The sequence below is a fragment of the Paracoccaceae bacterium genome, from assembly GCA_012103375.1.
GTDB lineage: Bacteria > Pseudomonadota > Alphaproteobacteria > Rhodobacterales > Rhodobacteraceae > WLWX01.
In genome coordinates this window covers 3,130,964-3,243,234 of the sequence record WLWX01000001.1, presented here as the reverse complement: position 1 = coordinate 3,243,234, position 112,271 = coordinate 3,130,964, and the positions used below count along the sequence as shown (strand labels likewise).

Here is a 112,271-nt window from a genome sequence, read left to right as displayed (position 1 = left end):
CGACCTGATGGATGACCGGTTCGAAAGTGCGTTTGCCATTTATCACCAGCGCTATTCCACCAACACCTTCCCGCAATGGTGGCTGGCGCAGCCGTTCCGGATGCTGGCCCATAACGGGGAAATCAACACCCTGCGCGGCAACCTCAACTGGATGAAAAGCCACGAGATTCGCATGGCGTCCTCGGCGTTTGGCGATATGGCCGAAGATATCAAGCCGATCGTGGCGCAGGGGTCGAGTGACTCGGCAGCGCTGGATGCGGTGTTCGAGGTTCTGGTGCGTGCCGGGCGGTCGGCACCAATGGCAAAGACGATGATGGTGCCGGAAAGCTGGTCAAAGCAGGCGATCGATCTGCCCAAGCCCTGGACGGATATGTATTCCTACTGCAACTCGGTCATGGAACCCTGGGACGGCCCTGCGGCACTGGCCATGACCGACGGGCGCTGGGTCTGCGCCGGGCTGGACCGCAATGGCCTCAGACCGATGCGCTATGTTGTGACCGGTGACGGGATGCTGATTGCCGGGTCCGAGGCCGGGATGGTGCCGGTGGATGAGGCGCATGTGGTCGAAAAAGGCGCATTGGGGCCGGGCCAGATGATCGGCGTTCATATGGGCAAGGGGGCGTTGTTCCATGACGCGGACCTGAAGAACGCGATGTCAGCGGCGCTGCCGTTCGGTGAATGGGTCGGGCGGATTAACGAGATGGATGGCGCGCTGACGGGCGTGACCGAAGCGCCGATGTTCTCGGGCGCAGAGCTGCGCAAGCGGCAGATCGCGGCGGGGTATTCACTGGAGGAACTTGAGCAGATCCTGGCCCCCATGGCCGAGGACGGCAAAGAGACGCTGGCCTCGATGGGCGACGACACGCCCAGCGCCGTGCTGAGCACCAAGTACAGACCGCTCAGCCATTTCTTCCGGCAGAACTTCAGCCAGGTGACGAACCCGCCGATTGACAGCCTTCGCGAATACCGGGTGATGAGTCTGAAGACACGGTTCGGCAACCTCAAGAACGTGCTGGACGAGGATTCCAGCCAGACCGAGATTCTGGTGCTGGACAGCCCCTTCGTGGGGAACGCGCAGTTCGACAAACTGGTTCAGGCCTTTGATGCGCCCTGCACGACCATCGACTGTACCTTCGGCGTTGATGAGGGGGCCGGGGCGCTGAATGCGGCCCTGGCGCGGGTGCGTTCGGAGGCCGAAGACGCCGTGCGGTCGGGCGCGGGGCATTTGATCCTGACCGATCAAGATCAGGGCGAGGGTCGCGTGGCGATGCCGATGATCCTGGCGACCAGTGCCGTGCATTCCTGGCTGACGCGGCAGGGCCTCAGGACCTTCTGTTCGCTGAATGTGCGGTCCGCCGAGTGTATCGACCCGCATTACTTCGCGGTGCTGATCGGCTGTGGCGCGACGGTGGTGAACCCCTATCTGGCCGAAGATTCAATTGCCGACCGGGTGGATCGTGGGCTGATCGACGGCACCCTGACCGAAGCGATGGCGCGATATCGCAATGCCATCGACCAGGGCTTGTTGAAGATCATCGCGAAAATGGGGATCAGCGTCATCTCATCCTATCGCGGTGGCTTGAATTTCGAGGCTGTGGGGCTGAGCCGCGCCATGGTCGCCGAATATTTCCCCGGCATGCACAGCCGAATCTCCGGGATCGGTGTTTCCGGCATCCAACGCAAGGTGGCCGAGGTGCACGCGCTTGGCTGGCAGGGCGGCACCGACATCCTGCCGATTGGCGGATTTTACAAGGCGCGGAAATCGGGCGAAACGCATGCCTGGGAAGCGACCGCGATGCACATGTTGCAGGCGGCCTGCACGCGCAGCAGTTTTGAAATCTGGAAGCAGTATTCCGCCAAAATGCGCTCCGCCCCGCCGATCCATCTGCGGGACCTGATGGATTTCAAACCGCTGGGCAAGCCGCTGCCGATTGAGGAAGTCGAAAGCATCACCAGCATCCGCAAGCGGTTCGTCACACCAGGGATGAGCCTTGGCGCGCTGTCGCCCGAGGCGCATAAGACCCTGAACGTGGCGATGAACCGGATCGGCGCAAAGTCGGATTCCGGTGAGGGTGGCGAGGATCCGGCGCATTTCACGCCCGAACCCAATGGCGACAACCCGAGTGCGAAGATCAAACAGGTCGCCAGCGGGCGCTTTGGGGTGACGGCTGAGTATCTGAACAACTGCGAAGAGTTGGAGATCAAAGTCGCCCAAGGGGCCAAGCCCGGTGAAGGTGGGCAATTGCCGGGGATGAAGGTGACGGAATTGATTGCGCGCCTGCGGCATTCGACGCCGGGGGTGATGCTGATATCCCCTCCGCCGCATCACGATATCTATTCGATCGAGGATCTGGCGCAGCTGATCTATGACCTCAAACAGATCAACCCGCGCGCCAAGGTGACGGTCAAGCTGGTTGCGGCCAGTGGGGTCGGCACGATTGCTGCCGGTGTCGCCAAGGCGAAGGCGGATGTGATCCTGATCTCGGGCCACAACGGCGGCACCGGGGCAAGCCCGGCGACGTCGATCAAATACGCAGGGCTTCCCTGGGAGATGGGTCTGACCGAAGCGCATCAGGTTCTGGCGATGAACAAGTTGCGCGACCGGATCACCCTGCGCACGGATGGCGGATTGCGCACGGGCCGTGACATCGTCATGGCGGCGATGATGGGGGCTGAGGAATACGGGATCGGCACCGCCGCACTGATCGCCATGGGCTGCATCATGGTGCGGCAGTGTCAGTCGAACACCTGCCCGGTTGGGGTGTGTACGCAGGACGACGCGCTGCGCGCGAAGTTCACCGGAACGGCGGATAAGGTGGTTAATCTGATCGGGTTTTACGCCCAGGAAGTGCGCGAGATTCTGGCAGAACTGGGCGCGCGGTCCTTGGACGAGGTGATCGGGCGTGCCGATCTGCTGAGCCAGGTGTCGCGCGGCTCGGCACATCTGGACGATCTGGATCTGAACCCGCTGCTGATCACCGTCGATGGGGCGGATCGGATCGTTTATGACCGGGAAAAGAAGCGCAACAAGGTGCCCGGAACGCTGGACCGCGAGATTGTGCGCGATGCCCGGCGGTTCCTTGAAGACGGCGAGAAGATGCAGCTGAGCTATGCCGTGCGGAACACCCATCGGACCATTGGAACGCGGGTGTCCAGCCATATCGTGCAGCGGTTCGGGATGCGCAATTCGCTGATGCCGGATCATCTGACGGTCAAGCTGACCGGTAGTGCGGGCCAATCGCTGGGGGCGTTTGCGGCGCCGGGGCTGAAGCTGGAAGTGTCAGGGGATGCCAACGATTATGTCGGCAAGGGGCTGAGTGGGGGCACCGTTGTAGTGCGCCCGCCGATGGCTTCGCCCCTGGTGGCGGCGGACAACACGATCATCGGCAACACGGTGCTTTACGGCGCAACGGCGGGGCATCTGTTTGCCGCCGGACGTGCCGGGGAACGCTTTGCGGTCCGGAATTCGGGTGCGACGACGGTGATCGAGGGCTGTGGGTCGAACGGTTGCGAATACATGACCGGCGGCGTGGCGGTGATCCTGGGCAGCATCGGTGCAAACTTCGGTGCGGGCATGACCGGCGGGATGGCGTATCTTTACGATCCTGACGGGACCTCTGCCCCGATGATGAACATGGAAACGCTGGTGACCTGCCCGGTCAGCGAAGACCACTGGGCCAGTCAGCTGAAAGACCTGATCGGGCAGCATCTGGAAGAGACCGGTAGCCGCAAGGCCGCGGAAATCCTGCAGCATTGGGACGAGTCGCGCAGCCATTTCGTGCAGGTTTGCCCAATAGAAATGCTGCCGCATATCGCACATCCGCTGGGCAATGAGGCGGTGGCGGTCCCAGCAGAGTAGCGGAAAGATTGCGCGGGGCGGGAATCGCCAGGCGCGGACGGTCGCAGATTGTCCCTGCGCCCGGTGCGCGCCGGACCGGTCCCGCCGGTCAGGCGCTGGTCTGAACTTGGCGCTTCCAAGCGAGTTGACGGCCAAACCTGAGCCATAAATCATGCAAACTCAAAGGCGCAGCGCCAGCCCACCGGCCCGGCGCGCGCCCTGCTTGCGGTGCCTCGGTGAACGTCCGCTCCGGGCCGATTGTGTTGAAAAACTCCGAAATCAGAGCGTCGCGGATTTCTTGCGAAAACCTATGAAGCGAAATAGTCGGAAAGCTTTGACCACGAGACAGCGCATGGCTGCGCGTGAGCGCATGTAGGCGATTTGGGCCGACCCCCGCGCCAAAAATTTAGGATCGGGCTGCATGGAAAGAAAAATCATCGTTCAGGCCCTAAAACGGAGTTTTTCAACACAATCGGCCATTTCTGTTTCATCTAGGCGGCATCCCGGTGTAAACTGCCATCATGGCAAAACCGAAAAAGCCCGCCGCAAAGCGCGGGCGCAAGAGGCAGAAGAAGAAGACCGGCGGGCTGCGGATCTGGCTGCGGCGCTGGGCGTTTCGGGGCGCGTTGCTTGGTGTCGCCCTGGCGCTGTTGGCGGTGCTTTTCTACGCTGTCGTGAATCCGTCGCGGACCCCTTATATGGCGGCCGAGGCGCGGCGGTTGGGCAGCGTCGACCGTCAGTGGGTCAATTTCGAGGATATCTCGCCCATGATGATCCGCAGTGTGGTCGCCGCCGAGGATGCGAATTTCTGCAATCACTGGGGCTTCGATATGGCCGCGATCCGTCTGGCGATGGCCGAGGGCGGCGGGCGCGGGGCATCGACGCTGTCCCAACAGGTGGTCAAGAACGTCTACCTCTGGCAGGGGCGATCCTGGCCGCGGAAAGCGCTGGAGGCGAGCCTTACGCCGCTGGTCGAACTGATCTGGACCAAGCGACGCATCCTTGAGGTATACCTGAACGTCGCAGAATTTGACGAAGGTGTTTTCGGGGTAGAGGCCGCGGCCCGGACATATTTCCGAACCGATCCGGGCAAGCTGACGCAAGTGCAGGCGGCGCGGTTGGCCGCGATGCTGCCCAGCCCCAAAACGCGCTCGGCCGCGAAACCGACGGATTTTGTGCGCCGCCGGGCGCAGGCAATCATCGACGGGGCCGCCACAATCCGTGCGGATGGCCGCGCGTCCTGCTTTGAAGGATGATCCGCCCATTGAACCCCGGCGCGCTTCGCGGCATTGAAGGGCAACACCAATCACCGAAGGTCCGCCGATGATCCGCCTGTTTCACGCTCCGCTGTCGCCGTTTTGCCGCAAGGTCCGCCTGGTGCTGGCCGAAAAGAAGATCGAAGTGGAACTGGTCGAGGAAAAATACTGGCTGAAAGATCCCGAGTTCATGCGCCGCAATCCGGCTGGCAAAGTGCCGGTTCTGAAGGCGGATGGGGAGTTCATGTCCGAATCGACGCCTATCTGCGAGTTCATCGAGATGCGCCATCCGAACCCGCCGCTAATGCCGGTCGATGCCAAGGAGCGTTATGAGGTGCGCCGCCTGGTTTCCTGGTTTGATGACACGTTCCATACCGAGGTGACGTCGAAGCTGCTTTATGAGCGGGTGAACAAGAAGCTGACCGGCGCGGGGTATCCCGACAGCGGCAACGTCAAGGCAGGCGCCAAGGCGATCAAGTTCCATCTGCTTTATCTGGAAGAACTGCTGGATCAGCGACGCTGGCTGGCCGGCGACGCGATGAGCCTGGCCGATTTCGCCGGGGCGGCGCATCTGAGCGCGCTGGATTATATCTCGGACGTGGATTGGACGCGGGTGAACGGTGTGCGCGACTGGTATGCCAAGATCAAGTCGCGCCCGGCCTTCCGGTCGTTGCTGGCCGATGCGGTTCCGGGATTTCCGCCGCCTGCGCATTATGCTGACCTTGATTTCTGAGGTTGGCGGCTGGGGGCTGTCTGGCTGTCGTCATTGTCGCTCGGACCAGTGGCGCGTCCAAGGACACCCCCCGAGGATATTTTTGGGTCAATGATGGGATCAGAGCGCTCTGCGCTGAAAGTGCAGCTTGTAGATCAGGCAAAGGCAGAAGGGTTCGCGAAATGTCGCATTACGAGGCCTGATGCGATACCGCAGGCCGCCGGGCGGTTATCCGACTGGCTGGCGGCCGGGCAGAACGGGCAGATGGGTTGGATGGAGCGGCGGGTGGAATGGCGCGGTGATCCGGCCGCGCTGTGGCCCGAAGCACGCTCGGTCATCATGCTGGCCGAAAGTTATACGCAAGATCATAATCCGCTGGAGGTTCTGGAGCGGCGGGATCGGGCGGCGATCAGCGTCTATGCGCAGAACCGGGATTATCATGATGTCGTCAAGAAACGGCTGAAACGGCTTGGGCGGTGGTTGATCGATCAGGCTGAGGGGGCCGAGATCAAGGTGTTTGTCGACACCGCCCCGGTGATGGAAAAACCGCTGGCCGAGGCCGCCGGGCTGGGCTGGCAGGGCAAGCACACCAACCTTCTGGGGCGCGATCTGGGGAACTGGATGTTCCTAGGGGCGATCTTCACGACGCTTGAATTAGAGCCCGATGCGCCGGAATCCGAGAACTGCGGCACGTGCACGGCCTGTCTGGATATATGTCCGACAGATGCCTTTCCGGCCCCGTTCCAGCTGGATGCGCGGCGGTGCATTTCCTATCTGACGATCGAGCATGACGGTCCGGTGGCGGAAGACCTGCGCCCGTTGATGGGCAACCGGATCTATGGCTGTGACGACTGTCTGGCGGTTTGCCCCTGGAACAAGTTTGCCGTTGCGGCCAGCGATGTGAAATACGCCGCACGCGGTGATCTACGTGCGCCGAAACTTGCGGAGTTGGCGGTGCTTGATGATGCGGGGTTCAGGGCGATGTTCTCAGGCTCGGCCATCAAGCGGATCGGGCGCAACCGGTTTGTGCGCAACGTGGGTTATGCTGTTGGAAACTCGGGCAATGCAGAGCTGATCCCGGTGGCGCAGGCGCTGGCGGCGGATGAGGACGGGGTGGTTGCGGATGCGGGGCGCTGGGCCGCTGCGCGGTTGCAGGTGACATGAGCCGCGCCGCATCCGCACAGCCATTTCGCGCCATTGCCCTAAAGCTGGCGGCGGTGACGCTGTTCGTGATCATGGCGGCGTTGATCAAGTCGGCATCTGGGCGGGTGCCCCCGGGCGAAGCGGTGTTCTTCCGATCATTTTTCGCCATCCCGGTCATCTTTGGCGCACTGATCCTGCGTGGCGGAATTCGTGGTGGGTTGCGCGTGGTCGAACCGATGTCCCATGTCTGGCGCGGGTTGGTCGGGACGACCGCGATGGGGCTTAGCTTTACGGGTCTTGCTTTGCTGCCGTTTGCCGAGGTGAAGGCGATTCAATACGCCTCTCCGTTGATGGTGGTGATCTTTGCGGCGATGTTTCTGGGCGAGCAGGTGCGGGCGTTCCGACTGACCGCTGTGGCGTTGGGGCTGGCCGGGGTGCTGATTATCCTGTCGCCGCGGTTGGGTGACATCAGTGCGGGCGGCGATAGGATGGCGTTGGGGGCCATGGTGGTTCTGGCCAGTGCAATCTGTGCTGCATTGGCCCAGGTCTTTGTGCGAAAACTGGTGGTCACGGAATCGACCAATGCAATCGTATTCTGGTTTTCGGTGACGGCGTCGTGCTTGTCGTTGCTGACGGTGCCGTTCGGCTGGGTCTGGCCGACATCGGGCGAAGCCGCGCTGCTGATCGGGGCCGGTTTGCTGGGTGGGATTGCGCAGATGTTCGCCACAAGCGCGTACCGATATGCCGATGTGTCGGTTGTGGCCCCGTTCGATTACGCGTCAATGTTGCTGGCGCTTGGGATCGGGTTTTTCCTGTTCGGAGAGGTGCCAACAGGGATCATGCTGGGGGGTACCACGCTGGTGGTTGCGGCCGGCGTGCTGATTATCTGGCGCGAACGCCAGTTGGGTTTGGAGCGCGCCAAAGGCCGCAAAGTCATGACGCCGCAAGGCTGAGCGGCGTTGCTTCAGTACCTCGAACCGCTCGACATATGATCTGCAACCGCCGCTTTCAGGGCCAGCCGACGCGGAAGGGGCAGAGGTCATGCACTCCGATGAATATCGCGATCAGGGGTTGTACCCCGAAAAGACGCATCAGAATCGGTTGATCAAATCCTTTGAACTGTAACTCAACGAAAATCCTAGGGAGGATTCACATGCTGAAACAAATGCTTGCGGGCGCGACGGTGGCGCTCGGCCTGATGGCGGGGCCTGCACTTGCCGAATGGAAGCCAGACGGCTCGGTCATGATGATGACGATGTTCACACCGGGCGGAGGCGATGTGCTGTCGAAGCGCCTTTCCTGCCTTCACAACACTACTTTTTGAGTGCTGGGGCTTCTCAAATTCTGCCATGGGAAGCGGCCACGAATCATTGACGTGTAGCATCGTAAAACCTCCTAAAGCGTTTCGACATTAACCTGAGACATATCCGGCGGCCTTAAAGTAGTTCCAGCATTCTACTGGGTCGTAGAGATCGCAGATTGCTCCGATTGCTTCGAAGACCTGGGTAAAGGACCTGGCCCCGATCCGTCGCAAATGGGCTTTCAGTTTAGAGAAGGCCTGCTCGATGGGATTCAGGTCGGGCGAGTACGGTGGCAGGTAAAGGAACCAGCAGCCGTGATTGCGTAAAGCCTGCGTCGCCTCCTTATTCCGGTGGGTTGCCAGGTTGTCGAGAATGACGACAGTGCCGGGGTTGATCTCGGGGACCAGCACTTCGCGGATGTAGGCCGCGAAGGCGGGGCCATCTATCGCTCCCTTGATGACCCAAGGTGCGATCAGCGCGCCTTGGGTCAGGCCCGCGATCAAGGTTTGGGTTCCCCAGCTTCCGAAGGGCGCATCCATCGTCAGGCGCTTACCGCGCTTGGCTCTGCCGCGTAGGCGCGTGAGGTTTGTCTTCACTGCGGTTTCGTCAATAAAGACAACGCGCTCAGGAAAGGTCGCAATGGCTGGCGAGCGGTATCTGAACCAGTCGGCCCGTTGCTGCCTTACCTTGGCGCGGCGGCGCTCGGTTGCGACCAGCGACTTTTTTTGTACGTGAAGCCGAGCCGGGACAGAAGGTTGGCGATGGAGGAGTGATGCACCCGCACACCCTCTGCATCGGCCAGCGCATTACGCAACTCAAAGAGCGTGATGTCAGGGTCTTGTGCGATCAACTCCTCAAAGAATTCCCGATGCGGAGCCAGCTTTCCCTTGCCGCGCGGCGGTCCCTGCCGGGCAGGTTCCGCATGACCCTTCATCCTCACCTGACGCGCCCACCGCGCGCCTGTGGCAGGCGACAGCTTCAACCGCAACGCCGCCGCGCGCCCGCTCAACCCTTCTTCAATGTATCTCTGAAACCGTATCCGAAGCGCAGATGGCAAAGGTGCTGACATGATCCATCCTCCCAAACAGGATGAATCACAGATCAGGTCTCAAGGGAATCCCTCGCGATTCAGGTTCAAGCCGAAACGCTTTAGGGCCTGTTGACGTTCAGGATTCCCAATTGATCCGAGTTCTGATTCAAGGTTGCAAACAACAGGAGAGCAGCCTTGATCCGTTTCGGTCTAACCGATGCCCAATGGGGGTTGATTGAACCGCATTGCCTTGGGAGGACATCCGATCCTGGCCAAACCGGGCGTGAGCCGTACCTTTTCGTCGAAGCCGTGTTGTGGATGGTTCGAACCGGCGCACAGCGGCGAGATTTGCCGGATGCGTTTGATAAGTGGATCTCCAGACATACGCGGTGTGCCTGAATTGATCGAAAGCCTACGTACAGATCACATGCTGGCTGACCGCGCTTTTGACGCGGATTGGTCGCGAAAACCTCTCTCTGAGCACGGCATTACGCCTGTTATCCCACCCCGCAAGAACCGCAAACACCCTGCCAAATATGACCAAGAGATGTACAAATGGCGCCATCTGGTCGAAAACGTCTTTCAGAAGATCAAAGATTACAGAGGGTTAGAAACGCGCTCCTGCAAAACAGACAGCAGCTTCACCGCATTCATCTCTCTCGCAGGCACAGACCTATGGCTCAAATGAACGTCAACAGACTCTAGTCGTTTCATCATCTTGGTTCTCCCTGTGCAGTTATTTGAAATCGGCGTCAGAAGTTGACTCGATCCCCTCCCTTCAACGCAAGCATGTCCCGCGCTTCATCCGGTGTGGCAACTTCGCATCCCAGATCTTCGACGATCCGACGGATCTTGGCGACTTGTTGCGCATTGCTTTCTGCCAGTGTCCCGCGTGAGATATAGAGGCTGTCCTCAAGCCCGACCCGGACATTGCCGCCCATCTGGCTGGCCGTCGTGGCCAGCGGCATCTGCGCACCACCGGCCCCCAAAACAGACCAGCGATACGCGTCGCCGAAAAGGCGATCTGCGGTCTGTTTCAGGAAGATCAGGTTCTCGATGTCAGACCCGATGCCGCCAAGGATTCCCATCACGAATTGTAAAAAAATCGGCGCCTTGAACAGGCCGGAGTCCATGCAGAACTTTAGATTGTAGAGGTGCCCGACGTCGTAAATTTCATGCTCGAACTTGATGTCGTGCGGGGCGAGGGTTTCGGCGGCTTCGCGGATGTCAGCGAAAGTATTGCGAAAAATATTGGCCTCCGAGCCGCGAATATAGTCTTCCTCCCAATCGTATTTGAACGTCTCGTAGCGATCGGCGAGCGGGTGAAACGCGAAGTTCATCGACCCCATGTTGAGCGAGCACATCTCGGGGCTGAATTTGGTTGCCGCCTTCAGACGCTCGGTGATCCGCATTGTCGGTGCGCCGCCGGTGGTGATGTTGATGACCGCGCCGGTGGATTGCTTGATCCGGCCAAGAAACGGTTCGTAATGTTCCGGCGCGACCGATGGGCGGCCGTCTGCAGGGTCACGGGTGTGCAGGTGCAATATTGACGCGCCAGCTTCTGCGGCGGCAATCGCCTGGGCTGCAATGTCATCCGCCGTGATTGGCAAGGTGTCGGACATCGTTGGTGTATGGATCGCGCCGGTGACGGCGCAGGTGATAATGGTTTTCTGACGTGCCATGCTCAGGTCTCCTTGTCCGGTGTGTGGCCGCTGACCCGATACCCAAGCGGGAAAAGTTGCAGATCGTAGCGCGCGCGCAGCAGCCCCCAAAGGCCTTTTGGCGCTTTCAGCATGATGACAATCGCCACAAGGCCCAGCACCATCAAATAGATCGTGCCGAGGTCGGCCAATGTTTCGCGTAGGGCAAAGAACACCAACGTACCGATGATCGGCCCTTCCAGCGTGCCAATTCCGCCAATCACAACGATAAAGATCACGAAAGCCGTCCAGTCGTTGACCGAAAACGCCGCGTCTGGTGAGATACGAAGCTTTTGCAGGAAGATCAGCGCACCGACCATCGCCGTCAGCCCGCCGGTCACGACGTAGACGACGAATTTCGTGCGCCAGATGTCGATGCCAAGCGAGGCTGCCGCCAACTCGTTATCGCGAATTGCGGTCAGCGCAAGGCCCCGGCGCGAGCGCAGGAACAAATAGACGGCGGCGATAACGACGATAAAACTGCCAAGCGCCATCCAATAGCTGACGGATTCCCGCATCGAGCGTGAATTGGCGATGGATTTCACGATGTCCACCGGAAGCGACGAACCCGAACCGCCGCCCAGTGCTGATATCTGGGCAAAGGACAGCCGAAAAACCTCGGCCATGACCCAGGTGCCAATGGCGAAGTATGCGCCCCTCAGGCGGAATATCAATAACGCGACGGGGATCGAAATTGCAGCCCCCAGAACCGCCGCACCAGCAATAGCGACGAGCGGGGGCAATCCACCGAAAATGGTCAGCGCAAACAGCATGTAGCCGCCGAACCCGACGTAGGCTTGCTGCCCGACAGATACCAGTCCTGCATACCCAGCCATCAGGTTCCACAAAGACGCGAGCGCGAGGTACAGAAAAATCTCGCCCATCAGGCGCATGTTAGCGCGCCCTGCCCACCACGGGGCCAGCGCCAGAATGACCAGAACGAGCAGGCCAAGGACGGCGGCAACTTTCGCGGCGCGCGACGTACGGCTGACTGAAAGGTTCGGGCTGGCGCTCATCCGGAAACCCTCGGGAATAGGCCCTGTGGGCGGATGGCCAGGACGATTAGGAAGGCAATGTGTCCAGCAAGGATTTGCCAGCCCGGGTCAATCTTTGCGCCGATGGTTTGGGCAACGCCAAGAATGACGCCACCTGCCAATGTGCCCCAAAGGTTGCCGAGGCCACCGATGATCACCGCTTCGAAACCATAGCTCAGCCGCCCCGCGCCAGCCGTCGGATCAAAACTAGTCCGAATGCCAAGCAGGATGCCCGCAACGGCAGTGACAGCAAGTGCCAGTGCCATGGCCAGACCAAAGATGTGCCGCCGGTTCAGGCCCATCAGTTGCGCGATGTCCTGATTGTCGGACACGGCGCGGAACGCGCGGCCCAGCGCAGTGCGATAGAATATCCATTGCAACCCGGCGATCAGGGCCACCGCAATGCCAAACGTCAGCAGCGGCAGGATGCCCAGGCTTAACCCCCCGACTTGAACGCTGGCCGTCTCCAAAGCGCCTGCATTCATTTTCTGCGGGTCGGCGGTATAGCCTTCCAAAAACGCGTTCTGCAGGATCACCGACAGCCCGAATGTCACCAGAAGCGGCGGCAACAGATCGTCGCCCAGCGTGTGGTTCAGAATACCCCGTTGCAGGACATAACCGATGGCGGCCATGGTCGGCACCACAGACAGCAGCGCCAGAAGCGGGTGCATCCCGGTCAGCCCGACAACTGTCAGCCCCAGATAGGCCGCCAGCACGATCAGGTCGCCGTGCGCGATATTGACCAGCCGCATCACGCCGAAAATCAGGCTCAGCCCTGCTGCGAACAAGGCATAAAGCCCACCAAGCAAAACCCCTTGAACGATGGCGTTGACCCAATCCATCTAGTCGATCCCGAAATAGGCAGCGCTGATCGCCTCGCGCGAGGCATCGCCTGACGCACTTTCAAGCGACACACGACCTTCCTGCAGGCAATAAACCCGGTCCGAGACGGACAGCGCCTTCGAGATGTCTTGTTCGACAATAATCGCCGACATGCCCTCGCCCACGATCCCCGGCAGGGCGTCGTAGATCGACTTGATGATAACGGGTGCCAGTCCAAGGCTGATTTCATCGAACAGGATCAGATCGGGGTTCGACATCAATGCCCGTCCGATGGCGACCATCTGCTGTTGCCCGCCGGAAAGTTCGGTTGACGGCACCGCGCGGCGTTGCTTCAGAACCGGGAACAGATCAAACACCGCCTCAAGGCTCCACCGTCCCTTGCGGCCTAGCCGCCCACCAATCAACAGGTTTTCTTCGACCGACAGCGAGGGGAACAGCTGCCGCCCCTCGGGCACCAGCGCAATGCCAAGGGCGGCGATCTGATCCGCGCGCAGGCTTCCGATTGGCTGTCCGCGATAGGCAATCTGTTCCGGCGCATTCGCCATCAGGCCCGAGATCGAGCGCAATAGCGTCGTCTTGCCAGCACCGTTTGCCCCGATGATGGCCAGAACTTCGCCCGGTGCCAGCACCATGTCGATACCGTATAGGGCTTGAAAGTCGCCATAGTGGGCGTCAAGGCCCGACAGTTTGAGGATCGGGTCAGGCATCGACTTCGATCCCCAAGTAAATCTCCTGCACTTCGGGGCTTTCCATGATGGTTTTCGGGTCGCCCTCGGCGATCTTGCGGCCGAAATCGATGACGATCAGCCGGTCGACCACAGCCAGCAGGGCGTGCACCACATGTTCGATCCAGATGATCGTCACGCCGCTTGCATGGATGTCCTTGATGGTCTGCACCAGCGAGACGCATTCGCGTTCGGTCAGACCGCCTGCGATTTCGTCCAGCATCAACAGCTTGGGTTTGGCGCACAGCGCGCGGGTCAATTCCAGCCGCTTGCGGTCCAGCAGCGTCAGACTGCCAGCCAGCGCGTTGGCGCGGGCCAGCAGGCCGGTCTGGTCCAGCACTTCAAGGCAATGACGCTCAGCCTCGTGCCCGGCAAGCCCGGCGGCCTGTGTGGCGGCGATCATCGCGTTTTCGAACACCGTCATGCCGCCAAAGGGTTGTGGCACCTGAAAGCTGCGCGCCATGCCCGCGCGGCAACGGCGCGCGGCGCTGTGGCGCGTCACGTCTTCGCCCTGAAACCGGATCACGCCGCCGTCCGGGGCCAGTGTTCCGGTGATCAGGTTGAACATCGTCGTTTTTCCCGCCCCGTTCGGGCCGATGATACCCAGGGCCTGCCCTTCTGGCACATCATAGCCCAGCGCGTCGGCCACCGTGACGGCACCGAAGGATTTGGACAGACCGTCAAGTTGCAGGATCATCGCCATGAGGTTTCCGGCCAAACGGCTGCGCCAATGAATTGGCGCAGCCAGCGCCTTTAGATCAGCTTCAATTCGCCGGTGGTCGGGATCGATGGCTGATCAGAATTGGCGACAATTTTCAGATCGAAAGTATCGCCTTCCTTCTGCCATTGCCCGCCGACCAAGGGCGTTTTGCTGACGTTCTTCACCGGCCCGGTGGACCAGTTCACATTGCCCACGATGGTGTCGAGGTTGGTGGCCGCAATGGCCGCTGTGATGGCTTCCGGATCGTCAAGATCCTCGGCCCGTTTGATGACATCGGCGGCCACTTCGAACAGGGCGTGCTTAAAGCCGATCGGCTGCGTCCAGGGGCGACCCGTGGCTGCGACATAGCCGTCTGCCAGTTCGCGTGCCGATGCTCCGGTCAGCGACGAGTTGAACGGGTGGTGCGGTGACCACCACACCTCGGACGTCAGCCCGTCGGCGCGGTCGCCGTAACTGTCAATCACGGTCGGGAACAGCAGCGCCTTGCCGACCGTCACGACCTTGGGCGCAAAACCCTGCTGCGCGGACTGTGCCCAGAAGGTGCCGAAATCGGGCGGGATCATCACGCCGGTCACGATCTCGCAATTCGCGTCACGGAAGGCAGCGATCTGGTTACTGAAGTCATCCGACAAAGGCTGATAGCGGCCCGGATCGACCAGATCGTAACCTGCAGCGGCAAGAGGCGTCGGCAGACCCAGGTTTGCATCGCCCCAGGCGTTGCCGTCCGCGTCGTTCGGGAAAAGACCGCCGACCTTCTTGGCGACCCCGCTTTGCCCCCAGATATCGAGGAACACGCCGATCACATCCTCTAGCCCCCAGAAGAAGTGATAGGTGCTTTGGAAGCCCTCGGCCGGGTTGCCATTGCGCCCGAAGAAATAGGGCTGCCAGGGCGCGTCGGTGGTGATGCAAGGCACCTCGTTGATCTCGGCCTGATCGGCGACCGGGTTTGTGGTGTCCGGGGTTGCGGCGGCGACGATGATATCAACCTCATCCCCCAGAATAAGGTCGGCGGCCACTTCGGCGGCACGGTTCGGGTTGGACTGGCTGTCGCGCGAAATGATCTCGACCCCCCAGCTGGACCCGTTGTTTTCCAGACCGCCCGCGAAGGTCGCGTTGATCCCTTCGACGATGTAATCGTCGGCCTCGGCAAACCCGGCCAGCGGGCCGGTCTTGGGGCTGACGAAGCCGATCTTCAGGCCTTTGTTCTGCGCGTAAGCGCGGGTGCCGCGCAGGATTGCTGGTGCAGCAATGGCGGCTGTCGAGGCCGCAAGGAAGCCCCGGCGCGTTGCGGTGTTCAGTCGTTTTTTCATTTCATCCTCCCAATGATGACCCTTTTGTGGGTCTGATTTTTCAGTCGCCCAAGGTCTGCTGTAACTGTTGCAGATGGCGACCGACTTTGTCGCGTATTTTCTCGGCATCTCCGTCGGCCCATTTGCGAAAACCTTCGCCGGTTTTCATGCCAAGGCGGCCCTCGGAAACCAATTGTTGCAGATAGGGCGATGGGCCGGGCCGGCGTTCCAAGTCGGCAAGCACGTTTTCGTGGATGTCCAGCGTCAGGTCCGTTCCGACCAGATCAGCATTTTCAAGCGGGCCAAGCACAACAAGCCGCCGCCCGAAACTGGCCTTGATGACCGTATCAACAGCCTCGGCATCGCAGATGCCGTTTTCGACCAGCGACACCGCTTCGCGCCACAGCGCATGTTGCAGCCGGTTGCCGATGAACCCCGGCACGTCCTTTTCGACCATGACCGGCGTTTTTCCGGCCTCGGCCAGCAGATCGAACATCGCCTGCGCGGCTGCCGGTGCGGTCCATTCGGTTTTCACCACCTCGACCAGCGGGATCATGTGCGGCGGGTTCCACCAGTGGGTGCCAAGCGCCCGGTGGCGAGATTCCAGATGACCGGTGATCTTCGAGATTTGGATGACCGAGGTGTTGGAGGCCAGCACCGCATCAGTCGGCGCATGTGCTTCAATCTCGGAAAAAATCGACCGCTTCAGGTCCAGCTTTTCCGGGGCGGCTTCGATCACGAAGCCCGCGTCCTTGACTGCCCCTTCAACCGAATTGCACAGCGCGATTTTCTTAAGGATTTTCGGAATATTCCCGGCAGGCTCCTCCAGCAGTTTCAGGCTGTCGGTGATCCGCGCTGTGACACTGGCAAGCGCATCCGGCACCGGATCGGTGATTGCAACATTATGTCCGGCCCGGGCCAGCGTCAGCGCGATGCCATGCCCCATCAAGCCCGCGCCGATCACCGCTGTTTGCAGCCCTTTGGTCATCCCGCGGTATACCCACCGTCGGCATATAGAATGTGCCCGGTATAGAAATCCGACGCTTTGGAGGCGAGGAACAGCAGCGGTCCGGCCAGATCTTCAGGCTCACCCAGACGCCCTTTCGGAACTCGCGCCAGGAACCCGGCGCGCACAGCTTTGGCCTTGTCGGTATCCTCAAACATCCAGGCGGTCAGGGGTGATCGGAACACCGTCGGCGCGATTGCATTGACGGTGATCCCGGTCGGCCCAAGCTCGCACCCCAGCGCCTTGGTCATGCCGTCAACCGCCGCTTTCGAAGCGCAATATGCTGTGTACCCCGCCGGATGCCCCAACAACCCGCGCGCAGAGGAGACGAGGACAATCTTGCCGCCCGTCCCCTGTGCCTTCATCACCTTCGTCGCGGCCCGCGCGATCAGCCATGTCTGCGTCACATTTGCATTCATCACGTCGGTGAAGGTCTCGGGCGCCATATCTTCGATCAGCGCGACCTTGTTCATCCCGGACGCGACAACAAGAATATCGAGCGACCCGAACGCCTTGGCGGCCTCATCGGCCATTTGGGTACAAGCCGCCTCATCCGACGGGCGTGCGTTTATCGTGTGGACCTTTGCGCCCAAATCCCGGCACTGGGCGGCGATGTCTTCCAGCGCATCGGCATTGCCCGCCGCCAGCACCAGATTGCAGCCAGCGCCCGCCAGCACCCGCGCGGCAACCATTCCGAATGCGCCCGACGCGCCGGTAATCAGCGCGGTCTTGCCGGAAACGTCAAACATCGACAACGGATTCTGCATTACGTTGCCCCTGGCGAATAGGGCATCACAACCAGCATGATTGCCGCGTGGTTGCTGCGGTTTTCGATCAACCGTTCCTCGCCCGCCGGAATGGTGCAGCTGTCGAATTTCCGCAGCACGGTCTCGGTGCCGTCAATCACCACCGTCAATTCGCCTTCGACAATGAAATACAGCTTTTCGATTGGCGACGAATCCGGCCCCGCGCCGCCGCCGGGCAAATAATGCGACAGGCCCATCCATTGATTCGTCGGGCCACCGTCTTCAAAGCCCTGAAGACGCAGGCCCTTCACATCCCAGTGGTTCGGGGCTTCGTAGGGTTCCGCATCCTCAAACCGTTTGACCAGCATCAGAATGCCTCTCCGGCCTCGATCCGATAGGCTTGCTTCTTGTCGGTGATTGCCACCAGTCGGACAATGCAACCGTCGCCACGGTCCCAGTTCCACGGAAAAAAGGCGAGTGTCACGCGCTTGCCGGTGACAGCGTCCAGATCGCCGCCGACGTTCTCGATCCCCATGATGCCGTTCTTGAACAGCATATTGTGCACCGGCTCCCACTCCGGGAAGGCTTCATCCCAGGGAATGCCGCCGGACCATTCGAGGTATTCCGCTTCAAGGTGCGGCAGGATCGGGCCATTTCGCTGCGGGCCAATGGCCGTGGCCAGCGGGTGATCATTGGCCTGGGTGTCGTGGCCGACAACCTTGATGCCCTTTTCGATGATCCATTCGGCCGCAGACGGCACAAGGCCGGGGCAATAGGCGAAGTAATCCCCGTCTTCATATTGCTTGTGCCAACCGGTGTTGATGATCAGCACATCGCCCTTGCGGATCGCGTGACCGCAGGCTTTTTCCAGATCCTCGCCGGTAATCTGCTCCCACTTCTTTTTCGGGATCGACACGACAAGGCCCGAGCCGAAGAAATGCGGCAGAGGCACCTCGTCGATGAAAGGTGTCCCCTGCACGACATGGGCGGGTGCATCGATATGGGTGGTCACGTGCATTGTCGTGGTTATGGTCTGAGACAGCACGCCGGACTTGGCCATATAGTGCTTTCGTTCAATCGCGACGTCTTTGAAATACGGCCAGTTCGGGCATTGGTACCCGAAGCGGTGGCTGAGGTTGGTGAACTCCAGTCCCATGTCGTTGTCGAGATTTCCCTGAAACTCGATACCGCGAATTTCCACCATTTTCGTGCCTCCCTCAGCGCGATGCTTTTCTGATGAGGATGGTGCAACGCAACCGGACATCCGTCAACGAAAAACCACAATGCGATTTATTTGTACCGTATTGCGGTGCAGTTTGAAATCATGTCTATTGTCGTGTGTATCATGCGGATTGTGAGGCAAATGACTGAATCTGAACAAAAAACCAATCGCCATGGCATTCAAGTTATCGCGCGCGCCGCAGCAATTCTGCGGGTTTTGAAGACAGATCACTCAGGTCTGAGCCTTGGTCAGATCGCAGAGGTCGCGGGTCTGCCACGCTCAACAGTGCAGAGAATCGTCGGCGCATTGCAGGCCGAACGGCTTGTTATTTCTGACACGTCCGGGCGGGGATTTCGCCTTGGCCCCGAGGTGACCGCCCTAGCCGAAGCGACCCATTACAACATTGTCGAGCGTTGCCGCCTGTTGCTGAGCGAGTTGACCCAGGAAACGGGCGAGACTGCCGACCTGTCGGTCTTACGCGGTGCAGGGATGATCTTCCTTGACCAAGTGCCGGGGACGCACAGACTACGCACGATTTCATCCGTCGGTGAGGTATTTCCCCTAACCACAACGGCAAATGGGCGCGCCTGCTTGGCCCGACTACCGGATGCAAAGGCCGAGAAACTGATACGCGATGAATGGGAGCGTCGCGGGAACGAAAGCGACATCGCCAGCTTCCGTAGCATGTTGGCGGATATTAAGGCCGGTGGGCTGGCCTATGATCTTGACGAACATACCCCGGGGATCTCGGCGATGGGATTCGCTTTCGAAGATGCTTCAGGCGACATCCATGCGATTTCCGTGCCGGTGCCATCAACACGATTTGGGGCCATTCGTCAGAATGTCGAAACTGCTTTGGCAAAGACGGCCAGGCACATCGAGAAAACGCTGGAATTGCCGGGATAGGGATTATCGAATGTCGCTATCTGGCCGATTGTGTTGAAAAACTCCGTTTTAGGGCCTGAACGATGATTTTTCTTTCCATGCAGCCCGATCCTAAATTTTTGGCGCGGGGGTCGGCCCAAATCGCCTACATGCGCTCACGCGCAGCCATGCGCTGTCTCGTGGTCAAAGCTTTCCGACTATTTCGCTTCATAGGTTTTCGCAAGAAATCCGCGACGCTCTGATTTCGGAGTTTTTCAACACAATCGGCCAAAATGCATTTTAAAGCGTTTCGGCTTGAACCTGAATCGCGAGGGATTCCCTTGAGACCTGATCTGTGATTCATCCTGTTTGGGAGGATGGATCATGTCAGCACCTTTGCCATCTGCGCTTCGGATACGGTTTCAGAGATACATTGAAGAAGGGTTGAGCGGGCGCGCGGCGGCGTTGCGGTTGAAGCTGTCGCCTGCCACAGGCGCGCGGTGGGCGCGTCAGGTGAGGATGAAGGGTCATGCGGAACCTGCCCGGCAGGGACCGCCGCGCGGCAAGGGAAAGCTGGCTCCGCATCGGGAATTCTTTGAGGAGTTGATCGCACAAGACCCTGACATCACGCTCTTTGAGTTGCGTAATGCGCTGGCCGATGCAGAGGGTGTGCGGGTGCATCACTCCTCCATCGCCAACCTTCTGTCCCGGCTCGGCTTCACGTACAAAAAAAGTCGCTGGTCGCAACCGAGCGCCGCCGCGCCAAGGTAAGGCAGCAACGGGCCGACTGGTTCAGATACCGCTCGCCAGCCATTGCGACCTTTCCTGAGCGCGTTGTCTTTATTGACGAAACCGCAGTGAAGACAAACCTCACGCGCCTACGCGGCAGAGCCAAGCGCGGTAAGCGCCTGACGATGGATGCGCTCTTCGGAAGCTGGGGAACCCAAACCTTGATCGCGGGCCTGACCCAAGGCGCGCTGATCGCACCTTGGGTCATCAAGGGAGCGATAGATGGCCCCGCCTTCGCGGCCTACATCCGCGAAGTGCTGGTCCCCGAGATCAACCCCGGCACTGTCGTCATTCTCGACAACCTGGCAACCCACCGGAATAAGGAGGCGACGCAGGCTTTACGCAATCACGGCTGCTGGTTCCTTTACCTGCCACCGTACTCGCCCGACCTGAATCCCATCGAGCAGGCCTTCTCTAAACTGAAAGCCCATTTGCGACGGATCGGGGCCAGGTCCTTTACCCAGGTCTTCGAAGCAATCGGAGCAATCTGCGATCTCTACGACCCAGTAGAATGCTGGAACTACTTTAAGGCCGCCGGATATGTCTCAGGTTAATGTCGAAACGCTTTAGCACCCGCTGCATTTTCAGGGCCGGATCATCGATCATCTTTTCAGAACGCCAGCAAACGTGCTGATCCGGGCGTACCAATAAACACCCGGTATCACCAATTTCGCGGATCCGCGCCCAATCGCCGGTATGATCGACATACTCTTGACGTGGACCGATCATGTGGGCGCGGATCTCGATACCCAATGCCTTTGACGCGGCCTCTGCGGCGGATATCCAGTCTTGACCGCCCAACCCCGTGAACACGGTAAATGCCCCGCCGCCTGCCAGATCAAGCGTGGAATGCTTCGCGCCATTCCCGTCAAACAACCAGACATGCGGCAGCCGTGCACCAGGCCAAGTGGTCGGGTGATAGTGTAGCTCGGCATCCTTTTCGAAATCCGGTTCCGCCGATCCGTCCCCGACAATCGCGTCCGAGCGATAGCGCTGGTTCATCTCGACCCCGTGGGCGTCGAATTCGTAAACTTTGAAGGCAATGGCTTTGTTGAGCGCGTCCCGCTGAACCTCGGCATCCGCTCCGGTGCCACAGCGGGCATCCATGTTGGCCTTGATCTTCTCGACATCCGCCCCGCCGGTCATACCGAGCGCCTCAAAAATAGGACCGAATTCGCCGATTGATTGGTTGGCGCGGTTCACGATCTGCTTGGCAATTGGCGCACGTTCGGTGTCATAACTCTCCAGCAGTGCCTCTCCGGCCTGTCCCTTCAACACGGACGCCAGTTTCCAGCACAAGTTGAACGCATCCTGGATTGACGTATTCGACCCGAGGCCGTTTGAAGGTGGATGCCGGTGCGCTGCGTCGCCCATGATGAAAACCCGACCCTTAGAAAGTCGAGCCGCATAAGCATCGTTAACGGTCCAGGTGTTGGCTGACAGCAGCTCAATCTCTAGCTCGGGATCGCCCACCAGCTGACGCGCTACCGATGTCGCCATCGCATCGTCTACCACCGGGGCCCGTTCATTGATGTCATAACCCCAGACGATCAGCCATTCGTTCCAGGGCCGGATCATCCGGACCAAGCCCATGCCAATGCCACCCACATCCGCGCCGGGCTGCATTATCCAATAGAGCACACTGGGCCGATGCTCGACGTACTTGGATAGATCTGCCCGGAACAGAATGTTCATCGAGCCGCCAACGCCCATCTTGCCCTCAATCGGCAGGTCTTCGTTCTCGGCTACCAGAGAATTACCACCATCAGCACCGATGAGGAATTTGCTGCGGATCGTTAACTTCTTGCCCGTCAGTCGATCCAGACACGTGGTCGTAACGCCCTCGCTATCCTGTTCATGGTGCAGGTACTCCGTACTCATCCTGGCCTGGGTACCTCGCTTGCAGGCCGTGGTGAACAACAGAGGTTCCATGAAGGTCTGCGGCAGGTCATTCATGAACGTCGGCGACGACAGCAAATGCTCGGCCTTGGAATTCGGATACGTGCCCCAGCTGCGCATGCGGCCGATTTCCTCGCCCGCCAGGCTTTCGCAAAAGACATTGTTGCCCATCAATTCCTGTGGCGTCGCGTGCAAATAGGCTTCGCCCTCAACCTCTTTGCCAAGATCGCGCAACACCTCCATGGTACGCTGGTTGGTGATATGCGCGCGCGGCGTATTGGCAAGCCAGCGATAGCGGTTGATGATCATATTTTCGATGCCGTAAGTGGACAGCAAAGCCGCAGAAGATGACCCTGCCGGTCCTGTTCCGATGATCAGAACGTCGGTTGAAATATCAGGCAATTGAAACTCCCCAAGACTGTTTCGGAAGGTGCACGATTTTGGCTCAACTACGCAAGCTGATGCGTTGGGTTTTCTGGCGAATTTTGATCGACGCCAGAATACCAGGACAGTTTTGAATGGGCCGATTGTGTTGAAAAACTCCGTTTTAGGGCCTGAACGATGATTTTTCTTTCCATGCAGCCCGATCCTAAATTTTTGGCGCGGGGGTCGGCCCAAATCGCCTACATGCGCTCACGCGCAGCCATGCGCTGTCTCGTGGTCAAAGCTTTCCGACTATTTCGCTTCATAGGTTTTCGCAAGAAATCCGCGACGCTCTGATTTCGGAGTTTTTCAACACAATCGGCCGGTTTTGACAGATGCCGCGTGATGCACCAATATCGGCATATCGAAATTCCGGCTGTAGGCAGAGCGGCTCATCCGAACGCTCTGATAGCTAATGGAACTCGCGGCACAAGCTCTTGGTAGAAACCATTTTACCGTACTCAAACGCCACAAGAGCTGGGCTCGGATTCTGGACATGGAGGAAACGCAATGAACAATCACACGCCAACACGTCGTCTGACTGCCGCAGACTTCGACCAGGATTTACTTGATCTCTACGATTACTATGTGCATGGCAATATCTCGAAGCGGCAGTTTCTGGAAGGCGCTGGCAAGTGGGCTGTCGGTGGCCTAACGGCAGCTGCGATCCTCAGCACGCTCTCGCCGAACTACGCATTGGCGCAACAAGTCGCCGAGGACGATCCGGAAATTGAAGGCGAAGACATCGTCTATCAAAGTCCCAACGGAACTGGCGAAATCACCGCCTATCTTGTCCGCCCGAAAGAGATCAACCCCGACCGTCCGCCAGCGGCTGTGCTTGTCGTCCATGAGAACCGGGGTCTCAATCCCTATATCCGCGATGTTGTCCGACGTCTTGGAAAGGCCGGGTTCGTGGCCATGGGCCCGGATGGCCTGTCATCGCTCGGGGGGTATCCAGGCACCGATGATCAGGGTCGGGAAATGCAGCGGACGCTGGATCAAGCGGCGTTGCTAAACGACTTTTTCGCCGGCTTTGAATATCTCCAGGCGATTGACGGGACGAATGGAAAGGTTGGCGCGACTGGCTTTTGTTACGGCGGTGGCGTCGTCAACCGGTTGGCGGCAGCCTATCCCGACATGGCCGCAGGCGTGCCCTTCTACGGCTCGTTTCCGGACGCAGAGCAGGTCGCCGGAATTGACGCGCCATTGATGATACAGTTGGCCGCGCTCGATCGGCGCATCAACGCGATGTGGCCTCCGTTTCAGAAGGCTATGGAAGAGAACGACAAGCGCTATGAGGCACATATCTATCCCGGTGTGAACCACGGTTTCCACAACGATACGACGCCGAGATACGATGAAGCTGCGGCCAAGCTTGCGGAACGTCGCATGATCGCATGGTTCCGGACTTACCTCGCAGCCTGAATAGGGTGCGCCGGGGTAGTTTGCGTGGCCGGTGCACTGCAGCAGTGGGCCGCCAGAACGCCATCACAAAGTTGTGGGCAGATTGTGTTGAAAAACTCCGTTTTAGGGCCTGAACGATGATTTTTCTTTCCATGCAGCCCGATCCTAAATTTTTGGCGCGGGGGTCGGCCCAAATCGCCTACATGCGCTCACGCGCAGCCATGCGCTGTCTCGTGGTCAAAGCTTTCCGACTATTTCGCTTCATAGGTTTTCGCAAGAAATCCGCGACGCTCTGATTTCGGAGTTTTTCAACACAATCGGCACAGATTATCGCGCGCTTCGTTTCCCTTAAATCGGAATTGCTTGCGCAAGCGCAATGCATCGGTTCAGGTTGCTTTCGGTCTGCATGGTTGGGCCAAAGTTCATAGCCGGTAGGAGAACCCCAAATGGCCACAGCGCTGTTTACCCGCCGTACACTTCTCGCCTCAGGCGGCGCCCTGGTGGCGACCGGACTTTCGGGGCTGTTTTTTCCGGCTATCGCAAAAGGTCTAGCACCAACAGGTTCAATGCGCGGCGGAGATAACAACTACATTCCTGGTGCGCCAATCGTGGACAGGATCGGTGGCGGTGGTTTCTGGATGTCCGGCACCGTGCGTCGCGCGGGCGATGGGGCTCTGCTTGCGGGTCAGCGCATCCAGATATGGGCACACACGACCGAAGGGCACGAACGTGACCCGCACAGCCATGGTGCAACGCTTACAGACGCGAATGGTGTATTCCGGCTTGAGATGCCGCAGATTGTTCCTGCCTTTGGCCAACCGCACGGCCATCTCGCGTATGACAGCGGTGACTTCCAATCGGTCTTCTTGCGTCCGGTCATGCCGAGCTCAAAGGACAACAGCCGATTGTGTTGAAAAACTCCGAAATCAGAGCGTCGCGGATTTCTTGCGAAAACCTATGAAGCGAAATAGTCGGAAAGCTTTGACCACGAGACAGCGCATGGCTGCGCGTGAGCGCATGTAGGCGATTTGGGCCGACCCCCGCGCCAAAAATTTAGGATCGGGCTGCATGGAAAGAAAAATCATCGTTCAGGCCCTAAAACGGAGTTTTTCAACACAATCGGCCTGGAGGCGCACTTCGGCCTTCAGCCAGTCTGACGAATTGGGTTCGCCGTGATGAGCAGGGTCCGATTTGGTTTGATCTGGGCCGTCGTCGCAATAATCGTTTTTGTCCCTATCGCTGCGGCGATGCGCAGTCCGCTGCTCGCCTGGCGCGATCCGGTCTATATCGCGGGCGGGCTGGCGGGCGTCCCGGTGCGAATTGCCTTCGTCAACGAAGCCGACGACCCGCTTTCGTAGTGCCATAGGATGTGGCTTGCCCATCTGACGCCCCCATATCTGCCTCTGACACAGGGAATCACACATCAGGCATCAAGGGAATCCTGAATCACATCAGGGGCGACACGCTCTAATTAGCTTCATGGCTGCCCCCCTGAATGCGATAGGCTGTGGAGCGGTTCTTTGGGCCCGCGGCGATTAATCGACCACCGCGGGTAATGTGGCCCAGGATGCCAAACTTCAGTATCTGGAATTGCATTCCAAAGGTGATGCTGCCGACGTCAGCTGGTCGTGGTTCACTGCGGTTGACCTTACCGTGTCTACGAATCTTTCCACGGTGTCAGAGTTCCCGGACTTTCGAAACGCAACGTATAGTTCGATCTGGTTTTCGCATGGTTCAAACGGAACGAAGGAAACACCTTTTGGGGCTATGTTCTTTACCCAGGCTGGAACCAACGAAATGCCGAGGCCCTGGGTGACGAATTGCAGCATCGTGGACTTGTCGATGATCTCGCAGACGATGTTGGGTTGTGCGCCGATCTTCCTGAAACCGCTCCACAATGCCTCGTGCAGGATCGGGCGCGCGTGCTTGGGATAGCCCACGATCGGTTGGTCGGCGATATCGGACGCCGACAGGGATGCCGCGCCTGCAAGTGGGTTGGTATCGGCAAGGACCACGACAATTGGCTGCCGGTGCAGAAGTTCGCTGGTAATGAACTCGTCTTTCTGAGGTGTTCGCACAAAGGCCACATCCGTCCGATGCGCGATCAACTCTTGCGCGTGCTGTTCAGACGACGAGATCTCCAAGACCTGCACATGAACCTTCGGATCGACCCGGCGAAACGCGAGGAGAGCCTTGGGCAGCAGCATCGAAATCGCCTCATCGACGCCGCTGACGCGGATGTGGCGCAGGTCGGACTCGGCGGTGTGGCGCACATTGGAGACCGACTTTTCGATATCGGCAAGGACCCTTTTCGCATCCTGAACGAACTCTGATCCGGCCTGGGTCAGACTGACCTGACGGGTCGTTCTGAAAAATAGCCGGGCGCCAAGTTCGTGTTCCAAAGCAGAGACGCGTTCGGACAAAGCGGATTGGCTCAGCCCTAAACGTTCGCCTGCGCGTCGGAAGTGCAGTTCTTCCGCGACGGCGACGAAGCATTCCAACTGTCTGATGTCCAAACCGCACCCTTTCGTTCGTCTATTTGATAACGCTTACCCGCATGCCGATGTCCATTGCGGCCTCAAATTTGCGGATCGCAGTCGCATGTTCCAACGAGTCCAGCGTATCATCGCGGCCTCGGATCAGCGACGTTCGCGTGGCATCGTCCATGTCGAAAGGTTCCGACAGTTCGCCTGCTATTATCATTCGGGCATCGAGGTTAATCGTTATCTCAGCACCCTTTATGTCGCTGGCGATTTGGAGCAGCGCGTCCCGGATTTCCGGAGAAACGACCGGCAATGCCAGGCCATTCTTGCGGGCGTTGTCGTAGAAAATCCCGGCGAAACTGGTCCCGATGCAGGCATCAAACCCAAGCTGGCGTAGGCCCCAGACGGCATGCTCGCGGCTGGATCCACAGCCGAAATTGTCGCCAACGATCAGAATACTGGCCCGCGTCCAAGGCGCTTTGTTCAGGATGAATTCGGGACGCTTGTGTCCTTCGTTGTCGAAACGCAGGTCGGCAAATGTGCCGTCAGCCAATCCTTCGCGTGTGATCGTGATCAGAAACCGCTTGGGCATGATCACGTCGGTATCAACATTGGCCAGCGGCAATGGCGCTGCGATCCCTTTGATCGTTTTGGTCATTTGCTTGTCATTCATTTGAAATCACGCACGTCAGCCAAATGCCCGGCAACGGCTGCCGCTGCGACCATCGCAGGCGACATCAGGTGCGTGCGCGCGCCGCGCCCCTGTCGCCCCTCGAAATTTCGGTTGGTGGAAGAGGCGACCCTTTCGCCATCCATGGCGATGTCGTCGTTCATCGCCAGACACATCGAACAGCCCGCCTCGGGTCGCCATTCGAACCCGGCGACCTCAAAAATGGCACGCAGGCCTTCGGCTTCGGCCTTAAGGCGCGTCATGGCGGACCCCGGCACCACGATGGCTTCAACGCCCGCCGCCACTGTCCGCCCCTCCAGTATTTTTGCAGCCTCACGCAGGTCTTCGATGCGAGAGTTGGTGCAAGAGCCGATGAAGGCTGTGTCGATCTTGATCGACTGGGCCGATTGCCCTTCGGACAGCCCCATGTAGTGAAGCGACCGTTCCAGCGCAGCTTTGGCCTTGGGCGAGATATAGTCCGTCGCAACCGGCACATTCGCCGTGATCGGAACCGACTGATCCGGGCTTGTGCCCCAGGTGATCAGGGGTTCGATATCGGACCCTGAAATGGTGAATTCTTCATCAAATTTGGCGTCTGGATCGCTAACCCAAGTTTCGCCATTGAAAGCAAACTGACCGCTGTGGGCGTGACCCTGCAACGCCGCTTTGGTGGTTTCATCGGCAGCAATCAACGCCGCACGGGCACCCAGCTCAACCGCCATATTGCAGACGGTCATTCGCCCGGCCATATCGAGGCCGCGAATGGCAGAGCCTGCAAACTCCACCGCGTATCCATTGGCCCCCCCTGCACCAACGACCTGCACGACCTTCATGATGATATCCTTAGCCGTGACACCGGGGGCCGTTTCTCCTTCGACAGAGACGCGCAAGGTTTTCATGCGTTTGTAGCGCAGCGTCTGGGTTGCCAGCACATGTTCCACTTCCGAGGTGCCGATTCCAAAGCCCAAAGCGCCGTAGGCCCCGTAAGTGGTCGTATGGCTGTCGCCGCAAGCAATCAGCATATTCCAAGGAATTCGCGGCGGGCGTGATCTGTAACGCAGGCACGCTCGGCATCCTGATCCCACCCTCGATCGTCATGGTGGTCTATGCGGCCTCGGTTGAGGTGTCGGTTGGGCGGATGTTCCTTGCCGGGGTCATTCCCGGGCTGCTGGCCGGGTTCATGCTGATGGTCACGATCTATCTGATCGCCCGGGTCAAGAACCTGCCCAAGGGCGAATGGAAAGGCTGGGGCGAAATCTTTGCTTCCGGACGCGAGGCAGGTTGGGGTCTGTTCCTGATCGTCATCATTCTGGGCGGCATATATGGCGGCATCTTTACGCCGACCGAAGCCGCGGCCGTTGCTGCGATCTATGCGTTTTTCATCGCAACGTTCATCTACAAAGACATGGGACCGCTCGCCGCGCCACGGGCCCAAAGCCTGTCTGCCGCAATGGTCACGGATGCACCGCTGGGCGATCCGACGCCACTGCGACACAAACCCTGGGCGCTGTTCACGGCGGTTGTGCACCCCGACACGCAGCGCACACTGTTCGATGCGGGCAAACTGACGGTGACACTTCTGTTCGTTATCGCCAATGCCCTGATACTGAAACATGTTCTGACCGACGAGCAGATTCCGCAAAAGGTCGCCGGTGCCATGCTGGATGCAGGCTTCGGCCCGGTGATGTTCCTGATTGTCGTGAACATCATTCTCTTGATCGGTGGTCAGTTCATGGAGCCTTCGGGCCTGCTTGTTATCGTGGCACCCCTGGTCTTCCCGATCGCTATCGAGCTTGGCATCGACCCCATTCACCTGGGCATCATTATGGTCGTGAATATGGAGATCGGGATGATCACGCCGCCGGTGGGGCTAAACCTATTCGTAACCTCTGGCGTTGCCGGCATGCCAATGATGTCGGTCGTGCGCGCAGCTCTGCCATTCCTCGCGGTGCTCTTCGTCTTTCTGATCATCGTGACATATGTGCCCTGGATATCGACATTCCTGCCAAACACTTTCATGGGACCAGAGATTATTTTGCAGTAGATTATTCTGATTCTGATGACGGAAAAGGTCGTTTTTTTTAGCAAATCGATGTTGGGTCGAGAGACGCAGTTCCGAAGTGGCTGGATGGCGGCAGCGGTCAGTCCAAATACCGGCACCGCGGGCATTTTCGCCTTTTTAAAGCGTTTCGACATTAACCTGAGACATATCCGGCGGCCTTAAAGTAGTTCCAGCATTCTACTGGGTCGTAGAGATCGCAGATTGCTCCGATTGCTTCGAAGACCTGGGTAAAGGACCTGGCCCCGATCCGTCGCAAATGGGCTTTCAGTTTAGAGAAGGCCTGCTCGATGGGATTCAGGTCGGGCGAGTACGGTGGCAGGTAAAGGAACCAGCAGCCGTGATTGCGTAAAGCCTGCGTCGCCTCCTTATTCCGGTGGGTTGCCAGGTTGTCGAGAATGACGACAGTGCCGGGGTTGATCTCGGGGACCAGCACTTCGCGGATGTAGGCCGCGAAGGCGGGGCCATCTATCGCTCCCTTGATGACCCAAGGTGCGATCAGCGCGCCTTGGGTCAGGCCCGCGATCAAGGTTTGGGTTCCCCAGCTTCCGAAGGGCGCATCCATCGTCAGGCGCTTACCGCGCTTGGCTCTGCCGCGTAGGCGCGTGAGGTTTGTCTTCACTGCGGTTTCGTCAATAAAGACAACGCGCTCAGGAAAGGTCGCAATGGCTGGCGAGCGGTATCTGAACCAGTCGGCCCGTTGCTGCCTTACCTTGGCGCGGCGGCGCTCGGTTGCGACCAGCGACTTTTTTTGTACGTGAAGCCGAGCCGGGACAGAAGGTTGGCGATGGAGGAGTGATGCACCCGCACACCCTCTGCATCGGCCAGCGCATTACGCAACTCAAAGAGCGTGATGTCAGGGTCTTGTGCGATCAACTCCTCAAAGAATTCCCGATGCGGAGCCAGCTTTCCCTTGCCGCGCGGCGGTCCCTGCCGGGCAGGTTCCGCATGACCCTTCATCCTCACCTGACGCGCCCACCGCGCGCCTGTGGCAGGCGACAGCTTCAACCGCAACGCCGCCGCGCGCCCGCTCAACCCTTCTTCAATGTATCTCTGAAACCGTATCCGAAGCGCAGATGGCAAAGGTGCTGACATGATCCATCCTCCCAAACAGGATGAATCACAGATCAGGTCTCAAGGGAATCCCTCGCGATTCAGGTTCAAGCCGAAACGCTTTAGGACGCATTTGATGGTTGCGGATCTTGCAATTCCGGAGATTCGCCGCATCTCGACAGATGTTCATAAAGGGCGAATTTTGTTGAAAAACTCCTGCTTGATCGAGGGCTATGGCGCTGATTCAATCCTCTCAACAAGCGGGAGGATCAGCCATGATGGGACCGAGGCAGGAAGCACAGGCGGCGCTGTTCTATGAGTTCTCGCTGGAAGACCATGTCCCGCAAGATCACCTGCTGCGATCGATTGATCGTTTCGTCGATCTGAGCAGCATCCGCGCCCATCTTGCCGATTTCTACAGCCACACCGGTCGTCCTTCGATCGATCCTGAACTGCTGATCCGGATGCTGATCGTCGGTTACTGCTTCGGCATCCGGTCCGAGCGGCGGCTCTGTGAAGAGGTACACTTGAACCTCGCGTACAGGTGGTTTTGTCGGCTCGACCTGGCCGATCGGGTGCCGGATCACTCGACCTTTTCAAAGAACCGGCATGGTCGGTTCCGCGAGAGTGAGCTGCTGCGCCATCTCTTCGAGACCACGGTCGCGCGATGCATCGCCGAAGGTCTCGTCAGCGGTCAGCGCCTGGCCGTCGATGCCAGCTTGATCGAGGCGGATGCCAACAAGCAGTACTCTGCGCCAAAGGAAGAATGGGACATTGCGCGGATCGATGCAGACGCTGCACCCCGCGCGGTCCGCGAGTATCTCGACACTCTGGATGAGGCCGCATTCGGAGCAGCGACACCGGTCGAGCCAAAGTTCACGTCCTATTCCGACCCAGCCAGCCAGTGGACGGCGGCGCGTAAGGGTCCCGCATTTTTTGCCTACTCCGACAACTATCTCATCGATACCGATCATGGTGTCATCGTCGACGTGGAAGCGACACGGTCGATCCGTCAAGCCGAGGTGGGGTCAACCAAGACGATGCTGAAGCGGGCCAAAGAGCGCTTCGATCTTCATCCCGAACGGCTGATCGCCGACACCGCCTACGGATCGGGACCCATGCTCGGATGGCTGGTGGGTGAAAAGATCGCACCGCACATCCCGGTCTTCGACAAAGCCGGGCGCACCGATGGCACCTGGTCCCGAGCTGACTTCGAATGGGATGCCGAGAACAATCAATACATCTGCCCGGAAGGCGAGGCTCTGAAGCAGTTCCGCCGAAACTACTCCGACCCCAATCGCGGCCCAACCGGCAAGGGCGTGGCCAAGTACCAAGCGCTGAAGCACACCTGCCAATCCTGTCCTTCCAAGCCGAAGTGCTGCCCGAATGCCGACGCCCGTAAGATCACCCGTGAGGAACATGAGGACGCTCGCGACATCGCCCGCGCAATCGCCAAAACGCCGCAATACAAGATCTCGGTGAAGCTCCGGAAGAAGGTCGAAATGCTCTTTGCCCACCTCAAGCGCATTCTCGGCCTGGGACGGCTCCGATTACGTGGACCATGCGGCGCAAATGACGAATTCCTGCTCGCCGCCACTGCCCAAAACCTTCGCAAACTGGCAAAGATCTTTCCTGCACCGCAGCAAACGCGCAAAGCCTGATCAGAAAGGCGCTCGCGCTATGTTCAAATCGCTACTTTCTGCGCCCGCAACACGTTGTTTTTCCACAGAATCGGCTGGAAACGGAACACCGTTCACATACGACCCACCTACCGCAAAAACCCGATTGCATGGGTCGGCGTCATCATCTCAGCGCTCAGAAAAGCCTCCAGCGCGTGCGCGTCTGGCTGATCGGTCGTCTTCGTCTCAGCCGCCGCCAGCCCGCCGGTGACGAACAGACAGTCCAGATCTTCGCCGACAGCGCTGCGGACATCCGTCAGAATGCCGTCGCCGATGGCAAGGATGCGACTGTCCGGAACCGACCGGCCAAGCTGTTCCAGCCGCTGGCGCGACAGGTCATAGATCTGCGGTTGTGGTTTGCCGAAATAATACGCCTCGCCGCCCATTTCCTCATAAAGCTTCGCCAGCGCGCCGGCGCACCATTCGCGCCTGTCGCCCCGGTCCACGACGATGTCGGGGTTGGCGCAGATCATCTTGAGGCCGCGCTGCTTCGCCAGCAGAAACTGGGGGCGCATCTCTGACGGGTCGGCGTGGGGGTCGAACGGGCCCGTGCAGACAATGCCTTCGGCGGCGTCCAGATCAACGCTTTCAATCGCCACCGGATCATCGACCAGATGCAGCGGGTCAAAGAAGGTCGTGTCGCGCGGCTCTCCGATATGCCAGATCTTTCGGCCCACAAGCCCCCGGAACATCGCGGCCCGCGCGGCATCGCCCGAGGTGGCGATCACATCCCAGCAGTCGCGCGGCACCCCCATGCCATCAATCTGCGCGGCCACATCGGCGCGCGGGCGGGGCGCGTTGGTCAGCAACAGAACCGTGCCGCCCCCGGCGCGGAAGGTGCGCAAAGCCTCGACCGCTGCCGGAAATGCGCGCTGGCCGTTGTGCAGGCACCCCCAAAGATCGCAGAGAACTGCGTCATAGCGCCCGGATATTTCGGCCAGCGAGGTGATGATCTGGGTCATGGGGGCGGGCCTTTTTGGATCTGCGGGGGCAACATGTGCACCGCATCTTTAGGGCAGCAGGCCAGTGGGTCGCAAGCCGCCAGAAACCCGTCGCGCCAACCCGTTGCGCCGCAGAACCGGCCCGCAACCGGGTTCCCAAAGCCACGGTCACAACGCAACCGGGCGCGGGCCCTGTTTTACAGGGCAAATCCGCTGGACTTGGGCGGACCTCCGCCTTATACGGCATCCGCCCGCGCCTGCGGGTACAAAGACGAAAAAACGGGCTGTCCGGACGACCGGCGCACCGAAACCGCGCCCCAGGGCCAGGACAACAACGAGGGATCAACGACATGGAAATTCTGCCACCGCTACTGGGCCTCGTCGGCTTGGTCTGCGCTTTCGTCCTTTACGGTATGGTGATGAAATACCCCGAGGGCGATGCCGCGATCAAAAAGATTGGCGATCAGATCCACGAAGGGGCCATGGTCTTCATGCGCCGCGAATACACCATTCTGGTCATGTTCCTGGCAGCGCAGGTTGTTCTGACCTACATTTTCCTTGATGTGAAGGTCACGGTTGCCGTGATCGTCGGTGCAGTATCATCGTCCATTGCGGGCTGGATCGGCATGTATTCGGCCACCAAGGCCAACGTGCGCACGGCAACCGCCGCGCAGACCGATGGTGCAGCAAGTGCACTGACGGTCGCCTTCTTCGGCGGTTCGATCATGGGTCTGTCGGTTGCCTCGCTTGGTCTGATCGGTCTGGGTGGTCTCTACTGGTTCATCGGTGGTGACGCGCACAGCCTGGAAGGCTTTGGCATGGGCGCCTCGACCGTGGCACTGTTCAGCCGCGTTGGCGGCGGTATCTTCACCAAGGCCGCTGACGTCGGCGCCGACCTTGTCGGCAAGGTCGAAGCTGGCATTCCCGAAGATGACCCGCGCAACCCCGGCGTGATCGCCGATAACGTGGGCGACAACGTCGGCGACGTGGCCGGCATGGGATCGGACATCTTTGAAAGCTATTGTGGCGCCATGATCGCGACCATCGCGATCGCCGCAGCCTCGGTCGCCGTTGATGCGGGTCGTTCGGAAATGATGTTCCTGCCGCTGGGTCTTGCGGCCCTTGGGCTGATCGCCTCGATCATCATGATCTTCGTGGTGAAAACGCAGGCCAGTAAAGAGCCTGCCGCGGCGCTGCGCACCGGTACGCTGGGTGCGCCCGTGTTGTTCCTGGTGGGTGCCCTGGTGCTGATCCTGATGCTGGGTCTGGATATCAACATCTGGTTCGCGGTGATTGCGGGTGCCGTCGGCGGCGTCGCCATCGGCCTGATCACCGAATACTACACCGCCGGATCTCCGGTCACGAAGATCGCAGCCTCGGGCGAAACCGGGCCTGCGACGGTGATGATCACCGGTCTGGCGGTCGGCATGCAGTCGGTGGTTCTGCCGCTGCTGTGTATCGCGGGCATCGTCTTTGTCTCGACCGAGCTTGCGGGCCTTTACGGTGTCGGCATCGCCGCCGTTGGCATGCTGGCAACTGTCGGCATCACCATGGCCATCGACGCCTATGGCCCGGTTGCCGACAACGCCGGTGGCATCGCCGAGATGGGTGAGATGGGCGCCGACGTGCGCGAGATCACCGACAGCCTGGACGAGCTTGGCAACACCACCGCCGCCATCGGCAAGGGCTTTGCCATCGGTGCGGCAGCACTTGTTGCACTGGCGATCATCGCGGCTTTTGTTGAAACGGTGCGTGCCAACAATGTCGGGTTTGAGCTTCGCCTCGACGATCCGATGGTGCTTGTCGGCATCTTCATCGGCGGCACGATCCCGTTCCTTGTCGCCTCGATCACCATGACCGCCGTGGGCGACGCCGCGTTCGAGATGATCAACGAGATCCGCCGTCAGTTCCGGGAAATCCCCGGCCTGATGGAAGGCAAAGCAGACCCGGATTCGGCCAAGTGCATCGAGATTGCGACCTCGGCCGCGCTGAAGCGGATGCTGCTGCCCGGTGTGATCGCGGTGCTGGCACCGCCGGTCATCGGCATCGGCATTGGCCCGGAAGCGCTGGGCGGCATGCTGGCCGGTGCGCTGCTGGGCTGTGTGCTGATGGCGCTGATGATGGCGAACGCAGGCGGTGCCTGGGACAACGCCAAGAAGCACGTCGAGAAGGGTAACTTCGGCGGCAAGGGCACCGACACGCACTCGGCCGTGGTTGTGGGCGACACGGTTGGTGATCCGTTCAAGGACACCTCCGGCCCGGCGATGAACATTCTGATCAACGTGATGGCGATCGTCAGCCTGGTGATCGCACCGCTGCTCTGAACCGCAGCCAGAGATTCAGTGGAAGGCCCGGAGCGCAGGTTCCGGGCCTTTTGCGTTTGGCGCATGGGTGATATGCCCCGACAAGGCGTTTGCTGCGTTGCAGCAATGGCACTTGGGCCCTATAGGAAGCGGGACATTCAGACAGGACCAGTATCATGGACATCAATGCGATCCCGATCGGGGAAAACCCGCCCGAAGACATCAACGTCATCATCGAAGTGCCGATTGGCGGCGAGCCTATCAAATATGAGCTCGACAAAGCCTCGGGCGCGCTGTTCGTGGATCGGTTCCTTTATACACCGATGCGCTATCCGGGGAACTATGGCTTTGTGCCCCATACGCTGTCCGAAGATGGAGATCCGATTGACGTGCTGATTGCAAACACACGGCCGCTGGTGCCCGGTTCGGTCATGTCCTGCCGTCCGGTCGGCGTGCTGGTGATGGCGGATGAGAAGGGCCAGGACGAAAAGGTCGTGGCGGTGCCGTCGAACTCGATCACCCGGCGGCATGAAAGCGTGCATGATTTTTCGGATCTGCCCGAGATCACGCGCCAGCAGATCAACCATTTCTTCGAACACTACAAAGATCTGGAGCCCGGCAAATGGGTCAAGGTTGAAAACTGGGGCGACGCAGCGCGTGCCAAGCAGATGATCGTTGAGGCGATTGAGCGGGCGAAGAATGGGTAGGTTTGCCGGTTTTGGCCTGGATTGGACCCTAAAGCGTTTCGGCTTGAACCTGAATCGCGAGGGATTCCCTTGAGACCTGATCTGTGATTCATCCTGTTTGGGAGGATGGATCATGTCAGCACCTTTGCCATCTGCGCTTCGGATACGGTTTCAGAGATACATTGAAGAAGGGTTGAGCGGGCGCGCGGCGGCGTTGCGGTTGAAGCTGTCGCCTGCCACAGGCGCGCGGTGGGCGCGTCAGGTGAGGATGAAGGGTCATGCGGAACCTGCCCGGCAGGGACCGCCGCGCGGCAAGGGAAAGCTGGCTCCGCATCGGGAATTCTTTGAGGAGTTGATCGCACAAGACCCTGACATCACGCTCTTTGAGTTGCGTAATGCGCTGGCCGATGCAGAGGGTGTGCGGGTGCATCACTCCTCCATCGCCAACCTTCTGTCCCGGCTCGGCTTCACGTACAAAAAAAGTCGCTGGTCGCAACCGAGCGCCGCCGCGCCAAGGTAAGGCAGCAACGGGCCGACTGGTTCAGATACCGCTCGCCAGCCATTGCGACCTTTCCTGAGCGCGTTGTCTTTATTGACGAAACCGCAGTGAAGACAAACCTCACGCGCCTACGCGGCAGAGCCAAGCGCGGTAAGCGCCTGACGATGGATGCGCTCTTCGGAAGCTGGGGAACCCAAACCTTGATCGCGGGCCTGACCCAAGGCGCGCTGATCGCACCTTGGGTCATCAAGGGAGCGATAGATGGCCCCGCCTTCGCGGCCTACATCCGCGAAGTGCTGGTCCCCGAGATCAACCCCGGCACTGTCGTCATTCTCGACAACCTGGCAACCCACCGGAATAAGGAGGCGACGCAGGCTTTACGCAATCACGGCTGCTGGTTCCTTTACCTGCCACCGTACTCGCCCGACCTGAATCCCATCGAGCAGGCCTTCTCTAAACTGAAAGCCCATTTGCGACGGATCGGGGCCAGGTCCTTTACCCAGGTCTTCGAAGCAATCGGAGCAATCTGCGATCTCTACGACCCAGTAGAATGCTGGAACTACTTTAAGGCCGCCGGATATGTCTCAGGTTAATGTCGAAACGCTTTAGCAGTGCATCGCAAGTAGGGCGCGCGCCGGACCGGTGGGCTGGCGCTGCGTAATTGAGTTTGCATGATTTATGGCTCAGGTCTGGCCGTCAACTCGCTTGGACGCGCCAAGTTCAGGCCAGCGCCTGACCGGCGGGACCGGTCCGGCGCGCGCCCTGCGCCTTGCGGCGCGCACCGGGCGCGGGGACAAACTGCCAATGTCTGTTCCAGACCATTAGCATCCTCATCCCAATCCCATTAAACACCCCGCATGACCGCGATCCGCGAAACCGACCTTTACCCGCCGATCAAGGCCCTGCTGGAAGGGCAGGGGTATGCAGTGAAGGGCGAGGTTGCCGAGGCGGACGTCGTCGCCATCCGCGGCGATGAAGACCCGGTGATTGTCGAACTTAAGACCGCCTTCGCGCTGGCCCTGGTTCATCAGGGTATCGCCCGACAGTCGATCAGCGATGCGGTTTACCTCGTCATCCCCCGCAAGACCGGGCGGGTCGCCTGGAAGGCGCTGAAAGACAACATCGGCTTGTGCAAGCGCCTTGGGCTGGGGCTGATCACCGTGCGGCTGCGCGACGGGCTGGTCGAAATCCATTGCGACCCGGCGCCGTTCAAACCCCGTAAATCGGCGCGCCGAAAGACCCGCCTGCTGCGCGAGTTTGCGCGCCGTGTCGGTGACCCAAGTACCGGAGGTGCCACCCGCAGCGGCCTTGTCACCGCATACCGGCAGGACGCCCTTCGCTGTGCGGCGCATCTGTCCGAAGCGGGCCCAACCAAAGGCGCGCTGGTGGCCAAGGCCACGGGTGTTCCGCAAGCGACCCGGCTGATGGCGACAGATCACTACGGCTGGTTCGAACGGGTTGAAAAGGGCGTCTACGGTCTGACGCCGAAAGGGGCACAGGGCCTGAAGGATTATCAGGTGCCGCCGCCGGTCAAGCCGTGACCAGCAGCGGCGAGGATCACAGGCGAACCTCACAATAAGCGACGCCATTGGGCCAGGTTTCGGACGCGGTCACCTGCCCGATAACCGGCTTCGCCGAGGCCCCGAAGATCGGAACCCCGTCACCAAGGACCACCGGCGCGCGTTTCAGGCGCAGCCGGTCAATCAACCCCTGGTCCAGCATCCAACCGGCGAAGGCCCCACCGCCGCAGAGACAGATATGCGCTGTGGCCGAGGTCTTCAGCGTATTGATCCGGGCGTGCCAATCGTCACGCACCACAGTAACCGCCGCGTCGCCCGGCAGGTCGATGCTGGCGGAAAACACCAACGCCTGGGCATGGGGGTAGGGGTTTGCGCCCACTGGCAAGCCAAAGCCATAGCCGAATTCGTAAGTCCGCCGGCCCATCAGAACCGTGCCATAGCTGGCAACGCGCTCCAGATACGCCTCCACATGCGGCCCCTCGGCTGGAAAGGCCGATATATCGGCGTCGGGACCACAGATGTATCCGTCCGCCGAAACGGCGACGTCATAGATTATATCGGGCATGAAATGCTCCTGTTCGTGATATGTAAGCAGATTGCCTTCGCAGGGAAGGCGGGGATCTGGTCAGGGATGACCGGGCTTACTTGATCACTGGCAGGGCGCTCCTCAGTTGGTGGCGGATTTCATACTGCCACCACGTCAACCGCACAAGGAATTAATCCGCCCGCGCGTGTTGACTCGGGGCCGCCACCTGCCTATTTCCGCTCCGTTATCACTCGCCATGGGTGAGTGATAACACCCAATAGAAACGACCAACGAAGGAGCGTTCCGAGATGGCATTCACACCGCTGCACGACCGGGTTCTGGTCCGCCGCATTGAAGGCGACGAAAAAACCAAAGGCGGCCTGATCATTCCCGACAGCGCCAAGGAAAAGCCCGCTGAAGGCGAAATCATTTCCGTAGGCGAAGGCGCCCGCAAAGATAGTGGCGAGCTGATCGCGCCCAGCGTCAAAGCTGGCGACAAGATCCTGTTCGGCAAATGGTCCGGCACCGAGATCACGCTGGACGGCGAAGAGCTGTTGATCATGAAGGAAAGCGACATCCTCGGCACCATCAGCTGAGCGACGCTTCCCCCACCACACACGAAATTCTAGGAGATTAAGACAATGGCAGCGAAAGACGTCCGGTTCGACACCGACGCCCGCAACCGCATGCTGAAGGGCGTCAATACGCTCGCAGATGCGGTCAAAGTGACCCTGGGCCCCAAGGGCCGCAACGTGGTCATCGACAAATCCTTCGGCGCCCCGCGCATCACCAAAGACGGTGTGACCGTGGCCAAGGAAATCGAACTGGAAGACAAGTTCGAAAACATGGGCGCGCAGATGGTGAAAGAAGTCGCCAGCCGCACCAATGACGAAGCCGGCGACGGCACCACCACCGCCACGGTTCTGGCCCAGGCCATCGTGCGCGAAGGCATGAAGTCGGTTGCCGCCGGCATGAACCCGATGGACCTCAAGCGCGGAATCGAAGCTGCGGTTGGCAAGGTTGTTCAGCACATCCGCGATGCGTCGCGCCAAGTCAAAGACAGCGACGAAGTTGCGCAGGTCGGCACCATTTCCGCCAACGGCGAAGCCGAAATCGGCCGCCAGATCGCTGACGCGATGCAGAAAGTCGGCAACGAAGGTGTGATCACCGTCGAAGAAAACAAAGGCCTCGAGACCGAGACCGATGTTGTCGAAGGCATGCAGTTCGACCGCGGCTACCTCAGCCCCTATTTCGTCACCAACCCGGACAAGATGATTTCCGAGCTGGAAGACGGTCTGATTCTGCTGCACGAGAAAAAGCTGAGCAGCCTCCAGCCTATGGTTCCGCTGCTTGAGTCGGTTATCCAGTCGGGCAAGCCGCTGATGATCATCGCCGAGGATGTTGAGGGCGAAGCCCTGGCAACCCTGGTTGTGAACAAGCTGCGCGGTGGTCTGAAAATCGCGGCCGTGAAGGCTCCGGGTTTCGGTGACCGTCGTAAGGCCATGCTGCAGGACATCGCAATTCTGACCGGTGGTCAGGTGATTTCCGAAGATCTGGGCATGAAGCTGGAAAACGTCACCATCGACATGCTGGGCACCGCCAAGCGTATCTCGATCACCAAGGACGAAACCACCATCATCGATGGTGCCGGTGCCAAGGCCGAGATCGAAGCCCGGGTCAGCCAGATCCGTCAGCAGATCGAAGAAACGACCTCCGATTATGACCGTGAGAAGCTGCAAGAGCGTGTTGCGAAACTCGCCGGTGGTGTGGCCGTCATCCGCGTTGGCGGCATGACCGAGGTTGAAGTGAAAGAGCGTAAGGACCGCGTCGACGACGCGCTGAACGCGACCCGCGCTGCGGTTCAAGAAGGTATCGTCGTTGGTGGCGGTGTTGCTCTGATCCAGGGTGCGAAATCGCTGGAAGGCCTCAAAGGCGACAACTCGGACCAGGACGCTGGCATTGCCATCGTGCGCAAAGCACTGGAGGCACCGCTGCGTCAGATCGCCGAGAACTCGGGCGTCGACGGGTCGGTTGTGGCTGGCAAGATCCGCGAATCTTCGGATGCGGCCTTCGGCTTCAACGCTCAGACGGAAGAGTATGGCGAACTGTTCAAGTTCGGCGTCATCGACCCGGCCAAGGTTGTGCGTACTGCGCTGGAAGACGCAGCCTCGATCGCTGGTCTGCTGATCACGACCGAAGCCATGGTTGCCGACAAGCCCGCAAAAGAGGGCGCTGGCGCCCCCGGCGGCGGCATGCCCGACATGGGCGGCATGGGCGGCATGATGTAAGACCGTCGACTTTGCGCTTGCAAAATCGACGTGGGTGACAGGCGTTTGGCCCAAGGGCCAATTGCCGAGAACCCAAACCGCTTTGACAAGTTCAGGGGCTGCCTTCGGGCGGCCCCTTTTTTTTGGTTCTGCTGTTAAAGTGTCTGGCATGCGGACGGAACGGACCCAGGAGCCATGGGTACGAATGACAGCTTTGCAAGGGCGGTGGGCACATTTGGCTAATCGTTCATAAGATGTAATACAGGACGATCTAAGGAATACTGGAGACAACTCATATGCTCGTTGTTGGCTGGCAAGAGCGGGTTGATCTTCCGCTTCTGGGTCTTAAGAACCTCAAGGCGAAAATTGATACCGGTGCGCGCACTTCGGCACTTCATGCCACCGATATCGAGACCTTCGAACGCGATGGCGTCCCGTGGGTCCGGTTTCACACACGGTTTGACGACGACGCCCACGACACCGATGTCGAATGTCCGATCCACGATCAACGTGAAATCAAGAACACAAGCGGAATTCCGGAACGTCGCATCGTTATCCGGACCAAGTTCCGCATTTCCGACCGCCTATGGAACATCGACCTGTCGCTTACAGAGCGCACCAAGATGAAGTTCCGCATGATCGTCGGACGCACCGCCCTGCGTAGGCATTCGATCCTGGTCAATCCGCGAAAGCGCAATCTTACCACTCCGAGGTCAACCGCCGCAAAAGCTGGCAAAAGGAAATTACCATGAAAATCGCGATGCTTGCCAGAAACGCCAGCCTTTACTCGCACCGGCGGCTTTTGGAGGCCGCCGAGGAACGCGGTCATCAGCTCGACATCATCAATACGCTGCGCTGTTACATGAACATCGCGTCCCGGCGGCCAGAGATTTATTATAATGGGGAAAAGCTGCAAGGCTACGACGCCGTTATACCCCGGATCGGTGCCTCGATTACGTTCTACGGCATGGCCGTGCTGCGCCAGTTCGAGATGATGGGCGTCTATCCGCTGAATGAGAGTGTGGCCATCGGGCGGTCGCGCGACAAGCTACGCTCGATGCAACTGCTTGCCCGCGATGGTGTCGGCTTGCCTGTGACAACATTTGCCCACGATCCCAAGCAGACCGAAGAAGTGCTGGCACTTGCAGGCGGCGCGCCATTGGTGATCAAACTGCTGGAAGGCACGCAGGGGCTTGGCGTTGTTCTGGCGGATACGGATCGTTCGGCGAAATCCGTGATCGAAGCTTTCCGCGCCTCCGGAACCAACATTCTTATTCAGGAGTTCATTAAGGAAGCGGGCGGTACAGACATTCGTGTGATTGTCATTGGGGGCCGCGTTATTGCAGCGATGAAACGCACCGGCACTGAGGGCGAGTTCCGGTCCAACCTGCACCGCGGCGGATCCGCAGAACTGATCAAGCTGTCGCCGGAAGAAAGGTCAACCGCTGTGCGGGCTGCGAAAGCAATGGGTCTGAATGCCTGCGGCGTGGACATGCTGCGTGCCAATCACGGGGCTGTCGTCATGGAGGTCAACTCTTCACCCGGCCTGGAAGGCGTCGAAAAGGCGACGGGCCTTGATGTGGCCGGCAAGATGATCGAGTTCATCGAGAAGAACGCCAAGCCCGGCAAGACCAAGACGAAAGGCAAGGGCTGATGCTGAAACGTCCGGGTTTTGAAATTGGCGGGGAAGTGATCCTGCCCGGCACCCGGCGCACCGTGGACCTGCCGGTCAGTTCGCTGTCGGACCATACCCCGGTCACCATGTCCGCACATGTGATCCAGGGAAAAACCGACGGACCTGTGTTCTTTGTAAGCGCCGGCGTTCACGGGGACGAGGTGATCGGCATTGAAATTGTCCGGCGCTTGCTGAAATCCCCGGCTTTGCGTGGCATCAGGGGCACGCTGATCGTGGTTCCGATCGTGAATTCCTTCGGGTTCATCAACAGGTCCAGATATCTGCCTGACAGGCGCGATCTGAACAGGTCGTTCCCGGGGAGCGAGGGCGGCTCTCTCGCCGCGCGCCTTGCCCATCTGTTTTTGAAAGAGATCGTGGCGCGGTCCGATGTCGGGATCGATCTTCACTCGGCCGCTATCCATCGGATCAATTATCCGCAGGTCCGTGTCTCGCCGGATGACTTGGCCGCCCGTGAAATGGCGGATGGCTTTGGCGCACCAATCATCATGGAATCCCCTGTGCGCGAGGGGTCTTTGCGGGGGTCGGCAAAAGAGCTGGGGAAAACGGTTCTGCTCTACGAGGCCGGGGAAGGCTTGCGATTTGACGAAGTTTCGGTCCGTGCAGGGCAAGCTGGCATCCTCAGGGTGATGAAATCGCTCGACATGATATCGGGACGTGGCGTTGCCCCGGCCAAGGCGATGCCGCAGTTTTGTCCGTCCAGCAAATGGCTGCGCGCGCCGATGGGTGGTCTGTTCCGCAGCCTGAAGGCCGATGGCGATCCGGCGAGCAAGAACGATGTGCTTGGGGTGGTTTCCGATCCGTTTGGCGAGGAAGAGATCGACGTCACCGTCCCGTTCGACGGCATTATCGTGGGACGGGCTGTACTGCCCGTGGTCAATGAGGGGGACGCGGTATTCCATCTGGCCCGCGTCCACTCTGTCAAGAAAGCCGAGAACGCGATGGACGACCATTCGTCACAGCTGTCTGACGACCCGATGTTCGATGAGGATGAAATCATCTGAGCTTATAGTCGATAACGTGCCCATCTTGTCGGCCCCGATTAATCTGACCGGTCAAATCCCAGGACCACCTTGGCATCATCCAGATTGAGCGGGCGGGCCGCGATCTGGATCAGCCGGTCGGCATTTCACTGGCCGCGTGGCGGGGCTGATCTGGGTTCGGCCCGCGTCGGGGCGCGTTTCACCCCGACGGCCGGTTTCGAATACCGCGCGAATGGCGGTCTGCTGGCCGATTGCGAACGCTCAATGCGCTATGATTGTGTTGAAAAACTCCGTTTTAGGGCCTGAACGATGATTTTTCTTTCCATGCAGCCCGATCCTAAATTTTTGGCGCGGGGGTCGGCCCAAATCGCCTACATGCGCTCACGCGCAGCCATGCGCTGTCTCGTGGTCAAAGCTTTCCGACTATTTCGCTTCATAGGTTTTCGCAAGAAATCCGCGACGCTCTGATTTCGGAGTTTTTCAACACAATCCTATATCGAAGGCCTTTCGCGCGCGCAGGATCGCGGGTTTTTTCCGGACTGCCCATTTTTCCATGGCCGTGATCGCCTCAAACAATGAGCGCCCCAATTCGGTGATCTCATAATCGACGCGCGGCGGGATGCTGGGTGTGACACTGCGCAACACCAAACCGTCGCGTTCCAGCTTGCGCAATGTCTGGGTCAGCATCCGCTGAGAGATGTCGGGTATCGCCCGGTTGATTTCCGAAATCCGCTGCGAGCCTTCGCGCAGGATATCATCCCGCATAACCCCAACGCTGCACCGGGGCGCGGGTGTCCTGGGCTATGTCGATTTATTTGCAACGCTCGAAGCGCCCGTGACGTCAATGATCATCCGCAGCTTCAGCGAAGGTGACCTTGTCGTGATGCAGCGCGAAGTCGATTTCTTCGGCCCGAAAGTATTCTTTGACGTGCTGCGCTTTGAAGACGGCCAACTGGCCGAGCATTGGGACACGATGCAGGAGGTTCCTGCCGAATTTTCTCATGACAACGGTATGTTCTGACGACCGATTGACCCAAGCGCCCTCCGACAATGCTGCATTTGCCCCTTTTTATTGTCGGAGGGCTTTGGCATCCTGACTTCAGGAAGACGGACGCTGCCGGTCATGTCGCGGATTGAAGCGCCGTGGCTGGATCTGATCGGGGCGCCGCCTTGATGGCACAAAACCCGGGACCGAAGAATGACCACCATTGGCATCAACCACCTTGGCCTGACAGTCCGCGATCTGGATCAATCGGTCGGTTTTTTCACCGGCGCGCTGGGCTGGACCGTGGCGGGTGGCAATCCCGATTACCCTTATGCTGCGGTTACCGACGGTCACGCCCGCCTGACGCTTTGGCAGGCGAAGGCTGCCGAACCGGTCGCCTTTGACCGGCACGCCAACATCGGCCTGCATCACGTCGCCATCGGCGTCGACTCCGAATCTGCATTGGACGACCTGGCCAATAAGGTCGCCGCATGGCCGGGTGTCGAGGTGGAATTCATGCCCGAATCCCTGGGCGGCGGCCCGCGCTTCCACGCGATGATCCGCGAACCCGGCGGCTGCCGTGTCGAGCTGATTTGGGTGCCGCAACACTAGTGGCATCCTGAAAGCCTGAATCGCTTTTGGAATTGCCTGCGCCCGGTGCGCGCCGCAGGTGCAGGGCGCACGCCGGACCGGCCCAACCGGTCCGGCGTCGGTTCGAGGTGGGCACATCCGGGATAGTTGACGGCTAACACCTCTCCATAAATCATGCCCCTCAACCGTTGCTGCGCCAGCCCGCCGGTCCGGCGCGCGTCCTGCTCGGGACGGGTGTTCGCCGTCGGGCATCTTTGCAGATCAATGGATGATGCCCTAGCGGCCCTATCGCGTGGCCTTGGCGTCCACGCGGTCCTGAAATCGCGCGGCCGAAACGACGACGCGCGTGTGCGTGCCCTCTGCTATGCGGTCAACCTCATCATGGACGCGGATGGTAAATGTCAGCTTGCGCCCGTCAACCGACGTCAATTCGGCCTGCGCCTCAACCCGCATGCCAGTGGGCGTTGCCGCGATGTGGCTGATATCAAGATGTGTGCCCAGTGACTGTTGGCCCGCGTCCAGCAGGTGTTCGAAGGCTGCAAGAGCGGCCTCCTCGACAAGGTTGATCATCACCGGCGTCGCCAGAACCGCGATCCGGCCCGAGCCGACGCGCGGGGCGGTGTCGTTGCTGCCGACAATCATCTCGGCTGTACCGGTCAATCCGGGTGTCAGGTGTTCCATGGCCGCAATCTTTGGCGTGCCGCGCGGCAGGTTGCAACAAATTCGACGCATTAAGAACGGCGCGGAAGGTGCGCTGTTAACGTTTGCGCAATGCGGCCCTGCCACGTTCCGGCACATCGGGACACTTGATCCGGTTAATGGGGGTTCTGGTGCGTCTTTACCATTTGATGGCACAGCTGTTTCCGGGCAGCTTTTCGGCCAAGATCACGGCACTGGCCTGTGTCGGCATTCTTCTGCCGACAGCCGCCGCCTGCATCCTGTTGTTGCGCGATGGCTCCTGGATACCGCCTGCCGCAATCGCATTGGTTGGGCTGGGAACGGCGTCGATAACCGCACGCGCGTTGCGGGCGGCGCTATCGCCGGTCGGGATCATTCTGGAAGCGGCCGATTCATGGATCGCGCACAAGTCGATTGACCCGCTGCCGGACGGTTATGACGATGACGTCGGGCGTATCATGCGGCGCATCAACCAGATGGCGGCCGAGGCCAACAGGCAACGCGCCAGTCATCGCCGTCAGGTCGACACCGACCCGTTGACCGGCTTGCTGAACCGGCGCGGATTTTCGCGCCAGATGCGCGGGACCGAGGCCGGCGCGTTGCTGCTGCTGGACCTCGATCACTTCAAGGCCGTCAACGATTGCTATGGTCATCAGGTCGGTGACCGGGTGCTGTGCCATGTGGCCGACACCGCGACCGAGATGCTGCGCAAGAAGGACCTGCTGGCGCGTTGGGGCGGTGAGGAGTTTGTGATTTTCCTGCCCGGCGCACCACCGGCACTTGCCGGAGCAATTGCCAACCGCCTGCGCGAAGCCATCGCCATTGACCAGGCCGAGGTCGGGCCAGAGGTGACGATTTCAATCGGTGTTGCGCCGCACAGCGGCGGCGAGGCTTTCGACCAAGCGTTCGTGGCCGCCGACCGGGCGCTGTATCAGGCCAAATCGGACGGTCGCAACCTGGTGCGCCACGACAAACCCGCCCAGGCGGCCTGATCGGGCGATCCGCGCCGGGGGACAGCGGCGCCATTGCAAAACACGCCTCAGCGCTGGATCAGTTCCAGTGGGTCATAAGTGATGGCCCCGGCGTTTTCCGGGGTGTCGTTCCATGCCACCGACCTAAGGCTGTCCGGCTTGACGCGGAGCGTTGCAAGTTCTGCCTGAGTCACCCAACGATGGCGATTAACAACGCCTTCGGGGTCGCACCATTCAGGATCAATGCGCGCATCGGCCACGTCGCAGCGGAAATACACATCGACCTGATGAAATCCGCGTGTCGGGTCATGGAATTCATTGACCAGAACCGGCGCGCCAACCGTGACATGAAGCCCGGTCTCCTCGGTCACCTCGCGGATTAGGTTGTCGGGCAGGCTTTGGCCCGGATCAACGCCGCCACCGGGCGCGCACCACAGATCGCTCTGCCGGCCAGGCCAGGCGTTGACCAGCAACAGCAGGTCGCGATGCAGGATCAGCGCGCGGACAGCCAGACGGACGGGACGAGTGTTCATCGGCGCAGCGTGGCCCGAGCTTTCGCCGCGCACAAGCGCAGGCGACGCAATGTCCGATAAAAAAATCGCCCCGCCCCCCTCGTCGTCGCGGATCGGGGACCATAAGTTCGGTGCCATGCGACACCTGGCTTTGATCCTGACCCTGCTTTTTTTAGCCACGGCCCCACCTGTGAGCGCGGCCACTCAGAGGGAGTGTGTGGTCCTGCTTCACGGCCTCTGGCGCAGCCCGTCGTCAATGCGGGTCATGGGCGATGCGTTAGAACTGGCCGGGTACAGAATCGTCAATCTCGGCTATCCGTCGACCAAGGCACCGATTCAAGAGTTGATGGATATCGCTGTCACCCCGGCGGTTGCAGCCTGCGGCGATACCAAGGTGCATTTCGTGACCCACTCCATGGGCGGCATACTTGCCCGTGCCTGGCTGTCCCAGAACCGGCCCGGTGATATGGGCCGGGTTGTGATGATGGCGCCGCCCAACAAAGGGTCGGAGCTGATTGATTTCTACGGAGAGCTTGGCGCGTTCGATTGGTTGATCGGACCGGCGGGAATTCAGCTTGGCACCGACGCGGATTCGGTACCGAATCAATTGGGCGCGGCGCGCTTTGAACTTGGGGTGATCGCCGGGTCGCGGTCCTTCAACCCACTGTATTCCGCGGTGATTGCCGGACCGGATGATGGCAAGGTCGCCATCACCTCGACTGCCCTGCGCGGGATGGACGACCATGTCATCCTGCCGGTATCCCATACCCTGATGATGCTGAACGCCGATGTGGTGCTACAGACAATCGCGTTCCTGAAAAACGGGCGGTTTGACCGCGGCGATGGCAGCTGAGGGGCCATCCCGAACAACTGATCAGCTGTCGGAGTGGCCCGCGCCTGGCCAAGGACGGGCCTTTGCCCCCGGACATTCGTGGCGTCAAAATGGGTTCTGACCCTAAATGCGCCGGATCACCCGGTTCACGTGCCCCATCTTGCGACCCGGTCGCGCCTCGGCCTTGCCATAAAGGTGGACGGCCACACCTGGTGAGGTCGCCAGCCGGGGCAGATCGTTCACGTCTTCGCCGATCAGGTTGGTCATCTCGACATCCGCATGGCGCACCAGATCGCCCAGCGGCATGCCGGTGATGGCGCGAATATGCGCCTCGAACTGGTCAACAACACAGGCGTTTTGCGTCCAGTGGCCGGAATTATGGACGCGCGGTGCAAATTCATTCACCAGCAGGCCATCCGGCGTCACGAACAGCTCCACCCCGATCACCCCGACATAATCCAGCGCGTCAAGGATCGCCCCGGCGATCCGGCGCGCATCGGCACCGTGTTCGGGGCTTAGGGGGGCAGGCACGAGTGTGGTGCGCAAAATGCCGTCAACATGGGTGTTCTGGCCCGGATCAAAGACCGCCACATCACCGGTCAAGCCACGCGCCGCGATCACCGAAACCTCGGACGAAAATGCCACCGCGCCTTCCAGAATGCTGGGGACCTGCCCGACAGATTGCCAGACGTCGGCGGCCTGTTCGGCACCCGTCAACCGCGCCTGCCCCTTGCCGTCATAGCCAAAGCGCCTGGTTTTCAGGAACGCGGGCACGCCGATGCGATCGCAGGCTGCCTCCAGCCCGGCCAAATCATCGACCGGCTGAAACGGCGCGGTGCCAAGCCCCAGGTTGGCAAGAAAATTCTTCTCGGTCAGCCGGTCCTGGCTGGTTTCCAGCGCAGCACGGCCCGGGCGCACCGGCACGATCGCCTCGATCACGTCAAGCGCGTCTGCCGGGACATTCTCGAATTCATAGGTGACGACATCGACCGAACTGGCGAATTGCGTCAGGGCCTGCGCGTCGTCCCATGGCGCCGTCGTCACCCGTTCGGCAACCTGCCCGGCAGGCGGCGCATCGCCCGGATCATAGACGTGGCAACGGTACCCCAGACGCGACGCGGCAACCGACAGCATGCGCCCCAGCTGCCCGCCGCCCAGAATCCCAATGACCGCGCCTTGCGGCAGCGCCTCAGCCATCTGTCGGGACCTCCGGGATCGAAGCGCTGAGTGCGGCGCGCCATTCCGCCAGCCGCCCGGCCAGGGCCTGATCGCCCAGCGCCAGTATCTGCGCCGCCATCAGCCCTGCGTTCATTGCGCCCGCTTCGCCGATGGCCATGGTCGCCACAGGAAAGCCGCGTGGCATCTGGACGATGGAATAAAGGCTGTCGAGCCCGCCCAGCGCGCGTGTCTGCACCGGCACGCCAATCACCGGCAGTATGGTCTTCGAGGCCAGCATCCCCGGCAAATGCGCCGCACCGCCCGCCCCGGCGATCACCACCCGAAAGCCCTGTGCCGCGGCGGTCTTGCCAAACTCCCACAGTCGATCCGGCGTGCGATGGGCCGAAACGATCCGCGCTTCGAACCCGATGCCAAGCTCGTCCAGCACCGTTGAGGCGGCCTGCATTGTCGGCCAATCCGACTGGCTGCCCATGACAATCGCGACATCAGCACTCATCTGGCGGAAGCTCCTGTTGGTCGGGGATCAGGCAATGATATCCGGGGTCAGCTGGTCTTCGATCTTGGCGATCCGATCCTTCAGCACCAGCTTTTGCTTCTTGAGGCGGCGCAACGCAAGCTGATCGCCACGCCCCGAAGCCTCCAACGCCTCGATCGTGTCATCAAGGTCACGATGTTCGCGGCGAAACACTTCCAGTTCGACGCGCAAAACCTCGGTCTTTTTCATTTCGGACGAAGAATTCATGCAGTTCTTTCAGCAGATTTCCGCAGCCTGTCAACCTTAACGCGATTTTCCCGCCCACCCAATGGACCAAATACCTCAAAGGCTTGCGAACGGCGCTGCGCGACACCATATCAATTACAGCAGGGGTTGCCGAAATCGGAACCCCGCCCCGTCGTCGCTTAAGTGGAAGGACGCCGCCATGACGAAAATGACTCTGGGATCGCATCCCTTCCTGCTGGGCTTTGACCGTCTGGAACGGCTGGTGGAACGCACTGCCAAATCCGATCAGAACGGATACCCGCCCTATAACATCGAACAAACCTCGGACACGTCGTTTCGCATCACCCTGGCGGTGGCCGGATTTGGCGAGGATGACCTGTCGATCACGGTCGAGGATCGCCAGTTGATCGTCCGCGGCAAAAGTCCCGAGGACGGGGCCGAGCGTCTGTTCCTGCACCGTGGCATCGCCGCGCGACAGTTCCAGCGCAGCTTTGTTCTGGCTGACGGGGTCGAGGTTGCGGGCGCGGCGGCCGAAAACGGGCTGCTGCACGTCGATCTGAAACGCGCCGTGCCGGAAAAAGTGGTGCAGACGATCAAGATCGGGAAAGGGCAGTAACAATGAAAACCAAGTTCGATTTCGCACCGGAACACGACCGCAACATCGTCTATGTGCGCCCGGTTGCCGTGGAAGATCTGCCCGAAGAGGTACGCGCCGAAGCCGGGGATATCGAAGAATTATTCGCCGTCCATTCCGCTGCGGGCGAACGTCTGGCGCTGGAGCGCGACCGCAAGCTGGCATTCTTCCTGGCGCGAGAGAATGATTTTGCGCCGGTGAACGTGCACTAAAGCGTTTCGACATTAACCTGAGACATATCCGGCGGCCTTAAAGTAGTTCCAGCATTCTACTGGGTCGTAGAGATCGCAGATTGCTCCGATTGCTTCGAAGACCTGGGTAAAGGACCTGGCCCCGATCCGTCGCAAATGGGCTTTCAGTTTAGAGAAGGCCTGCTCGATGGGATTCAGGTCGGGCGAGTACGGTGGCAGGTAAAGGAACCAGCAGCCGTGATTGCGTAAAGCCTGCGTCGCCTCCTTATTCCGGTGGGTTGCCAGGTTGTCGAGAATGACGACAGTGCCGGGGTTGATCTCGGGGACCAGCACTTCGCGGATGTAGGCCGCGAAGGCGGGGCCATCTATCGCTCCCTTGATGACCCAAGGTGCGATCAGCGCGCCTTGGGTCAGGCCCGCGATCAAGGTTTGGGTTCCCCAGCTTCCGAAGGGCGCATCCATCGTCAGGCGCTTACCGCGCTTGGCTCTGCCGCGTAGGCGCGTGAGGTTTGTCTTCACTGCGGTTTCGTCAATAAAGACAACGCGCTCAGGAAAGGTCGCAATGGCTGGCGAGCGGTATCTGAACCAGTCGGCCCGTTGCTGCCTTACCTTGGCGCGGCGGCGCTCGGTTGCGACCAGCGACTTTTTTTGTACGTGAAGCCGAGCCGGGACAGAAGGTTGGCGATGGAGGAGTGATGCACCCGCACACCCTCTGCATCGGCCAGCGCATTACGCAACTCAAAGAGCGTGATGTCAGGGTCTTGTGCGATCAACTCCTCAAAGAATTCCCGATGCGGAGCCAGCTTTCCCTTGCCGCGCGGCGGTCCCTGCCGGGCAGGTTCCGCATGACCCTTCATCCTCACCTGACGCGCCCACCGCGCGCCTGTGGCAGGCGACAGCTTCAACCGCAACGCCGCCGCGCGCCCGCTCAACCCTTCTTCAATGTATCTCTGAAACCGTATCCGAAGCGCAGATGGCAAAGGTGCTGACATGATCCATCCTCCCAAACAGGATGAATCACAGATCAGGTCTCAAGGGAATCCCTCGCGATTCAGGTTCAAGACGAAACGCTTTAGAGCATGGTCCATTTAATCTGCAACATATCCGGCAGCCTTGAAGAGGTTTCTGCATTCTTCTGGTGGAAAGAGGTCGCAGGTTTGTGCGACGGATTGGAACAGCGCGTCGAAGGTACGTGCTTTCAGCCGTCGCAGATGTGCTTTGAGCTTGGCGTATGCCATTTCGATAGGGTTCAGGTCGGGGCTGTAGGGCGGCAGGAAGAGGAGCCAGCTTCCCTGCGCTTTCAGGATGGCCTGTGCCTTTGCGGATTTGTGGGACGACAGGTTGTCAGCGATCACGACGTCACCTGGCTGCAAGGTCGGAACCAATTGGGTTTCAATGTATATGTCGAAGGCGGCGCGGTTCATGGGGCCGTCCAGAACCCAGGGTGCGCTGAGTTCATCCATCCGCAGCCCGGCGATGAAGGTTTGCGTGCGCCAGTGGCCGAAGGGCGCGTCCGCCTCAAGCCGAGTCCCCCGGAGGGATCGGCCCCGCAGGCGTGTCATCTTGGTGGTGACGGCGGTTTCGTCGATAAACACCAGCCTATGCGGCTCACGGCGCATCCTCGGCATCCGACGCCGCCACTCGTATCGCGCGGCGCGAACCCGTTTGCGCAGCCTTTCCGTTGCGATCAGCTATTTTTTTATATGTGAACCCAAGGCGATGAAGCAAGTGACGTGAGAGCATCGCCGGTGTGGCGATTAGGTCATGCTCCTGCTTCAACGCTTCGGCCAGCTCCGGCATGGTGATGTCCGGTTCAGCTTGCACGCGTAATTTCAACCACTCGGACGCCGCGTCCAACTTGCTGCGTCGAGGCCGTCCTTGAGGCGCAGCTTTCACGCCGCCGGTTCGCCTTTTGCGCTGCATGATCCGCACCGCGCTCGCGACCGATATCCGCAAACGCCGGGCCGCCTCATGGCAGGAAAGTCCTTCATCTACCAGCGCGACGACGCGCTCTCGAATGTCCAAAGACAGTGATTTCCCCATGATCCACCTCCACATTCGGTGAATCACAAAATCAGACCTCTGGGAATCCCATCGATTCAGATTTCAAGGACGGCGCTCTAGAAATCCAGACGCCGGGTTGCAACGCATCAGCCAGCAAAAAGGGCGCGAACCCTGCGATCCGCGCCCCTTCTGTTCAATTGATCGGTTTAGTTCAGCGCCGCATCGGTGATCGCATGCGTCCAGGCCCCTTCGGGCTCTTTGGTGATTGCGGCGTTTTCAGCGGAGATCGCTGAGAGCAGCGTTGCCACTGTCTGTTCATAGTCCGCAGGATCGAGCGCACCATCTGAGCCAGCAGTCAACTTGGCCACCTCTCCGACCATATAGATCTGATGATCCAGGGTTTGCGCACCGGATTCGTCGTTCTCCAGAACGATCTCGGCAGCCTCTTCTTGGTTCTCCTCAGCGTATTTCCAGCCTTTCATGCTTGCACGGACGAAGCGTACCATTTTGTCCGCGAATTCTGGATCTTCCAGCCGATCTTCTTTGACGTACAATCCATCTTCCAACATGCCGAAACCCATGTTCAGATAATTGAACGTAACAAGTTCGTCCTCAGTGATGCCAGACTGCAAAATCTGGCGATACTCATTGTACGTCATTGTCGAAATACAATCGGCCTGGCCTTGAATTAGCGGGTCAGCTGAGAACGCCTGTTTGATCACCGTCACGCCGTTTTCGTCCGCACCATCGGTTTCCAACCCGAGCGATGCCATCCAGGCATAGAAAGGGTATTCATTGCCGAAAAACCAAACGCCCATGGTCTTGCCCGCGAAATCGTCCGGCGTTTCAACACCGGTGGACTTCAGGCAATTGACCTGCAAACCGCCAGTTTTGAACGGCTGGGCAATGTTGACCAGTGGTATCCCGCGCTCACGCGCTGCAAGGCCCGCAGCCATCCAGGTCGTAATGACGTCAGCGCCATCACCGGCGATAATCTGTTCCGGCGCGATATCCGGGCCACCGGGTTTGATAATGACGTTAAGTCCCTCTTCTTCATAAAAGCCCTTGTCCTTGGCAACATAGTAACCAGCGAACTGTGCCTGAGTGACCCACTTGAGCTGCAGAGTGACCTCATCCGCATGGCTGGCGGCCTGCGCCAGCCCGGTAGTCAGTCCCAGGGCAAGTGCCCCTGCAATCAGTCTGTTCATATCGTAACTCCCTTATTGTCGTTTTTCAGTTCCGTCTTTGCGACGGGTGCCAAAAGGTGACACCACGTTCAATCAGGGCGACAGCCCCATAAAACAATGAACCGGCAATTGCTGCCACGGTAATCTCCGCCCAGACCATATCAAGTGCAAGTTGCCCGACCGATGTAGAAATTCGAAATCCCATGCCGACAATGGGTGACCCGAAGAATTCAGCCACGATTGCACCGATGAGCGCCAGCGTCGACGTGATTTTCAGGCCGTTGAAAATAAATGGCATGGCCGCAGGTAGGCGTAGTTTTATTAACGAATGCCAATATCCGGCCCCGTAAGTGCGCATCAGGTCGCGCTGCATGGCGCTCGCCTCGGACAAGCCCTGCACTGTGTTTACCAGCATCGGGAAAAACACCATCACGACGACGACGGCCGCTTTGGACTGCCAGCCGAATCCATACCACATAACCAGAATTGGCGCGGTTCCGACGATGGGCAATGCAGCCATGAAATTGCTGACCGGCAGCAAACCGCGCTGCAGGAATTTCGATCGATCCACCATGATTGCGAAAACGAAAGCGGAGCCGCAGCCGATGACGTATCCAGACAACGCGCCTTTGACAAAGGTCTCCAAAAAGTCGGCCCAGAGGGTAGGAACTTCTGCGGCAAATTTCGCCGAGATGGCGCTGGGTGCGGGCAGGATGACCAGCGGGACTTGCAGGCCACGCACCACACACTCCCACACCACCAGAATGGTGACGCCAAACAGGACCGGCACGAACAACTGCGCCCAGCGTTGCCTGGCCAGCGGCGAATTCGCGATGCGGCTGTTCAGCCACCAGGCACCGGCCCAGAAGGCCGCGGCGAAGGCCAGCCAGATCATCGGTTGAACCCCATCAGGTTCATGGTGAACCGCTGGATCAGCCCGATGGCCCCAACCAGACAGGCCGCGACGATGGCGGCCCCGAACAGGGCGCTCCAGATCTGTTCGGTCTGGCCATAGTAGCTTCCCGCCAGCAGGCGCGCGCCGAGGCCCCGGACCGCCCCGGTCGGGAGTTCGCCGACGATGGCCCCGATCAGTGCAGCGGCCGCGCCGATCTTGAGCGAGGTAAACAGGTAGGGGACCGAGGCGGGCAGCCGCAACTTGAAGAATGTCTGTGCACGGCTGGCGTAATAGGTGCGCAGCTGATCCAACTGCATCGCATCGGGACTGCGCAGCCCCTTCACCATGCCGACGACAACCGGAAAAAAGCTCAGATAGGCGCTGATCATCGCCTTGGGCAGCAGCCCCTGCACCCCGACCGAGTTCAGCACCACGATGATCATCGGCGCGATGGCAAGGATCGGAATGGTCTGAGAGGCGATGGCCCAGGGCATGACGCTCATGTCCATCGCGCGGTTGTGGACAATACCAACCGCCAGCGCGATGCCGAGGATTGCGCCGATCGCAAAGCCCAACAGGGTGGCCGACAGCGTGGTCCAGGCGTGGAAAATCAGCGACCGTTTCGACATCGCCTTTCCGGCCAGCACCTTGGCGCCGGTCGTGTCCCATAACTCGGCGAACACCCTGTGCGGTGTGGGCAGGCGGGCGCGTTCCTGATCCAGCGTTGCCCATATTTGCGCCGGGTTCTTCAGCGCCAGACCGATGGCATTAGCATCACGACGTTCGACAGCCGTGGCCGGTGTAACAATCGCCCCGTCCCTTTCGGCCTGGGTCAAAGCTGCGCGGATGTTCATGGGTATGGCTGCGGCATACCACAGCGCAACAATGGCCAGCAGGACCGTCAGGATCGGCAGGATTGACCTCATCCAGCGCCGCCATAGAACACCGACACTTCAATCGGCACCACTTCACTGCGAAACCCGTCGGTTATTTCGACTTCGATCCGCAGGATCTTGCCAGCGTCAGCCTCTTCCGGGGTGACAACAAGCGTGGTGTCGGCCAGCATCAGCCGCGTGATATCACCTGGGTCATCGGCGTTGCTGCATTGGGTGGTGTCGACTTCGTGGACAACCTCATCATCCTCGTACAGACGCAGATAGCAGAGGACGTTCACTTTGCCGTCCTGCGGGAATGCCCCCGCGAAGAACAGCAACAGGCGCGCCGGTTTGCCAATGGCAATTCCGGGGGTCAGCAGAAACTCGGGCCCGTCTGCGCCTGCGTTCTGGAATTTCTCCAACCAATCCTCATCCGAAGTGATGACCGCCAAGGCGCGAAATCCGTTGGCCTCGCCCTGGGCGGCAGGGACCAGTGTGAATTCCTGATCGGCGGCATCGCCATCGGTTTGTTCCTGCGCTGATATTGGTTGCGGAGCCGCCAGCAGCAGGGTCGTCAAGGCAAAGGCGGCCATTGCGCGCAAACTGCGGTTTGCGGCGGAATACCAAGGCGTTTCGGGTCGCGTCATTTGCTTACAAGCTCCTGAAAATAGGGATTACACATCATCACTGTGCCCGGCGCGCAAACCATCGCGGACCCGGTGGGCAATGTCGATGAATTCGGCGCTGTCGCGGATATCCAGCGGGCGTTCGCGCGGCAGCGGGCTGTCGATCACATCGGTGATCCGGCCCGGTCGCGGCGACATGACGACAATCTTGGTGGACAAATACACCGCCTCGGGGATCGAGTGGGTGACGAAGCCGATGGTCTTTTCGGTCCGCGCCCAGAGGCTGAGCAGTTGTTCGTTCAGGTGGTCGCGCACGATTTCGTCCAGTGCGCCGAAGGGTTCGTCCATCAGCAGGATGTCAGCATCGAAGGCCAGGGCGCGGGCGATCGAGGCGCGCTGCTGCATGCCGCCGGACAGTTGCCAGGGAAAATTCTTTCCGAAACCGGACAGCTCGACGAGGTCGAGGACACGCTCCACCCGCTCGGCCTGTTCGGATTTCGAAAAGCCCATGATTTCAAGCGGCAGTTTGATGTTCCCGGCGATGGTCCGCCAGGGGTAGAGGCCGGCGGCCTGGAAGATGTAGCCGTAGGCGCGGGCGCGCCGCGCCTCGTCCGGGGTCATGCCATTGACGGACAGGCTGCCGCCGGTCGGGTCCTCCAACGCGGCGATGCACCTGAGGAATGTCGTCTTGCCGCAGCCCGAGGGGCCGATGAAGCTGACAAACTCGCCCTTGGCAATGTCGAGCGTGACGTCCTTCAGCGCATGGACCGGACCGTCGTTGGTCTGGAAGGTGAGGTCCAGGGATTGGGCGGAGATGACACTATCCATTGCGAACTTCGAGTTGCTGCTCGATCCGCGCATTCGAACTTAGATACCGGAGCCCCAACCATAACTCTAATCGCCACGACGTGAACCCTGCCAACGCACCAAGAAATGCTGCGCATACCAGCCAAGCAATATAGCTTGTAAGAAAAGTGAAGCCAGTAGAACAACTGTAGGGAAATGGCGGGTCGCACAACAGTAACTCGGCCCTCAAAGAGAGCATTGCAACGGCAAGCAGTACACCCCATGCAGCGTAGGTTGTCATCTTTTTAACTTTGAGCAATGCCATAAGTATACGAAGCCCAAGCGCGGCCGGAAAGACTGTTAGAACAAAAATCAGCAGAAGTGCCATGAGGAACCCGGCACTCTGGTTTGACTCAGTCCTGAACAAGCTCTGGTCCCAGCGATCAATGGAAACCACGATGCACAATAATATCGCTGATTGAATGGTGGCAACAAACAGGTCCGTCGCCGCGAACATTGCTCTCATCAAACACCACTCGGTATATTCAATGGATCGCGCTCGATTTTCCTTGGCGTGGTCAGCGCCTTCCACTTGCTCAACGCCTGTGACGCACTCGCAAACGGAGCCCGGCGCACGAACTTCCCGCGTCCCGGCTGGGGCTGGCTGTTCTGGCCGTAGGCCCAGATGACCTCCCCCCGGCTGAGCGTATATCGGGGCTGCGCCGTCACCTCCATCCCCTCGAACACGTTGTAATCAATGATGGATTTCTGCGTACTGACCGCTACGGTCTTGGAAATCGTCGGGTCCCAGACCACCACGTCGGCGTCCCCACCCAGGTTGATCCCGCCCTTCATCGGATAGATGTTGAGGATTTTTGCGATGTTGGTGGATGTCGCTGCGACGAATTCCTCAGGCGTCAGCCGCCCGGTTTCCACGCCCCGAGTCCATAGCATCGCCATGCGTTCCTCCAGGCCCCCGGTGCCGTTGGGGATCATGGTGAAGTTGTCCACACCCATGCGTTTTTGTTCGTCATTGAACGCCGCGTGGTCCGTCGCCACCACCTGCAATGACCCTGCCGCCAGCCCCGCCCACAGGCTGTCCTGATGGTCTTTGGAGCGGAACGGCGGAGACATCACCCGGCGCGCGGCATACTGCCAATCTTTGTTGAAATACTCGCTTTCATCCAGCGTCAGATGCTGGATCAGCGGCTCTCCATAAACCCGCATGCCTTTCTGGCGCGCCCGGCGGATCGCCTCATGCGCCTGCTCACAAGACACATGCACAATATAGAGCGGCGTCCCGGCCGCATCGGCGATCATGATCGCGCGGTTCGCGGCCTCGCCCTCAACCTCGGGCGGGCGAGAGTATGCGTGGCCTTCCGGTCCGGTGATGCCGTCCGCGATCAGCTGTTCCTGTTTGGCGGCGACGATATCGCCATTCTCGGCATGGACCAGCGGCAGCGCGCCAAGTTCGGCGCAGCGCTTGAAGCTGGCGAACATCTCGTCATCTTCCACCATCAGCGCGCCTTTGTAGGCCATGAAATGCTTGAAGGTGTTGATGCCGCGCTTGTTCACGACGTCGGCCATTTCGTTGAAAATCTGCTCGGACCAGCCGGTGATCGCCATATGATAGGAAATGTCGGTGCAGATCTGATCCTTGGACTTGCGATCCCATTCGTCAATCGCGTTCAAAAGGCTGCCATCCGCGCCCGGCAAGCAGAAATCGACCAGCATCGTGGTGCCGCCCGCCGCCGCTGCGAAGGTGCCGGATTCGAAGGTTTCCGCCGCGGTGGTGCCCATGAACGGCATTTCCAGATGGGTGTGCGGGTCGATCCCGCCGGGGATGACGTAGGCGCCTTCGGCGTCGATGGTTTCATCCCCTTTCAGCCCCTCGCCAATGGCGGCGATCTTCTCGCCCTCGATCAGCACATCGGCCTGCCACTGACGGTCTGCCGTGACAACGGTGCCGCCTTTGATGACTTTGCTCATCCAACCACTCCCTTATTGTGCGTCCCGCGGATCATTGCCGCCCACCGGTGACGTCGCGGTTCCCTCAGCTTGCTGCGCCGCAGATCGCCCGCCCCTGTTCATCTTTCACCGGAATGATGTCGGTAGAGCCGGTTTCGATCGTCCAGCCATAGCAACCGCGCCCGTTCTGAACGACCATCGATTCGGGGATGCCAGCAGGCAGGTTGGCCTTGACGTTGGTCGGAACCACCGCCGGTTTGCGTATGCCTCCGACACGTCCGAAGACTTCATTGGCCTTGTCCTCAATGGGCGCTATGACGCGCTCAACCTCGGCATTGATGGCCTCCGTGTCGCAGGCGGCGACGCCGACAACCGAAATTAACGCTGTGATAACAACAGCTTTTGGCACATAGAACATTCACGTTTCCCCCGTTCATTCTACGATGACGGCCGTTTCAACGACGGCATGCATCAGCACATTGGCACCGGCCTCGGCCCACTCGCGGCTGATCTCCTCTGCCTCGTTATGGCTCAGGCCATCGACGCAGGGACACATCACCATCGCCGTGGGCGCGACGCGGTTGATCCAGCATGCATCATGCCCTGCCCCGGAGATAAGGTCACGATGAGAATAGCCGAGGCGCTCTGCCGCCCCCCGAACAGCCGCCACACAGTCGGGATCGAAGGTGACGGGATCAAAGCCGCCGACCTTTTCGAATTCTACGCCAAGCCCCTTGTCATCACAGATTTTCTGGGCACCGGTCTTCAGCCGCGCCTCCATGTCTTCGATCACACTCAGATCGGGCGAGCGGAAATCGACGGTGAACACGACCTTGCCGGGGATCACATTGCGTGAATTCGGATAGACATCGATATGCCCGGCCGCGCCGACCGCATGGGGTTTGTGCGACCAGGCAATCTCGTCCACCAGATCCAGCACCCGCGCCATTCCCAAACCCGCATTCTTTCGCATCGGCATCGGGGTCGAGCCTGTGTGCGAATCCTTGCCGGTGATTGTCACCTGCGTCCAGCTTAGCCCCTGTCCGTGGGTGACGACGCCGATGTCTTTGCCCTCAGCCTCCAGGATCGGGCCTTGTTCGATATGCAGCTCGAAGAACGCATGCATCTTGCGGTCGCCAACGTCCTCGTCTCCGCGCCAGCCGATCCGCGCCAGTTCGTCACCGAATTTCTTACCCTCGGCGTCGGTCCGGTCATATGCCCAGTCTTGCGTGTGCATCCCCGCGAAAACACCCGACGACAACATTGCCGGGGCAAACCGTGTGCCTTCTTCGTTCGTCCAGTTGGTCACGACAATCGGGTGCTTCGTTTTCACGCCCAGATCGTTGAGGCTGCGAATAATCTCCAACCCGCCGAGCACGCCCAGCACGCCATCGTACTTGCCACCCGTCGGCTGCGTGTCCAGATGGCTGCCGACATAGACCGGCAGCGCGTCTGGGTCACTGCCCTCGCGGCGCGCGAACATGTTGCCCATAGTGTCGAGGCCCATCGAGCATCCCGCCGCCTTGCACCAAACCTCGAACAGTTTGCGCCCTTCGCCGTCTTCATCGGTGACCGTCTGGCGATTGTTGCCGCCTGCCACACCGGGGCCGATCTTGGCCATCTCCATCAGGCTGTCCCACAGCCGATCCGCGTCGATCTTCATGTTCTCGCCAGGTGCAGCCATCGGCCCCCTCCTACTTCAGTTCGACCTCGACGAAGCGCATCGGTTCGTCGCCGTCATTGATGACATTATGTTCGACGCCCTGCATCCGCCGATAACTTTCACCCGCCGGCACCAAAACCTTCCGGGTTTCTCCGCCGGGTTCTTCCAGGGCCATGTGGCAGTCGGTCAGCGCCGTAATGACATAGTCATACACGTGGGTGTGCCAGCCCGTTTGTGCGCCCGGTGCGAAATCAAACCGTGTCACACGCACCCTGTCGTCGTCGATCATCTGGGTTGCTACGGCGGTTTCGCGCATTGGTCCGGTTCCGGAAATAGTTTGACCAAATGGTCAGGAACACGCTAGCAGAGTCGCATGGCACGTCAAGCGTGGCGGGCCGGTTGGCAAAGGAAATCAATGGCCCCGTCCCCGAATACGCGCATTCAGCAGAAGAACCGGGCGACAATTCTGGATACCGCGTTAGAGGTTTTTTCCGCCAACGGATTCCGCGGATCAACCCTGGATCAAATTGCGTCGGCAGCAGGCCTTAGCAAACCGAACCTGCTGTATTACTTCGCCGGGAAAGAGGCGATCCACGCCGAACTTCTGACCAGCCTGCTGGATACCTGGCTGGATCCTTTGCGCGCCTTGGACGCCAACGGCGATCCGGTGGACGAGATCACCGGCTATGTGCTGCGCAAGCTAGAGATGAGCCGCGCCTTCCCCCGCGAAAGCCGCCTGTTCGCCAATGAGATTGTGCAGGGCGCGCTGCGGATGATCGACGAAATCACCGGCCCGCTGAAAACGCTGGTGGACGAAAAGGCAGCGGTAATCCGGGGCTGGTCCGAGGCCGGAAAAATCGCCGATCTTGACCCGTATCACCTGATCTTCTCGATCTGGGCCACCACACAACACTACGCCGACTTCGAGGTGCAGGTGCGGGGGATTCTTCGGCCCGAAGGCGACGGTCATCTGGACGATGCCGCGGATTTTCTTTCAACGCTATATCGGCGCGCCCTCAGCCACGGCTAAACGGGCGATCTTCTTGTCAAAAATATCTCCGCCGGAGCCCAGATTTTCGACAGGAAAATCTCTACTCCGCCGCAACAGCCGCCGGGTTGTTTGGGTGCGTGGTCCAGTTGGCATAACCGTCTTCAACCACCTTGCCGGTACGCGGGTCGACGGTGCCGGGGGCCATCTGCTCCATGGTGATGCAATCTTCGACCGGGCAGACATCGACGCACAGGTTGCAGGCAACGCATTCCTCGTCGATCACCTCGAACACGCGGCCTTCGCCCATGGAAATCGCCTGATGCGAGGTATCTTCGCACGCCGCATAACAGCGACCGCATTTGATGCAGGCGTCCTGATCAATTTTGGCCTTGGCGATATAGTTCAGGTTCAGATACTGCCAGTCGGTCACGTTGGGCACCGCACGTCCTGACACCGACGCCACCGAGTCATACCCGGCGCTGTCCATCCAATCGGACAGCCCGGCCTTCAGCTCTTTCACGATCTCGAAGCCATAGACCATCGCCGCCGTGCACACCTGCACGTTGCCCGCGCCCAGCGCCAGGAATTCGGCCGCATCGCGCCAGGTCGTGACCCCGCCAATGCCGCTGATCGGCAGGCCGGCGGTTTCAGCGTCGCGCGCAATCTCGGCCACCATGTTCAGCGCAATCGGTTTGACCGCCGCACCGCAAAAACCACCGTGCGATCCCTTGCCGTCAATCGAGGGTTCCGGGCTCATCGTGTCAAGGTTCACCGAGGTGATTGAATTCACCGTGTTGATCAGGCTGACCGCATCCGCCCCGCCAGCCTTGGCCGCACGCGCCGGATAGCGGATATCGGTGATGTTCGGCGTCAGCTTGACGATCACCGGCATCCGGGTCGCAGCCTTACACCAACGCGCCACCATTTCGATGTATTCGGGCACCTGCCCGACGGCAGCACCCATGCCACGTTCGCTCATCCCGTGGGGGCAGCCGAAATTCAGCTCGATCCCGTCGGCCCCGGTCGCCTCGACCTTGGGCAGGATTTCGTTCCAGCAAGGCTCCTCACACGGCACCATGAGTGAGACGACAACCGCGCGATCCGGATAGTCACGTTTGACGGCGGTAATCTCATCCAGGTTGGTCTGCAGCGGGCGATCGGTAATCAACTCGATATTGTTGATCCCCAGCACCCGCCGGTCGGCCCCATAGACGACGCCGTAACGCGGCCCGTTGACGTTGACGACATGCGGGTCAAGCCCGAGGGTTTTCCATACCACGCCGCCCCATCCAGCCTCGAACGCGCGGCGGACATTGTATTCCTTGTCCGTCGGCGGCGCGCTTGCCAGCCAGAACGGATTGGGGGATTTGATCCCGACGAAATTGCTAGAGAGATCGGCCATATCAGTTTCCTTCCAGGTCGCTGGACTGCAAAAGGACGAGGTTGCCTTCGCTGTCTTCGATAAGGGCATAGCGCACTGCGTCGTGCCAGGGCGCATCGGCTGGTCCGTCGCGGACCACAACACCGGCGTCTTTCAACCGCGCCACTTCGCCATCCACGTCATCGCTGACAAGGCAAAGCACCGGGATGTTGGCCGACATCGACAGATCAGACGCCTTGCTGAATTGAATCAGCGTTTCCGCGCCAGGTATTTCGATAAAGATCCACCGCCAATCGTCGGCATAGGCGGCATCGGTCTGAACCCGCAGGCCAAGCCGATCCCGATAAAACACCAGGGCCCGATCCTGATCCGTCACCGGAATGGAAACGAAATTGACGCGCTTGATCGCCATTACGCGGCACCCATCAAACTGGCATGAATATCCTCGGCGGCGTCACGCCCCTCGGCCACCGCCGTCACCGTCAGATCATCACCGCCAGAGGCGCAATCCCCCCCGGCCCAAACCCCCGCGACCGAGGTTTGCCCGGTCCCCGTCACCGCGATCTTGCCGCCATCCAGCTTCAGCCCGTCGGGCACGCCATCCAGCGTCTGGCCGATGGCCTTCAGCACCTGATCCGCCGCAATGCGGAACGTCTCGCCCGTGCCTTCCAGCTTGCCGCCCGCATCGCGGGTATATTCGAACTCCACATCCTGCGCGGCGCCGTTTCCGTGAACCGCCACCGGCATCGCGCCATAGATAATGCGCACACCGTTCTGGGTGGCCAGATCCTGTTCATAAACGCTAGCGCTCATCCGTTCCTTGCCCCGGCGATAGACCATGGTGACATTCTGCGCGCCCAGCAGTTTGGACTGCACGGCGGCGTCGACGGCGGTCATGCCGCCGCCGATCACCACCACATTGCGGCCGACCGACAGGGAGGAAAGGTCGCTTGCCTGCCGCAAATCCGAAATGAAGTTCACCGCGTCGTCGACGTTGTCCTTGTCTTCGCCCTCGGCCCGCAGCGCGTTCACGCCCGCCAGACCGATCCCAAGGAACACCGCATCATAGTCCGCGCTCAGCCCGTCCAGCGAAAGCCCGTCGCCCAGCGCCTTTCCATGCTCGACCGTGATGCCGCCGATCTTCATCAACCAGTCCACTTCGGACTGCGCGAAACCCTCGACAGTCTTGTAACTGGCAATGCCGTATTCGTTCAGCCCGCCGGACTTGGCGCGCGCATCAAACATCACGACGTCATGCCCGTGCATGGCCAGCCGATGTGCGCAGGCCAGACCCGCCGGCCCCGCTCCGACAACGGCCACACGCTTGCCCGTCGATGCAGCGCGCGAAAACGGATGCACGCCCTTTGCCATCAGCGCATCGGTCGCAAAACGCTGCAGGCGCCCGATCTCAACCGGCTTGCCTTCGGCGGCTTCGCGCACGCAAGCCTCTTCGCACAGCGTTTCGGTCGGGCAGACGCGGGCGCACATGCCGCCCAGGATGTTCTGTTCCAGAATCGTCTTGGCCGCGCCCTCGGTCCCGTCCGCCGAGATCTGGCGGATGAACAGCGGGATGTCGATCGACGTCGGGCAGGCCGTGATACAGGGCGCGTCATAGCAGAAATAGCAGCGATCAGCCGCAACCTGCGCTTCATGCGAGTCCAGCGGCGGATGCAGGTCGCCGAAATTCTCTGCCAGTTGTTCGGCGTCCAAACGCCCTGAAACCACTCCGGGTGTGAACTGATCGTTGGCCATCTGGCCCTCCCAAGCCGCAAATGTTGCACATAGAATGCCACATTCTGAAATTTTATCAAACGGTAAATTTTTTTGGATGGTCAAAAAATCGACTCATCCGTCACTTTCCACGCAAGCTGAGCGCTTTTCAGCCGTGTCAGGCTGGCGTATAGCTAATCAAACGCCCAACCGCCGAGTTGGGGGAACAACAGGCACGAGGGACCGCAATGACCAAAAACCCGCACGACAAGGATGTTGAATTCATCCGGGCATTGGCCGAATTGCTGAATGAAAACCACCTGACCGAATTGCAGGTCAAACGGGACTATGGCGAGGATGACTCGCTGAATGTCCGGGTCAGCCGGATGCAAACCGCGGCCCCGGCGGCATCTGCACCGGCACCTGTCGCCGCTGCACCCGCAGCCCCTGCCCCGGCCCCGGCGGCAGCACCGCAAGCCGCAGACAGCGCCGAGGACCCCGCTGCGCATGCAGGCGCGGTTCCTTCACCCATGGTCGGCACCGCCTATCTGTCGGCAGAACCGGGCGCCGATGTTTTCGTCAAGGTTGGCGACACCGTCGAAGAAGGCCAGACGCTGTGCATTGTCGAGGCGATGAAAACGATGAACCACATCCCTGCCCCGCATTCCGGCACCGTCAAGCGTGTCCTTGTCGAAGACGGCGCTGCGGTCGAATTCGGCAGCCTTCTGATGATCGTCGCGTAAGCCATGTTCGACAAAATCCTGATCGCCAACCGGGGTGAGATTGCGCTGCGCGTCGTGCGCGCCTGCGCCGAAATGGGCATCCGCTCAGTCGCGGTGCATTCCACCGCAGACTCCGACGCAATGCATGTGCGCATGGCGGATGAAAGCATCTGCATCGGCCCGCCGCCAAGCACCGCAAGCTATCTGAACACGGCCGCCATTATCTCGGCCTGTGAAATCACCGGCGCACAGGCGATCCACCCCGGCTATGGCTTCCTGTCCGAGAACGCGAATTTCGTTCAAGCGGTGGAAGATCACGAGATTACGTTCATCGGCCCAACGGCCGAACATATTCGCGTCATGGGCGACAAGATCACCGCCAAGGAAACCGCCAAGAACCTTGGGATTCCGGTTGTGCCGGGTTCAGAAGGTGGCGTGCCCGATCTGGACAGCGCGCGCAGCGTTGCCGAAGGCATGGGTTATCCGGTCATCATCAAGGCCACCGCCGGGGGCGGAGGGCGCGGCATGAAAGTCGCCAAAACCGCCAAAGACCTGGAAGTCGCCTTCCGCACGGCACGCTCGGAATCCAAGGCCGCCTTTGGCAACGACGAAGTCTATATCGAAAAATACCTGCAGAAACCGCGCCATATCGAAGTGCAGGTGTTTGGCGATGGCAAAGGCAAAGCGGTGCATCTGGGCGAACGCGACTGTTCGCTGCAACGCCGCCACCAGAAGGTTTTCGAAGAAGCCCCCGGCCCGGTCATCACGCCCGAAATGCGCGCCGAAATCGGCGGCATCTGCGCCGACGCGGTCGCCAAGATCAACTATATCGGCGCAGGTACGGTCGAATTCCTGTTCGAGGATGGAGAGTTCTATTTTATCGAAATGAACACCCGCCTGCAGGTCGAACACCCGGTGACCGAGGCGATCTTTGGCGTCGACCTTGTGCGCGAACAAATCCGCGTCGCCGCCGGTCTGCCGCTGGAATTCAGCCAGGACGATCTGGTGGTCAACGGCCACGCGATCGAGGTGCGCCTGAACGCCGAGAAACTGCCGAACTTCACCCCCTCTCCCGGTCGGATCAGCCAGTATCACGCGCCCGGTGGCCTTGGCGTGCGCATGGACAGCGCGCTTTACGATGGCTATTCGATCCCGCCTTATTACGACAGCCTGATCGGCAAGCTGATCGTCCATGGCCGCGACCGCCCCGAGGCACTCGCCCGCCTGCGCCGCGCACTGGGAGAGTTGATTATCGACGGCATCGACACCTCGGTTCCCCTGTTCAGCGCGCTTCTGGATGAGGCCGCCGTGCAGGACGGCAGCTATGATATCCACTGGCTGGAAAAATGGCTGGAAACCAATCTGGGTTGACCAGGAAGGCCCCAAGTGTCCCGCGATGATGCCCCATCGGTGACGCCCGAACTTCTGCTGCACGCCTATGCCAGCGGCGTGTTTCCGATGTCGGAAAGCCGCGACGATCCAACGCTGTTCTGGGTTGATCCAGACCGGCGCGGCGTCTTGCCCCTGGATGGTTTCTATCTGTCACGCTCGTTAAGACGGACGCAGCGGCGCGACACCTATGCGATCAGTTACAACACGGCTTTCGCCGCCGTGGTCGACGGCTGCGCGGACCGTGATGATACCTGGATCAACGCCACTATCCGCGCCCTGTACCTGGAATTGCATCAGCGCGGCGCGGCGCATTCTGTCGAAGTCTGGAAAGGCGGCGATCTGGTTGGCGGCGTCTATGGCGTCACCCTTGGTGCCGCGTTTTTCGGGGAATCAATGTTTTCAACCGCGCGGGATGCGTCGAAGGTGGCGCTGGCGCATCTGGTGGACCGGCTGAACCGCTGCGGTTTTACCTTGCTTGATACGCAGTTCATCACCCCGCATCTGGCCAACCTTGGCGCGGTTGAAATCAGCCGCGAGGCTTATCACCGGCGTCTGGCCGCAGCACTTCGCAGTCACGCGGTGTTTGACGCGACCTTACCCGCAGCGTCAGGTCAGGACGTTGTGCAGCGCATCACCCAGACGTCATAACGCGCGTGATCCAACGCGCTGAGCGCGGGCGAATCTGCCACCATCCAGCCCCGGAATGCGGGGGAGGTTTCACCAGCGTCATAAACCTCAAGATAGGCGAAGGCATTGCCCGACGGGTTGTTGACCGGATAGCGGCATTCCCCCAGCACAACGTCGATCCGTCCCACCGTGGCGGTACGCCCGGTCGCAACCGAGACATCTTCGACAGCGCCCGAAATCTTGTCGAGGGTTCGCAGGACTGCACCGGATGCATTCGCCACACGCCCCGCCTCGGCCCGCGATGTAATGACGTCGCCAATCACCGATGTCGGATCAAAACGTTCCAGTTCGTCATCCAAAAGCTCTTCGGTGATCACACCCAATGTGCCATCGCTCTGCGCCAGAACCGGCAAGGGCAGTGCCATCAACAGGACAAGGGCGCGCCAGAATTTCATTCCGAGTCCCCTCCGCTGACGAATTTCAACAGCAGGTTAATCAGGCTGATGCTGGATTGGGTATCCTCAATCTCATCACCGGCCTGCAAATTGTCCAGCATACCACCCGGCAGAAGCTCGATATAGTTGCCGCCAAGCAGCCCTTCCGAGGCGACGATAACAGCCGTATCAACCGGCAGGTCGACCCCATCGCGGATGGCGAAAGTCGCGTCGGCGCGAAATGTTTCGGCGTTCAGTTCCAGATCACTGACGGCGCCGATCTTTACCCCCGCCAATCGCACATCGGTGCCAATCTGCACGCCCTCGATCGAACGGAAAGACGCGGTCAGCGGATAGGAACCAGACGGCCCGCCGCCGATCCCTGCGGTCTGCGCCGTATAGAACAGGAACCCGGCCGCCACCGCGATGACAACGCCCCCGGTCAGCAGTTCTGTCACATCTTCGGCCATGGGTTACTCCGGTTGCCACGCCTCATAGTCGGCACGATCCGCAGGGGCCGCGCGCCGGATTGACCCGGCCGGCGCATAGGCGGCTGCCGATCCGGTCAGATTCGCCTGATGCGGCTGCTCCCATGATTTGTGGGGCAGCGGCTTGTCGGTCGGCAATTCGTCAAAGGTGCGATGCAGCCAGCCGTGCCAGTCGGGCGACACGCGGCTCGCCTCAGGCTCTCCGTTATAGATCACCCAGCGGCGCTGACCGTTCTTGGAGGTGTAGAAGACGTTCCCGGCGGCATCTTCGCCGACCTTGCGGCCCTTCATGGCGGTGAACAGCGACGTGCCCAACGTTGATCCGTTCCACCAGGTGGCCAGACGCAGAACTGATTTGATGATGCCCATGTCAGACCCTTGCCGATTGCTGTGTCAGATATGGCGCAGCCGGACCAGAAGGTCCAGTCAATCCCGGACCACCTGCGCGGCAATCAGCCCGCGCTGGCGCTTTCCTTGTCAGCCTCGACGTGGATCATCAGGGGTGACGCGTCCGAGGTCACGGCCTCGACGTTCACGACGACTTCCTTGACGCTTTCCTGCCCCGGCAGATCAAACATCGTATCCAGCAGAATATCTTCCATGATCGAGCGCAGACCGCGCGCGCCAGTCTTGCGATCAATCGCCCGCTTGGCGATGGCAACCAGCGCATCATCGGTGAAGTTGAGGTCGGTATCCTCAAGCTCAAACAACCGCTGATATTGTTTGACCAGCGCGTTTTTCGGCTTGGTCAGAATGGTGACCAGCGCATCTTCGTCCAGATCCTCAAGCGTGGCGATCACCGGCAGGCGGCCGACGAATTCCGGGATCAGACCGAATTTCAACAGGTCTTCGGGTTCCAGATCCTTGAAATATTCGCCAACGCTTTTGTCGGTTTCGTCACGCACATCCGCACCAAACCCCATCGCCGACCCCTTGCCACGCTGGGCAATGATCTTGTCGAGACCGGCAAATGCACCGCCGCAAATGAACAGGATATTGGTCGTATCCACCTGCAGAAATTCCTGCTGCGGATGCTTGCGCCCACCTTGCGGCGGGACCGAGGCAACCGTGCCTTCCATGATCTTCAGCAGCGCTTGCTGAACGCCCTCACCCGATACATCCCGCGTAATCGACGGGTTGTCGGACTTGCGCGTGATCTTGTCGACCTCATCAATATAAACGATGCCGCGCTGTGCGCGTTCGACGTTGTATTCTGATGCCTGAAGCAATTTCAGAATGATATTCTCGACATCTTCGCCCACATAACCAGCCTCGGTCAGTGTGGTCGCATCGGCCATTGTGAACGGCACATCCAGAATCCGCGCCAGCGTCTGTGCCAGCAGCGTCTTGCCGCAGCCCGTCGGGCCGATCAGCATGATATTGGATTTCGCCAGTTCAATGTCCGACTTGTCAGCGTGATTCAGCCGCTTGTAGTGGTTGTGGACCGCAACACTCAGTACCCGTTTCGCGTGGGCCTGCCCGATCACGTAATCGTCCAGAACATCGCAGATCTCGGTCGGCGTCGGCACACCATCGCCGGACTTCAGGCCCGATGCCTTGGTTTCCTCGCGGATGATGTCCATGCACAGTTCGACGCATTCATCGCAGATGAACACCGTCGGCCCGGCGATGAGTTTCCTCACCTCATGCTGAGATTTGCCGCAAAACGAACAATAGAGGGTGTTCTTGCTGTCACCGCCCGACTGGTTTGCCATCGCCTACATCCTTTGAAAACCGCCGCAGACACGGCAAAATTTCGGGCCAGAAACACTGCTGCCAAGCCTAAGACAGCGCAAAGTCGGACACAATGCGAAAGTGCACTGCATCCGATGCAGTTGCTGCAACGGCAGTTTGTGCTTGGAATCGCTTATTTTGTATCGTCTTCAAGCTTGCCGCGGTTCTCGACGATCTCGTCAATGTGACCCCATTCCAGCGCCTCTTGCGGGGTCATGAAACGATCCCGTTCCAGTGCTTTTTCGACGTTTTTCATCGTCTGACCGGTATGCTTGACGTAGATGCTGTACAGCCGCTCACGCAGTTTCATGGTGTTTTCCGCGTGAATCAGAATGTCGGAGGCTTGCCCCTGAAAACCGCCCGAAGGCTGGTGCACCATGATCTGCGCATTGGGCAGCGAAAACCGCATGCCCTTTTCGCCCGCCATCGACAGAAGCGATCCCATCGAGGCCGCCATTCCCATCACGAGGGTCGAGACTTTGGGCTTGATGTACTGCATCGTGTCATAGATCGACAGCCCGCTGGTCACCACACCACCGGGAGAGTTGATGTACATGCTGATTTCCTTGGACGGGTTCTCCGCCTCAAGATGCAACAGCTGCGCAACGATCAGATGCGACATGCCATCGTGGATCGGGCCGTTGATGAACACGATCCGTTCCTTCAGCAAGCGCGAGAAGATGTCATAGGCACGTTCGCCCCGGCTGGTCTGTTCGACCACCATCGGCACAAGGTTCATGTAGGTTTCAACGGGATCTCTCATCGGGGGCCTGCCTGCGATTTGGGGTGATTTGCTAGTGTCCCAAGAATCTTAGGGTCGCGTTAAGGGGGCTGCAAGGGCAGCGCCCGATAATTTGTCTTGACCGAATCGTAAGCAATCACTTACCGTAAGTCACGCCTTACGAAAAAAAACTCGCCGCAATGGCCGATCCGACCCGCCAGGCGATCATCACCCGGCTGCGCATGGGGCCGCAGAATGTTGCCCGTCTGGCGCAGGGGTTTGCGATCAGCCGCCCGGCCATCTCGCAACATCTCAAAGTGCTCAGCGATGCGGGGCTGCTGACCGTCACACCGCAAGGCACCCGCCGCATTTATGCGCTGAACCCCGACCGGATGCGTGACATGCGCGACTGGATGAACACACTTTGGGATGACGCGCTCGACGCATTTGCGCGCGCTGCCCACGACCTTGCCAAGGCACGACCTTGCCAAGGAAGGACCCCCCGATGACCGCCCCGATTGAAAAAACCCTCGTCGTCCCGCTCAGCCGATTGTGTTGAAAAACTCCGAAATCAGAGCGTCGCGGATTTCTTGCGAAAACCTATGAAGCGAAATAGTCGGAAAGCTTTGACCACGAGACAGCGCATGGCTGCGCGTGAGCGCATGTAGGCGATTTGGGCCGACCCCCGCGCCAAAAATTTAGGATCGGGCTGCATGGAAAGAAAAATCATCGTTCAGGCCCTAAAACGGAGTTTTTCAACACAATCAGAGCCCAGATCGCGCCTTCGATCTGTTCACAGACCGCATGTCCAGTTGGTGGCCGCTCGACAAGCATTCGCTGTCCGCGGGCGACGGCAAGGTGGCCCGCGACGTGCGCATATCGCCAGAGGTCGGCGGAAACGTGACCGAGACCAAACATGACGGCACCGAAGTTGTCTGGGGCAAGGTCGTCACCTGGCAGCCCGGCAAATCCTTCGCCATGACCTGGCAATTGGACCGCCCCGAGGATGAGGTCACATACCTCACCATCAATTTCGACCCGGACGGAACCGGCACCCGCGTCACGCTGATCCACGATGGCTGGAACGCAATCCCGCAAGCCGCGCAGGCCGCCCGCAGCCATTATTCAACCGGCTGGGATTACGTCCTCTGCGACCGTTTCAAATCGGCTGCCGAATAACCTCGGAACATCATTGACCCAAAAATATCCCCGCCGGAGGCGCATCTATCAACCCGCGCTTCCGGCAGCGATGCCACACCGCTCAAACGCCCAAAGTCGCCTGAACCGCCCGCCCCCAACGATCATATTTCTCGGCCCGGGTCGCGTCATCCATCTGCGGCTCAAAATGACGCTCCAGCGCCCAGGTCTTCGCGAACCCTGCCTGATCCGGGTAAATCCCGGCGCGCATTCCGGCCAGCCAGGCGGCGCCCAGCGCGGTCGTTTCCAGCACTTCCGGCCGATCAACCGGCGCGTCGATGATGTCCGACAGGAACTGCATCGCCCAGTCAGAGGCGCTCATCCCGCCATCGACCCGCAGTGCCGATTGCGCCGCATCCCCCTGGCTGTCGGCCCAATCCGCCTGCATCGCCTCCAGCAAATCGCGGGTCTGATAGCCGACGCTTTCCAGCGCAGCCCGCGCCATCTCGGCCGGGCCCGTGGCCCGCGTCAGCCCGAAGACAGCACCCCGGCATTCCGGCTGCCAATAGGGCGCGCCCATGCCGGTAAATGCGGGTACCAGAACAACGTCCTGCCCCGCGTCGGCGCTTTCTGCCAGCGGCTGCGTTTCTTTCGCATCGGCAATGATCTGCAAGCCATCGCGCAGCCATTGCACCACCGCCCCGGCCACAAAGATCGAGCCTTCCAGCGCATAGGTCGGCACCCCGTCGAACTGATAGGCAATCGTCCCCAACAGCCGATTTTGCGAGGTTACCAGCGTATCGCCTGTGTTCAGCAACGCGAAACAGCCCGTCCCATAGGTGGATTTCAGCATCCCGGCCTGGAAACAGGCCTGCCCGACAGTCGCCGCCTGCTGATCGCCCGCCACGCCCAGAATGGGCACCTCGGCCCCAATAAGATCGGCGCCTGCCACCCCAAAGTCAGCCGCGCAATCCAGAACCTCGGGCAGCATCGCCATCGGAATACCCAACAGGTCGCAAATATCGGCGTCCCATTGTCCCGCGCGGATATTATAGAGCAGCGTGCGCGCCGCGTTGGTCGCATCCGTTACATGACGCGCGCCGCCGGTCATCTTCCAGATCAGAAAGCTGTCGACGGTGCCGAACAACAGGTCACCGGCCTCGGCTTTTCCTCTCGCGCCCTCGACCTCATCCAGCAACCACTTCAGCTTGGTGCCGGAAAAATACGGGTCCAGCAGCAGGCCGGTTTTTTCCGTGACCATCGGCTCGTGACCGGCCTCCACCAACTCTCGACACAGCGCGGCTGTACGGCGGTCTTGCCAGACGATCGCGTTATGGATCGGCGCACCGGTGGTCTTGTCCCAGACCACCACGGTTTCGCGTTGGTTGGTAATGCCGATGGCGGCAATGTCCGTCGCGGCCAACCCGGCCTTGTCCAGCGCCGCACGACAGGTCGACTGCACCGTTGACCACAGATCACCGGGATCATGCTCGACCCAGCCCGAGGCCGGGAAGTGCTGTTCGAACTCCTCCTGCGCCGAGGCGACGATTTTCAGATCAGCGTCGAACACGATGGCCCGGCTGGATGTGGTTCCCTGATCTATCGCCAGAATATGATTGGCCATCTTGTCCTCCGCCATGTCATCGGAAAATCCGCCCTGGCGCGCCCGCTGTCAACGCCGCGCGTCACGCATCCAATCGCCCAACTGTGCAATCTGATCCGCGCTCATCCGCAGCCCCCGCTTGGTGCGCCGCCAGACCACATCCGCAGCACCTTTGGCAAATTCATGCGTCATCAGCCAGCGGACTTCGGCCTCGGTGATTGTACCGCCGAAATCACGACCAAGATCGGCATCCGAAGTCGCCTTGCCCAGCATCGCCCAGGCATCCGTGCCGTAGACCCGGATCAAGCGGTTCACGCGCTCACTGCCAAGAAACGGATATTCCTCCAGCAGTTTCGCGCGCAGCGCCGCCACACCATCCACCGGGAAATCCCCGCCCGGCAAGGGCACTCGCGCCGTCCAGCCCGCCTGCGGGAACCCCATCTGCTTTGCCAGTTTTTCCAACGCATGCTCGGCGAGTTTCCGATAGGTCGTGATCTTGCCGCCAAAGACGTTCAGCAGCGGCGCAGGCCCGTCCGTGTTCAGCGACAACACATAATCCCGCGTTGCCGCCGTCGCCGATTTCGCCCCGTCATCATAAAGCGGCCGCACCCCGGAATAGGTCCACACCACATCGTCCGGCACAACCGGCACCTTCAGATAGCCCGAGACGAAATTACACAGATACGCGACCTCGGCTTCGGTAATCTCGACCGGGCCCGGCGGCCCCTCCTGATCCTGGTCGGTGGTGCCGATCAGGGTGAATTCATCCTCATAGGGTATCGCAAAGATGATCCGCCCGTCGGTGCCCTGGAAGAAATAGCAGCGGTCATGATTATAAAGCTTCGACACAACGATATGACTGCCCCGCACCAGCCGCACGCCCTCGGTCGAGTTGATGCGCACCGTGTTGCGGATCACGTCCTCGACCCACGGCCCCCCCGCATTGACCAACGCGCGGGCGCTCAGCGTTTCGGCGCTGCCATCTTCGTGCTGCAGCGTGACCTGCCACAGGTCGCTCACACGTTCGGCCGCAGTGACCTTGGTGCGCGTCATAACCCGTGCGCCGCGCTCTGCCGCGTCCCGCGCGTTCAGTGACACCAGCCGCGAATCCTGGATCCAGCAGTCGGAATACTCATAGGCTTTGACGAATTGATCCTGCAGCGGCGCACCAGCAGGATCGCTGCGCAGGTTCAGCGTTTTCGTCGCGGGCAGGATTTTTCGCCCGCCCAGATGGTCATAAAGGAACAGCCCCGCCCGGATCATTGCACCGGGGCGACGCCCCTTTAACCAGGGCATCACGACCGACAGCATCCGCGATACCGGCGTCTCCCCCTCGAACCGCATGTCCTTGTGATAGGGCAGGACAAAGCGCATCGGCCAGGCGATATGCGGCATCGCAACCAGCAGATTCTCACGCTCGATCAGCGCCTCACGGACCAGCCGGAATTCAAGGTATTCCAGATACCGCAAACCGCCATGAAACAACTTGGTCGAAGCGGAAGACGTGGCTGATGCAAGATCGTTCATTTCGGCCAGTGCAACACTCAGGCCGCGACCGGCGGCGTCACGTGCGATGCCACAGCCGTTGATGCCGCCACCGATGATGAAGATGTCAACCGGATCCGTCATTTCGGCCATGCGGCGGGTCACCTACTAAAGATTTCGTAAAAGACACCCCAATCCATGACCCAGCTGCCTTGCGGTGTCCAGCAAGGACACGACGGACGATTGCGGAAATCACTCATCAAGGCAGGCCGCCACATCCGACACAGTCCCGATCGAGACGATCTGTTCGGGCGAAAGCTGCTGCCCGCGCGCAGCCTCGATCGCCAGAACGATGTGCATATGGCCCAGGCTGTCCCACTCGGCCAGCGTGGCAATTCCATCGGTCGGCGCGACACCATCGCGGCCCAGCGCCCCGGCCACCAGGGCTTGCGCGGCGTCGACGCTCATGCCGCGCCCCGCTTGTGCCAATTGTCTTCCATCATCTCGAACAGCAGATGATCGGCCGGGGCGCCTTCAGCCGTGCTCCAGATACATTGGTGGAAGGTTCCGACATGGTCGAAACCAAGTTTGCGATAGTTGAAGATCGACGCGAAATTCCGTCCCTCAACCTGGCCCTGAATGCGCCCCACACGATCACTTTCGAATAGATGAGGAATAACGCGTCCGCGCACTTCGACCACCACGCCTTTGCCCCACCAGTCACGATTATGAATCAAGACCGCCAGATGGGCAGTCCGATAATTGCGCAGCTGCACCGATTCGACCCCGATCGCGTGGTCCGAGCCATGCGGGAATATCCCGTATGTGAACCGCGTTCGCCCGTTTGGCTTTGCCATCCGCCGAAACAATCGCCATTGCGACCCCCGCAAAGGCGCCGCCGTGATCGCGCTTGCCAGTTCGGGATCGTCCAGCCAGTTGTTTGCACCAAGCCGCCAGGCCTGCCACAGGCTGAGCGGGCGCAACTCGAACCTGTCGGTCTGCAGCGCCTGATCAAAGTGCAGGTCACGGGGTTTGTTTATCCAGCTCATCGGTCAGTCTGTTGCTTTCGAAGCCAGCAGGGCCGCTGACCCAACTATCCGGTGTCCAGAACCAGATCGCGCGTCGCATCCCGCATGAGTTTACCACGATCATTTCGCACAAGCGTATCGAGAATGGCAATCCGTGACGGAACGGCCTCGGCCCGGACTTCGCCGCGACACCAATCGCGCAGCGCATCCGCGGGCAGGTCCGCATCCTTGCGCATGACGACGGCGGCGCCGACCGCTTCGCCTGACACCGGATCGGGCAAGGCAAAGGCTGCAGCTTCGATCACATCGGGGTGGCGCTCCAGCATCTGCTCGATCTCTTCGGCCAGAATTTTGACGCCGCCCCGGTTGATCAGCGACTTCAACCGCCCTTTCAGCGTCAGACCCGCGTCGTCCAATTCCCCCAGGTCACAGGTGCGAAGCCAGCCATCGAAAAAGGCGGCCTCGGTCGCATTCGGATCGCCCCAGATGCCAGCCATGCAGGCGTCGCTGCGCAACAGAACCTCTCCTGTACCGGATACGTGGATCACTCCAGCCTCATCAAGAACGGCCATATCCCCCAGCCAGGGGCGGCCAACGAAGCCGGTTTTCCCGGCCGCCTGATCCAGACCCGCGCCGCCAACCCAGTTTGCGGTTTTGGTCAACCCGTACATGTTCAGAACGTTGCGCGTTCCGGACCAGTCCGCGATACCCTGCCAAAGTTCCGCACTCAGCACTTCCGAACCGACGTGTACCTGTTTCAGCGCCGTTCCGGGCGGCTGGGACAGGCGCAGTGCCATCCTCCAGAAACTCGGAACCGCGCTGAGGAACCCGGCCTGTGTCTGATCCAGAACGTCGCCCAATTGCGCCACTTCGCCAAGCGCGGGCGTCGGCCACAAGATGACATGACCGCCCGCCGCCAGTGGCGTCATGATTGTCCCGATCAGCCCGTGCCCGAAAAACACAGGCAGGACGGACAATGTACGCGCTAACGTCGGCGCGCCGATTTGCGAGCCATTGCTGTGAACCCGCGCAAACAGCGCGCTAAGCGTCAGCGTGATACCCTTCGGCACGCCGGTGGTTCCCGATGTCATCAGGATCAACGCCGGATCGTGCGGTTCAAGTGGCTCCATTGTTGCGGCTGAAGTGCCGCCCAGATCATCGTCGGTATCCAGCCAAAGGGCCGCGCCAGTCGCCGCGGTCACGCGGTGCCGCTCAGCCGCGACAATCGCGGGATTGACCAGCACCGCAATCAAACCGGCCCGCCAACAGGCAAACAGCGCGACGATCACGGCCAGCGGATCAGCCACTGCGATCACAACCCGATCACCGCGCTGGCAGCCGTTTTGCAGCAATCCGGCTGCACAGGCTTGCGACCGCGCCAACAGCGCATCGCGATCCAGCGCGCGCCTGGTGCGATGGTCGCTCAGCCGGCAACCGGGGCCCAGCAAGCCTTCAATTCCCGTATTCAGCGTCACAGCATCCCGATCCGAAACCTTTGATTGAACGCCAACCATATTGGGTGCGTTTGTGACTGGCCAGACGCAAGGGGCTTGGATAAGTTCCCGCCGACAAGGAGACCCGCAATGACCCAGATCGCCGAAACCTCGGTTCTCAGCCTTTCGCCAAGTGCCACGATGCGCGCGGTCGGCGAAACGGGCGTCGTTCTGATGACGACAACGGGCGAGATTTACACCTGCAACGAAACGGCGATGGATTTTCTTGGTCGACTGGATGGAACGTCAAGCCTGTCTGACATCGCCACCCGGATGACGGATGATTTTGAGGTTACGCCGGACATCCTGATCCCGGATCTGATCGAGATGATTGCACCGCTGGCCAAGGACGGCGTTGTCGTCGGCGCAGGTGCCTGAGGGATCCGGTCAATTGCCCTTCGCGCGCCGCATCGCGTTGGGATGGGACATCTGGCTGGACGCGCGCAAACTGCCCTATCAGATCGGCGACACGGACCTGAGCGTTGCGCTGGCTTGGGCCGATGTTGCACCTGACCCGCGCTGGAACGGTGTCAGCGCTGACTTCATCGTCCGCCGGGTGCGCCGTTCGGTCAAACACCCGATCCTGATGCGGCATCGCCGTTGCATGCGTGGCGGGCTGCTGGGTTTCAAGTACCTGCGCAAGGCAGGGTTTGATCCGGTGCTCAAATTCGCATTGGTCGAAAAATCGCTTGCCACTGAAAAGCTGGATGCCCATTGCTGGGTCTGTCTGAATGACACGCCGGTGATCAGCGACCGTGAGGACGGCATGACCGACCTGATGGAATTCCCGAGGCCCACACCTGCATGACCGCCCCCGAACGATTGCCTGTCCGTGCCCGATTTGATCTGGTTAACGCAACACTCGATGTGTGTGGTCCGCCCGATTGGGCCGCCGCCGTCTATGACGGCATGTTGCAGCCGCACGATCCGGCAACGCAAGCTTCTGTCGCGATGACCCTGACGCTTAGGCGCGGTGCGCCGATGGCCCCGGACGCGGGCGCAGATCTGCTGCACGATGGTTTTGGCGAAGATGGCAAACCGGTGGCCGTTTACAATGCCGGTTCAGTGACCTGGTTCATTCAACCCGGCCTAGTCTCGCTAAAAGTGGATGAGGCGTCCGGAACGGCCGAGATCGTGCTGATCGACCAGGCGCGCATGTCCGACAGCTTCAATATGTCGATGCATGTGCTGGATTCAGCCATCGCGCTGACCGGGCAAACGCTGGTTCATGCCGCCTGCCTGGCGGATCTTGCAGGCAAGACCTATAGGTTGATCTTCGCGCCCAGCGGCACCGGCAAGACGACGACAACTCTGTCATTGGCGCACGCCGGGCACGCGATGGCCAACGACGATGCCGCCGTCCTGTCAGGCACCGAAGGCGGCGGCGGATTGTCCGTCTGGGGGTTGGCCCGCGATCCGAATGTGCACCGCAAGACCGTCGCGATGCTGCCCTGGCTTGATGGTCTGGCGGATTGGTCCAGACGTGAGGAACGTTCGGTGCCCCTCGCAAAGCTCGCCGATCACATGCCAATCTCGCCCCATGTCCGCCGTCCCGTCGGGGCGGTATTCTCATTGGCGCGCGGGGCAGGCCCTGATGCCGAGGCGCGTGAGATTCCGCCTGCCGAGGCATTGGCGCGGCTGGTGTCGGACAATGTGCGCCACAGCGCGCAGGGGCTTGGAGCCCGCGACCTTGCCGCACTTGATCGCCTGACCGAGTTGATCCGAACGGTTCCGGCCTATGAGTTGCTGGTTCCCGAAGGCGCCGATGGCCTGGCATCCGCGGCAAAGGTGTTTGGTGCGACGCTGGCCAAGGCGACGCCGCACCGCTCAATCTGATCCGGCTTGGATGGATCGCAGCCCGGTCAACGGATCACTGCGCCTAAGCGCCAATTTGTTGCGGTGCTGCTGAAGCGCGATGGCGGCCAAATTGCGCCCGGTCGCCTCAATCCGCGCATCGGCGCAATCAAACCTCAGCCGGTTTGCAGTGGCGCCGGTCGGCGGGCCCATGCGCCGCAGGATCTGCGGAAGCGCGAATTCGCCCGTCGGTGTCTTCAGCGTCCGACGCCGACGAGAACCGGCCAGCAACAGGCGAGAGATTGCCAACAACCGCTCGGCGGGCCAATCGGACCTCAGATCAGTCAGGGTGTCGTGTTTGCTGTGCCAATGGCCAGGCGGCTGGTGGTGCGGCGTCACTGCCCCTGACAGCCAACCGGAAAGATCATCGCGAACCAGTTGATACATCGCGCTGCCCATCGCCACCCGCATCGTCGGCTGGTCACGCCACAACGGCAGCGGCAGCGGAATCTTTGCGATGATCGGGCCATCATCGAAAACCTCGCTCATCAGGTGCAGCGTGGCACCCCCGGCTTTTTCGATATCGCCAGCCATGATCATGCCGTTGATCGGGTCCGGACCGCGATACAGCGGCAGCAGTGCCGGGTGAATATTGACGCCACCAAGGCGCGCCAGTGAAAGATGGCTGGCCGGAAACTTCCGCATCCAGATCGAAGAAATGATCAGATCCGGCTTAAGCCTTTCCAGCAAGTTCGTAGTCGCGCCCTCGTGCCCGGGGACCGGGACAAAGTGAACCTCGGCATCTGGCGCATTCCGCCTGAGGATACCGGCAGTGGACCAGATTGATCCTGGCCGGTCGTACCTAAGGGAGCGTTGGACGCGGCGCCGCGTCGGTGCAGGAAACACCGCCGCAACGATCCGATTTCCCGAATCCAGCCAGCCTGCCAGCGCAGGCGCTGAGTGTGAAATTTATGCCCAAGCGCCCCATGCGCCACTGCCGTCAGAAACAGGGCCGTCGCAGACCCGGGCCCAAGCGACATCAGTTCGCCATGACCAAGCCGCACCCGTCGGCGCAGGCCCGGATAATGAACCAGATCGCCATGCAACTCGATCAGAAGATTTGGGTCTGCATCGCTGATCCATTTCTGTTCCTGATTGGCCTCGGACCGGTCGAACCGATCCTTCACATGCTGATACAGACCAAGATCGGTCAGGATTTCGCCAATTGCATCAAAGTCGTCTGGGCTGGCTACAATATCAATGTCGGTGAAAGGGCGATCAGCCGGGTCGGGATAAAGGCGTTCGGCAAAGACCGGTCCTTTGACGATTATCGGGTCAACCCCGCGGCTGGAAAAGGCAGCGCGCAATCCCGGAAGCAGCGATTCCAGGCGCAGCGTCATGGCCGTCAGCCCTTCGACCTCGGCCACCAACTCGGGTGCCAGCGCTGCCAGACGCGCACCGCCTATCTTTCGATACAGGATCGTCGAAACATTATGCGATGACGCCATCTTCGCCAGCTCGGGAATATCGGCATCCGACACCTTTTCGGTTGCAGCAACGGGATCCGCCAGCCGACAGAACAGATCGTCCAGATCCCGCGTCGCCCTGCCATTGATGCCTGCCATTATTCGCCTGTTCGATTGTGCGCCCCGGGCGGACCCTAAAAGCAGAGTCTGCGGGCGGCAACCGTTCGACCGATCCCGCGCGGCTTGCGGGCGCGCGGGAATGCCGCGACAGTCTGATCCTGACGATGGTGGTGGTGCTGCCAAATACCGGCGGGTGCGAACCGCCCGAGGCGACCTGTCCGTCAGTCGTTAATGTCGCTTTCCCAGACTTTCACGCTGCCCGTACGCAGCCGAAAAAACCGCCGCAGAACCAGCCAGGATACCAGGGAACACGCCGCGAAAATCACCAGTGTCCACGGAAGCGAATTCGCCATGAAGGCGGCCAGCGGCCAATCAATCGCGAAGGCCCCACCGACAAGCGCCGCCCCAATCGCGAAACCCAGGAAAATCTGCGTCGGCATCAGAACTTCCAGAATTGCCAGCCCCAGCGCCACCGCGCCCCAGGTCCACCAGGTTGCCCAGATCATTTGTTCCCCCGCAGCAGTTTGAACGCATCGCCAAAGGCATCGATCGCGGCCGAGGGGATGACAACAGTCTGCTTACCCTCACCGTCACCCAATGCGGCCAGCGCCTCGACCTGTTTCAGCGCCACCTGATACTGCGCCGCTTCCAGTCCGTTGGCCTGAATGGCGGCCGCCACAACGCCGGTTGCATAGGCTTCCGCGTCGGACTGAACCCGCCGCGCCTTGGCGGCCTGTTCGGCGGCGTAAAGCTCGGCGTCCGCATTCAGTTCCACCGCACGCTTTTCACCTTCGGCCCGGGTCACTGCAGCACGCCGTTCACGTTCCGCATTCAACTGCTGAAGCATCGCATCACGCGTCGCCTGATCCAGATTGACGTCAAGGATTTCGGCGCGCGTCACCTCAATCCCCCAGTCGTCGACGGCATCCTCAACCAGAGACTTGATCTGCACGATCAACTGTGCGCGGTTCGACTGAACCTCGTCCAGCTCCATCTTGCCGATCTCAGCCCGCACAATCCCGGCGACAGTCGTGGCAATCGCCGCATCCACGTCGCGAATGCGATACACCGTCTTTTCCGGCTCGATAATGCGGTAAAACACGCTGGTTTCCACCTGTACCAACACGTTGTCGGCAGTGATGGCATCCTGACTGTGTGTCGGCAACTGACGCTCGAGAATCGAGATTTTATGCGCAACCCGGTCCAGAAACGGGACGATAAAGTTGATCCCCGGCCCAAGCACGCTGCGCAATCGCCCGAAGCGTTCCACGACGAATTTCATCGACTGCGGCACGATTCGCACGCCCAGCAGGATTCGCACGCCCAGCAGAACGCTGATGATGATCAGCGCGGCCAGCAGCAACAGAACGATGTTCTGGCCAAGGAAATTCAACAGGATGTCTTCGATGTTCATGCAATTCTCCCAAAACTATCGGCATTCACATGGGGTATGAGCGAGCGAATTTAAAGGGTTAGCCCAAAACCACCCGTTGCGGTGCGCTGTTTTTGACACGCCCGATTTCGCCCGAAACCTCCATGTTCAGCTTGACGGTTGTCAGGTGCCAGCCAAGCGATCCAAGGCGATTTCGGTCTTCAGGATCGATCCTGTCACGCACCGCGTCCTTCAGTTCAGCCAAGGTCAGACCATCGTCGCCAGACCCGTCCAAAGTCGCCAAAATTGCGCTGCGCAGCAGATCATATTTCCACTTCGCAATCCGCGTCGTGCCCGGGCGGTCCTGGTTCGGTGTATGGCATTCGATTTTCTGTTCCATCGCAAAGCCTTTCATCCGGCCAGCAGCCTAGCGAAATATCGCAAAATGCGAAAGCGCGACCCGATCATTGACCCGATCATTTGCATGTCACCAACCACACGCCGCCCTCTGGGCGCGCCGCGCGATATTCGGTAAACTGGTCCCCATGCCGAGCCTTTGTCGAGATTGCCTGACCCCTTTCGATCAGGCCGCCCGCTGCCCCAGCTGCCGCAGCCCGCGCATCCTTTCGCACCCGGAACTGTTCAGTCTGACCATCGCCCATATGGACTGCGACGCATTCTATGCTTCGGTCGAAAAGCGCGACGACCCCAGTTTGCGCGACAAACCCGTCATCGTCGGTGGCGGACGGCGCGGCGTCGTCACCACGGCTTGCTACATCGCCCGGATCAAGGGCGTGCGTTCGGCCATGCCGATGTTCCAGGCGCTGAAGCTTTGCCCCGAAGCGACGGTCGTCAAAGGCCGGATGAGCGCTTATGTCGAAGCCTCCAAGGCGATCCGCGCGATGATGGACGAATTGACGCCCGTCGTCGAACCGCTCAGCCTTGACGAAGCGTTCATGGACCTCAGCGGGACCGAAAAACTGCACGGCGCGCCGCCTGCCGTGATGCTGGCGCGGCTGGTGAACCGGATGCAGGACGAGTTGGGCCTTGGCGGATCCATCGGCCTTTCCCACAACAAGTTTCTGGCCAAGGTCGCCAGTGACCTTGATAAACCGCGCGGATTTTCGATCATCGGCAAAGGCGAAACCCACGACTTCCTGACCCAAAAACCAGTCCGCATGATCTGGGGCATCGGTCCCGCCGCGCAGGCCAACCTAGAGCGCGTCGGCATCCGCACCTTCGCCGACCTAAGACGGTGGGAGCGTAAGGACCTCGGCGCGCGGTTCGGGGCAATGGGCGACCGCCTCTGGCACCTCGCACGGGGCGAAGATCGCCGCCGCGTGTCGGCCAATGCGCCGGTCAAGGGCATCTCGAACGAAACGACCTTCTTCGAGGATACCGCGAACCCGGACATCCTCGATGGCCACATCTGGCGACTGTCCGAAAAGATCGCCGACCGCGCCAAGGCGAAGGACAAGGCCGGGCGGATCGTGACGCTGAAACTGAAGCGCGCCAACCACACATCGCTGACCCGCCGCACCAGCCTGGGCGACGCCACCCAGGTTGCGGACCGAATATATCGCACGGCGCGGCACCTGTTCGATCGGGTCGGCGAAGAAGGCCCCTACAGGTTGATCGGTGTCGGGCTCAGCGATCTGGTCAGCGCGACCGAGGCTGACATCTCGGGCGACCTGCTGGACCCCCAGGCCGGTCAGCGGGCGCAGGCCGAACGGGCCGCTGACGCAATCAGGGCCCGTTTCGGAAAGGATGCAATCGTGAAAGGCCGCGCGCTGCGTTAAAGCAGTTCGCGTTTAACCTGAATCAGAGTTCTCCGCCTCTCAATCGGCAAGTTGCTGATTTAGAACGCGATTTCTGATATGCGATGTCTCAAGTAAAACGCGAACCGCTATAGATGCGCGTGACCGTGTTTCACGACAAATCGCGCAGATGCGGCCAACCCCACCGCTGACCGACGTCAACCGTCGTCTTTTCGCCAAAAAAACTCCGGGGGGTCTTGGGGGGCTGCCCCCCCAAGCCGGCAAGCCCACTCAGTGAACCAGCAGTCGCGCTTCGTACTGTTTCAGGCACATGCGCGCCGTCGACCCATAAGCTCCCAGATCAGCGGCCAGTTCCGGGAACAGGTCCAGCACTTCGTCGCGGGCCGCCTGTTCCAGCGCCCCCATTCCGACAGTCCCGGGATGAAAGCTCTCGGATTCTGCGCCATCGGCGAAAACGATCTGGTGGCTGTCGAACAGCATGTGGAAATACTCGACCTCGCCACCGGTTTCAGCAAACACACCATCCCAGTTCGTCAGATGTTTGGCGGCGACCAGAACCTCATCCTCGCCAAACAACAATTGCGCCTGTGCCCCGCGAATCAGCATCCTGTGTTGCGGCGACACCCGCAAATCACGGGTATTCCCAAGCACCCCGGCGCGCATCACAATCGGGGCAAGCCGAGTTTCGGCCAAAACCACGCGAGATCCGATCCAGCGCAGCGGCTGCATCCCATGATCCAGCGTGGCAACCATCTGTCCGGGCTGAAGGTCTTCTATGGCAACCTCGCCCCTGTCCGTCAGGATGTTGGTACCGCGAGCGAAACAGATGATTTCCTCGATGCCGGTGAAGGTGACGATTGTGCCATCCAGCAATTCGCCGTACCCGCTAAGCCCGCCCGCCGCATCGTCCGTTTCGGTGTAGACGATCGAACCCAGGACCAGCTGTCCGTTGAAGTCGAGGATGTCATAGTCGCTATCGTCGTCGGCTTCGCCGCCGTGAATCGCAATGGCCCCGCCGCCACCGATCAGCTGGTCGGGGTTGATTATGAAAGTATCGTCACCGTCGTTGTTGTTGCCGCCGACGCCGTCACCGGCTGAATAGTCACCAACGGCGATGTCTCCGCTACCGACATAAATCGTGTCGTCGCCGCCTTCGCCAAAGACCGTGTCGGACCCATGTCCGGCATCAATCGTGTCATCGCCATCGCCCGCTTTGACAATGTCATCCCAGGACCCTTCGGCCACGGCTTCGAAATGAATGTCGGTGACCCAGGCCCATTGCTGGGAATTTGCGGCCGAATTGTCATAGTCGATTTCAATACGTGCCACTGGTCCGGCAATTTCGACAAGAACGGACCCGCCGATTTCGTCAGGATTGTCCGAACCGACGCCGGTGACCTGGTTTGAATCCGCACCAGCACCGATTGTGTCGTCGCCATCAGCGGTCAGGACCACTTCGATTTCATTGCCGTTTTCGTCGTAAGCGCGCACCCGGATGATATCCGTCCAGCTGCCGATATCGACGTCGTTCAGCCGGAACGTGACGTTCTGGACCATATCTTCGAAGCCCGAGCCGGTGACGGACGCGAACTCTATCGTCGTGGTTGCGGTTTGCGTTGACCCGGCACCACCGTCCAGAAACAGCGACGAATCGGGGTCAAAAGGCTCACCGCCCGCAACGTATTGAGAATTGTCATCGTCATCGACTTCGGCGACATCCAATCCGCCGTCGTCAGTAATCGTCACCGTGACTTCGATGCCGCCGACGTCTACGGCTGCGTTGGCACCTTCAAGATTGTCCCCGTCACCGCCAAAATCATCGATCCACGACAGGTTCAAGGCGGTCGGTGCCGGCGAACTGTCGACCATGTCGCCTTCCGGATCTCCGGTATAGTCGACATCTATCGTGTTGTCGGTGCCATCCCCCGACACGACATCCACATCGTTGACGGATGCATCGTAGTCGGCGAAAGAAAAGTTTGCGTCGCCGGGGTTGTTTCCCGGATTGCCGTCATGGGCCAGAGTCTCGTAATCACGGCCAACCACCAGCGGCACTTCTGACAAGGTATAGCGACCAGCCGCGTCGCCCCCAATGACACGCAGCATGACAACTTCGAAAATTTCCAGGGTGACGGTGTCCTGCACCGTCCAGGTTCTTTCGTTTTGGACAGCGCCGCCAAAGGACGTGTCACCATCAACCGTGACATTGCCTGTGGTTCCCGACTCGTCAAAAACCCCGCTGCCGTTGTCATCTGTCAGAACATAGGCGCCCGCACCAATGTCGGCATCGTCGATGACCGCGATCCCCGTCGCAACAGCGGGTCCGTTATAGGTGCTAATCCCACCGACAGTGTTCGTGAAATTGCCGCCACCGGGATTCTGGTCATAAAATCGGACTGTATAAGTAGGCAACCAACAACTCCGGCAACGCAACAAGATGGATGGCCCTGCAATAGCAGCGCCCGGTGCGATTAAACCCGGAAAATGAGGATTCTATGGCGCGATTCCGCCCCAATGTTGTGAAATGTGCAACAATTTGGCTGGTTATTCGGCGGCGACTGCAACCTCGGCGCGACCTATTGCGCAGATCTCGGCGACCACTCCGCTGACCAACCGTCGCATATCGTCGAACCGCGCGTTCGGCTCGACCCGCGCTTCGTGCATATAAAGGCTGCGATCAATCTCGATCTGGACCGCATGCTGCCCGGCGCGCGGTCTGCCGTATTTCTGGGTGATGAAGGCCCCCGCAAATGGCGCGTTTCTGGCAACCTTCAGCCCGGCGGCCGAAAACGCCGCCTCGATCCGCTCGACGATGGCGCCGTCTGATGCGGCCCCGAACCTGTCGCCCAAGACAACGTCAGGGCGGTCCCGATGCGCACCGCACGCCGCTTCGATCGCCTCATGCGGCATCGAGTGGCAGTCAATCAGGATCGCTTGACCGAATTGTGCCAGGCTTTCATCCAGCAGCCCCTGCAACGCGGCGTGATAGGGGTGCCAGACATCGGCGATACGCGCCTCGGCCTCGGCCCGATTCAGCTTGCCCGAATAGATCGCGCGCCCGCTGGCCACCACCCGCGGCACCACCCCAAGGCCCGAGTTCACGCGCGGGTTCGGCGCGCCCCGCGCCATCCCTTCGATCAACGCGGGGTCCAGCTCATCCTCGGCCCGGTTCAGATCGACCCAGGCGCGCGGTGCCAGCGCCGCCAGCAGCGGCGCACCCAAACGCGGGGCTGCGCCAAACAGCAGGTCAACAAAGGCATCCTCGGAACTGCGCAGCAACCGTGTCGGCAGGACCGAGCGGCGCAAAAACCGCGCCGGATAGTCGCGCCCGGAATGGGGCGAGGCAAACACAACCGCCGTAGTGCGGTCCTGCGGCAACGTCAGGGTATAGGCAGGCTTGGGCATACCAGCTCCAACATTCGTCGCCTCACTCTAACATATGGTGGCATCATTGCACTCAAAACCCCTTGAACCGGCCCCGCCATCCTTTTATAGACCTCTCGACCGGCGCGGGGGCCTCCCTCGCGCCCTGTTCTTTTCGGGCAGGCCGGGTTTCCGGGGGACATGGGTGATTAGCTCAGCGGTAGAGCACTTCGTTGACATCGAAGGGGTCACTGGTTCGATCCCAGTATCGCCCACCATGACGTTTTTGCCGCCCGCGCGGGTGGCCCCGACGATACGAAGGAAAGACGCGATGAAAGTCAGAAACTCGCTGCGTTCGCTGAAGAACCGGCACCGCGATTGCCAGATCGTGCGCCGCAAGGGCCGCGTCTATGTGATCAACAAGACGCAGAAACGGTTCAAGGCCCGTCAGGGTTAAACCCGTTTCGGGCGGCCGCTGGCTGTCCTGTTTGAACGAAGACGCCCGCCACGGTCTTCCGCGGCGGGCGTCTTCGTGTCCGGACGGCGCTGCGCAATACGCCCAGTTTTCCGGCGTACCCGATCATAAACCGGCACACCGGCCCCGCCCCGTCAGGCCGGGGCCGTTCCATCCACCCTATTCGAACAGCGAGATTATGCCCCCCGCCAGCAGACGCACCATCGTCGCTTCGTTCAGATAACCCGTCACCTCGAGATTTCGACGGTCCTGGAACCGGCGAATCGCCCGCCGTGTGCGATCATTGAATTCGCCGTCCACCCGGCCCGGCTTTAACCCCAGCACGTTCAGGCGACGTTCGACCAACTGCCGGGTGACGCGGTTCAGACCAAGCGATTCTTCCTCGGCCCGCGCGCGCTCCAGAATGGCGGCATTGGCGGCTTCTTCTTCGTACACCGCAATCCGCGCCCGCGCTTCGTCGGCAAAGACGCCGTTTGGAAAAGCGCTCAGGTACACCCGATAGCCCTGCAGCGAATTCAACTCCTGCGCCTGTTCCCAGGCCCGCCGGTCACGCCGCTCGGCCCGGTTTCGCTTGCGTTCATCAATTGCCGCAAGGCGTGCATTGGCAATCTCGGCATAGAGCCCGTCAGGATAGCGTTGCAGATAGGCGCGGAAATTTTCCTCGCCCCCGTTGAGGCCGGTGCGGCTCCAATAATCGCGGTCCTGGCGTTCAAGCTCCAGCCGGCGCGCTTCGGCTTCAGCGGCCTGTTCCTCGGCCCGCGCCTGGCCCTGCTGAAGCAGCCGGTTGATTTGCGCGACATTCAGATAGCTTGTGACGCGCAGGTTATTCGCGTCCTGCCAGCGCGAAATCGCGCCCCGCGTTCCGGGGCCGAAAATCCCGTCGATCCCGCGCGGACGAAAATCGAGGATCGTCAGCGCCCGCTGGATCTGCTGACGGTTTTCCCGCGTCAGGTTCAGCGCTTCTTCGGCCAGACGCGCGCGCCGGTTCGGCTCATCCGTGTAAGACTCGACGCGTTGGCGTGCCTCATCCGCATGCGCCCCGTTGGGATAGCGTTCCAGATACCGGCGATAGGCATTGAGCGTGTCCAGTTCCTGAACCAGCTCCCAATAGCCGACCTCGGCTTCATCCACGACCGCTTCGGGCGTCAGAAACGCATAGTTGTCGGGTAAGTATCCCGCCGCCCGCATACCGCGTGTCGCCACGACAGCATCCGGAATCGACGCGCCGGGTTCGGCCAATACATCGCGCATGAATCCAGCGCCTTCGCGGGTGTTCGCGCTGACGATCGTGACGCCTTCGGGGATCGTTGGCTGGCCGATTCCAGCCCGCAGATACGCGCCATATTGATCGGATTCCCCATCCCCAACCAGCACCAGAACGGCGCGTTCCGGGCTGGCCGACAGGACCGCCAGAACCGTGGACAGCGGCAGCGCATTGAAGCTGAGGCGCGCAATGCCGGGCCGGTCGGAATCGACAGGCAGCAGATAGGTATCGGTCGCGGAATGCATGAACCGCCCCGACAGAACAACGATCAACCCATCCGCGTTGGGCGCCATCTGAACAAACTGGGCGACAGAGGACTGCATCTCGGACAGATCCGCATTTCGCGCGCCAACCACATCAATCCCGGCCCGGTCCAGTGCCGAAGCGGCCGACACGACATTGTCGCCACGCCGCAAATCGCGGATTTCTTCATAGTTTTCGTTGCCAATGACCAGGGCAATATCAGCCGCCCAAAGCGGCGCGGCACAGGTCAGCAGCAGGCCCGCCAGGGCCAGTTTCAGCGGATGGGTCGTCATGGTCGCCTCCCTTCGGCGACGCGGTGTTAGTCGATTCTCCCAAAAATCCTCGATCACCAATCCGTCCCGGAGGCATCCCCCGGCCGCACCAGTTCGACTGCACCGCGCATTTTTTTGAGCGTGTTCGAGAACCATTTGCCCCCGTATCGTGGCATCTTGGGCGGCGGTTTCCAAGCGGACAGTCATTTTGCCGCCGATCACCCGCCAAAGTCAGGTGCAATTGCACATTGTTGATGATGCCGCAGGCTTCACAAATCCCGGTCGCATGGTATCGTCGCAACATGGAACCGATCACTATGGGCTTTTACGCCATCGTATGCGGCCTTTTGGGCGCAGCCGGGCCGAAACTTGGCGCACTGCCAGTGCGATTGGGAATTGGCGCGGTCGTCGGCGTGATCGCGTCAGCCCTGTTGCCGCTCATCCAGGGGGCGATGGCGTATTAGGTTTGAATTCCGCTCGCCCGCTCAGGCGGCCACGGATTTCTGTTCCGAAAATGCGCCGACCAGGAAGTCGATGAAAGCGCGGACCTTGGGCTGGGTGAACCGGCCCGGCGGATAGACCGCATAGATACCCTGCGTTTCGATGGGAAGATCGGGAATCGCCTCTTCGACCAGGCCTTCGGCCATGGCATCCTCGTACAGGAAAGACGGCAGATAGGCGATCCCAAGGCCCGAAATGGCAGCATTCAGAAGCGATTGCCCGTCATTGACCGTCAGCCACCCGGCGGTGCGCACCTGACGTTTCTCACCCGATGGCGCGGTCAGTTTCCACACGGCGGCATTGGCCTGATTGGAATAATGCAGCAGCTTGTGTTCGTTCAGATCGTCAATTTTCTTGGGGCGGCCATACGCCTCAAAATAACTCGGCGCGGCAATCATCCGTCGCGTCGTTTCGGTCAGCTTTCGCGCGCGCAGCGTCGAATCTTCCAATTCTCCGATCCGGACGGCCATGTCGAACCCTTCCGAGATCAACTCGACGTACCGGTTGTTCAGCACCATGTTGACGGTGATGTCGGGATAGGACTGCAAGAACTCTCCGATCACCGGGCTGAGGTGGTTGGCTCCAAAGTCGGTTGCGACCGAAATGCGCAGCAGCCCGGACGGGGCCGATTGCATCGCCGTGACCAGCGAATCCGCTTCGCCCGCGTCATTCAGCACCCGGCGGGCACGGTCATAGTACACCAGCCCGATCTCGGTCGGCGAAACCCGGCGGGTGGTGCGGTTCAGCAGCCGTGCGCCAAGGCGCGCTTCAAGCGAAGAAACGTGTTTGGACACGGCAGATTTGGAGATCCCCATTTTTCGCGCGGCATCTGTGAACCCACCTTGGTCCACAACCGTCGCAAAGGCTTCCATTTCAGTCAGTCTATCCATTGCAGTACTCGCTAATGCGCCCCCAGTTCCCAATGGTATGGCCGCGAAGATACTGTTGAAAAAGTCCGTTGATTGGCCGCGCACGCTCTGATTCACTTGTTTTGAGGGTGGAGGGTTCGGCGATGATGGGTCCAAGGCAAGTTGCGCAAGGCGCGCTGTTCTATGAGTTCTCGATCGAGAGTTTTGTGCCGAAGGATCATCCCGTCCGGGGAATTGATCGCTTCCTTGATCTGACAGGTGTGCGCCCCTTGCTCGCTTCATACTACAGTGCCAATGGCCGCCCTTCGATTGATCCTGAACTGATGATCCGCATGCTGTTGTTGGGCTATTGTCAGGGCATCCGTTCCGAGCGACGGCTTTGCGAAGAGGTTCATGTCAATCTGGCGTATCGTTGGTTTTGTAAGCTTGATTTGGCTGATCCAGTGCCCGACCATTCGACATTCTCTAAGAACCGGCATGGCCGTTTCCGCGAGAGCGGTTTGTTCCGACATTTGTTCGAGGTCGTTTTGCAGCGCTGCATGGATGAGGGGCTGGTTGGCGGCCACAGCTTTGGTGTTGATGCCAGTCTGATCCCCGCGAATGCAAACCAGACGCGCGGCGTTGAAAGCAAAGACGGACTGCCAGCAGATCTGACGTCCCGTGCCGTCGACGAATATCTCGAGACGCTGGATGATGTGGCCTTCGGTGCTGCGACCAAGGTCGTCCCCAAATACATCTCACCGGCTGATCCAGCAGCGCGTTGGACTGGGGCTGACGGGGGAGCCGCCTACTTTGCCTATTCCACTAACTATATGGTCGATTTGGATAATGCAGTCATCGTGGACGTCGAGCCGACGGCTCCGATCCGGCCTGCAGAGGCGCGGGCAGCAAGGGAGATGATCGATCGTGTACATGAGCGGTTTGGCATCAAACCTGACAAGCTTGTGGGTGATACGGGTTACGGATCAGCCGAGATGTTGGGCTGGCTTGTGGACGAACGTCAAATCGAACCCCACATTCCGGTCTGGGATAAGTCAAAACGAACTGACGGCACATTCTCACGCGAAGACTTTGTCTACGACCCGGCGACCGACAGCTATACTTGCCCGACCGGCAAAGCCTTGCAAACATATCGGCGGAACTTCTCAAAACCGCGAAAGCCCAATGGCAGCAAAGACGGGTTCATCAGATACCGAGCCTCAAAGCACGATTGCGACGCATGCCCTCTGAAGTCGCAATGCTGTCCGAAGGACGACGGCAGACGCCTTATGCGGTCCGTTCACGAAGCCGCCCGAGACGTCGCTCGCGATATCCGAAAAACAGATGCCTACATGATTGTGTTGAAAAACTCCGTTTTAGGGCCTGAACGATGATTTTTCTTTCCATGCAGCCCGATCCTAAATTTTTGGCGCGGGGGTCGGCCCAAATCGCCTACATGCGCTCACGCGCAGCCATGCGCTGTCTCGTGGTCAAAGCTTTCCGACTATTTCGCTTCATAGGTTTTCGCAAGAAATCCGCGACGCTCTGATTTCGGAGTTTTTCAACACAATCTACATGACGTCGTTCATCCAAAGGCGGAAGGTTGAAATGCTCTTTGCCCACCTGAAACGATACATCGGCGTGCAGATGATGCGGCTTCGAGGACCCAAAGGCGCAACCGAACAGTTCCAACTCGCAGCAACAGCTCAAAACCTCCGGAAACTGGCGAAGTTGGTGCCAGCAACAGTGCCAACGTGAAAGAAAACGGCGCGCGGCCGCCTCTCGCTCAACAACGCGCCGACCAAAACATCGACTTCTTCAACAGTATCCGAACTTAGGCGGAATTGCGGAGATTGCCCGACAATACGAGGGTGCTGGTGCGACTGTCTTGGGAATGGAAACCAGATTTTTGCCTAAAAACTTAACTCTATCTGCATGATCCATAGTGGCAGTGATATGGCGGCCAGCAAGGTGGACTGCGCAACCAATGTGGCCGCAAGCGTCCGGTCGGCGCCGAATCCTGCGGCCAGAACATGCGCCGCAGAAGCGGTCGGAAGGGCCGCAAACACCACCAGCACAGACGGGGTCGCGCCCTGCATGCCAAGCGTCATGGCAACCGCCCATGCCGCCAGTGGCAGCAGGATCAGCTTGGTTGCCGTGATTGTGGCCGAAAACAGGTTCAACTTCGCCAGAGCGCCCCAATTCATGGTCGCCCCAACCGATATCAGCGCAATCGGAATCGCCGCCTGCGCCAGCAGTTGCAGCGGGGCCAGGATCAGCCCGGGAATCTGCAGTCCTGACAGCCCGACAAGAACCCCCGCAAGACTGGCCAGAAGGAACGGGTTCAGGGCGATTTTGTGCAACGTGCCGGAAAGCCCAAGATGGCTGCCCCGACCCAGCGCGGAAACGGCGAACACATTCGCCACCGGCACCGCCAGCCCGGCCACAACCGCCATCAACGCGGTGTCCGCCTTGGTCAGCGTCGCCACCGCCACAAAGCCCATCGCGGTGTTGAACCGCCACGCGCATTGCCAGGACCCTGCGAAATCGAGGAATGCAGACGGCCCAAATCGTCGCGCCCCATAGCCTGCGACCAGCCCAAGAAACAGAATCAGCCAAACCGCGGGACCGATTGTCGCCACCTTTGCCGGATCAATGGGTCGCGAGGCTGCAGCGGTGAACAACAGCGCCGGAAACAGAACTTCGAAGTTCAGCTTATCCAGCCCCTGCCATGCGTTGGCTGACAATCGCCCGCGCACGAAGCGGCCCAGAATGACCATCAGGAAACTGGGGACCAACCCTACAAGAATGCTGCTGAAAACCATTCCGCGACCCTGTGGGATGCTGCGATCCCTTGCAAGGCATCTTCACAATCGCAGGGCCAGCCTGACACCCTGGTCAATCGCGCGTTTCGCGTCCAGTTCCGCGGCGATATCCGCGCCGCCGATCACATGGACTGTCCGACCCATCCCGGCCAGCGCATCGGCAAGGCCGCGTTCCGGTTCTTGTCCGGTGCAAAGCACCACGGTGTCGACGGCAATCAGTTCCGGGTCTTGGCCGGTTTCTGCGCCGCCCAGATGCAGACCGTCAGCAGTAATGCCCTTATAGGTCGCCCCGCCTCGCAATGTGACGCCCTGAAGCTGCAACCCGGCGCGGTGAATCCAACCCGTCGTTTTGCCCAGCCCCTTGCCGGGCCGCGTTGTCTTGCGTTGCAACAGTGTGATCTGGCGCGCCGCCGCTTCAGGTTGCGGGCCGCTCGGTGCCAGCCCGCCGCGTGCCTTGGCCGGGTCAGTGACACCCCAGAATGAAAGCCATGCCTCCAGGTCAATGGTGCGGCTGCCACCCGCTTCGGCCAGAAACGTCGCCACATCAAACCCGATCCCGCCCGCGCCGATGATCGCCACGCGGTCGCCGACCTCGGCATCGCCTGCCAGCACATCAATGTAACTCAGCGCCCGTTCCTGCCCCGGAATTCCCGGATCGCGCGGGCGCACCCCCGTAGCAACGACGACCTCGTCAAAATCCGTAAGCGCATCCGCCTCGGCGCGGGTGTTCAACCGCAAGTCGATGGATGACGACGCAAGTTCGGCTTCATACCAGGCGACAAACCCATGAAACTCTTCCTTACCCGGAATTTTCCGCGCCATGTTGAGTTGGCCGCCGACAACACCGGAGGATTCGAACAGCGTCACCGAATGCCCGCGCCCATCCAGCGTCAGTGCTGCGCTCAACCCCGCGGGCCCGGCCCCGACCACGGCAATTTTCTTTGGATTGTCCACGGGTTCGGCCACCAGCTCGGTCTCGTAACAGGCGCGGGGGTTGACCAGACAGGTGCTGAGTTTGCCTGCGAATGTGTGATCCAGACAGGCCTGATTGCAGGCGATGCAGGGCGCGATGCGCGCCGCCTTTCCTGCCGAAGCCTTGGCCACGAAATCCGGGTCCGCCAGAAACGGGCGCGCCATCGAAACCATGTCGGCGCAGCCCTCGGCCAGAACCGCTTCGGCCACCTCGGGCGTGTTGATCCGGTTTGAGGTGATGATCGGAATGCCAACCCGCCCCATCAGCTTTTTCGTCACCCAACTGAAGGCGCGGCGCGGCACGCTGGTCGCAATCGTCGGGATCCGCGCCTCGTGCCAGCCGATGCCGGTGTTGAGGATGCTCGCGCCAGCGGCCTCGATCTGACGCGCAAGCGATACGACCTCGTCCCATGTCTGCCCATCAGGGATCAGGTCCAGCATCGACAGGCGATAGATCACGATGAAATCGTCGCCCACTGTTTCGCGCACGCGGCGCACCACCTCGATCGGCAAGCGCTGGCGGTTGGCGAGGCTGCCACCCCAATCATCCGCGCGCTTGTTGGTATGGCTCACCAGGAACTGGTTCAGGAAATACCCTTCCGAGCCCATGACCTCGACCCCGTCATACCCCGCCTCCCGCGCCCGCGCGGCGGCAGTCACGATATCGGCGATCTGCTTTTCGATGCCATCGGCGTCCAGCTCGGTCGGCGGGAAGGGAGAGATCGGGGATCTGATCGGCGAAGGTGCCACACAGTTGGGCGCATAGGCATAGCGCCCGGCATGCAGGATCTGCATCGCGATCATCCCGCCCGCGTCATGTACCCGGTCGGTGACACTGCGGTGGTTGGCGATATCATCGGAGGTATAAAGGCCCGCCGCCCCCGGAAACACACCGCCTTCGGGGTTCGGGGCCATGCCGCCGGTAACCATCAGCGCCACGCCCCCTCGCGCCCGCGTGGCATAGAACTCGGCGACGCGGTTCCAGTCCTTCGTTTCCTCCAGCCCGGTGTGCATCGACCCCATCAGCACCCGGTTCTTCAGCGTCACATGCCCCAGATCCAGCGGGGCGAGCATATGGGGATAATCGTACATGCCATCGGTCCTGTGTGCGTGATCCTCAGCCTGCCTGCAATGCAGACGGGTTGCCAGCCGGGACGCCGCGTCAGTCGCCTTGGTCGATCTTGCGCGATACCGTGCGCAAGGCCGCCGACAGAAGATCCACTTCGGTCCTCAGCGCCGACACTTCAGCGCGCAGATCGCCCTCCAGCGCGTCACCGATCAGCAGGTCGAACCGATGCAGTTCGCCACCACCTGCGTCGCGGATCGAAAAACTCTGCAGCCCGTCGCAAATCGCATCGCGCGGGACAGTGACGCGGCTCAGCCAGTTGCCTTGCCCGTCCGGGCCGATCTGCAACGTAACCGCAGCATCACCGCCAAGCCAGTGGGCCGAAAGTTCCGGCGCTGTTTCGGATGAATGCCCGCGCAGGACACCTTCCCACAGGCCTTCGCGAAACCGGGTCTTGGTCAGGAGCAGATCTGCCATGTCCCCCCTCACAATTCGGCGCGCGGTCGGCGACTGAAGGTCAGATCGCGGATCGTGACCCGGTTCATGCGCGGCTGACCGATGATGAAGTCCAGCCAAAGCCGGTCCACCCGTTTTTCGTTGACCTTGGTATAGGCCAGATCGAATTCCACCGCTTTATCCGCCGCCGCCATCGGAATTTCACGGACGATATGTTCGGTGTTCGGGCCGTGGATGATGTTGAGGCGGGCAAAAACCTCGGTCGGGTGCTCGGCCTCGATCGTCGGGACCATGCGCAGAACATAGCGCCGGTTTAACCCGGCGGTCGCCGCCTCGGGCAGATCAAAGACCAGCGACAGATAGGTTCCGTCAAAGTCGAATGCCGCGACTGAGAGGTGAAACGGGGCCGTCGCTTCGGGGCCATTTTCTGCTGTCTGGCGCAACAGGATGTTGGAGAGCTGCGCATCGTGGAAAACCGTCACCTCGGGGCCGAAGGCGGTCTTGTCGCGCACTTCGCCAAGGGTCGCGGGCCGGATCGGAACGCTCCATGCAGCCGGACGCCAGGTCCAATCGGTGTTGAGCGGGGCCGAAATCGGCGAGGACGCAACGCCCCCCAGACGCGCATCGGCGCTGGTGATCAGCCGGTCCAGCCGCACGCGCAATTCCTGTGCCAGCGCGCGCAACAACCGCAATCGGCCGATTGTGTTGAAAAACTCCGAAATCAGAGCGTCGCGGATTTCTTGCGAAAACCTATGAAGCGAAATAGTCGGAAAGCTTTGACCACGAGACAGCGCATGGCTGCGCGTGAGCGCATGTAGGCGATTTGGGCCGACCCCCGCGCCAAAAATTTAGGATCGGGCTGCATGGAAAGAAAAATCATCGTTCAGGCCCTAAAACGGAGTTTTTCAACACAATCGGCCCAGCGGCATCGTCGGTGCGGCATCAGCAGCGCGTGCCCAGCGCGCCAAAACGCGCCGTGACACCACCTGTCTGAGGCCGGTCCCCACCGCCGTCGCGCCTTACAGGTCCATATAGACGTGACGCTCGGCCTCGGCCCCCGGATGGGTCACGGCGCCCTGTCGCGTCGGCCCGACAAGCTGCGCATATTTCCACAACGCGCCCGAGGCATAGATGGTTTCGCGCGCACCACCCCAGGCCTCTTTCCGCTTGGCCATGTCGGCGTCGCTGACATCCACCGAAATCTCACCCTTGATCGCGTCGATGGTGATCATGTCACCATTTTCCACCAATGCGATTGGCCCGCAATGCGCCGCCTCTGGCCCGACATGCCCAACGCAGAAACCGCGTGTGGCGCCCGAGAATCGCCCGTCAGTGATCAGCGCGACTTTCTTGCCCATGCCCTGCCCGGACAGGGCGGCGGTGGTCGCCAGCATCTCGCGCATCCCCGGCCCTCCGGCGGGGCCTTCGTTGCGGATCACCAGAACCTCACCTTCTTCGTAGGTGCGTGCTTTAACGGCCTCGAACGCATCCTCTTCGCATTCAAACACGCGGGCCGGGCCGGTGAAGACCTGCTGTTCCTCACTCATCCCGGCGACCTTCACGATGGCCCCATCGGGGGCCAGATTGCCCATCAACCCGACCACACCGCCGGTCTTGGTGATCGGATTAGCGACCGAGTGGATGACGCGGCCATCAGCCTCGCCAGTCACGCGGTCCAGCTCTTCCCCCATGGTCCGGCCCGAGGCTGTCATGCAGTCTTCGTGCATCAGACCCGCCTTGCGCAATTCCTTCATCACCACCGGCACGCCGCCCACCTCATAAAGGTCTTTGGCCACATACTGCCCGCCCGGCTTCATATCGACGAAATAGGGCGTGTCGCGGAAGATCTCGCAAACGTCCTGAAGCGTGAAATCAATCCCGGCCTCATGTGCAATGGCGGGCAGGTGCAGGCCCGCATTGGTCGACCCGCCCGTACACGCGACGACACGCGCGGCGTTTTCCAGCGATTTCAGGGTTACCACGTCCCGCGCGCGGATGTTTTTATCCAGCAGGTTCATCACCGCCTGACCCGAGGCAACGCCGTATTCGCCGCGGCTTTCATAAGGCGCCGGCATACCGGAGGAATTCAGCAGTGCCAGGCCAATCGCCTCACTCACGCAGGCCATGGTGTTGGCGGTGAACTGACCACCACAGGCCCCGGCACTGGGGCAGGCAACGCGTTCCAGAATGGCAAGTTCGGCGTCCGAAACCTCACCCGCCTGATAGCGTCCGACCGCTTCGAACATGTCCTGAACCGTCAGATCACGGTTCGCAAATTCAGCCGGAACATCGGCGCCTTCGGGCACTTTGCCCGGCAGGATCGAACCGCCATACATAAAGACCGAGGGCGTGTTCAGCCGCACCATCGCCATCATCATCCCCGGCAGCGACTTGTCGCAACCCGCCAGCCCGACAATCGCGTCATAGCAATGGCCGCGCATGGTCAGCTCCACAGTGTCGGCAATCGCTTCGCGACTGGCCAGTGAAGACCGCATGCCTTCATGCCCCATCGCAATGCCATCGGTCACGGTGATCGTGGTGAATTCGCGCGGCGTGCCATTGGCCGCCAACACGCCCTTCTTCACCGATTGCGCCTGCCAGTTCAGCGCGATGTTGCAGGGCGCAGCCTCGTTCCAGCAGGTCGCAACGCCGATGAAGGGTTGATTGATCTGCTCTTCAGTCAGGTCCATCGCATAGAAATACGACCGGTGCGGCGCACGCGCGGGGCCTTCGGTCACATGGCGGCTGGGCAGGTTGGATTTGTCGGTCTTGTTCTTCAGCATCTGGTCCTCGCACGTGCATCGTGTTGATCGCCATTGGGAATAGTGTGCGACCCCCCGTGATACAAGGTGCGTTTGGGCCGGGTGCATCCAGGCTGCGATGCGCCACAGACCAAGAAGCAACCGGCATTTGCCACGCGCAAAGCCTGCGTGTTCAGATTGCATCCCCGGGCGCGCCCTGTCTAACCTGTGCCGTGAAACACAGGCAGCTCCCCATGTACGCCACGCCAGAAGACCCGCCCCAAACCCTTACGCCGACAAATCGGGGCGTATTCGAGGCTTTCATCGCCCCGGCCCGCGCCTATCCGCAACTATGGCGGCTGATTCTTGGAATTCTCCTGATCGCGGCGACGATGGTGCTGCTGGTCGCATTGCAGATCGGTGTGGTGTTCTGGATCGTCGGTGCGGGCGCATTCAACGATTGGATGGATCAACTCGTCAATGCGCTCAGCCCGGCAGGGACCTTGTTTCTGATGCTGACATTCGCCGGAATGGCACTGGGGCCGATGCTGGCGGCCAGAATTCTGCACAAACGGGCGTTCCTATCCGTGATCGGGCCAATGCGTTTGGCGGCGCGGGATTTTTGTGTGACGGGCCTGATCGTCGCGGCGATCATGGCGCTGTCGCTGGGCGTCTGGTCGGCCAGCTTTGACGCGATCCCGAATGTCCCGCCGCAGATTTGGATCACGCTCCTGCCGCTTTCGGTGGCGGGCATCCTGTTGCAGACCGGCGCCGAAGAAATCGCCTTTCGCGGCTATCTGGCGCAGCAATTGGCGGCACGGTTCGCCAGGCCCTGGGTCTGGATGTCCGTGACCGCGATTGCCTTCGGAGCGTTGCATTATCAGCCCGAGGTCGCACCATTCAGCCGCTGGATGGTGGTAATCTGGGCGACGGCATTCGGGCTGGCGGCAGCAGATCTGACCCGCGTGTCGGGCAGTATCGGCGCGGCCTGGGGGTTTCATTTTGCCAACAACGCTCTGGCGATCCTGATCCTGTCGACCGAGGGGACAAAACCGGGGCTGGCGCTCTACCTGACGCCCTACAGCATTAATGACGCCCCGCTCGCCAGTACATTCGCCATCGATCTTGTCACGACAGTCCTGGCCTGGGTCCTGTGTCGGCGCGCGGTGCGGCGCTGATTGCATTTGCGCGCGCCTGCGCCTAAGTCATCGATCAGACCAAATTGCAGGGGCAGCCCAGCCGATGAACTGGATTTCGAATTACGTCCGGCCCAAGATCAACTCTCTGTTTTCGCGCCGCGAGGTGCCAGAGAACTTGTGGAGCAAATGTCCCGAATGCGGCACCATGCTGTTCCACCGCGAATTGCACGACAGCCAGCATGTCTGCACCAACTGCGATCATCACATGCAATTGCTGCCCCGGGACCGGTTCACGGCCCTGTTCGACGGCGGCGTCTTTGTCGAGGTCAAAGTCCCCGAACCGCTGGCAGACCCGCTGCATTTCCGCGACCAGAAGGCCTATCCGCAACGGATGAAAGACGCCCGCAAATCGACGGGCGAGGCCGAGGCGATGCTGGTTGTCGAAGGCGAGATGGGGCGCACACCGATCGTGGCCGCCGCGCAGGATTTCACGTTCATGGGCGGCTCTATGGGGATGTTTGTCGGCAACGCCATCGTTGCGGCGGCTGAACGCGCCATCGAACTCAAACGCCCGCTGATCCTGTTTTCCGCCGCAGGCGGCGCCCGGATGCAGGAAGGTATCCTGTCGCTTATGCAGATGCCGCGCACGACCGTGGCGGTCGAAATGCTGAAGGAAGCCGGGCTTCCCTATATCGTTGTCCTGACCCACCCGACCACCGGCGGCGTCACGGCCAGTTATGCGATGCTGGGCGATGTGCAAATCGCAGAACCCAACGCGCTGATCTGTTTTGCCGGTCCCAGGGTTATCGAACAGACGATCCGCGAAAAGCTTCCCGAAGGCTTCCAGCGGGCCGAGTATCTGCTGGATCACGGCATGCTTGACCGGGTCACCCACCGGCGCGATCTGCGCGCCGAGTTGATTACGATCACCCGTGCACTTCTTGGGATTACACCTGCGGTTGCCGGGGATCTTCCCGCCCCGGGGCAAGAGGTTGAAACCGCCCTCGACCCGGATGCGAATGCGAATGCGCGTTCCAATGGGGCCGAGGAAAAGGCCGAACCCGAAGCCACCGCCAAACCGTGACCGGCGACACCTCGGACATCATCCTGGAACGGATGATGTCGCTGCACCCCAAGATCATCGACCTGACACTTGACCGGATGTGGCGGCTTCTGGCCGCACTCGGCCATCCCGAACGTGATTTGCCCCCGGTGATCCACATCGCCGGGACCAACGGCAAAGGATCGACCCAGGCCATGGTCCGCGCCGGGCTGGAAGGCGCAAACCACCGGGTCCACGCCTATACCTCGCCGCATCTGGCGCGATTCCACGAACGTATTCGGGTGGCGGGGGATCTGATCTCGGAAAGCGCCCTGACGGCTGTGCTGGACGAATGCGAACGCGCCAATGGCGACGTGCCGATCACCTATTTCGAGATCACGACCTGTGCCGCCCTGCTGGCTTTTGCGCGGGCCGAAGCGGATTTCACGCTGCTGGAGGTCGGGCTTGGCGGGCGGCTGGATGCGACCAATGTGATTGATCCTATCCTGTCGGTGATCACACCGGTCGACCTGGATCACCAACATTTTCTTGGCGATACTCTGGGCGAAATTGCCGGCGAAAAGGCCGGGATCATCAAACGCGGCGTGCCGGTCGTCGTCGGAAAGCAACACAACGACGCGTTGGACGTTATTGAAGCCCGCGCCAACGCGCTGGGCGCGCCTATCCTGGCCTATGGCCAGCACTGGCATGTCTGGGAAGAATGCGGACGTCTGGTATTCCAGGATGAGGCAGGCTTGCTGGATCTGCCCCTGCCAGCCCTTCCCGGCGCGCATCAGATCGACAACGCCGGAATGGCACTTGCGGCCCTGCGGCACCTGGGGCGGGGCGAAGCATCGGCGCAGGCCGCCGTGGTGTCGCCTGAATGGCCCGCCCGCATGCAACGACTTCGCAGCGGCGCGCTGGTCGCGCGCGTCCCCGGTTGCGAAGTTTGGCTCGACGGCGGCCATAACCCGGCCGCAGGCAATGCGGTTGCGGCGACATTGTCCGCTCTGCCCAAACGTCCGACCCATCTGATCTGCGGCATGCTGAACACCAAGGACGTCGCCGGTTATATGCAACCACTTGCCAACGTCGCAGACAGCCTGACCGCCGTGTCGATCCCCGGTGAAACGGCTACCCTCAGTGCCGAGGATACCGCTGCTGCGGCTCAATCTGTCGTCTTCGAAACATACACGGCGACATCGGTAGAGCAGGCTTTGGACGCCATCGGGGCGGCCCACCCGGGCGCGCGCATCCTGATATGCGGGTCGCTCTACCTCGCCGGGCATGTGATCCGCCAAAACGGCTGAGTTCAGCGCCTTCGCCAACCCGCCAAATCCCTATCAATTTCACGCATCGGCGCGCCAAACCTTCTTCCCTTTCGCTCTTCTCGTTGAAAATATCCCGGGGGCCTGGGGGCTGGCCCCCAGTTATCTCGCGTCTGGGGGCCAGCCCCCAGTTGTCTCGTGTCTGGGGACTGGCCCTCAGCCTGCGCCGAACACGGTTCGCTATCCCCAGCCATCACTCGACATTTCCACCAAACGCGAGGCTGTGCGCTCAAACTCGAACGTCCCTTCGCCTTCGACATAAAGCCGATCGGGCACGGCGGCGGCGCTGGCAATCAGGCGAATCCGCGCTTCATAGAGCGCGTCGATCAGAATGACGAAACGGCGCGCCTCATTATAGTTTTCGCGGCTGAGCAAGGGGATGTCTTCCAGAACCAGCACCCGCACAGCTGCGGCAATGGCCAGATAGTCGGCTGGACCGAGCGGTTTTGAGCAGAGCTCCCAGAATGACACCCGCCCGACACCGTTGCGGAATTGCGGGATCTGCGCTGTCCGCCCATTGACCATCAGGTCCAGCGGGTCAGCCTCGCCACCGATCAGGCTGGTCCAGATTGCGTCGATTGCATCGCGCGCAGCGGCGTTGACGGGGGTGAAATACACCTGTTCGCCGGCAAGGCGTCCCTGGCGGTAATCTGTCTGCGCAACCAGCTCGTGCACGTCCATCCGGTCCGTCAACAGCGCGATGAATGGCAGGAACAACTGTCGGTTCAACCCGTCTTTGTAAAGGTCATCGGGCGGGCGGTTCGACGTTGTCACGACCACGACGCCCGCCTCGAACAACTTCTCAAACAGCCGACCGACAATCATCGCATCGGCGATATCGGTGATCTGCATTTCGTCAAAGCACAGCAATCGGGCGTCTTCCGCGATCTGCGCAGCAATCGGCGCGATCGCATCATCCAGCCCCTCCCTGCGCGCCGCGGCAATTCCGGCCTGAACCTCTTGCATGAAGGCGTGGAAATGGACCCGGCGTTTTGCCTCAATCGGGGCGGCTTCAAAGAACATATCCATCAGCATCGATTTGCCGCGCCCGACCCCGCCCCACAAATACAGCCCGCGCGGTCCATTCGCAGATTTACCACCCCGCAGCCCCGCCAGAAGACCCTTCTTTCGCGGCAGTTTCCGCAAACTATCGGCCAATGCGTCAAACAGCGGAATCGCAGCCTGTTGGGCCGGGTCGGGTGTCAAACGACCCTTGGCCACCCCGGCGGCATAGATATCGGACAGGCTGTCACTCATCCTTCCGATCTAGCGTAGCACCGATCCATTAGAAACCGTGATCCGTCGCAGCATGTGGCGGCGACGGGCAAGGCGCGGTTGGACCAATTGAGGGGCGCGGCCGCTATGGCCCGCGCCACACCACCGGAAACCAATCCTCGCGCAGCTTTTGCCCGGCAGTCATGCCGTGCCCGGGAAACGGGGGCGACGTGCGACCGGGGCGTTCCACGTAACGCGCGTCATCGCCGACAAATCGCAGGCTCAGCGCGCGCCGGCGACTGGTCGCCATATTGCCACGCGCGCCGTGCACTGTGTGATAGTCGAACAGAACCACGTCGCCGGGGTCCATATCCCATTCCAGCACATCGACCGATCCCGGATCGGCATCCGGGTCCGGCACCGGTGTCCAGTCGCCGCCGTCATAAAAATCGCTGTCGTCCGCCCAACTGACCGGGCGTACCATCTTGTCCCACCTGTGCGACCCCGCAATCAGGCGCAGCGACGCATCGCGCACCGGGTCCAGCGGGCACCACAGGCTGACGGTTTGCGACCCTTCGACGAAGTAATAGGGCGCATCTTGATGCCAGGGCGTTGGCTTGGGCGTGCCCGGTTCCTTGACCAGCACATGGTCGTGGAAGATCTGAGCCGTCCTTGACCGCATGGCCCGCGCCGCCAGTTCACCGGCAGGGCTGTCGCGGATGATCGTTTCGAATTCAGGGATCCGGGTCCAGTTGCAATAATCGTCAAAGAACCGCCCCTCGGTCACCGCATTTTCGCTGGCGTGGGGGCCGGGGTCAGCCATGTTGCGGGCGATGCCGTCAGCCATCTGGTCAACCCAGTCCGACAGGACACCCCGCACAACCACTGCGCCATCACGCTGGAATGCCTCGATTTCGGCGTCCGAAATCATGCCTGCCCCTCTCGCAAAAGCCCTTCTGCGATCAGCCGGGCGGCCCAGCCGTCCGGGCCTTCGAACAGATGTGTCTGCCAACCGCGTGCGGCGGCTGCATCAAGGGTTTCCTGCCGATCATCCGCAAACAGCAGGCCCGCCGGGGCCACACCGCAATCCGCCTCCATCTTCTGATAGATTTCCGGATAGGGTTTCACGACACCCATGTGGCCGGAAATATACCGCCGGTCGAAATTGCCCAGAAACGGATATTGCGTCTCGGCGTAGGCGAAGCTTTCGATCCCGAAATTGGACAACGCGAAGACCTGCACGCCGTTGGACCGCAACGCATCAAGCACCGCGACCGACCGGTCGATCGAGGGCGAGGCCAGTTCGATCCAGCGGTCGTGCCACATCCGGATCTCATCCGCCCACTCCGGAGTCGCCTCGGCGGCGGCATAGATCGTGTCGCGAAAATTGCCTCCCCGGTCGACCCGGTCATTGACGTCGTGAAGGTCGACCGCGTCAAACATCGCGCGACGACGATCCGGACCAATCTCGGCATCATAGAACCGTTCCGGGTTCCATTCGATCAGCACATTTCCAATGTCAAAAACGACGGCCTCGACGTTCGCCATTGCGGCCTCCTATCGTCTATAGTGGGTGGCGCTGGCGCGCTCACGCCGATCCTGCACCGCTTCGCGCCACAAAAGAAACAACCCGCCGCCGATGATCAACGCAATACCGATCCAGTCGGTCAACCCGGGCAATTCATCGAAGATCAGATACCCCATGACAATCGCCACCGGCATGGCGACATATTCAAACGGGGCAACAATCGCCGCCTCGCTGGCGCGGTAGGCGTAAGAGATGAAGAAGCCACCAAGTGCTGAGGTCATCCCGACCAGAACCAGCAAGGGCAGGTCTGCCGCGCTAAGCCAGATCCAGCCGCGAAACAGGAATTCCAGCGATGGCCCGTGCCGGCCCGCGAACTGTCCGTGGCCAAGCGCCAATCCGATCAGGGTGGCGGCAATGACGAATGTGACCTGGATGTAAAACGCCAACGCCGTTGCGCTTTCGGTCCTGCCCAGATGCCGGGTCATGATATGCAGCGAGGCATATCCAAACGCCGCCGTCAGCGGAAAGAGCGAGGCTGCCTGGAACGCCGCCGTTCCCCGCTGCACGATCACCAAGACGCCGATCAACCCCACGACGATGGCCGCCCAACGGCGCGGTCCGACCCGTTCGCCCAGGAACAGGACCGAGAATGTGGCGATTATCAGCGGCGAGATGAAGAAGATCGCAACCGCCTCGGCCAGCGGCAGCGCCGCGAGGCCAAGAAAGAACATCATATTCGCAAAGACCACAAAACTGCCCCGGATCAGGTGCAGGTGCAGACGGCGGGTTCGAAGTTGCGCGATGCCACCGGTTAGCGGCGCAATAACGACCAGTCCGAATACGATCCCAATTATCGACCGGACGAATACGATCTGATGCAGCGCGTAACTGTCGCTGAGGAATTTGATCGTGCCGTCGTTAACCGAAAAGAACAGCATCGCGAGGATGGCGGCGAAGGCCCCGGCATAGGTTTTCGGAATGACGGTCGTGGTGGTCATGGGATGCTTGTCTGCTTCTGACCGGGCAGCGTCAATCCGCGAAGACAGATCCGTTTGTCATGGACCTCAGCGGATGTTGTAACCGCTCCATATTTCGCCCGGATTCAAACCCATAGGCGCGTCGTCAGCCGCCGCGCAGCGTCGCGCGAACCGCGCGTTCCAGCGCGTCGCGAAACCGTGACCGATCGGCCTTGGAAAACGCCCGCCCCCCGCCTTGCCGGAACGGGTCGGCGGCGCGCAGATCGGTCATCAGATCACGGGTGGCCAGCGCGTTGCCGACATTGGCGGCGGTCAGCGCCTCTCCGTTAGGCTTCAGGACCGCTGCGCCGGCTTCCACGCAACGCGCGGCCAGCGGGATGTCAGATGTAATCACCACATCGCCAACCCCGGCACGCTCGGCGATCCACATGTCGGCCACGTCCGGGCCATCGGCGACAAAGACGCTTTCGACCAGCGGATTGGCCGAGGGCCGGATGCCGCCGTTCGAGACCATGAACAGCTTCAGATGATGGCGGGTCGCCACCGCCTCGGCCTCGGCCTTGACGGGGCAGGCGTCGGCATCGACATAGATCATCCCTCAGCCCCACAAGGCTTCGGCATGGAACGCGACGTGATCTTCCATGAAGCTCGCCACGAAGTAATAGCTGTGGTCGTATCCCTGCTGCATGCGGAAGGTTGCAGGTTGGCGGCGGGTGGCAATCGCCTCGGCCAGGGCCTCGGGTTTCAGCAGATCAAGGAACTGATCCGATGCCCCCTGATCCACCAGCAGCGGCCCGGCAAACCCTTTGTCGCGCATCAGCAGCGTCGCATCATGACCCGCCCAGCGCGCCTGATCCTCACCCAGATACGCGCCCAGCTGTTTGCGGCTGATTGTGTTGAAAAACTCCGTTTTAGGGCCTGAACGATGATTTTTCTTTCCATGCAGCCCGATCCTAAATTTTTGGCGCGGGGGTCGGCCCAAATCGCCTACATGCGCTCACGCGCAGCCATGCGCTGTCTCGTGGTCAAAGCTTTCCGACTATTTCGCTTCATAGGTTTTCGCAAGAAATCCGCGACGCTCTGATTTCGGAGTTTTTCAACACAATCGGCCCCAATCGGACGCCGGAGGATGCGCAAGCGGCGCAAAAGCCGACGCGCTGAGATAGCGATAGGGATGCGTCATCGCGATGGTCAGCGCCCCGTGCCCCCCCATGGAATGCCCGGTGATGCCCATCCGATCGGTGTCGATGGCAAATTCGGATCCGATCAGGTCGGGCAATTCATCCACCACGTAATCCCACATCCGAAAATGCGGCGACCAGGGCTTCTGGGTTGCATTGACATAAAATCCCGCACCCTGCCCTAGATCATAGGCCTCGTCATCTGCCACGCCCTCACCCCGAGGGGAGGTATCGGGGAATGCCACGGCAATGCCATGCTGCGCCGCCCAGGCCTGCGCACCCGCCTTAGTCATCGCGTTTTCATGCGTGCAGGTCAGCCCGGACAGGAACCACAGCACCGGAACGGTGCCATCCTGCGCTTCTGCGGGCAGAAACAGCCCAAACGTCATATCCGTGCCCGTCGCCGACGAGGCATGGGAATACACCCCCTGTACGCCGCCAAAGCACACGTTCTCGCTGATCGTTTCCATTGCCGTTCCTTCCGTCATGCAGCCACCAGGGCAATCACCGCCGAAACTGTCACCACAGATGCAACCGTGGAAAACAGGATCGACGCAGACACCCGCTGCGGCGCAACCCCATAGTGTTGCGCCAGAATATAGACGTTTCCGGCGACCGGAAGGGCGGCAGCAGAAATCATCACACCTGCGGCAAATCGGTCGACTGGGAAGATCACAAGCGCTGCGATGGCAACCGCTGCGGGGTGCAGAACCAGCTTGGCAAAACTCAGCCAGCCCGCCACGCTGACGCGTTCTGCCGATTTGAACGCCAGCGAGGCACCGATGGCAAACAGCGCGCCGGGCGTTGCAGCCGCGCCAAGCATGCCGAGGAATTCGTCAACCGGGCCGGGGATCGTCCAGCCGGTCCCCGATCAGATCAGACCAAGGCTGATCGACACGATCATCGGATTGCGGATCAACCCGCCAATGGCCGAAGCCAGCGCCCCACCCGCCCCGCGCGAGCTGGTGATCAGGATCACGATCAGACTGCCAAAGACGATCAGATCGCAGGCCAGAACCAACACGACGGGCCCGATGGCCGCCTGCCCCAGCAACAGCGCCAGCATCGGCACGCCAAGGAACCCGACGTTGCCGACCACGCCGCACTGCGCCTCGACCGCGGCCTCGGCCACGCCCAGCCCGCGCCACCTGGCAACGGCTGTGACCAATCCATAAACCAGCAAACCGGCGCCAAGGTAGGCGGCAACGAATGCCCAGCTGAACACCTCGGACAGAGACAATTGCGCCGACCAACCAAACAGCATGGCCGACAGCGCGAAATAGAAGACGAAGCGGGTCAGATAGGTCGACGCCTCTTCGCTGAAAAACCCGCGTTTGCCCGCGCCCCAGCCAAGGGCGATCAGCGCAAAAAACGGCAGTGTTTTGAAGAAGACCTCGACCATCGGGCGCAGCTAACATCGACAAGGTTGAAGGGACCAGCCCGGGCCGTCACCTTGTCACATGCAACGCGGCATTGCCACGGGTCAATCAGGTAAAGATCGTCCGGATATCGGCGTCGAATGAGAATTCCAGGCGCTGCAATGCTGCGCGGAAATTCGGGCCGATGTCATCGCTGGTCCGCTCGGGCGCGGCAACATAATCCGGGTGCGCCTTCACCGCGCGCGAGGCCTGGGTCTGGTCAAAAACCGGCCGTATCCGGCGGCCCAGAGGCGCATGAATCAGCCCGTCACGCAGATCCCGCCAAAGCGATTGCGGAAACCGGAACAGATCGTCGTGCATCCACAGCGTCTTCATCGGATGATCCTGCGCCACCTGATACCAGGCGAGTGTCAGCAGAACCTGATCCCAGACCAACGGATTCTGCTCACAAAGCCGGGTCCAGAGGTCAATGACGCGCCCGGCAACCGGGGATTTTCCGAAATAGACCGTGCCGGACAGATCGTACCAGCCAAATCGCCGCACACAGGCCATATCGAAAGACGCATCCGACAGGAAACCGGGTGCGCGTAGCAGCGCCGCGTCTGCGTCGATCCAGCAAATCGGGCGATCACTTTCGGCCCAGGCACGCTGCATCACCCCTGCCTTGAGGCAGGTATTCGCAACCCAGCTGCCCTGGTCCGGCAGGCTTTCGATCCGGTGGGGAAGTGACCATTTGTCCAGCGTCGCGCGCAACCGCTTTACCCGTTCGATATAGGGGGCGGTCCGGGTGTAATAGGACACGAACAGCGGCGGTGTTCCCGTTGAACGACCGTAATACTCGATTAACGCGCCCATCTCGGCGGCATAGGCCTGATCCTGCCCCGACGGGTTGCGAATGTGGAATTGCGCCAAGGTGCCAGCCGGGCAATCGCCTAGCCGGGAAAACCCGGCCGGCGGGCAAGGCGCGATGTCAGGCGCCTGCTTGGGCGGGCGAGCACTTCCGTTGTCAAGCAATTCTGCAATCTCCGTTCTGCGACTGTCCGGTCAATGGCATCAGGCCCGGCCCTATCCCGACCCGATCAGGATTCCTGCGGCCAGGACCAGCCCACCGCCCAGAACAACCTGCATCGCTGCGCGAAAGAACGGGGTTTGCATGAAGCGGTTCTGAATCCAGGCAATCGCCCAAAGCTCGATGAAAACGACGATCACGGCGACCGTTGTGGCGGTCCAGAAATCCGGGATCAGATAAGGCAGCGCGTGGCCCAAACCGCCAAGCGTCGTCATAATCCCCGAGGCGAAACCCCGTTTGATCGGCGATCCGCGCCCGGAAATTTCGCCGTCGTCGCTGGCCGCTTCGGTGAACCCCATCGAAATGCCAGCGCCGACACTGGCCGCCAGCCCGATCAGGAAGGTGTTCCATGTGTCGCCCGTCGCGAACGCAGCCGCGAAAATCGGGGCCAGCGTCGAAACCGAGCCATCCATAAGCCCCGCCAGCCCCGGCTGCACCCAGGTCAGAATGAACCGGCGATGCGCCGTCCGGCCTTCGGCGTCGCGGGCGCTATCGTCCAGATGTTCGGCCACAAGATCATCCGCCGCCCGCGAATGCCCGGCCTCGGCCGCAGCCAGATCACCCAGAAGCTTGCGCGTCTCCGCATCACTGCTGAGGCTGGCCGCCTTTTCATAGAATCGCTGGGCATCACGCTCCATCATCTCGGCTTCGTCGCGGATACGTTCCAGGCCCAGGTTCTCGACCAGCCAGATCGGGCGGCGGGCATAGAATCCGGCAACATGCTCACGTCGGATCAGGGGAATGACCGCGCCAAACCGCGCGCGGTGCACCTCGATCAGGGGGCGGCGATGGTCATCCTCTTCTTCGGCCATACCGTCAAAAACAGCCGCCGAAGCCGGGAATTCTGCGCGCAACCCTTCCGCATAGGTCCGGTAAATCCGGGCATCGTCTTCCTCTGACGAGATTGCCAGGGCCAGAACCTCCTGCTCGGACAGGTCGGCGAATTTGCGGCGATGGGATACACCCGGAATCATGGCGCAATGTCCTTGCTGGTCTCTGCCGTTTCCTAGCACGCGCCTTGCCGGGACTGAACCGTCTGGTTTAGGGTCATACTGACACTTTTCATCCAGCCGAGGCCCATGAACGCACCTGACACCCTGCCGCGACAAGGGCGCAAACTGGCGCAAGTGCTGGAGGGTGCGCGAAAGGTGTTCCTGCGCGATGGATTTGACGGGGCCGGTGTGGACGACATCGCGCGAGAGGCGGGCGTGTCCAAAGCAACGCTTTACAGCTATTTCGCGGATAAACGCTTCCTGTTTGTCGAGGTTGCCAAGATCGAATGCCGCCGCCAGGCCGATGCGGCGATTTCAACGATGGATATGTCTGGCCCGCCGCGTCAGGTCCTGACCGAGGCCGCAGGCCATATGTCGCGATTTTTCCTGTCCGATTTTGGCCAGGCCGTGCATCGCATCTGCATCGCCGAAAGCGTGCGTTTCCCCGAGCTGGGGCGCGAATTCTATGCCTCGGGCCCGCAGCTGGTTCGCGACATTCTGGTGTCCTATCTGGAAGGCGCCAGCGCACGCGGAGAGGTGGACATCGCTGACATCCCGCTTGCCGCCGACCAATTCCCCGAACTGTGCAAGGCCGCGCTGCACATCCAGTTGATGATGGGGGTTCGCAGCAGCTTCTCAGAGGAGGAGATTGCGCGCGTCATCACCGGTGCGGTGGACATGTTCATGGCGTGCTATGGGACCCGAAATGGGTGACCCAAGCAGGGCGCGCACCGGGCGCGGACATTTTCAGATACGTTATAGATAATCCGGTTGGCGCCCTAATCCGCGCGCCGCACGTGCAGTTGGTTGCCAATCTGCTTGGTCTCGAACCGTTTCAGCTCTTTGATCAGATCCGACAGCTTGCGCTTACCATAGGTCCGCGTGTCGAAATCCGGGTTGTCGCGCACGATGTACTGACCCAGCTGGCCCAGGGTGTACCACTCCTCTTCCTGCTCGATCTTGTCCATCGCCTTCAGGATCAGCGGCACCGCCTCGATCGGCGCCGTCTTTGCGGATGGTTTCGCCGCTTGCCCCGCGCCCTTCTTGGCCGGTTCAGGGTCGTCCACGATGTTTTCAATCAGCACAAACCGGTTGCAGACATTGCGCAGCGATTCCGGGGCCTTCTTTTCGCCAATGCCAATCACCTCCAGCCCGTTCTCGCGGATGCGGTTGGCAAGGGCGGTAAAGTCACTGTCGGAACTGACCAGCGCGAAGCCGTCGAACCGGCCCGAATGCAGAATGTCCATCGCGTCGATGACCAACCCGATATCGCTGGCATTCTTGCCAACCGTATTGGCACTTTCCTGATGGGCA

Annotated in this window: 119 protein-coding genes, 1 tRNA gene and 8 pseudogenes (2 of these 128 running past the window's edge); 51 read left to right on the top strand and 77 right to left on the bottom strand. The window is 60.5% G+C overall.

Annotation, left to right across the window (positions count from 1 at the left end):
* The 7 genes from gltB to GKR99_16565 all read left to right on the top strand — a co-directional run.
* On the top strand, positions 1-3,859 hold the 3' portion of the coding sequence (gene gltB, locus GKR99_16595; protein NKB29075.1) for a glutamate synthase large subunit. 680 nt of this gene lie to the left of the window's left edge; the window shows 3,859 of its 4,539 coding nt (coding positions 681-4,539); its start codon lies off the left edge, out of view; it ends in the stop codon at positions 3,857-3,859.
* 202 nt (positions 3,860-4,061) lie between these two features.
* A complete protein-coding gene (locus GKR99_16590) occupies positions 4,062-4,214 on the top strand; it encodes a hypothetical protein (GenBank protein NKB29074.1) in 153 nt (50 codons plus the stop codon).
* Between the two features lie 145 nt (positions 4,215-4,359).
* Complete coding sequence (gene mtgA / locus GKR99_16585; protein NKB29073.1) at positions 4,360-5,094, top strand: monofunctional biosynthetic peptidoglycan transglycosylase; 735 nt, start codon at positions 4,360-4,362, stop codon at positions 5,092-5,094.
* Positions 5,095-5,161: 67 nt separating this feature from the next.
* Positions 5,162-5,827, top strand: a complete 666-nt coding sequence (locus GKR99_16580; protein NKB29072.1) for a glutathione S-transferase family protein — start codon at positions 5,162-5,164, stop codon at positions 5,825-5,827.
* Positions 5,828-5,920: 93 nt separating this feature from the next.
* Positions 5,921-6,970 (top strand): tRNA epoxyqueuosine(34) reductase QueG, encoded by a 1,050-nt coding sequence (queG, locus tag GKR99_16575; GenBank protein NKB29071.1) that lies wholly within the window; start codon positions 5,921-5,923, stop codon positions 6,968-6,970.
* Positions 6,967-7,902, top strand: a complete 936-nt coding sequence (locus tag GKR99_16570) for an EamA family transporter (GenBank protein ID NKB29070.1) — start codon at positions 6,967-6,969, stop codon at positions 7,900-7,902. The genes queG and GKR99_16570 overlap by 4 nt, the downstream gene beginning before the upstream one ends.
* Positions 7,903-8,102: 200 nt before the next feature.
* A complete protein-coding gene (locus GKR99_16565; protein NKB29069.1) occupies positions 8,103-8,273 on the top strand; it encodes a hypothetical protein in 171 nt (56 codons plus the stop codon).
* An 87-nt stretch (positions 8,274-8,360) separates the two neighbouring features.
* Here the strand turns inward: GKR99_16565 and GKR99_16560 are convergent.
* A protein-coding gene (locus GKR99_16560; GenBank protein ID NKB29068.1) for an IS630 family transposase occupies positions 8,361-9,319 on the bottom strand; the annotation gives its coding sequence in 2 pieces (ribosomal slippage) (positions 8,361-8,975 and positions 8,978-9,319; 957 coding nt in all).
* A gap of 156 nt (positions 9,320-9,475) precedes the next feature.
* Between GKR99_16560 and GKR99_16555 the strand changes: the two are divergent.
* Positions 9,476-9,968: pseudogene (locus tag GKR99_16555) on the top strand (transposase).
* A 64-nt stretch (positions 9,969-10,032) separates the two neighbouring features.
* On the opposite strand, the gene GKR99_16550 reads toward GKR99_16555, so the two are convergent.
* Genes GKR99_16550 through GKR99_16505 form a run of 10 tightly spaced genes read right to left on the bottom strand, consistent with a single transcriptional unit; the run spans position 10,033 to position 18,500 of the window.
* Positions 10,033-10,962 (bottom strand): 3-keto-5-aminohexanoate cleavage protein, encoded by a 930-nt coding sequence (locus tag GKR99_16550; GenBank protein ID NKB29067.1) that lies wholly within the window; start codon positions 10,960-10,962, stop codon positions 10,033-10,035.
* 2 nt (positions 10,963-10,964) lie between these two features.
* Positions 10,965-11,996, bottom strand: coding sequence for a branched-chain amino acid ABC transporter permease (locus GKR99_16545; GenBank protein ID NKB29066.1), 1,032 nt, complete (start codon positions 11,994-11,996; stop codon positions 10,965-10,967).
* Positions 11,993-12,856, bottom strand: a complete 864-nt coding sequence (locus tag GKR99_16540) for a branched-chain amino acid ABC transporter permease (GenBank protein NKB29065.1) — start codon at positions 12,854-12,856, stop codon at positions 11,993-11,995. Before GKR99_16540 ends, GKR99_16545 begins: the two co-directional genes overlap by 4 nt.
* Positions 12,857-13,564 carry an ATP-binding cassette domain-containing protein gene (locus tag GKR99_16535; protein NKB29064.1) on the bottom strand — a complete coding sequence of 236 codons (708 nt, stop codon included), beginning with the start codon at positions 13,562-13,564 and terminating at the stop codon, positions 12,857-12,859.
* Positions 13,557-14,285 carry an ATP-binding cassette domain-containing protein gene (locus GKR99_16530; GenBank protein ID NKB29063.1) on the bottom strand — a complete coding sequence of 243 codons (729 nt, stop codon included), beginning with the start codon at positions 14,283-14,285 and terminating at the stop codon, positions 13,557-13,559. The genes GKR99_16535 and GKR99_16530 overlap by 8 nt, the downstream gene beginning before the upstream one ends.
* A 50-nt stretch (positions 14,286-14,335) precedes the next feature.
* Positions 14,336-15,613 carry an ABC transporter substrate-binding protein gene (locus GKR99_16525; protein NKB29062.1) on the bottom strand — a complete coding sequence of 426 codons (1,278 nt, stop codon included), beginning with the start codon at positions 15,611-15,613 and terminating at the stop codon, positions 14,336-14,338.
* 40 nt (positions 15,614-15,653) lie between these two features.
* A complete protein-coding gene (locus GKR99_16520) occupies positions 15,654-16,580 on the bottom strand; it encodes a 3-hydroxyacyl-CoA dehydrogenase family protein (GenBank protein ID NKB29061.1) in 927 nt (308 codons plus the stop codon).
* Positions 16,577-17,365: an SDR family oxidoreductase gene (locus GKR99_16515; GenBank protein ID NKB29060.1), complete on the bottom strand. Its 789-nt coding sequence runs from the start codon at positions 17,363-17,365 to the stop codon at positions 16,577-16,579. Before GKR99_16515 ends, GKR99_16520 begins: the two co-directional genes overlap by 4 nt.
* On the bottom strand, positions 17,365-17,712 hold the full coding sequence (locus GKR99_16510; protein ID NKB29059.1) for a cupin domain-containing protein: 348 nt from the start codon (positions 17,710-17,712) through the stop codon (positions 17,365-17,367). The genes GKR99_16515 and GKR99_16510 overlap by 1 nt, the downstream gene beginning before the upstream one ends.
* Entirely contained in the window at positions 17,712-18,500 is a 789-nt protein-coding gene (locus GKR99_16505; protein NKB29058.1) for a cyclase family protein, read from the bottom strand. Before GKR99_16505 ends, GKR99_16510 begins: the two co-directional genes overlap by 1 nt.
* A gap of 168 nt (positions 18,501-18,668) precedes the next feature.
* On the opposite strand from GKR99_16505, the gene GKR99_16500 reads away from it, so the two are divergent.
* Positions 18,669-19,472, top strand: a complete 804-nt coding sequence (locus GKR99_16500) for a helix-turn-helix domain-containing protein (GenBank protein ID NKB29057.1) — start codon at positions 18,669-18,671, stop codon at positions 19,470-19,472.
* A 342-nt stretch (positions 19,473-19,814) separates the two neighbouring features.
* Positions 19,815-20,773 (top strand): annotated as a pseudogene (locus GKR99_16495) (IS630 family transposase).
* On the opposite strand, the gene GKR99_16490 reads toward GKR99_16495, so the two are convergent.
* Complete coding sequence (locus tag GKR99_16490; GenBank protein ID NKB29056.1) at positions 20,745-22,520, bottom strand: 2,4-dichlorophenol 6-monooxygenase; 1,776 nt, start codon at positions 22,518-22,520, stop codon at positions 20,745-20,747. The pseudogene GKR99_16495 and the gene GKR99_16490 overlap by 29 nt on opposite strands.
* 531 nt (positions 22,521-23,051) lie before the next feature.
* On the opposite strand from GKR99_16490, the gene GKR99_16485 reads away from it, so the two are divergent.
* Positions 23,052-23,966 (top strand): dienelactone hydrolase family protein, encoded by a 915-nt coding sequence (locus GKR99_16485; protein NKB29055.1) that lies wholly within the window; start codon positions 23,052-23,054, stop codon positions 23,964-23,966.
* A 178-nt stretch (positions 23,967-24,144) separates the two neighbouring features.
* Here the strand turns inward: GKR99_16485 and GKR99_16480 are convergent, their stop codons facing one another.
* Positions 24,145-24,327: a hypothetical protein gene (locus GKR99_16480; GenBank protein NKB29054.1), complete on the bottom strand. Its 183-nt coding sequence runs from the start codon at positions 24,325-24,327 to the stop codon at positions 24,145-24,147.
* A 181-nt stretch (positions 24,328-24,508) separates the two neighbouring features.
* Positions 24,509-24,802: a hypothetical protein gene (locus GKR99_16475; protein NKB29053.1), complete on the bottom strand. Its 294-nt coding sequence runs from the start codon at positions 24,800-24,802 to the stop codon at positions 24,509-24,511.
* Here GKR99_16475 and GKR99_16470 point away from each other — a divergent pair.
* Together GKR99_16470 and GKR99_16465 are read left to right on the top strand one after the other, a co-directional pair.
* Positions 24,792-24,968 (top strand): hypothetical protein, encoded by a 177-nt coding sequence (locus GKR99_16470; protein ID NKB29052.1) that lies wholly within the window; start codon positions 24,792-24,794, stop codon positions 24,966-24,968. The two genes, GKR99_16475 and GKR99_16470, sit on opposite strands and share 11 nt — an antisense overlap.
* Positions 24,969-25,120: 152 nt before the next feature.
* On the top strand, positions 25,121-25,303 hold the full coding sequence (locus GKR99_16465; protein NKB29051.1) for a hypothetical protein: 183 nt from the start codon (positions 25,121-25,123) through the stop codon (positions 25,301-25,303).
* A 219-nt stretch (positions 25,304-25,522) separates the two neighbouring features.
* On the opposite strand, the gene GKR99_16460 is transcribed toward GKR99_16465, so the two are convergent.
* The 3 genes and pseudogenes from GKR99_16460 to GKR99_16450 form a co-directional block, all read right to left on the bottom strand.
* Positions 25,523-26,461, bottom strand: a complete 939-nt coding sequence (locus GKR99_16460) for a LysR family transcriptional regulator (protein ID NKB29050.1) — start codon at positions 26,459-26,461, stop codon at positions 25,523-25,525.
* Between the two features lie 19 nt (positions 26,462-26,480).
* Complete coding sequence (gene leuD / locus GKR99_16455) at positions 26,481-27,101, bottom strand: 3-isopropylmalate dehydratase small subunit (GenBank protein NKB29049.1); 621 nt, start codon at positions 27,099-27,101, stop codon at positions 26,481-26,483.
* Positions 27,098-28,120 (bottom strand): annotated as a pseudogene (locus GKR99_16450) (3-isopropylmalate dehydratase large subunit). The gene leuD and the pseudogene GKR99_16450 overlap by 4 nt, the downstream one beginning before the upstream one ends.
* Here GKR99_16450 and GKR99_16445 point away from each other — a divergent pair.
* A pseudogene (locus GKR99_16445) lies at positions 28,120-29,142 on the top strand (TRAP transporter large permease subunit). The pseudogenes GKR99_16450 and GKR99_16445 overlap by 1 nt on opposite strands.
* A 151-nt stretch (positions 29,143-29,293) precedes the next feature.
* On the opposite strand, the gene GKR99_16440 reads toward GKR99_16445, so the two are convergent.
* A protein-coding gene (locus tag GKR99_16440; protein ID NKB29048.1) for an IS630 family transposase occupies positions 29,294-30,252 on the bottom strand; the annotation gives its coding sequence in 2 pieces (ribosomal slippage) (positions 29,294-29,908 and positions 29,911-30,252; 957 coding nt in all).
* A gap of 233 nt (positions 30,253-30,485) precedes the next feature.
* Between GKR99_16440 and GKR99_16435 the strand changes: the two genes are divergently transcribed.
* Positions 30,486-31,871, top strand: coding sequence for an IS1182 family transposase (locus GKR99_16435; GenBank protein ID NKB29047.1), 1,386 nt, complete (start codon positions 30,486-30,488; stop codon positions 31,869-31,871).
* A gap of 107 nt (positions 31,872-31,978) precedes the next feature.
* On the opposite strand, the gene GKR99_16430 is transcribed toward GKR99_16435, so the two are convergent.
* Positions 31,979-32,851, bottom strand: a complete 873-nt coding sequence (locus GKR99_16430) for a TIGR01459 family HAD-type hydrolase (protein ID NKB29046.1) — start codon at positions 32,849-32,851, stop codon at positions 31,979-31,981.
* 320 nt (positions 32,852-33,171) lie between these two features.
* Here GKR99_16430 and GKR99_16425 point away from each other — a divergent pair, with 320 nt between their 5' ends.
* The 4 genes and pseudogenes from GKR99_16425 to GKR99_16410 all read left to right on the top strand — a co-directional run bounded on the left by GKR99_16425 (position 33,172) and on the right by GKR99_16410 (position 37,859).
* Positions 33,172-35,154: a sodium-translocating pyrophosphatase gene (locus GKR99_16425; GenBank protein NKB29045.1), complete on the top strand. Its 1,983-nt coding sequence runs from the start codon at positions 33,172-33,174 to the stop codon at positions 35,152-35,154.
* A gap of 155 nt (positions 35,155-35,309) precedes the next feature.
* On the top strand, positions 35,310-35,840 hold the full coding sequence (locus GKR99_16420) for an inorganic diphosphatase (GenBank protein ID NKB29044.1): 531 nt from the start codon (positions 35,310-35,312) through the stop codon (positions 35,838-35,840).
* 112 nt (positions 35,841-35,952) lie between these two features.
* Positions 35,953-36,911, top strand: a pseudogene (locus tag GKR99_16415) (IS630 family transposase).
* Positions 36,912-37,175: 264 nt separating this feature from the next.
* Positions 37,176-37,859, top strand: a complete 684-nt coding sequence (locus GKR99_16410; protein NKB29043.1) for a hypothetical protein — start codon at positions 37,176-37,178, stop codon at positions 37,857-37,859.
* A gap of 16 nt (positions 37,860-37,875) precedes the next feature.
* Here the strand turns inward: GKR99_16410 and GKR99_16405 are convergent, their stop codons facing one another.
* Positions 37,876-38,403, bottom strand: coding sequence for a dihydrofolate reductase (locus tag GKR99_16405; protein NKB29042.1), 528 nt, complete (start codon positions 38,401-38,403; stop codon positions 37,876-37,878).
* 269 nt (positions 38,404-38,672) lie between these two features.
* On the opposite strand from GKR99_16405, the gene GKR99_16400 reads away from it, so the two are divergent.
* The 6 genes from GKR99_16400 (at position 38,673) to GKR99_16375 (ending at position 43,613) form a co-directional block, all read left to right on the top strand.
* Positions 38,673-38,960, top strand: a complete 288-nt coding sequence (locus GKR99_16400) for a co-chaperone GroES (GenBank protein ID NKB29041.1) — start codon at positions 38,673-38,675, stop codon at positions 38,958-38,960.
* Between the two features lie 45 nt (positions 38,961-39,005).
* Complete coding sequence (groL, locus tag GKR99_16395) at positions 39,006-40,652, top strand: chaperonin GroEL (GenBank protein ID NKB29040.1); 1,647 nt, start codon at positions 39,006-39,008, stop codon at positions 40,650-40,652.
* Between the two features lie 275 nt (positions 40,653-40,927).
* Positions 40,928-41,383 (top strand): ATP-dependent zinc protease, encoded by a 456-nt coding sequence (locus GKR99_16390; protein ID NKB29039.1) that lies wholly within the window; start codon positions 40,928-40,930, stop codon positions 41,381-41,383.
* Complete coding sequence (gene rimK, locus GKR99_16385; GenBank protein NKB29038.1) at positions 41,380-42,285, top strand: 30S ribosomal protein S6--L-glutamate ligase; 906 nt, start codon at positions 41,380-41,382, stop codon at positions 42,283-42,285. Before GKR99_16390 ends, rimK begins: the two co-directional genes overlap by 4 nt.
* Positions 42,285-43,328, top strand: a complete 1,044-nt coding sequence (locus tag GKR99_16380) for a succinylglutamate desuccinylase (protein NKB29037.1) — start codon at positions 42,285-42,287, stop codon at positions 43,326-43,328. The genes rimK and GKR99_16380 overlap by 1 nt, the downstream gene beginning before the upstream one ends.
* Before the next feature lie 69 nt (positions 43,329-43,397).
* Complete coding sequence (locus tag GKR99_16375) at positions 43,398-43,613, top strand: hypothetical protein (GenBank protein ID NKB29036.1); 216 nt, start codon at positions 43,398-43,400, stop codon at positions 43,611-43,613.
* Between the two features lie 174 nt (positions 43,614-43,787).
* On the opposite strand, the gene GKR99_16370 is transcribed toward GKR99_16375, so the two are convergent.
* Positions 43,788-44,072 carry a transcriptional regulator gene (locus tag GKR99_16370; GenBank protein NKB29035.1) on the bottom strand — a complete coding sequence of 95 codons (285 nt, stop codon included), beginning with the start codon at positions 44,070-44,072 and terminating at the stop codon, positions 43,788-43,790.
* Positions 44,073-44,151: 79 nt separating this feature from the next.
* On the opposite strand from GKR99_16370, the gene GKR99_16365 reads away from it, so the two are divergent.
* Positions 44,152-44,328 (top strand): hypothetical protein, encoded by a 177-nt coding sequence (locus GKR99_16365; GenBank protein ID NKB29034.1) that lies wholly within the window; start codon positions 44,152-44,154, stop codon positions 44,326-44,328.
* Positions 44,329-44,505: 177 nt separating this feature from the next.
* Entirely contained in the window at positions 44,506-44,904 is a 399-nt protein-coding gene (locus GKR99_16360) for a VOC family protein (protein ID NKB29033.1), read from the top strand.
* A gap of 264 nt (positions 44,905-45,168) precedes the next feature.
* Here the strand turns inward: GKR99_16360 and GKR99_16355 are convergent, their stop codons facing one another.
* A complete protein-coding gene (locus tag GKR99_16355) occupies positions 45,169-45,564 on the bottom strand; it encodes a thioesterase (GenBank protein ID NKB29032.1) in 396 nt (131 codons plus the stop codon).
* Between the two features lie 125 nt (positions 45,565-45,689).
* Here GKR99_16355 and GKR99_16350 point away from each other — a divergent pair, with 125 nt between their 5' ends.
* Positions 45,690-46,553, top strand: a complete 864-nt coding sequence (locus tag GKR99_16350; protein ID NKB29031.1) for a diguanylate cyclase — start codon at positions 45,690-45,692, stop codon at positions 46,551-46,553.
* Between the two features lie 47 nt (positions 46,554-46,600).
* Here the strand turns inward: GKR99_16350 and GKR99_16345 are convergent, their stop codons facing one another.
* Complete coding sequence (locus GKR99_16345) at positions 46,601-47,065, bottom strand: NUDIX domain-containing protein (GenBank protein NKB29030.1); 465 nt, start codon at positions 47,063-47,065, stop codon at positions 46,601-46,603.
* Positions 47,066-47,180: 115 nt separating this feature from the next.
* On the opposite strand from GKR99_16345, the gene GKR99_16340 reads away from it, so the two are divergent.
* Complete coding sequence (locus tag GKR99_16340; protein ID NKB29029.1) at positions 47,181-47,897, top strand: alpha/beta fold hydrolase; 717 nt, start codon at positions 47,181-47,183, stop codon at positions 47,895-47,897.
* Between the two features lie 102 nt (positions 47,898-47,999).
* On the opposite strand, the gene GKR99_16335 is transcribed toward GKR99_16340, so the two are convergent.
* From GKR99_16335 to GKR99_16325, 3 genes are read right to left on the bottom strand one after another with little or no spacing between them, the layout of a single operon-like run.
* Positions 48,000-49,073 (bottom strand): 5-(carboxyamino)imidazole ribonucleotide synthase, encoded by a 1,074-nt coding sequence (locus tag GKR99_16335; protein NKB29028.1) that lies wholly within the window; start codon positions 49,071-49,073, stop codon positions 48,000-48,002.
* Entirely contained in the window at positions 49,066-49,551 is a 486-nt protein-coding gene (gene purE / locus GKR99_16330) for a 5-(carboxyamino)imidazole ribonucleotide mutase (protein NKB29027.1), read from the bottom strand. The genes GKR99_16335 and purE overlap by 8 nt, the downstream gene beginning before the upstream one ends.
* A 27-nt stretch (positions 49,552-49,578) precedes the next feature.
* Positions 49,579-49,797, bottom strand: coding sequence for a DUF465 domain-containing protein (locus GKR99_16325; GenBank protein NKB29026.1), 219 nt, complete (start codon positions 49,795-49,797; stop codon positions 49,579-49,581).
* 178 nt (positions 49,798-49,975) lie between these two features.
* Between GKR99_16325 and GKR99_16320 the strand changes: the two genes are divergently transcribed.
* Both GKR99_16320 and GKR99_16315 read left to right on the top strand, forming a co-directional pair.
* Positions 49,976-50,392 carry an Hsp20 family protein gene (locus GKR99_16320; GenBank protein NKB29025.1) on the top strand — a complete coding sequence of 139 codons (417 nt, stop codon included), beginning with the start codon at positions 49,976-49,978 and terminating at the stop codon, positions 50,390-50,392.
* Between the two features lie 2 nt (positions 50,393-50,394).
* A complete protein-coding gene (locus tag GKR99_16315; GenBank protein ID NKB29024.1) occupies positions 50,395-50,622 on the top strand; it encodes a DUF1150 family protein in 228 nt (75 codons plus the stop codon).
* Between the two features lie 12 nt (positions 50,623-50,634).
* Here GKR99_16315 and GKR99_16310 read toward each other — a convergent pair.
* The 11 genes from GKR99_16310 to GKR99_16260 all read right to left on the bottom strand — a co-directional run bounded on the left by GKR99_16310 (position 50,635) and on the right by GKR99_16260 (position 60,921).
* A protein-coding gene (locus tag GKR99_16310; protein NKB29023.1) for an IS630 family transposase occupies positions 50,635-51,593 on the bottom strand; the annotation gives its coding sequence in 2 pieces (ribosomal slippage) (positions 50,635-51,249 and positions 51,252-51,593; 957 coding nt in all).
* 96 nt (positions 51,594-51,689) lie between these two features.
* A protein-coding gene (locus tag GKR99_16305) for an IS630 family transposase (protein ID NKB29022.1) occupies positions 51,690-52,644 on the bottom strand; the annotation gives its coding sequence in 2 pieces (ribosomal slippage) (positions 51,690-52,292 and positions 52,294-52,644; 954 coding nt in all).
* Positions 52,645-52,811: 167 nt separating this feature from the next.
* Positions 52,812-53,813: an ABC transporter substrate-binding protein gene (locus GKR99_16300; GenBank protein NKB29021.1), complete on the bottom strand. Its 1,002-nt coding sequence runs from the start codon at positions 53,811-53,813 to the stop codon at positions 52,812-52,814.
* A gap of 25 nt (positions 53,814-53,838) precedes the next feature.
* Positions 53,839-54,687: an ABC transporter permease subunit gene (locus tag GKR99_16295; GenBank protein NKB29020.1), complete on the bottom strand. Its 849-nt coding sequence runs from the start codon at positions 54,685-54,687 to the stop codon at positions 53,839-53,841.
* Positions 54,684-55,613 (bottom strand): ABC transporter permease subunit, encoded by a 930-nt coding sequence (locus GKR99_16290; GenBank protein NKB29019.1) that lies wholly within the window; start codon positions 55,611-55,613, stop codon positions 54,684-54,686. Before GKR99_16290 ends, GKR99_16295 begins: the two co-directional genes overlap by 4 nt.
* Complete coding sequence (locus tag GKR99_16285; GenBank protein ID NKB29018.1) at positions 55,610-56,209, bottom strand: hypothetical protein; 600 nt, start codon at positions 56,207-56,209, stop codon at positions 55,610-55,612. The genes GKR99_16290 and GKR99_16285 overlap by 4 nt, the downstream gene beginning before the upstream one ends.
* Before the next feature lie 27 nt (positions 56,210-56,236).
* The gene (locus tag GKR99_16280) at positions 56,237-57,016 is read right to left on the bottom strand and encodes an ATP-binding cassette domain-containing protein (GenBank protein ID NKB29017.1); all 780 of its coding nucleotides are present in this window, start codon (positions 57,014-57,016) and stop codon (positions 56,237-56,239) included.
* A gap of 483 nt (positions 57,017-57,499) precedes the next feature.
* A complete protein-coding gene (gene hydA / locus GKR99_16275) occupies positions 57,500-58,963 on the bottom strand; it encodes a dihydropyrimidinase (GenBank protein NKB29016.1) in 1,464 nt (487 codons plus the stop codon).
* A gap of 64 nt (positions 58,964-59,027) precedes the next feature.
* Positions 59,028-59,360 carry a hypothetical protein gene (locus GKR99_16270; protein NKB29015.1) on the bottom strand — a complete coding sequence of 111 codons (333 nt, stop codon included), beginning with the start codon at positions 59,358-59,360 and terminating at the stop codon, positions 59,028-59,030.
* Between the two features lie 15 nt (positions 59,361-59,375).
* Positions 59,376-60,626 carry a hydantoinase/carbamoylase family amidase gene (locus GKR99_16265; protein ID NKB29014.1) on the bottom strand — a complete coding sequence of 417 codons (1,251 nt, stop codon included), beginning with the start codon at positions 60,624-60,626 and terminating at the stop codon, positions 59,376-59,378.
* Between the two features lie 10 nt (positions 60,627-60,636).
* On the bottom strand, positions 60,637-60,921 hold the full coding sequence (locus GKR99_16260; GenBank protein NKB29013.1) for a cupin domain-containing protein: 285 nt from the start codon (positions 60,919-60,921) through the stop codon (positions 60,637-60,639).
* 99 nt (positions 60,922-61,020) lie between these two features.
* Between GKR99_16260 and GKR99_16255 the strand changes: the two genes are divergently transcribed.
* A complete protein-coding gene (locus GKR99_16255; protein NKB29012.1) occupies positions 61,021-61,635 on the top strand; it encodes a TetR family transcriptional regulator in 615 nt (204 codons plus the stop codon).
* A 61-nt stretch (positions 61,636-61,696) separates the two neighbouring features.
* Here the strand turns inward: GKR99_16255 and preA are convergent, their stop codons facing one another.
* From preA to GKR99_16240, 3 genes are read right to left on the bottom strand one after another with little or no spacing between them, the layout of a single operon-like run.
* Positions 61,697-62,998, bottom strand: a complete 1,302-nt coding sequence (gene preA, locus GKR99_16250) for an NAD-dependent dihydropyrimidine dehydrogenase subunit PreA (protein NKB29011.1) — start codon at positions 62,996-62,998, stop codon at positions 61,697-61,699.
* Position 62,999: 1 nt separating this feature from the next.
* Entirely contained in the window at positions 63,000-63,389 is a 390-nt protein-coding gene (locus GKR99_16245) for a glyoxalase (GenBank protein NKB29010.1), read from the bottom strand.
* Positions 63,389-64,729, bottom strand: a complete 1,341-nt coding sequence (locus tag GKR99_16240) for an NAD(P)-binding protein (GenBank protein NKB29009.1) — start codon at positions 64,727-64,729, stop codon at positions 63,389-63,391. The genes GKR99_16245 and GKR99_16240 overlap by 1 nt, the downstream gene beginning before the upstream one ends.
* Before the next feature lie 206 nt (positions 64,730-64,935).
* Between GKR99_16240 and accB the strand changes: the two genes are divergently transcribed.
* The 3 genes from accB to GKR99_16225 are packed head-to-tail and all read left to right on the top strand — an operon-like array spanning position 64,936 to position 67,449.
* On the top strand, positions 64,936-65,430 hold the full coding sequence (gene accB / locus GKR99_16235; GenBank protein ID NKB29008.1) for an acetyl-CoA carboxylase biotin carboxyl carrier protein: 495 nt from the start codon (positions 64,936-64,938) through the stop codon (positions 65,428-65,430).
* A 3-nt stretch (positions 65,431-65,433) separates the two neighbouring features.
* Positions 65,434-66,780 (top strand): acetyl-CoA carboxylase biotin carboxylase subunit, encoded by a 1,347-nt coding sequence (accC, locus tag GKR99_16230; protein ID NKB29007.1) that lies wholly within the window; start codon positions 65,434-65,436, stop codon positions 66,778-66,780.
* Positions 66,781-66,795: 15 nt separating this feature from the next.
* Entirely contained in the window at positions 66,796-67,449 is a 654-nt protein-coding gene (locus GKR99_16225) for a leucyl/phenylalanyl-tRNA--protein transferase (GenBank protein ID NKB29006.1), read from the top strand.
* Here GKR99_16225 and GKR99_16220 read toward each other — a convergent pair.
* The 5 genes from GKR99_16220 to GKR99_16200 all read right to left on the bottom strand — a co-directional run bounded on the left by GKR99_16220 (position 67,413) and on the right by GKR99_16200 (position 70,847).
* Positions 67,413-67,853, bottom strand: a complete 441-nt coding sequence (locus GKR99_16220; protein NKB29005.1) for a DUF2155 domain-containing protein — start codon at positions 67,851-67,853, stop codon at positions 67,413-67,415. The two genes, GKR99_16225 and GKR99_16220, sit on opposite strands and share 37 nt — an antisense overlap.
* 26 nt (positions 67,854-67,879) lie before the next feature.
* Positions 67,880-68,332 (bottom strand): outer membrane lipid asymmetry maintenance protein MlaD, encoded by a 453-nt coding sequence (mlaD, locus tag GKR99_16215; GenBank protein ID NKB29004.1) that lies wholly within the window; start codon positions 68,330-68,332, stop codon positions 67,880-67,882.
* A 3-nt stretch (positions 68,333-68,335) separates the two neighbouring features.
* Entirely contained in the window at positions 68,336-68,719 is a 384-nt protein-coding gene (locus tag GKR99_16210) for an NADH:ubiquinone oxidoreductase subunit NDUFA12 (protein NKB29003.1), read from the bottom strand.
* A gap of 83 nt (positions 68,720-68,802) precedes the next feature.
* Positions 68,803-70,065: an ATP-dependent Clp protease ATP-binding subunit ClpX gene (gene clpX / locus GKR99_16205; protein NKB29002.1), complete on the bottom strand. Its 1,263-nt coding sequence runs from the start codon at positions 70,063-70,065 to the stop codon at positions 68,803-68,805.
* 152 nt (positions 70,066-70,217) lie between these two features.
* Complete coding sequence (locus tag GKR99_16200; GenBank protein NKB29001.1) at positions 70,218-70,847, bottom strand: ATP-dependent Clp protease proteolytic subunit; 630 nt, start codon at positions 70,845-70,847, stop codon at positions 70,218-70,220.
* A gap of 158 nt (positions 70,848-71,005) precedes the next feature.
* Here GKR99_16200 and GKR99_16195 point away from each other — a divergent pair, with 158 nt between their 5' ends.
* The 3 genes from GKR99_16195 (at position 71,006) to GKR99_16185 (ending at position 71,984) form a co-directional block, all read left to right on the top strand.
* Entirely contained in the window at positions 71,006-71,314 is a 309-nt protein-coding gene (locus GKR99_16195; GenBank protein ID NKB29000.1) for a metalloregulator ArsR/SmtB family transcription factor, read from the top strand.
* Between the two features lie 9 nt (positions 71,315-71,323).
* Positions 71,324-71,473, top strand: coding sequence for a hypothetical protein (locus GKR99_16190; protein ID NKB28999.1), 150 nt, complete (start codon positions 71,324-71,326; stop codon positions 71,471-71,473).
* Positions 71,474-71,609: 136 nt separating this feature from the next.
* On the top strand, positions 71,610-71,984 hold the full coding sequence (locus tag GKR99_16185; protein ID NKB28998.1) for a hypothetical protein: 375 nt from the start codon (positions 71,610-71,612) through the stop codon (positions 71,982-71,984).
* Between the two features lie 82 nt (positions 71,985-72,066).
* On the opposite strand, the gene glpK is transcribed toward GKR99_16185, so the two are convergent.
* The 5 genes from glpK to GKR99_16160 form a co-directional block, all read right to left on the bottom strand.
* The gene (gene glpK / locus GKR99_16180) at positions 72,067-73,566 is read right to left on the bottom strand and encodes a glycerol kinase GlpK (protein ID NKB28997.1); all 1,500 of its coding nucleotides are present in this window, start codon (positions 73,564-73,566) and stop codon (positions 72,067-72,069) included.
* Positions 73,567-73,614: 48 nt separating this feature from the next.
* Positions 73,615-75,183: a glycerol-3-phosphate dehydrogenase gene (locus tag GKR99_16175; protein ID NKB28996.1), complete on the bottom strand. Its 1,569-nt coding sequence runs from the start codon at positions 75,181-75,183 to the stop codon at positions 73,615-73,617.
* Positions 75,184-75,282: 99 nt separating this feature from the next.
* On the bottom strand, positions 75,283-75,498 hold the full coding sequence (locus GKR99_16170) for a hypothetical protein (GenBank protein NKB28995.1): 216 nt from the start codon (positions 75,496-75,498) through the stop codon (positions 75,283-75,285).
* Positions 75,495-76,079, bottom strand: coding sequence for a GNAT family N-acetyltransferase (locus tag GKR99_16165; protein ID NKB28994.1), 585 nt, complete (start codon positions 76,077-76,079; stop codon positions 75,495-75,497). Before GKR99_16165 ends, GKR99_16170 begins: the two co-directional genes overlap by 4 nt.
* Positions 76,080-76,123: 44 nt before the next feature.
* Entirely contained in the window at positions 76,124-77,572 is a 1,449-nt protein-coding gene (locus tag GKR99_16160) for an AMP-binding protein (protein ID NKB28993.1), read from the bottom strand.
* Positions 77,573-77,641: 69 nt separating this feature from the next.
* On the opposite strand from GKR99_16160, the gene GKR99_16155 reads away from it, so the two are divergent.
* From GKR99_16155 to GKR99_16145, 3 genes are read left to right on the top strand one after another with little or no spacing between them, the layout of a single operon-like run.
* Positions 77,642-77,929 (top strand): PqqD family peptide modification chaperone, encoded by a 288-nt coding sequence (locus GKR99_16155; GenBank protein NKB28992.1) that lies wholly within the window; start codon positions 77,642-77,644, stop codon positions 77,927-77,929.
* Positions 77,883-78,359, top strand: coding sequence for a hypothetical protein (locus GKR99_16150; GenBank protein ID NKB28991.1), 477 nt, complete (start codon positions 77,883-77,885; stop codon positions 78,357-78,359). The genes GKR99_16155 and GKR99_16150 overlap by 47 nt, the downstream gene beginning before the upstream one ends.
* On the top strand, positions 78,356-79,387 hold the full coding sequence (locus tag GKR99_16145; protein ID NKB28990.1) for a hypothetical protein: 1,032 nt from the start codon (positions 78,356-78,358) through the stop codon (positions 79,385-79,387). The genes GKR99_16150 and GKR99_16145 overlap by 4 nt, the downstream gene beginning before the upstream one ends.
* On the opposite strand, the gene GKR99_16140 is transcribed toward GKR99_16145, so the two are convergent.
* The 5 genes from GKR99_16140 to GKR99_16120 form a co-directional block, all read right to left on the bottom strand.
* Positions 79,379-80,314, bottom strand: coding sequence for a hypothetical protein (locus tag GKR99_16140; GenBank protein NKB28989.1), 936 nt, complete (start codon positions 80,312-80,314; stop codon positions 79,379-79,381). The genes GKR99_16145 and GKR99_16140 overlap by 9 nt on opposite strands.
* On the bottom strand, positions 80,068-80,970 hold the full coding sequence (locus GKR99_16135) for a hypothetical protein (GenBank protein ID NKB28988.1): 903 nt from the start codon (positions 80,968-80,970) through the stop codon (positions 80,068-80,070). Before GKR99_16135 ends, GKR99_16140 begins: the two co-directional genes overlap by 247 nt.
* 182 nt (positions 80,971-81,152) lie before the next feature.
* A complete protein-coding gene (locus GKR99_16130; GenBank protein ID NKB28987.1) occupies positions 81,153-81,437 on the bottom strand; it encodes a hypothetical protein in 285 nt (94 codons plus the stop codon).
* Positions 81,434-82,345, bottom strand: a complete 912-nt coding sequence (locus GKR99_16125) for an SPFH/Band 7/PHB domain protein (protein ID NKB28986.1) — start codon at positions 82,343-82,345, stop codon at positions 81,434-81,436. The genes GKR99_16130 and GKR99_16125 overlap by 4 nt, the downstream gene beginning before the upstream one ends.
* A gap of 58 nt (positions 82,346-82,403) precedes the next feature.
* Complete coding sequence (locus GKR99_16120; protein ID NKB28985.1) at positions 82,404-82,703, bottom strand: hypothetical protein; 300 nt, start codon at positions 82,701-82,703, stop codon at positions 82,404-82,406.
* A gap of 145 nt (positions 82,704-82,848) precedes the next feature.
* On the opposite strand from GKR99_16120, the gene GKR99_16115 reads away from it, so the two are divergent.
* Positions 82,849-84,102: a DNA polymerase IV gene (locus GKR99_16115; GenBank protein NKB28984.1), complete on the top strand. Its 1,254-nt coding sequence runs from the start codon at positions 82,849-82,851 to the stop codon at positions 84,100-84,102.
* Positions 84,103-84,351: 249 nt separating this feature from the next.
* On the opposite strand, the gene GKR99_16110 is transcribed toward GKR99_16115, so the two are convergent.
* Both GKR99_16110 and GKR99_16105 read right to left on the bottom strand, forming a co-directional pair.
* Positions 84,352-86,493: a hypothetical protein gene (locus GKR99_16110; GenBank protein ID NKB28983.1), complete on the bottom strand. Its 2,142-nt coding sequence runs from the start codon at positions 86,491-86,493 to the stop codon at positions 84,352-84,354.
* A 132-nt stretch (positions 86,494-86,625) separates the two neighbouring features.
* Positions 86,626-87,486 (bottom strand): N-formylglutamate amidohydrolase, encoded by an 861-nt coding sequence (locus GKR99_16105; protein ID NKB28982.1) that lies wholly within the window; start codon positions 87,484-87,486, stop codon positions 86,626-86,628.
* Positions 87,487-87,647: 161 nt separating this feature from the next.
* Here GKR99_16105 and GKR99_16100 point away from each other — a divergent pair.
* Positions 87,648-87,722: transfer RNA gene (locus GKR99_16100), tRNA-Val, on the top strand.
* On the top strand, positions 87,722-87,901 hold the full coding sequence (rpmJ, locus tag GKR99_16095) for a 50S ribosomal protein L36 (GenBank protein ID NKB28981.1): 180 nt from the start codon (positions 87,722-87,724) through the stop codon (positions 87,899-87,901). Before GKR99_16100 ends, rpmJ begins: the two co-directional genes overlap by 1 nt.
* Before the next feature lie 177 nt (positions 87,902-88,078).
* Here the strand turns inward: rpmJ and GKR99_16090 are convergent, their stop codons facing one another.
* Positions 88,079-89,905: a peptidoglycan-binding protein gene (locus tag GKR99_16090; protein NKB28980.1), complete on the bottom strand. Its 1,827-nt coding sequence runs from the start codon at positions 89,903-89,905 to the stop codon at positions 88,079-88,081.
* Positions 89,906-90,183: 278 nt separating this feature from the next.
* Positions 90,184-91,089 carry a LysR family transcriptional regulator gene (locus GKR99_16085; GenBank protein ID NKB28979.1) on the bottom strand — a complete coding sequence of 302 codons (906 nt, stop codon included), beginning with the start codon at positions 91,087-91,089 and terminating at the stop codon, positions 90,184-90,186.
* A gap of 122 nt (positions 91,090-91,211) precedes the next feature.
* Here GKR99_16085 and GKR99_16080 point away from each other — a divergent pair, with 122 nt between their 5' ends.
* The gene (locus GKR99_16080; GenBank protein NKB28978.1) at positions 91,212-92,441 is read left to right on the top strand and encodes a transposase; all 1,230 of its coding nucleotides are present in this window, start codon (positions 91,212-91,214) and stop codon (positions 92,439-92,441) included.
* 58 nt (positions 92,442-92,499) lie between these two features.
* On the opposite strand, the gene GKR99_16075 is transcribed toward GKR99_16080, so the two are convergent.
* Positions 92,500-92,640 carry a hypothetical protein gene (locus tag GKR99_16075; protein ID NKB28977.1) on the bottom strand — a complete coding sequence of 47 codons (141 nt, stop codon included), beginning with the start codon at positions 92,638-92,640 and terminating at the stop codon, positions 92,500-92,502.
* Here GKR99_16075 and GKR99_16070 point away from each other — a divergent pair.
* Positions 92,641-92,805: pseudogene (locus GKR99_16070) on the top strand (IS5/IS1182 family transposase).
* Between the two features lie 155 nt (positions 92,806-92,960).
* Here the strand turns inward: GKR99_16070 and GKR99_16065 are convergent.
* The 4 genes from GKR99_16065 to GKR99_16050 form a co-directional block, all read right to left on the bottom strand.
* Entirely contained in the window at positions 92,961-93,872 is a 912-nt protein-coding gene (locus tag GKR99_16065; GenBank protein NKB28976.1) for an AEC family transporter, read from the bottom strand.
* A 42-nt stretch (positions 93,873-93,914) separates the two neighbouring features.
* Positions 93,915-95,936 (bottom strand): NAD(P)-binding protein, encoded by a 2,022-nt coding sequence (locus tag GKR99_16060; GenBank protein ID NKB28975.1) that lies wholly within the window; start codon positions 95,934-95,936, stop codon positions 93,915-93,917.
* Positions 95,937-96,006: 70 nt separating this feature from the next.
* The gene (locus tag GKR99_16055) at positions 96,007-96,387 is read right to left on the bottom strand and encodes a hypothetical protein (GenBank protein ID NKB28974.1); all 381 of its coding nucleotides are present in this window, start codon (positions 96,385-96,387) and stop codon (positions 96,007-96,009) included.
* 8 nt (positions 96,388-96,395) lie between these two features.
* The gene (locus tag GKR99_16050) at positions 96,396-96,848 is read right to left on the bottom strand and encodes a hypothetical protein (protein ID NKB28973.1); all 453 of its coding nucleotides are present in this window, start codon (positions 96,846-96,848) and stop codon (positions 96,396-96,398) included.
* On the opposite strand from GKR99_16050, the gene GKR99_16045 reads away from it, so the two are divergent.
* A complete protein-coding gene (locus GKR99_16045) occupies positions 96,834-97,184 on the top strand; it encodes a hypothetical protein (GenBank protein NKB28972.1) in 351 nt (116 codons plus the stop codon). The genes GKR99_16050 and GKR99_16045 overlap by 15 nt on opposite strands.
* Before the next feature lie 201 nt (positions 97,185-97,385).
* Here the strand turns inward: GKR99_16045 and ilvD are convergent, their stop codons facing one another.
* The gene (gene ilvD, locus GKR99_16040) at positions 97,386-99,149 is read right to left on the bottom strand and encodes a dihydroxy-acid dehydratase (GenBank protein ID NKB28971.1); all 1,764 of its coding nucleotides are present in this window, start codon (positions 99,147-99,149) and stop codon (positions 97,386-97,388) included.
* A gap of 212 nt (positions 99,150-99,361) precedes the next feature.
* Here ilvD and GKR99_16035 point away from each other — a divergent pair, with 212 nt between their 5' ends.
* The 3 genes from GKR99_16035 to GKR99_16025 all read left to right on the top strand — a co-directional run bounded on the left by GKR99_16035 (position 99,362) and on the right by GKR99_16025 (position 102,598).
* The gene (locus GKR99_16035) at positions 99,362-100,285 is read left to right on the top strand and encodes a CPBP family intramembrane metalloprotease (protein NKB28970.1); all 924 of its coding nucleotides are present in this window, start codon (positions 99,362-99,364) and stop codon (positions 100,283-100,285) included.
* A gap of 64 nt (positions 100,286-100,349) precedes the next feature.
* The gene (locus GKR99_16030; protein ID NKB28969.1) at positions 100,350-101,330 is read left to right on the top strand and encodes an acetyl-CoA carboxylase carboxyltransferase subunit beta; all 981 of its coding nucleotides are present in this window, start codon (positions 100,350-100,352) and stop codon (positions 101,328-101,330) included.
* A complete protein-coding gene (locus GKR99_16025; protein ID NKB28968.1) occupies positions 101,327-102,598 on the top strand; it encodes a bifunctional folylpolyglutamate synthase/dihydrofolate synthase in 1,272 nt (423 codons plus the stop codon). The genes GKR99_16030 and GKR99_16025 overlap by 4 nt, the downstream gene beginning before the upstream one ends.
* Before the next feature lie 198 nt (positions 102,599-102,796).
* Here GKR99_16025 and zapE read toward each other — a convergent pair whose 3' ends face one another.
* The 11 genes and pseudogenes from zapE to GKR99_15970 form a co-directional block, all read right to left on the bottom strand.
* Positions 102,797-103,873 (bottom strand): cell division protein ZapE, encoded by a 1,077-nt coding sequence (gene zapE, locus GKR99_16020; GenBank protein ID NKB28967.1) that lies wholly within the window; start codon positions 103,871-103,873, stop codon positions 102,797-102,799.
* 103 nt (positions 103,874-103,976) lie between these two features.
* Positions 103,977-104,762 carry a phytanoyl-CoA dioxygenase gene (locus tag GKR99_16015; protein NKB28966.1) on the bottom strand — a complete coding sequence of 262 codons (786 nt, stop codon included), beginning with the start codon at positions 104,760-104,762 and terminating at the stop codon, positions 103,977-103,979.
* Complete coding sequence (locus GKR99_16010) at positions 104,759-105,379, bottom strand: HAD-IA family hydrolase (protein ID NKB28965.1); 621 nt, start codon at positions 105,377-105,379, stop codon at positions 104,759-104,761. The genes GKR99_16015 and GKR99_16010 overlap by 4 nt, the downstream gene beginning before the upstream one ends.
* Before the next feature lie 9 nt (positions 105,380-105,388).
* Positions 105,389-106,357, bottom strand: coding sequence for an EamA family transporter (locus GKR99_16005; GenBank protein ID NKB28964.1), 969 nt, complete (start codon positions 106,355-106,357; stop codon positions 105,389-105,391).
* Positions 106,358-106,481: 124 nt separating this feature from the next.
* Complete coding sequence (locus tag GKR99_16000) at positions 106,482-106,931, bottom strand: YaiI/YqxD family protein (GenBank protein NKB28963.1); 450 nt, start codon at positions 106,929-106,931, stop codon at positions 106,482-106,484.
* A gap of 3 nt (positions 106,932-106,934) precedes the next feature.
* Positions 106,935-107,153 (bottom strand): hypothetical protein, encoded by a 219-nt coding sequence (locus GKR99_15995; protein ID NKB28962.1) that lies wholly within the window; start codon positions 107,151-107,153, stop codon positions 106,935-106,937.
* Between the two features lie 170 nt (positions 107,154-107,323).
* The gene (locus tag GKR99_15990; protein NKB28961.1) at positions 107,324-107,473 is read right to left on the bottom strand and encodes a hypothetical protein; all 150 of its coding nucleotides are present in this window, start codon (positions 107,471-107,473) and stop codon (positions 107,324-107,326) included.
* A pseudogene (locus GKR99_15985) lies at positions 107,442-107,987 on the bottom strand (S-formylglutathione hydrolase). Before GKR99_15985 ends, GKR99_15990 begins: the two are co-directional and overlap by 32 nt.
* Positions 107,988-108,001: 14 nt before the next feature.
* Positions 108,002-108,919: pseudogene (locus GKR99_15980) on the bottom strand (AEC family transporter).
* Positions 108,920-109,004: 85 nt separating this feature from the next.
* Positions 109,005-109,808 (bottom strand): hypothetical protein, encoded by an 804-nt coding sequence (locus GKR99_15975; protein NKB28960.1) that lies wholly within the window; start codon positions 109,806-109,808, stop codon positions 109,005-109,007.
* A gap of 153 nt (positions 109,809-109,961) precedes the next feature.
* The gene (locus GKR99_15970) at positions 109,962-110,939 is read right to left on the bottom strand and encodes a rubrerythrin family protein (GenBank protein NKB28959.1); all 978 of its coding nucleotides are present in this window, start codon (positions 110,937-110,939) and stop codon (positions 109,962-109,964) included.
* 105 nt (positions 110,940-111,044) lie between these two features.
* On the opposite strand from GKR99_15970, the gene GKR99_15965 reads away from it, so the two are divergent.
* On the top strand, positions 111,045-111,671 hold the full coding sequence (locus tag GKR99_15965) for a TetR family transcriptional regulator (GenBank protein NKB28958.1): 627 nt from the start codon (positions 111,045-111,047) through the stop codon (positions 111,669-111,671).
* A gap of 65 nt (positions 111,672-111,736) precedes the next feature.
* Here GKR99_15965 and GKR99_15960 read toward each other — a convergent pair whose 3' ends face one another.
* Positions 111,737-112,271, bottom strand: partial view of an NYN domain-containing protein gene (locus tag GKR99_15960; GenBank protein ID NKB28957.1) — the 3' portion only. The gene runs 188 nt beyond the window's last position; the window shows 535 of its 723 coding nt (coding positions 189-723); the start codon falls outside the window, past its right edge — the gene reads right to left on this strand; it ends in the stop codon at positions 111,737-111,739.

Excerpts from the sequence above, each read along its gene's own strand:
- GKR99_16015 (NKB28966.1), bottom strand. The coding sequence starts at position 104,762 with ATGATTTCGGACGCCGAAATCGAGGCATTCCAGCGTGATGGCGCAGTG.
- GKR99_16245 (NKB29010.1), bottom strand. The coding sequence starts at position 63,389 with ATGGCGATCAAGCGCGTCAATTTCGTTTCCATTCCGGTGACGGATCAG.
- GKR99_16165 (NKB28994.1), bottom strand. The coding sequence starts at position 76,079 with ATGAGCTGGATAAACAAACCCCGTGACCTGCACTTTGATCAGGCGCTG.
- GKR99_16465 (NKB29051.1), top strand. The coding sequence starts at position 25,121 with ATGAGCAGGGTCCGATTTGGTTTGATCTGGGCCGTCGTCGCAATAATC.
- GKR99_16185 (NKB28998.1), top strand. The coding sequence starts at position 71,610 with ATGTCCAGTTGGTGGCCGCTCGACAAGCATTCGCTGTCCGCGGGCGAC.
- GKR99_16055 (NKB28974.1), bottom strand. The coding sequence starts at position 96,387 with ATGGCAGATCTGCTCCTGACCAAGACCCGGTTTCGCGAAGGCCTGTGG.
- ilvD (NKB28971.1), bottom strand. The coding sequence starts at position 99,149 with ATGCTGAAGAACAAGACCGACAAATCCAACCTGCCCAGCCGCCATGTG.
- hydA (NKB29016.1), bottom strand. The coding sequence starts at position 58,963 with ATGAGCAAAGTCATCAAAGGCGGCACCGTTGTCACGGCAGACCGTCAG.
- GKR99_16195 (NKB29000.1), top strand. The coding sequence starts at position 71,006 with ATGGCCGATCCGACCCGCCAGGCGATCATCACCCGGCTGCGCATGGGG.
- GKR99_16340 (NKB29029.1), top strand. The coding sequence starts at position 47,181 with ATGCGACACCTGGCTTTGATCCTGACCCTGCTTTTTTTAGCCACGGCC.
- GKR99_16300 (NKB29021.1), bottom strand. The coding sequence starts at position 53,813 with ATGAACAGACTGATTGCAGGGGCACTTGCCCTGGGACTGACTACCGGG.
- GKR99_16510 (NKB29059.1), bottom strand. The coding sequence starts at position 17,712 with ATGCTGGTCAAACGGTTTGAGGATGCGGAACCCTACGAAGCCCCGAAC.
- GKR99_16255 (NKB29012.1), top strand. The coding sequence starts at position 61,021 with ATGGCCCCGTCCCCGAATACGCGCATTCAGCAGAAGAACCGGGCGACA.
- GKR99_16325 (NKB29026.1), bottom strand. The coding sequence starts at position 49,797 with ATGAATTCTTCGTCCGAAATGAAAAAGACCGAGGTTTTGCGCGTCGAA.
- GKR99_16160 (NKB28993.1), bottom strand. The coding sequence starts at position 77,572 with ATGGTTGGCGTTCAATCAAAGGTTTCGGATCGGGATGCTGTGACGCTG.
- GKR99_16545 (NKB29066.1), bottom strand. The coding sequence starts at position 11,996 with ATGAGCGCCAGCCCGAACCTTTCAGTCAGCCGTACGTCGCGCGCCGCG.
- GKR99_16260 (NKB29013.1), bottom strand. The coding sequence starts at position 60,921 with ATGCGCGAAACCGCCGTAGCAACCCAGATGATCGACGACGACAGGGTG.
- GKR99_16280 (NKB29017.1), bottom strand. The coding sequence starts at position 57,016 with ATGGATAGTGTCATCTCCGCCCAATCCCTGGACCTCACCTTCCAGACC.
- GKR99_16515 (NKB29060.1), bottom strand. The coding sequence starts at position 17,365 with ATGCAGAATCCGTTGTCGATGTTTGACGTTTCCGGCAAGACCGCGCTG.
- glpK (NKB28997.1), bottom strand. The coding sequence starts at position 73,566 with ATGGCCAATCATATTCTGGCGATAGATCAGGGAACCACATCCAGCCGG.
- GKR99_16265 (NKB29014.1), bottom strand. The coding sequence starts at position 60,626 with ATGGCTGCACCTGGCGAGAACATGAAGATCGACGCGGATCGGCTGTGG.
- GKR99_16525 (NKB29062.1), bottom strand. The coding sequence starts at position 15,613 with ATGAAAAAACGACTGAACACCGCAACGCGCCGGGGCTTCCTTGCGGCC.
- GKR99_16430 (NKB29046.1), bottom strand. The coding sequence starts at position 32,851 with ATGACCCAGATCATCACCTCGCTGGCCGAAATATCCGGGCGCTATGAC.
- GKR99_16120 (NKB28985.1), bottom strand. The coding sequence starts at position 82,703 with ATGGAACAGAAAATCGAATGCCATACACCGAACCAGGACCGCCCGGGC.
- GKR99_16125 (NKB28986.1), bottom strand. The coding sequence starts at position 82,345 with ATGAACATCGAAGACATCCTGTTGAATTTCCTTGGCCAGAACATCGTT.
- GKR99_15965 (NKB28958.1), top strand. The coding sequence starts at position 111,045 with ATGAACGCACCTGACACCCTGCCGCGACAAGGGCGCAAACTGGCGCAA.
- GKR99_16005 (NKB28964.1), bottom strand. The coding sequence starts at position 106,357 with ATGACCACCACGACCGTCATTCCGAAAACCTATGCCGGGGCCTTCGCC.
- GKR99_16145 (NKB28990.1), top strand. The coding sequence starts at position 78,356 with ATGACCGCCCCCGAACGATTGCCTGTCCGTGCCCGATTTGATCTGGTT.
- GKR99_16210 (NKB29003.1), bottom strand. The coding sequence starts at position 68,719 with ATGGGCATCATCAAATCAGTTCTGCGTCTGGCCACCTGGTGGAACGGA.
- GKR99_16520 (NKB29061.1), bottom strand. The coding sequence starts at position 16,580 with ATGACCAAAGGGCTGCAAACAGCGGTGATCGGCGCGGGCTTGATGGGG.
- mlaD (NKB29004.1), bottom strand. The coding sequence starts at position 68,332 with ATGGCCGAAGATGTGACAGAACTGCTGACCGGGGGCGTTGTCATCGCG.
- GKR99_16405 (NKB29042.1), bottom strand. The coding sequence starts at position 38,403 with ATGCCCGATATAATCTATGACGTCGCCGTTTCGGCGGACGGATACATC.
- GKR99_16435 (NKB29047.1), top strand. The coding sequence starts at position 30,486 with ATGATGGGACCGAGGCAGGAAGCACAGGCGGCGCTGTTCTATGAGTTC.
- GKR99_16135 (NKB28988.1), bottom strand. The coding sequence starts at position 80,970 with ATGGCAGGCATCAATGGCAGGGCGACGCGGGATCTGGACGATCTGTTC.
- GKR99_16360 (NKB29033.1), top strand. The coding sequence starts at position 44,506 with ATGACCACCATTGGCATCAACCACCTTGGCCTGACAGTCCGCGATCTG.
- GKR99_16170 (NKB28995.1), bottom strand. The coding sequence starts at position 75,498 with ATGAGCGTCGACGCCGCGCAAGCCCTGGTGGCCGGGGCGCTGGGCCGC.
- GKR99_16410 (NKB29043.1), top strand. The coding sequence starts at position 37,176 with ATGACCGCGATCCGCGAAACCGACCTTTACCCGCCGATCAAGGCCCTG.
- GKR99_16080 (NKB28978.1), top strand. The coding sequence starts at position 91,212 with ATGATGGGTCCAAGGCAAGTTGCGCAAGGCGCGCTGTTCTATGAGTTC.
- GKR99_16540 (NKB29065.1), bottom strand. The coding sequence starts at position 12,856 with ATGGATTGGGTCAACGCCATCGTTCAAGGGGTTTTGCTTGGTGGGCTT.
- GKR99_15970 (NKB28959.1), bottom strand. The coding sequence starts at position 110,939 with ATGATTCCGGGTGTATCCCATCGCCGCAAATTCGCCGACCTGTCCGAG.
- GKR99_16570 (NKB29070.1), top strand. The coding sequence starts at position 6,967 with ATGAGCCGCGCCGCATCCGCACAGCCATTTCGCGCCATTGCCCTAAAG.
- clpX (NKB29002.1), bottom strand. The coding sequence starts at position 70,065 with ATGGCAAACCAGTCGGGCGGTGACAGCAAGAACACCCTCTATTGTTCG.
- mtgA (NKB29073.1), top strand. The coding sequence starts at position 4,360 with ATGGCAAAACCGAAAAAGCCCGCCGCAAAGCGCGGGCGCAAGAGGCAG.
- GKR99_16580 (NKB29072.1), top strand. The coding sequence starts at position 5,162 with ATGATCCGCCTGTTTCACGCTCCGCTGTCGCCGTTTTGCCGCAAGGTC.
- GKR99_16530 (NKB29063.1), bottom strand. The coding sequence starts at position 14,285 with ATGGCGATGATCCTGCAACTTGACGGTCTGTCCAAATCCTTCGGTGCC.
- preA (NKB29011.1), bottom strand. The coding sequence starts at position 62,998 with ATGGCCGATCTCTCTAGCAATTTCGTCGGGATCAAATCCCCCAATCCG.
- GKR99_16420 (NKB29044.1), top strand. The coding sequence starts at position 35,310 with ATGGACATCAATGCGATCCCGATCGGGGAAAACCCGCCCGAAGACATC.
- GKR99_16030 (NKB28969.1), top strand. The coding sequence starts at position 100,350 with ATGAACTGGATTTCGAATTACGTCCGGCCCAAGATCAACTCTCTGTTT.
- GKR99_16270 (NKB29015.1), bottom strand. The coding sequence starts at position 59,360 with ATGTTCTATGTGCCAAAAGCTGTTGTTATCACAGCGTTAATTTCGGTT.
- groL (NKB29040.1), top strand. The coding sequence starts at position 39,006 with ATGGCAGCGAAAGACGTCCGGTTCGACACCGACGCCCGCAACCGCATG.
- queG (NKB29071.1), top strand. The coding sequence starts at position 5,921 with ATGGGATCAGAGCGCTCTGCGCTGAAAGTGCAGCTTGTAGATCAGGCA.
- GKR99_16400 (NKB29041.1), top strand. The coding sequence starts at position 38,673 with ATGGCATTCACACCGCTGCACGACCGGGTTCTGGTCCGCCGCATTGAA.
- accB (NKB29008.1), top strand. The coding sequence starts at position 64,936 with ATGACCAAAAACCCGCACGACAAGGATGTTGAATTCATCCGGGCATTG.
- GKR99_16345 (NKB29030.1), bottom strand. The coding sequence starts at position 47,065 with ATGAACACTCGTCCCGTCCGTCTGGCTGTCCGCGCGCTGATCCTGCAT.
- GKR99_15995 (NKB28962.1), bottom strand. The coding sequence starts at position 107,153 with ATGCGCGACAAAGGGTTTGCCGGGCCGCTGCTGGTGGATCAGGGGGCA.
- GKR99_16085 (NKB28979.1), bottom strand. The coding sequence starts at position 91,089 with ATGGATAGACTGACTGAAATGGAAGCCTTTGCGACGGTTGTGGACCAA.
- GKR99_16565 (NKB29069.1), top strand. The coding sequence starts at position 8,103 with ATGCTGAAACAAATGCTTGCGGGCGCGACGGTGGCGCTCGGCCTGATG.
- GKR99_16355 (NKB29032.1), bottom strand. The coding sequence starts at position 45,564 with ATGGAACACCTGACACCCGGATTGACCGGTACAGCCGAGATGATTGTC.
- GKR99_16060 (NKB28975.1), bottom strand. The coding sequence starts at position 95,936 with ATGTACGATTATCCCCATATGCTCGCCCCGCTGGATCTGGGGCATGTG.
- GKR99_16365 (NKB29034.1), top strand. The coding sequence starts at position 44,152 with ATGATCATCCGCAGCTTCAGCGAAGGTGACCTTGTCGTGATGCAGCGC.
- GKR99_16105 (NKB28982.1), bottom strand. The coding sequence starts at position 87,486 with ATGCCCAAGCCTGCCTATACCCTGACGTTGCCGCAGGACCGCACTACG.
- GKR99_16035 (NKB28970.1), top strand. The coding sequence starts at position 99,362 with ATGTACGCCACGCCAGAAGACCCGCCCCAAACCCTTACGCCGACAAAT.
- GKR99_16370 (NKB29035.1), bottom strand. The coding sequence starts at position 44,072 with ATGCGGGATGATATCCTGCGCGAAGGCTCGCAGCGGATTTCGGAAATC.
- GKR99_16535 (NKB29064.1), bottom strand. The coding sequence starts at position 13,564 with ATGCCTGACCCGATCCTCAAACTGTCGGGCCTTGACGCCCACTATGGC.
- GKR99_16500 (NKB29057.1), top strand. The coding sequence starts at position 18,669 with ATGTCTATTGTCGTGTGTATCATGCGGATTGTGAGGCAAATGACTGAA.
- GKR99_16200 (NKB29001.1), bottom strand. The coding sequence starts at position 70,847 with ATGAGAGATCCCGTTGAAACCTACATGAACCTTGTGCCGATGGTGGTC.
- GKR99_16505 (NKB29058.1), bottom strand. The coding sequence starts at position 18,500 with ATGGGACTGGAGTTCACCAACCTCAGCCACCGCTTCGGGTACCAATGC.
- GKR99_16285 (NKB29018.1), bottom strand. The coding sequence starts at position 56,209 with ATGACGCGACCCGAAACGCCTTGGTATTCCGCCGCAAACCGCAGTTTG.
- GKR99_16130 (NKB28987.1), bottom strand. The coding sequence starts at position 81,437 with ATGATCTGGGCAACCTGGTGGACCTGGGGCGCGGTGGCGCTGGGGCTG.
- leuD (NKB29049.1), bottom strand. The coding sequence starts at position 27,101 with ATGAATGACAAGCAAATGACCAAAACGATCAAAGGGATCGCAGCGCCA.
- GKR99_16485 (NKB29055.1), top strand. The coding sequence starts at position 23,052 with ATGAACAATCACACGCCAACACGTCGTCTGACTGCCGCAGACTTCGAC.
- rpmJ (NKB28981.1), top strand. The coding sequence starts at position 87,722 with ATGACGTTTTTGCCGCCCGCGCGGGTGGCCCCGACGATACGAAGGAAA.
- GKR99_16155 (NKB28992.1), top strand. The coding sequence starts at position 77,642 with ATGACCCAGATCGCCGAAACCTCGGTTCTCAGCCTTTCGCCAAGTGCC.
- GKR99_16390 (NKB29039.1), top strand. The coding sequence starts at position 40,928 with ATGCTCGTTGTTGGCTGGCAAGAGCGGGTTGATCTTCCGCTTCTGGGT.
- purE (NKB29027.1), bottom strand. The coding sequence starts at position 49,551 with ATGAGTGCTGATGTCGCGATTGTCATGGGCAGCCAGTCGGATTGGCCG.
- GKR99_16550 (NKB29067.1), bottom strand. The coding sequence starts at position 10,962 with ATGGCACGTCAGAAAACCATTATCACCTGCGCCGTCACCGGCGCGATC.
- GKR99_16115 (NKB28984.1), top strand. The coding sequence starts at position 82,849 with ATGCCGAGCCTTTGTCGAGATTGCCTGACCCCTTTCGATCAGGCCGCC.
- GKR99_16315 (NKB29024.1), top strand. The coding sequence starts at position 50,395 with ATGAAAACCAAGTTCGATTTCGCACCGGAACACGACCGCAACATCGTC.
- GKR99_16065 (NKB28976.1), bottom strand. The coding sequence starts at position 93,872 with ATGGTTTTCAGCAGCATTCTTGTAGGGTTGGTCCCCAGTTTCCTGATG.
- GKR99_16290 (NKB29019.1), bottom strand. The coding sequence starts at position 55,613 with ATGAGGTCAATCCTGCCGATCCTGACGGTCCTGCTGGCCATTGTTGCG.
- rimK (NKB29038.1), top strand. The coding sequence starts at position 41,380 with ATGAAAATCGCGATGCTTGCCAGAAACGCCAGCCTTTACTCGCACCGG.
- GKR99_16480 (NKB29054.1), bottom strand. The coding sequence starts at position 24,327 with ATGCATTGCGCTTGCGCAAGCAATTCCGATTTAAGGGAAACGAAGCGC.
- GKR99_16175 (NKB28996.1), bottom strand. The coding sequence starts at position 75,183 with ATGGCCGAAATGACGGATCCGGTTGACATCTTCATCATCGGTGGCGGC.
- GKR99_16090 (NKB28980.1), bottom strand. The coding sequence starts at position 89,905 with ATGACTGTCCGCTTGGAAACCGCCGCCCAAGATGCCACGATACGGGGG.
- GKR99_16320 (NKB29025.1), top strand. The coding sequence starts at position 49,976 with ATGACGAAAATGACTCTGGGATCGCATCCCTTCCTGCTGGGCTTTGAC.
- GKR99_16240 (NKB29009.1), bottom strand. The coding sequence starts at position 64,729 with ATGGCCAACGATCAGTTCACACCCGGAGTGGTTTCAGGGCGTTTGGAC.
- GKR99_16010 (NKB28965.1), bottom strand. The coding sequence starts at position 105,379 with ATGGCGAACGTCGAGGCCGTCGTTTTTGACATTGGAAATGTGCTGATC.
- zapE (NKB28967.1), bottom strand. The coding sequence starts at position 103,873 with ATGAGTGACAGCCTGTCCGATATCTATGCCGCCGGGGTGGCCAAGGGT.
- GKR99_16335 (NKB29028.1), bottom strand. The coding sequence starts at position 49,073 with ATGGCTGAGGCGCTGCCGCAAGGCGCGGTCATTGGGATTCTGGGCGGC.
- GKR99_16000 (NKB28963.1), bottom strand. The coding sequence starts at position 106,931 with ATGATCTATGTCGATGCCGACGCCTGCCCCGTCAAGGCCGAGGCCGAG.
- GKR99_16295 (NKB29020.1), bottom strand. The coding sequence starts at position 54,687 with ATGATCTGGCTGGCCTTCGCCGCGGCCTTCTGGGCCGGTGCCTGGTGG.
- accC (NKB29007.1), top strand. The coding sequence starts at position 65,434 with ATGTTCGACAAAATCCTGATCGCCAACCGGGGTGAGATTGCGCTGCGC.
- GKR99_16220 (NKB29005.1), bottom strand. The coding sequence starts at position 67,853 with ATGGCACTGCCCTTGCCGGTTCTGGCGCAGAGCGATGGCACATTGGGT.
- GKR99_16380 (NKB29037.1), top strand. The coding sequence starts at position 42,285 with ATGCTGAAACGTCCGGGTTTTGAAATTGGCGGGGAAGTGATCCTGCCC.